The following is an 80,755-nucleotide window of genomic DNA, read 5'->3' on the forward strand; positions in this document are numbered from 1 at the left end:
GAGGAAGCTTTCTCTCCACTGTAGCATGCATACCCATTTCATGGCTCATATGTGTCAGATATGTGATTTTCGGTTTTATCCTGCCTGTTATTTCCAACGCCTGATCTAAAGTTTGATGCGAAATATGTTCTGTTTTCCTGAGGGCACTGATGACCAACGTATCAATTCCGTCCAGCTTCCTGAGCTCCTCTTCCTCTATCGTTTTTATATCGGTGAGGTAAGCGAAATTTCGTATACGGTATCCGAGGATGGGGAGCCGGTAGTGCATCAATCTGATAGGTTTCACCGTGACTGCACCTATCTCGAAATCTTCATCGGCATAGATCCGTCTTATGGTGAGGTCGGGGACTCCCTTGTATTTATATTCTGTGAAACAATAGGGCAATCTTTCCTTGAGCTTGCCTTCCATGCGTTCCTCCATATAGAGGTTTACCGGTCCGAAAACAGAGAATGGTCGCAGATCATCTATTCCTCCTACATGATCATAATGTTCATGGGTAAAGAGAATAGCATCAATTGTAGTGAACGGTATGGATAGCATCTGCTGCCTGAAGTCGGGCGAACAATCAATCATGAGGATCATATTATCGACCTCAATTCTCACGGAAGCCCGAAGCCGTTTATCCCTTAAATCGGAGGAATTGCAGACGTCACATCTACAACCGACTTGGGGCACACCGGTAGAGGTACCTGTACCTAAAAATCTCACTTTCATATGAATGGTTGGAACTAAAAAAGCTGCCACATTCTACAAGACGGGCAGCTTTCAGTTTATATTTTATCAGCGTAAAGCAGGTGTATGGCCAATGTATGATAGTTGAAAATCAATATTGTCTTTCCAGAATCCAAAGATCGTTGAAAGGTACACCGTAGGTCTTTCTCAAATGATCGGTACTTCCTTTGGCAGAATAGATCCGATAGACCTCATCACGTTTGGCCGCTGCTTGTGCTTTGTCATCGTAGCTGGCAACGATCACCCGGTACATTCCCTGTTCGTTCTGGGCCAGGATTACCGGATATCCATCATTCTCCATACGGCCTTTCAATAACTCGGCGTTCAACTTCACGCTCAGTGAGGCAATTACCACACTATATCTCTTCAATCCCGCGGCATCGGCCGGATAGACCGCCTCAACCTTCTCTTTCCTTACAGAAACCTCAACCGGAGCAAGGGGGCTGGCATCTTTCGCCACTGTAGAGGGCTGCGATGCAGTCTGTTGCATCTCTTTTTCTTTGGCTGCTTCATACACTTGTTTATAAGCGCTTTGTTTCGGTTTGCAGGATACCCCGATAAGCAGCAGGGATACTAAAACCAATGCATAATGGAATTTTTTCATGCCTTTTGAGTGTTTATTAAATTGTTCTATCGTGTATATTAACGAAATCTTGAGCAAAGATAATAAAGATGCCAATGATTGTATCTTTGTCGATGTGAAAATAAATTAAATTACTCAGCCGGATCGGTAGGGGGGTCAGTCGGAATAATCTTTAACTGGATAATCGACGTAATGTCTGTGGTTTTACCTTCCTCCACGTTGCTGACGAACACTGTATCTTTGAATTTAGACTCGGGATGGGCAAAAACATGTATCTCCCACTCTCCCGCCTTTAATCCGATGAATTGGAACATCGCTGTTTTGGCTTCAAAGGTCTCTCTCACGGGAAAGGTGTAAAAGGTATCCTTCTCATGTACAATAGCTACGGAAGGGCTGGCTTCAATGGGTGCAACCTGACCCTTCAGTTTCCCTCCGTAGGTCTCAGGAAAAGCCCTTGCCTCAGGATAGAGAAAATAGGTGCCGTTGAGTTCCCGGAATGAAAAGGCTGCATTTAGATCAATAATCATACTGGATATGGTGTTGAGACGCATTTCCATTCCAATCACGTCGATCACTATACCTCCCTGTAATTCTGTAGGTATATGTAACGATATAACATTATTAGTATTGGTTACCATCCTGTTATCGTCTCCAAACAGAAGTTTAACTTGTTGCAATTTGGTCCCGGCCGGTACATATTGATCTACCAATTGTACCGTCTTCCCATTCGTCAATTTCAGGATATCATACGATTTTCCTGAAAATTCGAGGGTTTTCCATTCCCCTTCATTACTAACAGTATCCACAAGGAAAACTGATATCTCCTTAATGTCCACGTGAAATTCTTTAAGGACCAGAGAGGTGGCATCCGTCAATTTAAGACGAAGGCGTGAAGCGTTGACACTCGGATCATCACCATCACATGCCTGCCATAGAAAATACAAGGGTACAATGAACAGTATATATCGAAAAAGCTTGTAACGCATAGTTATTTATAAATCTCTTTTAATGAGGATCGATTGCAAAATTACATAAATCCCTATCGCATGCATCACAAAAAACAATTAATTTTCCTGAATTCCCGCAAAACAAATCTTTTCCTCATGTGTTATATCTTATGGAGAGTAGTAAATAGAAAGGCAAGTACCCGGATTTTTTAATAAAACTATACTTCTGACTTTCTTTTCTTATTTCTAACTTCAAACGTAATCATCTTATGAAGAAAACTAACACATTCCTCATTATTACTTCTTTACTGATAGTCATATCTACCATTGCCTGTAACCAACAGAACAAGAAAAGTGAAGAAAGTGGCAACAAGAAATTCGAAATTGCTGATCCGGAAGTTTCAAAAAGCCAATTCGCAGAAACATTGTATGAGCGATTGATGTCCTCTTTCGGTGACGACTGGATGGAGAGAGAAGCGGACCCCAATCTCTATCCCGACTATTACGGCGGCTCTTTCGTCGATGACAATGGTTCATTTGTAGTTACTGTAACAGGGAATCGCGAAGAGAATGTAAAGCGGTTGACAGAGATCCTGGGTACCAATAATTTTAAAGTGGAAACTGTTCAATATTCCTATCAGCAGATGATGAAAGTGATGGATAATATAGATGTCTTCCTGATGAATAGTGACATCCCTGAAGATCACCCTCTGATGAATTGTTTTGCTGGTGCCTATCCCGATGTAAAGAAAAATCGTGTAAAAGTATTACTTACGAAAACAGACGATGCCACCATCCGGCTTTTTCAAAAAGATGTCGTAAATTCTCCTTTGGTTATTTTCGAAAAGGGAGAACAACCGGAATTGATGTAAATAACAGGGTGGACCACATAAAGAATAGTATCTATCGACAAACAGCCCGACCACTCTCTTTCGAAGTAGTCGGGTTGTAATTATTTTATGATAACTGTTATTGTTGACAGAGGCAGGAAATCAGGTTCCTGTCGCCATAGGCATTGTCTACGCGGGCGACGTTCACCCAGAACTTGTTTTCAGCCACGAAAGGTAGTGGATAGGCAGCCTTATTTCTTGAATAGGCATGCTTCCAGTCGTCGGCTGTCACCTCGTACTGCGGATGCGGTGCATTCACCAGTACATTATCCTCAGCAGAATATTCGCCACGGGATACCTCTATGATCTCTTCATGGATCTGACTCATCACTTCCACAAAACGATCCAACTCAGCCAAGCTTTCACTTTCGGTAGGTTCAATCATAAGTGTACCATGTACGGGAAAAGAGAGCGTAGGTGCGTGATAGCCATAGTCTACCAAACGTTTGGCAATATCGGTCTCGGTAATGCCCGACACCTCTTTAAGTCCACGGCATTCAAGAATAAGTTCATGCCCTACTCTACCTTTGGCACCACGATAAACAATCCCATAAGAGTCTTTCAATTTCTCCGCCACATAGTTCGCATTGAGGATGGCCGCCTCCGTAGCTTCTTTCAGACCATCTGCTCCCATCATACGGATATAGGCATAAGTGATCTCCATCACCCCTGCACTGCCGTAAGCCGCTCCCGAAACAGCATTCTTGTCGGACGACATGGTCACCGGATGACCCGGCAGGAAAGGAACAAGATGTTCTGCCACACAGATGGGTCCTACACCCGGTCCTCCTCCTCCGTGAGGGATGGCAAAGGTCTTATGTAGATTAAGGTGGCACACATCAGCCCCAATAGTACCGGGATTGGTCAATCCTACCTGTGCATTCATGTTGGCGCCATCCATATATACCTGTCCACCCGCTTCATGAATCAGGCGGCACATCTCCTTGATTTCTGTTTCGAAGATTCCATGCGTAGACGGATAAGTGATCATGTAGGCAGCCAGATCATCCCTGTACTGTTCTACTTTGGCGCGCAGATCGTTCATATCCACATTCCCGTTTGTATCACTGGCAACCGTCACGGGTCTAAATCCTGCCTGTACAGCACTGGCAGGATTTGTACCGTGTGCTGAAGCCGGTATCAACACTACCTTACGATGTCCTTCTCCATTATTTTCAAGATAGCCGGCGATAGTAATCAATCCTGCATATTCGCCCGCCGCTCCCGAATTGGGCTGGAGGCTGGTAGCCGCGAATCCGGTGATCTCGGCCAGCATCTCTTCCAGTTCGCTGATCATCTGCGTATACCCTGACACCTGCTCTTGAGGCGCAAACGGGTGAATACGCTGGAATCCGGCCAAGCCTAACGGTATCAACTCCGATGCGGCATTCAGTTTCATCGTACAGGAACCAAGAGAGATCATGGAATGTGACAGTGAGATATCTTTCCGTTCCAACCGCTTTATATAACGCATCAATTCTGTCTCGGTATGGTAACTGTGAAAGGTGGGATGCGTGAGGAAATCCGATTTCCGGAGTTGAGATTCTTTCAATGTGTTCTTCACCGGCAACTCTTCGAGCAGATACACTTTCGAGCTACCCGCTGCCATAGCGAATGCGGCCAACAACTCATATACCCGGTACGCATTAGTGGTCTCATCGATGCTGATACCGACTTCTCCATTATCGAAATAACGCAGGTTGATACAACGTGTTTCCATATTATCCCGGATATCCTGCGCCGATATGCCTTCCGGCAATTTAATCTTCAATGTATCGAAATAACTGCTGTTTAGCTGCTTATATCCCATCTCCTTTAGCTCTTCATTTATATGAGAAGCTATCGTATGAATACGGCGGGCAATATTTTTCAACCCTTCCCGACCATGATATACAGCGTAGAAAGAAGCCATAGTAGCCAACAGAGCTTGTGCAGTACAGATATTGGAAGTAGCTTTCTCCCGTTTGATATGTTGCTCTCTCGTTTGTAACGCCATCCGAAGTGCTTCTCTTCCATAGGCATCTTTCGATATACCTATGATACGTCCAGGCATGGAACGTTTGTATTCATCGCGGGTAGCAAAAAAAGCAGCCGACGGTCCCCCGTAGAACATCGGGATACCGAAACGCTGACTGCTTCCGAAAGCGATGTCTGCACCCCATTCACCCGGGGGGGTAAGGAGTGTCAGTGCCATCAGATCGGTTGCTACTGCCACCTTACAATCTGCCTTGTGTGCCCTTTCCACGAAATCAGAATAATCCTCTACGTTTCCATTGCAATTGGGATACTGAATGATGGCGCCAAAGAACGGCCTATCAAAAGTGATAGTTTTATAATCACCTACAATTATCTCTATACCAGCATAATGCATTCTTGTTTTCAGTACAGATAATGTTTGCGGGAAGATGTTTTCATCCACAAAGAGCGTTTCTACTTCATTTCTCACCTGTTCACGACTGCGCAGCCCATACATCATCGTAGCAGCCTCTGCTGCTGCAGTCGCTTCATCCAGCAAGGAACAGTTCGACAATGGCAATGCTGTAAGTTCGCTTACCACCGTCTGGAAATTAAGCAATGCTTCCAGGCGTCCCTGTGAGATCTCGGCCTGATAGGGAGTATAGGATGTATACCATCCCGGATTTTCAAAGACGTTCCGGTAAATTACGGCGGGAGTGATAGTATCGTACCACCCCATACCGATATAAGAAGTATAGGTGTTATTAAGAGATGCAATACGGGTAATCTCTTCGGCATACTCGTGTTCCGACAACGCTTTCGGTAAGGAGAGCGGCTCCGCCAAGCGGATATCTGAAGGAATTGTCTGATCGATCAACTCCTCCATTGAGGAGAGGTCGATGGCTTCGAGCATTTTCTGCTTATCGACTTCGGTAATGCCGATATGGCGGCTTTTAAATTGTTCCATTTTAATCATAACGCGCACTATGGGTAAATATCTTATTTTTGACTTTTCTATTTTTGGGACATGTAGAAGAATTCCACAAAAAATAGTGTCAGTGGAATTCATTACAAAAAATAATATAGGATTTACTCCTATACTATATAAGTTTCTTGTCCGACGAAAGGATTGTTTTTTTTCTCAAATCCAATGGTAGTTTCAGGGCCATGTCCGGAGTAAACTACTGTACTATTGGGAAGTGTAAACATTTTGGTTTCGATGCTGTTTATCAGATCATCAAAGCTTCCGCGCGGCAAATCTGTTCTTCCCACACCGGCATAAAAGAGCAGGTCTCCACTAAAAACACAACCTTCCGCCTCGTGATAGAATGCCACACTGCCGGGTGAATGCCCCGGAGTATGGAACACCCTAAGAGACTGGTTACCAAAGGTGATAATATCTCCTTCCTTCAGATAATTTCCAATCTCAGGCTTAAAATCTGCGTTTCCACTCGGGATTCCGAATAACTGCATTTGTCCGGCAATATCATCCAGCAGGAAAAGATCATCGGGATGACATTGTACCGAAAGACCAAATTTGGAAGCCAGCATGTTGATTCCAAAGATATGATCAAAATGCAGATGCGTATTCAAAAGGTGACTCACTTTCAGATTATTATCGAGCAAATAATTGAGTAACAACTCCTTTTCATCGGCATAGAAAGGGGCAGGATCGATCACTACACATTCTTTTGTCTCGTCTGACAAAACATATGTATTTACTCCTAACGGATTGAACTCAAATGTTTTTATATTCATTTTTTTACTTCATTCTTATAGGGAAAAAGTTAAAACCATTCCCGTGGTATTTCATTTAATACAAAAATAGCGTTTTCTTTTGGATCTGCAATTCAACTCAACGGCAGATACACCAACTTTTTTGTCTGGAAAAACGGCTCAAAAAAATAATCCGAAAGAGAAATCATTTCCACAACTTGCCGGAAAGAATGCAATTCTGACGACAAATCTCCACCCTTCAGGCAAATAATACCATTGGGCAAAGCGTTCATCTGTTCGTTTGAAATATTCTTTCGGGTAATCCTGACAAGTTCGGGGAGCGGCATTACCGCCCGGCTAACAATAAAATGAAATTTTCTTTTTTCGTCTTCTACACGAGCATGCACGGTCTCTACATTTTGCAATTCCAGTGCATCGGATATCTCCTTCGCTACTTTCACCTTCTTACCTATACTGTCAAGCAGTACGAATTGTACTTCAGGAAAAAAAATTGCCAAAGGGATACCGGGAAAACCACCACCTGTACCCACATCCATTATAACAGACCCTGGGGTAAAACGGACATAGCGGGCTATAGCCAATGAGTGCAACACATGATGAGGGTAGAGATTATGGATATCTTTGCGTGAAATCACGTTGATCTTGCCATTCCAATCGGCATAAAGATTGGAAAGGGCTTCAAATTGTTGCTTCTGCAAGGCTGTAAGTGCAGGAAAATAGGTTTCAATACTTTTCACTTTACATCGGCTAATTTAGAGGCAATACTGTTTTCTCTCAACAGTGAGAATATTGCTTCATAAGGAATGAACACCTGTGGGGCATCCAACTGATAGGCGGAATATTCACCCTTGTTATAGGTATAAATAATTCCTTTATCATTCAGTAAAAAATTGCGGTTGGGTACAATCTCGTTTACCCCGAAAAAACCAAGATCCTCCAGTTCTTCCACACTTTTCACATTGCTCTGTTCCAGTAAAAAGGTGATGATAAGACGCTGTAGGGCAGTATCGTAACCTGCATTGAAAATATCATTCTCGGTAACTTGCTTACCGGTACTCAGATTCAACACGTAATTACGATAGGAATCGTAAGAAGCAGCACCTCCCTTGTTATTGGACTGCTTCACCTGGAATGCCAACACACCATACTGATTGTACACAATGGAATCTGACAAATTCTCATAGTACGAATAGAAAAAATCTTCCGTAAAGTGTTCACTGTCGGAAACGTTGATGCCCGGGATAAGAGTGTTGAGCTCACGGATTTCATCCGAACTCTCACGGTAGGTCCTGGCATCAACCGTGTAATTCTCGATATAATTCCGGATATATGCCTGCACAGCATCGGCAGGAGCCAAAGTATCATAGGGGGCACCGAATGTATTCCGGATAAAATACTGCTGTAACATATTCAGGTCCGTTTTATTGCTTCTGACCGGATAAATAAATTCAATCCCTATATTGCAATAGGGATTTGCCGTATCTCCGTCGAGATGGTGACGAGCCGTCAAGCTGATTGTATCGAACACCACGTCATTGTCGACCCTGAACACCCCACTCCCTCCCCTTGGGTTACAAGAAATGAAAAACAACAATGAGACCAGAGACAGCAAGAGAAACGGCATTCTATAATTCATCCCCATAAAGAAATACTTTACAATTATCGCTACAAAATTACACATTTTATCGGGAATAATATTCCCGAACGGTTTCACTTTTTACTATAAATGAGAGGATACATGAACTCCATATCCTCATTTTATACCTAAAGCACTTACATGCTAAAACGACACTGGGACTAATAAGCATGTCCGTCCGATTCCAGATCGTCCAGGTTCAGCTTCTTTTTTTCCAGAGATCTCCATGCATAGAAGATATATGCAACCACGAATGGTACAAGGAGAGACACTATAGCCATCACTGAGAGAGTGAAGTAGGTAGATGAAGAGTTTTGCAGTGTGAGTGAACTCTGCGGATCTATCGACGAAGGATAATAGGCTGTATTGTTATATCCGGCAATGAGCAACAGCATGGTCACTGTCACTATAGTTCCCGTGCCGGCAAACCATATTCCTTTTTTGAATGACGGATTGAGAACCGTTCTGAAAATTCCATACAATACAGCCAGTACACCCAGGATAAAAAACGCCAATATGATGGGCATTTCAATAAAGTTATTCAGATACTTCATCTTTTCCATGTATACCTCTCTTGTGGCCGGATTCACAGCATATCCCTCAGCTACCAATGTCCAGATCAGAAAGACCAGGAAGAAAACCACAAAGGGTATCCCGTTATACAAGGTAAATTTACGGGATCTGTTCTCGAGTACATCATGATCGAGACGGTTCACGAAGAACAGGCTTGCCATTGTACGTGCAAGGAAGAGAACTGCCAGTCCGAGACAGAGGTTTCTCACATTTCCCAATAACTCAAGCCCGTGGAGCGGGTTTTGCCACTGGCTGATAGCAAATCCGGAGGCACCTAATCCAAGGATATTCCCTTTACTGACAGAGAACTCCGATCCGGTAAAGAAAGAAGCTACCACGACTCCCAGCAGGAAGGTACCCAGTACACCGTTCAGAAACAGGAAAGCACGATAGGTTTTCGGACCGAAGATATTCCCGGGCTTGGATTGGTATTCGTATGAAATGGCCTGTAATACAAAGCAAAACAGCAAGATCATCCATGCCCAATAGGCTCCGCCGAAACTGGTCGAATAGAACAGGGGAAACGAGGCGAAGAAAGCGCCTCCAAAAACAACCAAAGTGGTAAAAGTGTATTCCCATTTACGCCCAAGGGCATTGATAAGCAATTTCTTTTCATCCTCTTTTCTTGCAAGAGAACTCAACATGGATTGACCTCCTTGTACAAAAAGCAGGAACACCAGTATTCCGCCAAGCAGGGACATCACAAACCACCAATAATTCTGTAGAAATTCGTAAGTTATCATTGTCTTTATTTTTTAGTCTGTTTAATCATGTAACAAAATCAGGCTTCTTCTCCGGCAACCGGATCTGGACCTTTTTTTATCTGTTTAACCATAATAGTCGCTTCTGCAATAAGCATCCCTGTAAACAAAACTGTGAAAATGACAAAGGTCGCGATGATATTGCCTGATGATACTGCAGATGCAGCCGACTGTACAGGCAGGATATCCTGAATAGTCCACGGCTGCCGTCCCACCTCTGCCACGATCCAACCCGCCTGTCCGGCTATAAAAGGCAATGGTATACTCCACAACGATATGTATAACAGCCATTTGGTTTGAGGTAAAGTTTTTTTGTAAATGAAATAGAGAACGATTGCAAAGAAAAGGATAGAATAGAATCCTATAATCACCATCAGATGGAAAGTGTAGAATGTGAGAGGCACATTGGGGATCAGGTCCTCTTCCGTTTCGAGGTAACCGTAACCGTAATGGGGATAATTTTCTCGGAGAATAGTTTCGTGGTTGGCAGCCCTGACGGCAGCGGCAGCAGCGACGTCGGAATTACCGGCAGCGACAGCAGCTCTCTCCTCTTCCTTCGCACGCTGGTAGTCAGCTATCGCCTGAAAGGCTTTCTTTCCCCGTGCTTTTCTCTCTTCAAAAGAAAGGGCTGTAGTCCCGTCCTGAAGGGCATATCCCCCATCTATAATGTCTTTGATTCCCGGCACGAATGCATTCAAATTGCGATACCCCAGAAACGACAGGAGTTTGGGAATCTCCAGCTTAAAGATATAGGGATCTACCTCATCGTCATACGATTTCTTTGCCGGATTCAACATCCCTATGGCGACCAGACCTGCCCCCTCTTTCCCTTTATAAAGACCTTCCATCGCTGCAAGTTTCATGGGTTGCTTCTGCGATACCTCATAAGCCGAACCATCACCGGTGACAGCCAGCATTACAAAAGCGATCAGGCCTACGATAGCTCCTACTTTTACACTTTTCAGGGCAAAATCTATATGGCGTTTTTTTAGCAGATACCAGGCAGATATACCAGCCACAAAACCAGCTCCAATAGCCCAACCGGAGAAGATTGCATGCAGGAACTTGTTAAATGCCACTGGCGAAAGCACTACAGCCCAGAAGTCGACCATCTCATTGCGTACCGTATCGGGATTAAACTCCATGCCGACCGGGTATTGCATCCATGCGTTGGCGACCAATATCCAGAATGCCGATAAGGTAGCACCGGTGAATACTAACCAGGTAGAAGCCATGTGCATTTTCTTGCTCACCCTGTTCCATCCGAAAAACATGACAGAAATAAATGTGGCTTCCATAAAAAATGCAACGATCCCTTCAATCGCCAGAGGAGCTCCAAAGATATCACCCACGAACCAACTGTAGTTAGACCAGTTGGTACCGAACTGAAACTCCAAGATGATTCCCGTAGCTACTCCGATCGCGAAATTAATGCCGAAGATTTTTTGCCAGAACTTGGCTACATTTTTCCATTTTACATCTCCCGTCCTCACATACATGGTTTCCATAAGGGCCATAATAAGGGCCAACCCAATAGTGAGCGGTACAAATATCCAGTGATAGCCGGCCGTAAGAGCGAATTGCGCTCTCGACCAATTTACTGTAGAGATACTTAGTAGGTCCATAAATTTTGAATATTTAGTCTTTATTATTCCATTGACACCTCTTTTCTAAATATTTACGAGAGGAAAAAGTGTTTTATTGTGATTTTTAAATGAATAAGTTTTGTTTATCTCTTTTTCTCCAAATGAAATTGTCGCAAGAATTACGATTTGTTTTTGTTATCTGGAACTATGCCTGGCCAATTCCTCCTAAGGGAGGAAGGAAACCCGGATCATTTTGAATCCTGATTGTCCCGTTTTGCTGTTCAAATTTATCGATATTATCTTTCAAGGCCATCAGCAACCTCTTCGCATGTTCAGGCGTAAGGATGATCCGTGATTTGACTTTCGCTTTAGGTACCCCCGGCACAATACGGATAAAATCAATCACAAATTCTGACGAGGAATGCGATATAATTGCCAAATTGGAATAGATACCCTGAGCAATCTCATCGCTCAATTCAATCTGTATTTCGTTCTCTTTCTTTATATTTTCCATTATTTAACTGTGAATTTAATTGACGAAATCGAACTATTAAAATAGTTTAAACAAAGAAAAAGAATTTTCCCCAATCTACAAAAGAAAAGAGGAAAATTCTTTCGTTTATAATTTCCACTCCTTATAAGGTAAATCCAGCGAATCCGCCACATTTTTGAATACCACATCTCCTTTGATAATATTCAATCCGTACCTCAAATCGGAATATTTCCTGCAAGCGGCTTCCCATCCATTTTCAACAAGCTTTATCACATAGGGCAACGTGGCATTTGTCAGTGCACGTGTAGAAGTGATGGGAACTGCACCGGGCATATTGGCAACGCAATAATGAACGATTCCATCCACTTCAAAGACGGGATCGGCATGGGTGGTGGGATGTGTCGTTTCGAAACAACCACCCTGATCTACTGAAACATCTACCATTACTGTACCGGATTCCATCTCTTTCAGCATCTCCCTTTTTATCAGGTGCGGAGCCCTGGCACCGACAAGCAAGGTGGCACCGATCACCAAATCGGCAGTTTCAATCGATTCCCTGATCGACATCTCCGTGGAGTAAAGGGTGTCTACGTTGACAGGAAGAATTTCCGACAGGTAACGAAGGCGATTCAAGTTGATATCAAGCAGTTTCACCTTCGCTCCCAGCCCGGCAGCCATCAGTGCTGCATTATGGCCTACGACACCTCCTCCGATGATCACAACTTCGGCCGGCTTCACACCCGGTACTCCTCCCAGTAAAACCCCTTTTCCCCCTTGGGGTTTTTCCAGATACTTGGCTCCTTCCTGCACAGAGAGGCGGCCGGCCACTTCACTCATCGGTGTAAGCAACGGCAGTGATCCGTCCTTATCGTTCATCACCGTTTCATAAGCAATACAGACAGCTCCACTTGAAATCATGGCTTCAGTGAGTTTCTTGTCAGATGCAAAATGAAAATAGGTGAACACTACCTGGTCTCTTTTTATCAGATGATATTCGCTATCAATGGGCTCTTTCACTTTCACGATCATCTCAGAGATTTCATACACCTCCTCAATCGTATCAAGAACAACAGCTCCCGCTTTTATATAGCTTTCATCCGGCAAATTACTCATAATCCCGGCGCCTTTTTGTACATATACCTTGTGTCCCCTGCGTGTAAGCTCAAACACACCATCGGGAGCCATTGCGATTCTCCCCTCCTTCACTTTAATCTCTTTTGGAATTCCTACGATCATAACTATAATGATTTATATGTTGTTGTATAGTATAATATTAGAATAAGCGATAAATTGCTTTAACGGTATTATCCTGAACTGAATGCTCTTTTATAAATTGATAATTTCATCTGCAAAAATAAAAAGAAAAAATAAAACTACAATCTATAGGCGAGGATTTATAAACAGGATGATTTCTCTTTTTTCACGGTTCAACAATCATTTTTAATGACTCTTTCACTGAAAAATTTCTTTCATTACGGATTATGTCGTATTTTTGTGACAATATTTCTGATTTTTCAATCTATAATAAATAATTAGAACAATGGTAAGTTACAAAGAACTGGGTCTTGTAAACTCAAGAGAGATTTTCAGGAAAGCAATCGATGGAGGCTATGCTATTCCGGCTTTCAATTTCAACAACATGGAACAACTTCAGGCCATCATCGCGGCTTGTGTTGAAACGAAGTCACCTGTAATTCTGCAGGTATCAAGCGGCGCACGTAAATACGCCAATCAGACACTATTGCGTTACATGGCTCAGGGAGCTGTGGAATATGCAAAAGAACTGGGTTATGAAATTCCTATCGTGCTGCACCTTGATCATGGTGACAGCTTTGAGCTTTGCAAGAATTGTATCGAGTATGGATTCTCTTCCGTAATGATCGATGGATCTCATCTTCCTTACGAAGAAAATATCGCCCTGACAAAACAGGTAGTGGAATATGCTCACCAGCATGACGTAACCGTAGAAGGAGAACTTGGTGTATTGGCCGGTATTGAAGATGACGTACAGGCAGAACACCACACCTATACCGAACCCGATGAAGTGGTAGATTTTGTAACCCGTACCGGTGTTGACTCGCTGGCTATCTCTATCGGTACTTCTCACGGTGCTTTCAAATTTACGCCTGCACAATGCACCCGCAACGAAGATGGCGTATTGGTTCCTCCCCCATTGCGTTTCGATATCCTGAAAGAGATCGAAAAAAGAATCCCCGGATTCCCCATCGTACTCCACGGTTCATCTTCTGTTCCACAGCAGTATGTGAAGACCATCAACCAATACGGAGGAAAACTGGACGATTCAATCGGTATTCCCGAAGAGCAACTGCGCGAAGCTGCCAAATCAGCGGTATGTAAGATCAATATCGACTCCGACGGACGTCTGGCTATGACTGCTGCTATCCGTGAAGTATTCGCCAACAAACCGGCTGAATTCGACCCACGCAAATACCTCGGCCCGGCTCGCGACGAGTTGAAGAAGCTTTATATGCACAAAACTGAAAGTGTATTGGGAAGCGCCGGAAAAGCGTAAACATTACATTTCAATAATATCAATCCCGGCTATCCAACAGATAGTCGGGATTTTTTTTAAGTATATATTATTGAGAAAACAGAATTCAAACAGAATTTTAACATTTTATTTCTTGCCTGATTATTCCTTATAGAAAGAAGCTATTATTAATAATTAAATTTTCAACAAAATGAAAAAAATAATATTCTTTTCCATTATTTTATTATTGTTCGCTTGCATAAGAGACCAAAAGGGAGATGGATCTTCCCATTTGTCCGTTATTCAGGTTGGGACTCCCGATGATAACATTTTCCCATTATCCTCATTATCTGATACCTTCTATGTAAGATTGGAAACGAATGATTCCTGTTTGATAAAAGATGTAAGAAGAATATTTTATCTCGATGACGAAATCATTATAGGTAGCGATAATTCTATTCTGTTTTTTGATAAAACTAAGCTATTAGGTAATTTTGTAATTGATGCGATAAAATACCATGTAAGTTTTTATTCGGATAAAAACTATTTATTTACTATTGCTGACAATGAGTTATACCTTGATGGAAAAGGACATTTCGTGGATTCAGCATTGAAAAACCATTTAGGCAACATAGTAATAGATGATAATCCCATTATAAGAACCTGTAAAGTAGAGCACTGACAAACAGGTATAGCCTGAATTATTCAAGCGTTAGTTATACTATTCGCTGTGAAAAATCGGTTAGTGCCTTATTAAATCGTGTCTCCTCAAGCAAATCATCCAACGAGATATGCATCCTGTAACGCCAGTAGTGCTCCGGATTGGCAGGTATATTGATCCGTTCGGAAGCGATATCGGGATTGCGTAACTTTTCATCAATGGACAGCCAATCCTGTAGGGGCAATATCACCCACATGGCCGAAGAATGAAGATGATTTTCGATAATTTGCCGGCAGATATCGGTAGTGCATTCGGCTGGTGCAACACCTTCACGATGTAATACCTCGTTGTAGTAGTGTTGTGTCAGCTCACGGTTCTCCGTCCACCATAGACGCAGAGGCGACATATCATGTGTGGAAGTGGTACAGACGGAGAGATAGGGCAATCGCTGCAGGTCGGTGAAAGTAGCATGGAGGTCTTTGGGCATCCGTTCAATCTCCAGGCTCAACATCTCCAACTCCTGCATGACGTCCGGCACACAATCGGGCACCATCCCCAGGTCCTCACCACAAACCATCATCCTGGTGGATGAGATGAGCACCGGTAGTTTCTTCATTGCCTCTTCCCGCCAGAAATGGTCATGACGGTGATAATAGAATTCATCATACAAGCGGTTGAACGCCTCTTTCACAGGATCGTCGAGATATTTATACGAGTAAGTATATTGTGCTGTAATGCGCGGATGAAAACGACAGCAATCCCGGGAATCGAATACGAATAGTACCTCAGAGCACAGCAATATAAGCCCGTCGCAAATCACAATATCCTTGTTATTCTTTTTATTATCAAAAAGTTCCTTTATTTTTCGTTGTGTATCACAGTGAGGTTTCAATCTGAACCTCTGCCATCCGCTTATCTCCAGGTATTCCCGCTTCACCTCTTCTGCATACTCACCAAAAATATCATCTAAAAACGCCTCATGGATAAAAGGTTGTACCATCCGCTCTTTATCAAAAGGGATTCCGGCACGAAGGATATCATCCACAGTGAAAGGAAGGGCCGGCCTGAAATGTCCGAGTGATCCCTGCACCGCATCGAGCGGTATTTCCCAGATACGGAAAAAACCCAGGATATGATCGATCCGATAAGCGTCGAAGTAATCTGCCATTTTTCTGAAACGGGCGATCCACCACGCATATCCGTCCTGTTCCATCCTGTTCCAATTGTAAGTAGGAAAACCCCAGTTCTGGCCAAAGAAAGAAAAATCATCCGGAGGAGCACCGGTTTGTGTATCCATATAAAAAAGTTCAGGAGCGATCCATGCATCAATACTGTTTCGGCTTATACCAATGGGGATATCTCCTTTGAGTACCACTCCCCTTTCATTGGCATATATCTTTGCCTCGGAGAATTGCCGATATAACAGGTATTGAAGGAAAGCCCAATATTGTGTTTCTGCCTCTGCTTCGGTATCATTATCGACCATCTCCCTTAATAACGTTTCATTATAACCTGCATACTCTCCCCATGCCCTGAAGTCGGGATTATCATATTTATCGCGCAAATAACAGTAACAGACATAAGGGAACAGCCATGATCGGTTTTCTTCACGGAAAGCAAGATATCCCTCTGAAGCAAGCACCGTCTCTCCATCCTGCAGGTAAAGTTCGCGGCTATACCGCATTTTTAACGACAACACCTTTTCGTAGTCCAGCTCGGGAAGGAGGTTTAGCACCTTTGCTTCTTTCCGAAAAGCCTGCTGCTTTCCCTTGCCTTTCAAAGGAAAATCGCTACAGCCCAGATATATGGGATGAAGGGCAAAGGCTGATATGGCGCTATAGGGATAGGAGTCGCGCCATGTCTTAGTCGATGTAGTATCATTTACCGGCAGTAACTGGACCAATTGCTGTCCTGTAAGCCGAACCCAATCGATCATCTTACGAAGATCGGCAAAATCACCAATCCCAAAGCTCTTGTCCGTTCTCAGCGAAAAAACAGGAATGGCAGTTCCGGTCCCACGGTAAGCGAAATGATGATATTGAAAGAGAAGACCTGCTTCCACCCGCACTCTGTCTCCGGGATACGCGGCCTGTGCCATTAAAATACGGTTGCCACCATCTTCCCAATGTACAACTTCACCGGTATTCCCAACAATTACAAATTTGTATTCACTCCTTGACGGTAGTTTTTTTGCATCGAGGGTTATCATCCACTCCCCTTCACCAATATAAGAAAGAGTTTTAGCTAATTTCAGATCCCATCCCCCCAGATAATCCCCCTCACCGCTTATCATCAATTTCTGATCGCGGACAACATAAGGACAGATCACATGCAACAAGAGTGATTGTGAAAAATACCTTGCAGGAAGAGGAGTGATTTCATGCCGAAAAACAGTATCAGTAAAAACGGTAGAATAAAGGTATGAATGTAATGGTTTATCCTTCCAAAAATCCTGAATAATAAACTCTTTCTTACCTTTTGTTATATGAAGCTTTCGGTTCTTCCCCCATTCACGCCGAACAGTGGAGCCTCCTTTTCTGATAAAATAGTAATATGCGATATCGGTCGTCTCATCAATATTTACTTCTGTCGACCAATTGTCACCATCAGCATTCAGGACAATGGCCTTGTCTTCATTCAAATTCCCCAGTTCAACTGTTGTCCCGCACAGACAGACCTGTTCTTCCCGGCCAATATGATAATTGATGATGAAAGCAAGGCGTGCCATTTAGAGGAAGATAAGGATCAACAGCTGTGCAGTGATCACCCTGAGGAACATCGTAAGCGGATATACAGTAGCATAGCTCACCGCCGGTATATCATTCCCGGCAGTCGAGTTGGCATAGGACAATGCAGGAGGATCAGTCATACTACCGGCTATTAACCCCATCAGTGTGAAGTAATTCAGTTTGTATATTTTCCTGCCGATAATTCCAATAATCAACAGAGGTACAACGGTAATGATCACGCCATAGCCCACCCATTTATATCCACCATTCACCACAGTATCCACGAAATTTTCGCCGGCTCCGAGTCCTACGCAGGCAAGGAAGAGGGCGATACCGATCTCCCGCAGCATCAGATTGGCGCTCATCGTGGTGTAAGTCACGATTTTATACTTTGGCCCGAATTTACTGATCAGTATAGCCACGATAAGCGGCCCACCTGCCAGCCCCAGTTTCACAGGCTGAGGAACACCAGGGATCATAAACGGAATACTTCCTACCAATACCCCTACAGCAATCCCTATAAAGATAGAGATCAGGTTGGGTTCTCTTAGCCGCTTCAATGAATTACCAAGGAATTTCTCTACATTGGCGATAGCTTCTTCCGAACCTACAACTGTCACCCGGTCTCCCAGTTGCAGTTGGAGTCTGGAATCGGCAATCAGATCAACCCCGGCACGGTTCACGCGGGTAATATTGATACCGAATAGGTTTCGTAATTTCAGGCTGCCAATGGAACGTCCATTGATAGCCGGCTTGGTAATCGATATTCTCCGTGAAACCAATTGTGAATCCAATTTGTTCCATTCTCCCTTGTCCATATCGATACGTTGGCCAATGAACGCTTCAATCACATCAATATTCTTCAGGTTCGAAACAACCAGCAGCCTGTCGTTCTCTTCGAGTATTGTCTCCGTTTGAGGAACGTCCAGCACTCCGGTTCTGGCATGCAATACTCTCGATATGACAAACTCCTTATCGATAAGCCGCTTCACCTGACGGATATTTTTTCCAAAGATAGAGGGATTGATCACCTGTAAAGAGTACATGTGTGCTTCCATCATCTTTGAGGCGTCATTATTATCTATTAAACTGATCTCTTTTGCAAAATTGATCTTGAAGATATATCTGAAAAGGACGATACTCATTATGATTCCCACTACCCCCAATGGATAGGCGACCGCATAGGCTGTAGCAATAGTAGGATCGGTAGTCCCTGTCACATCGGTATAGGTCTGTTGAGCGGCTCCCAGTCCAGGAGTATTGGTAACAGCTCCCGACAATATTCCGACCATGGTAGCAATAGGTAATCCGGTTACTAAATGTATAATATAGGTGATAAGGACACCCAGCAATACCACACCGGAAGCCAGCATATTCAGTGTGATACCTCCCTGTTTAAACGATGAAAAGAAGCTGGGTCCCACTTGCATCCCTATGGAGTAGATAAAGAGGATCAATCCGAATTCCTTTAGGAAATGGAGTACATGTTCGTCGATATGGAGACCGATATGACCGAGAAAGATACCAAAAAAGAGAATCCATGTTGTCCCTAGAGAAATACCGAAGATCTTTATCCTGCCCAATAACAGTCCCACTGAGATCACCAGAGCCATCACAAGAATTGAATGCGCTATACCCGTCCCGGTAATTAATTCTATCAACCACTCCATATTTAATAACCTAAAAAATAGTTAATTTATCAATTTTTTCTAAAATTAGGCGCAAAGGTAGCGCTTATTTTATTGATAACAAAATGTAACAGCAACCCATTGGTCAATTTCCACAAAGTGAAGGTAAGTCAATCCCTGCGTTTCGGCTTCAGCACGGATAACCGGAATATCTTCCTTATAAAAACCACTCATTATCAGCAGTCCACTTCTGTTCAGAACCTGCCTGTAAGCCAACATATCCTGCAAGAGAATATTCCTGTTAATATTTGCCAGTATCACGTCATAACTTTCATCGCCAAGTAGTTCGGCACCACCCTCAAGCAACCTGATATTACCGATACCATTCAACCGCGCGTTTTCCATCGCATTCCGGTATGCCCATTCGTCAATATCAATGGCAGTTACCGGCGATGCACCTCTCATGGAGGCCAGGATAGCCAACACAGCGGTACCGCAACCCATATCAAGGAGCGACTTGCCCTGAAGATCCATTTTCAACAATTCCCTCATCATCAATTCAGTTGTTTGATGATGCCCTGTCCCGAACGACATTTTGGGATCTATCAATATCGGGTATTTGAATTCACCTTCAATGGTGTGGAACGAACTATAGATACAGAGTAAATCATCAATGATTACAGGCTGAAAGTAATTCTTCTCCCACTCTTCATTCCAGTTTTTATCTTCCATCTTACGGTAGGTATAAGTAATCTTACCTTCAATGGGGAAATCGGAGAGAACCTGATCCACTTTTTCCAATGAGAAGGCGGACAAAGGAACATATGCATCCACTCCTGTTTCGGTTTGGACAAACGTTTCGAAGCCTATTTCACCCATCAGGGCCGAGAGGACATCTGTCAAGGTTTCATTGTTGGGTTCACAACTGAATTGAAATTCTATATACTGCATGATCACTATTCAAAAGAAAAGACAAAGGTAATCTAAATTTCTTCATCTTTACAGCGACACCAAAAAATGTAAAAATCATTTTGTTTAGGTTACTCATTTGTTTATTTGTGTTACAATTGCGTTTGATTCTATCCATAAGGGTCTAAACTTATTTTTTTTTGTTCTATTTTTATCCGGCTAAAAAATTACTCGTTTCTCGTGATAACATAATCCGGACGAATTCGTCCTTAATATATCAATTGGTGAGAATGCGCATAAAAATTAGATTACATGATGATAAAAAAAGCTATATTATTGATCACTTTATTGATTGGCTCCTCTTTTCTGCTCCTTTCTTATGGACAGAATGCCAATGCTGAAGATCTGATTCATGAAGGAGTGGACCTGCATGATGAAGGTAAATTTGAAGAGGCCATTCAAAAATATAATGAAGCACTTGCACTTGACCCGCAATCGGTACAGGCGACTTATGAATTATCTTTATCTTATCTAGCCTTGCAGGACTATCAGAATGCATCGAAGTATAGTACTACGGTAATCAATTCGGGAAACAAACAATTGCTATCCGGTGCATACGCTGTGAAGAGTGAAGCGCTGGCCGGATTGGACAAGGTTGATGAGGCCATCTCACTGCTTCAGGAAGGATTGGTAAAAAATGGTGACGAATACCTGCTACATTTCAATCTTGCATTGAACTATTATAATAAGGAAGATATAGAAAGAACGCTGGATCATGTAAAAAAAGCCATTGATCTGGATAAATCACACAGCGGTGCTTTTTTATTGTATGCCCATGCGTTAAAAGACAAAGGACTATGGGTACAAAGTATATTATCGTACCAGATGTTTCTTTTGATAGAACCTGACAGTAAACGATCGAAGAACGCTTTCGAGGAAATGTTGCAAACTATGTGTATCAAAACGGTCGAAGAACCCGTACAAAGTTCGTTCATCCGACAGCAGATGATGCGAAATAAGCCCGACACCCAATCGCAACAAGATAAAATTCCGCCATTAGGTATTAAAGAAGGATTGAACAGGGATATTGTATATCAATCCATTACCTCCACACTTGACTCTCTGAAGAAGACGCCGGTGGAAGAAGATGAATATACTCTCTTCAAGACGGTCAACAAAGAGATCATGAAAGTCTTGGTCAGTGAAAGTGTGGGAATCAAGGAAGGTGTCTTCTGGACTTTTTATATCCCCTTCTTTTCTCATATTGCAGAATCGGAATATTACGATACGTTTTGCCGCTACATCAGTGTCTCTTATTTTCCCGAATCGTTGGAATGGTGGCAACAAAACCCGAGTGAGGCTGTCGATTTCGTAATCTGGTTTGAAAAAGGAGACGACGACTGATATAAAATTAATAAAATCTTTTACCTTTGCAACGAATTCCACATAAAAAGGAAATGAATAACGAGGAACAGTTACTGGAGGAATTACGTGATCCGCAGACAAGTCGTAAAGGTTTTGCCAGACTCGTTTCCGAGTACAGCGAGAGACTCTATTGGCAGATACGCAAAATGGTACTCTCCCATGATGATGCGAATGACATCCTGCAGGATGTATTCATCAAAGCATGGATGAACCTGGAAAATTTCAGGGGTGAGGCAAAACTCACCACCTGGTTATATCGTATTGCCATCAATGAAAGCATCACTTTCCTAAACAAAAAGAGAAGTCAAAATCACACCTCCCTCGACGAGGATGATTCGTTCCTGATCAATACATTGGAGAGTGATCCCTATTTTGATGGTGACGAGGCTCAAAAACTCCTACAAAAAGCGATCCTCACTCTTCCGGAGAAACAACGTCTCGTTTTTCATATGAAGTATTCAGAGGAGATGAAGTATGAAGATATCTCCGATATTCTGGGCACTTCGGTAGGTGCACTCAAAGCATCCTATCATCATGCGGTCAAAAAAATTGAGAAATTTTTAAGTGAACCGCATTAAACCATTTATCAATCATTAAGTCTATTCAACAGAGCAGCGCAAAAGTAAAAGGTATGGAGACAAAAATTAACAAATTAGAAGAAATAGATAAGACTACAAATCCTTTTAAAGTTCCCGAAAATTATTTCGCGCAATTGAATGAAGAAATAATGAATCGCTTACCGGAAAAGGAAATAGTAACTCCCCAACCGGTCTCTATGTGGGACAAGATGAAACCCTGGGTTTATCTGGCTGCTATGTTTATCGGACTCTACTTCACCGTCAACTATCTGAAGAAGTCTCCCGGAAGTGGTAATCCTACTGAAAATCAAATGATTTCTCAACAAATGTTATCAAGTTCATCGGTGAGTACGGAAAACTACTGGTCTACTGTACAGATAACCGAAGAAGAATTCTATCAGTATCTCGAAGAGCAGTTGATTGACGACAGTTACTTTGATATGTATCATCAATATTATTTAAACTGAAAGTATCATACATCATTAAAAAACAAATTTTGTAATGAGAAGAAGTGTTTTTTTGCTTTTATGTGCTTTTATACTACCTGTTAATTTTTTTATTCTCTCTGCCCAGACTCCTCAAAACAGAAAAATGAATATGGCAGATTATGAGAAAAGGAAAAAAGAATATGTAACGAAAGAGGCGGGACTCACGCAGGAAGAGGCGACCAAATATTTCCCTTTGAGTAATGAACTGACACAAAAGAAATTTAATCTGCATAAGAGTCATCGGGATAAGATCGAGAAAATCAAAGAGAACAGCAATATTTCCGAAAAGGAATACAAAAAAATGCTGGAAGACGATGTGGAAATAAAACTCAAAGAGGCTGCCCTTGACAAGGAATATTCCGCTAAATTTGAAAAAGTGCTCTCTCCTGAGAAACTGTATAAAGCCCAGCAAGCCGAAAGAGATTTTATTCAACGGGAAGTGACGAATTTCAGAAAAACTACAAATCAAAAGTAACAATTACGTTTCCTGTACCCAGCACAGATGCCAACCTGTTGGATTATCTTAAACTTCACTTCAACTTAAACCTCACATTTAGCAGGAGACTTCTCGGACGCAGATTGTACCTGTAATAATAGGTACTTAAATTTGTGTAGGAAGCCGAAATATATTGTTTTACATTAAAAAGGTTATTACACTCCAGTTCCCATTCCGTCTTTCCATTCTTGTAACGCATCCTGGCATCGAGGAAAGTTGTATTGCGATTATTCACCGCACTATTGTAACGGTAGTCCCCGCTCAGGTTGATACCAAAACTTTTCGTCGGATTAACCCAGATACCTGCCGAATGATTCTGGCTGCGGATAGCCGGGAACCTTGTCGGTAATTCCTCTGAGAAACTCCAGCTTTTCGACCATCCGAAACTATAACTCAGATTGATGAATGTGGAAGGTGTGGTATTAATGGAGGCACCCGCATTATAACCTTCCGAACGATAGGTCAGGATTTCATCCTGGATCAATTGGTCCCCCCGGCCTTCGCTGTAACCGCCCGACACATTGAGGGTAGTTTTCCAGAAATCGAAGCCTTTACTGCCACTGAAGTTGAATCCATAATTTTCGGATTGCGTAGGCTGGTCGATGGTTTTCTTCACCTGCATGATGCCATTGTAATCGAAGCCGTAGAGCAGATTGCTCCACGATTTTCCATAGTTGGCGCCCATATTGAAAAAGAGCTGACGGAACGCATCGCGGTATTGCAGCGAGATATTTGCTCCTCCCGAACGCGATTCAAACAGGTGATCAATTGTGTTACGGAGCAGACTGCGGTAGGAATGCATGATGTAACCCGTGTAGGCATTACCCATGTTTCCATAGTTCTTTTGAAAGTTTCCACCCATGGAGGCAGCAAGTTCGCGTGTAAGGTCGTAGGAAACCTTGAGGGACGGGTTGATAATCCAGCGGTTGTACTGCGTGGATTTGTCCGGTATCCGGTCGTTTATCGCCAGGGTGTGGTTGACGACGGGAATAGCCAGGGTGACTTTTAATCTTCCATTGTTGCTGTAGGTATAATTCTGGTTAATACCCACCTGACAGGTGTTATACCAAAGGTCGTTCTTCAGTGAATCGGCGGCAGTAACAAACAGGCTAGCGGTATCCGTTCCGGTCAATTCGGTATCCAGGCCCTTCAGGTCCACACTACCCCAAATTCCATAATCAATGTTTACATTCCTTACCTTCAACCCGTAGGAAGTCCTGAGCGATGAGGAGAGATTATTCGAAACCACACTTTGCTCCAACGAAGACAGGTTCTTGCTACCGAAATAATTTGCAGGCGTGACCGTCAAGTTGTGGGGGCTATGGTTGTAAGCCACTGAAAAAAAGATTTTGTAGTTCTTTTTCCCGATTTCCTTTATAAAATCCAGGGAGTTGTCTACCGAAAAAGCGGGTTTGGACAAATACTGCGACAGGGTTTCGTTCATATCGCCGACATTGCTCCGGGTAATACCCGTTCCCCGGTCGTTATTCCAGTTTCCCTTTATATTCAATGAATTGTTGAAGAAGTTTTTTTCAGCGTTGGAATTCAGTTTAACCGACATTTCCAGATTGTTGGTCCTGGTAAGGCTTTTGATACTTTCTTCGATCCGCACGGAACTGTCGCCGGGTAGAAACTGTTCGGAAAGAGAATAGCCTTCCTTTTCCACACGGTCGTTATAGTAAATGGCGCTGAGCGTCATTTCCATATCCTTGTCCAGTTTAAACAACTGGTTCGTGGTGATGCTGTTGCTTATATTGTCGATATATCTGTTCTTGCCTACCGGAGGGGTGGAGGGTGCGGCAACGGAGAGCATGCTGACATCTTCCAGGCCTCCTCCATAGCCATGGTCGTAGCCCCTGTGCATGCCGATTTCAGCACTCAAATCCCTTGCGGCGTTATTCCCCTTGTAAGTAGTCATGTTTTGTTTTCTGGAGGCAAAATACATCGCCGCCAATTCCGCATTCCACATGGCCGGTTCATAACCTGCTCCCGCCAGGGCTGTCATGATCAGTTTACCCCTGGCACTCTCCTTCAGTTTGAGGTTGATTGCCGCAGCATCGGAAAAGACCTTGTCTGCCAACACCTTGATCGGTTGGTGATTCTCCATGACCTGGACAGTGGACACATCTTTGGCCTCAATATTTTTGGTGGCGATGCCATAACGGCCCTGCAGGAGGTCCAGGTTCTCGATATAGAATTTGTTGATAGGTTTCTGGTTGTAAGAAATGGTTCCCGACGCATCCACCTTGATGCCCGGCATCTTCTTCAACACATCCTCGATGGTACGGTCATTCTGCCGCGTGTAGGCACTGACCGAATAGCTGAGCGTATCCCCGTTGCGACGGATGGGTGCAGCGGTGACCGTCACCTCTTTCAACTCCATGGCTTTCTCCTCAATGCTGAAATCGACCTGTCCAGGGCGGTTGGGCACGATACGGCTATGCTTCCCCACTGAAACGCCGGAAGCGGTAACCACAAGGGAATCGACTGTTCCCTTGTATGTAAGGCTGTATCTTCCTTCCCCATCGGTTGTTGTAAATCCCGTAATCGCGTTGCTTCCCTTGGCCTGCACGGTAACAGTGACGGTCAATGGCTCTCCCCGCTTATTTTTAACAGTGCCGCTAAGTGTCGTCTGGGTATATGAGAACAAGGGTATAAGCACGGAGAAAATAGAAAGAAACAGCTGTTTCATACTATTACATTTTTATTTATTCCAATTCCAACGGATTATAAGGCGCCTGACGTTCCTCGTAGGATGACGGGTTGCCTGGATCGCTAAAACGAAGAGCAGCTGTTCCAGTCGTGGCCAATGATATATTAAAATAGTCCTCCTGTATCTCCTTTTTATTTTTCCACAATTTTTTCCTGTCCGTTTTCATATACCGTTCAAAAGCCTTGTTCTCTTTAATTGGGAATTTTTGTTTGTGGTGTTCAATCCCGACACATTCAAAGGAATAGAGTTTATCCTTGTCATACGCCTTCAGGATCAGACCGGGCAATCCCCCAAGCTTCCATGGACCATTGCTGACCGGAATATCCATCGAGAACCATGCCGTATATTCCCGGCCCCTGAACTTACATGTCGCCTTCTGGCACAAGTAACCGGCCACAGTCTGCGTTTCGTCGTCCACCTCCCAATCCAGCACAGGAAGGGGTTCCGAATACCGTGCATCGAGTTTTTCCAAACCAAATGGCATACGGGCATATTCCGTCAATTCTTTTTTTGAAAAATCCTTGAAGTATTCCGAATGCAGGTATTCCGACCATCCTTTAAATTTTCCTTTGGGACCAAGCTGAAAGGGTGCCATCTTGTCCCGGACAGTGGGATTTTTTTTCTTCCAGTCCGTTACTAATGAATCACTGTTGTACACATAGTAACTATAGTATCTGGACAGTTGAGGGCCGATCTCCAGGCATTGTAGGTCGTCATACGTTTCCGGATCGCCAATGTCCGTGGCATTCAAGGCGTAAAAAACCTTGATATTCCCGGAATCAACTTCCTTCATAGTCAAATTAATGAAAGAGCGGGGTGCGCTCGGATTGACATAATGTATCTGTGGTTCTTCTGTTAAGTCTTCTTGTGCAAAATTAACTCCAATAGAAAGGGCACAAAATAAAAAGATGAATACTACTTTTTTCATAATGAATTCTATTAATGTTATATATAATTCACATTTTACATTTAACCATTCTTAATGATTGTGCATGATAGCAAAGATAGAGGGTTATTTTATAAATGGACGAAAATTTTGGTGGACAAATGAATGTTCGTAATTCCATTTAAATATATTATTATCAAAATATTAATATATAAATAAGATAAATAGAAGTGGACAAATAATTATGTGACTCAATAAATTGCAAAACGCTACTGCAAATACACTTTTAAGTACAGGCCTTTTTTTTTACTTGATTTATGCGACAAAACCACGTTTTTGACAACTAAACAATATCTATCAGGGATTGTTATTTTATCAGAATCAATTTTATTCACTATAAACCTCAAAATAATATTTTTATGAAGAAATTTAGATTATTTTTATTTCTGGTTTTAGCCGGATTTACCTTAAATACGACTGCCGATGCTTGTACACGAGTGGTATATACAGGCCCGGAAAATACTGTCATCACAGCCCGTTCAATGGACTGGAAGAGTGAGATCGATGCGAATTTATGGGTATTCCCTAAAGGAATACAACGCAGTGGAGAAGTCGGTCCGCTTTCGGTGAAATGGACATCTAAGTACGGGAGCATTATCGCCAGTGCCTGGGATATAGCAACTGCCGACGGAATGAACGAAAAAGGGTTAGTAGCTAATATCTTGTGGTTGGCAGAATCCGAATATCCAAAATTTAATCCTCAGGGAACTAAACAGGGATTGTCTATCTCTTTGTGGGCACAGTATGTACTGGATAACTTTGCATCGGTGGAAGAAGCTGTCAACTATCTCAAAGACGAACCCTTTGTGCTGGTAAGTGATTACATTCCAGACACCGATAAATTTACGACACTTCATCTTTCTATATCGGATGCCCAAGGAGATAATGCTATTTTTGAATATATAAACGGAAAACTGGTGGTTCACCACGATCCCTCTTATGTGGTTATGACCAATTCGCCCGTTTTCGATCAACAATTGGCATTAAATGAATACTGGAAAGGAATACCCGGCACAGTTATGTTACCGGGTACTAACCGTGCGGCCGACCGTTTCGTGCGGGCATGGTATTATATCCACGCGATTCCACAAACCAATGATATACGCACTTCTGTTGCCAGTGTATTCAGTGTTATACGCAATTGCTCCGTGCCTTTTGGTATTTCTTCTGAAACAGAACCGAATATATCTTCCACTCGTTGGAGATCGGTCTCTGACCAGAAGAATCTGGCCTATTTCTTCGAAACAGCACTTACTCCTAATACATTCTGGGTCAGCCTCAAGGATTTCGATCTGAGCGAAAAGGGAAAGGTGATGAAGCTGAGCCTGGATAACTTTGCCACATACAGCGGCAGGGCAAACAGTTCGTTCGTACCGACAACCGCTTTCAAGTTTCTGGGAATTTAAGGCCGATTGATTAACAAGTTTCTTAACCGGGGATCAATTTATTTTTCCAAGCTTCTATATAGGATTTTTCAGCAGAGCTTCAGTATCCGATTCCCGGTATAATATCTTACCAGCTATAAGGATATAAGGTATTATTCCTTGTGAGCGGTAGTCCTGTAAGTCCTGCGGCTGACTTTCAAGATAACGGATTTTGACACGTTCCTGCCTATTTCCAGGTTGTTGTCTTGTATTGAGTAAGTACCTTACGGCATTGGAGAAAAGGGGCGTTACAATCATTGGAACACAAAAATAGTCATTCTTTCTATAGTTGAATTTGATAAAGTTCTCAGTGTGCTTCAATGAGGTCTCATACCGTTAGACAGTCGCTGGGGCCATGTCTTTTTACCCATCAATTTATGACATCGCTCATTATGCTCTCTAAATATATCCAGCAACATGATAAACCGATTTGTCCTTTCTTCCTAAATATTGATTGACAATGTCTTTTGGCGTGATCTTGACCTTATCAAATTCCATTTCGTGATAAATCTGCATGATTCGTATACGGATGGTATCTAATCTAAAATTGAACTCTTGGTCTTCATTACTGTCCCCGATTGAGCGTTCGGCAATTGCATTCCAATTTTCAGGTTCCACCTTAAGGCTAATGGAAGTTTCGCAACGTTGTCCATTTACAGTAACACGTAGGAATACAGATGATTTACCATCTTTAGTAACCCTTGATGCTTTTACGAAAAATAGGATTTTAAACGTTATTCTTTTCATACTTTCTGCACATTTAATCGTTAATTCAAAAGTATGAAATGCGGGTAGAATCAAGGCTAAGCAGGAAATTGCAAAACACTGAAAAATAACATTATAACCCTAAATCGGGGACACTTTTTGCCTTTCAGGAACTGTCTCCGAATTTGTCTCCAAAAGGTGCTTAAAAACGCTATTTTTTGCAGTATACTCAAAAACAAAAAATCCCGTAAACGTCCAATTTACAGGATTTTTATTTATTTAGCTTTTTCTCTTTGTGGAGCTGGAGGGAGTCGAACCCTCGTCCAAACGAGGAAGCAATCTGCTTTCTACATGCTTATCTTCATTTTGGTTGTCGGGAAGGAGCGCGACTGAAGCCACCATACTCCATCCTTATCTTCTTAATTTCGGAAAGGTACCGAAGTCTCACCTATCCTATCTCCGATTTACCTGCACCACCTGATCGGAATGCTTCGAAGCCACAGCTTCCGGGTGATGTCTTGTCCTGACACCTGGGCCAGGATTAAGCGATCGATCTACTATACTTCGATCACGCAGCAAGAGCGTAATTGTTATTGCCAGTTAATTGTTTGACGTTTGAGATTAAAGTGCAAACCGACAACGCACTGCATGCTTACAAACCTCTTCTACCCGCTGTCAAAACCGGTCAACCCCGAGTATCTTTTCCCTTGCGCTCAAGGAAATTAGAGATTACAAAGATAATGATTTTTATTGAAACAAAAAATCTCACCTCAGATTGAGATATTCAAATAAATCATATTCAATTTTTTAAATCCGGAAATACCGGAAATAAGTGTTGAAAAAAGGAAGTTTTGATTCCTTACATCTCAAGTCCTACATCCTAAATCTAAAATCTAAAAGTCTTGAATCTAAAAATCTTGGTTCTTCATTACGGCAGTCTTTCGAAATCTATCTCCGGCGGTTGATTACCAGCTGTCTTCTGGAATCTTGAATGAAATTCGGTAGAGTCGTGAAAGAAGCCGCAGTTTTTCAGGTAAAACCGGTTCGAATGTGAATCGTATCCACCCTGATAATCAATACGGACACCCGTCTTAGCTGTAGCGTCATAAGTGAATGATGCTTCTGTACCGGATATCCATTTACCTGATTTTGTAAGGAACCATTGATTTCCAAAGAAGACCATCCGTGTGAGATATCCTTGTTCGGGACTGAAATTTTCCAGAAACGAATGAGCACGCTTGTAGTAGGTATTGGTCTTCGGGCGAAGGAAGGAGGCGATAAGCCGCCATTGATCCTCTTCGGGAGCGAAAAACCACGAAGTATAGATTGTATTACCTTTATCATCGGGAGTTATACGGGTAAGAAAACGATAACTATACCCTACCTTCCACGGATATCGCAAGAAGCTTTGCCCTCCCGATCCTTCATTTCCAAATTCACCGGTGTACACATCGTTCCCCTTTTTAAGCATTACAATCTTCATGCTGTCGGGGATCTGCTTCGGATCTTGCGTCTCAAACGGGCTCCAGACAGAAAAGAGCACTCTCCGTTCATTTTCGGAATTGCACTGCATCCCGAAATAACCCTCACCAAATCCATTTGCCATATAATAGCTTCCAATAACATCATTATGTAAAGGGACGGTTATCTCATTGTAAAACCATTCAATGGTATCTTCCGGCATAGTATAAGAAAGATGTACCGATGGTCCCCGACGTCCCCAATAGTCGGCAAAGTCATCCACAAAAACCATTTTATCGTCTTCACTTGCAATGGTCAACGATCTGATTTCACCAAAATTATCTCCCGTCTTCGACACTCCCTGCAATGTAATCGCAGTATAACCCGGCCCGACAATATGGAAGGGCTTCAATTCCATATTAAACTCTCCGGCATTCAATTTGATTTTCCGAGTTTGGCTTAACTTGACGCCTTGAGATCCTATACCTACTTTTATCTGTGATTTTCCTTCGGCAAGTAGACCATTAACGGTTACCCGTATCGTCTGTGGTTTGGAAAAGTAGACGAAGGCCTTTATCTCACTCTTCGGATCCGTCCATTTTTCTATACCATTACGACCAATTCTGGCACCATCATGATGAGAAGTAACATAAGCATTACCACTCAACCGTACCTCTTTGCGGGTGACGGTTTGTGCAGACAGGTAGGATGCAAATAAAAGAATGCAAAACAAAAAAGACAATTTGGTATTCATTGGATATACACTTGAAAATTATGATCTTAATAAAAACAAGAAAAAAGAGATCAAGACTCCGACAAAATTACATTAATTCCTTTTACAAACCCTCAAAATAAGCTACTTTTGTACTTCAATTTATGGAACCAACAACATGAACAAAATCGTTTCGAAAGAACAGTTATCCGACAGAGTGGTAAAGTTCGAAGTGGAAGCCCCGCTAATTGCCAAAAGCCGCAGAGCAGGACATTTCGTGATCGTACGTGTAGGAAAAAAAGGAGAACGTGTACCTTATACTATTGCCGATGCGGATGTAAAAAAAGGAACCATCACATTGGTCATACAAAAGGTCGGAAGATCATCCCAGAAAGTATGTGAACTGAATGCAGGTGATTACATTACCGATATGGTAGGACCTCTCGGGAAAGCCACCCATATCGAGAATTTCGGAACGATTGTCTGTGCAGGTGGAGGTGTAGGTATTGCACCGATGCTTCCTATCATGAAGGCGATGAAAGAAGCGGGAAACAGGGTAGTTTCCGTACTTGCAGCCAGAACGAAAGACCTGATTATCCTCGAGGATCAGGTACATGAATATTCCGATGAAGTAATCATCATGACCGACGACGGATCTTCGGGTGAGAAAGGATTAATCACTGCCGGCGTGGAGAAAGTAATCCAACGTGAGAAAGTCGATCTGTGTGTGACTATCGGTCCTGCCGTCATGATGAAATTCGTCTCGGAACTGACAAAAAAATATGATGTGCCTACCGTAGCGTCACTCAATACCATTATGGTGGACGGTACGGGGATGTGCGGAGCATGCCGTGTGACCGTAGGGGGACAGACCCGGTTTGTATGTGTGGATGGTCCCGAGTTTAATGCTCATCAGGTAGATTTCGACGAGATGCTGATGCGGCTAAAGGCATATGATAGGTAAAAAGGTGGATAAGAGGGAAGGTGAAAAGTGTATTAATATTTGAAAACAGAACCAATCTTATATGAGTGAATATCTGAAAGCCGAGCGGGCACAGGAGTGGAGAGAAGCGCTCCGCAAGTCGATAAAGACCAAAGATCGTACGTCTATCACCAGGGTGAAGATGCCTGAAGTAAATCCGGTAGTACGTAGTCGTAATTACGACGAAGTTAACCTCGGGTTAACCCGAGAATTGGCGGTCAATGAATCGCACCGCTGTCTCGACTGTGTGGATCCCACCTGCATCACCGGTTGTCCCGTTGAGATCAATATTCCTAAATTCATCAAGAATATCGAACGGGGTGAATTCCTGGAGGCAGCCAAAACACTGAAAGAGACCAGTGCCCTACCCGCTGTCTGTGGCCGTGTATGCCCCCAGGAGCGACAATGTGAAAGCCAGTGTTTCTACACGTTAAAACTAAAGAAAGAACCCGTCGCCATCGGTCATCTGGAACGATTTGCAGCCGATTATGAACGGATGAGCGGCAATATCTCCATACCGGAGACTGCCCCCGCCAACGGTATCAAGATTGCAGTAGTCGGCTCCGGTCCTGCCGGACTGGCCTTCGCAGGTGATATGGTGAAGTTTGGCTATGGTGTCACCGTATTTGAAGCCCTTCACGAGTTGGGTGGCGTACTCCGTTACGGGATACCAGAATTCCGCCTGCCGAATGATATTGTGGATATCGAAATCGATGGACTGAAAAAGATGGGGGTGAAGTTTGAGACCAACTGCATCGTCGGAAAGACCATCTCTCAGGAAGATCTCAAAGAAGCAGGGTTCAAAGGCATTTTCGTGGGAAGCGGTGCAGGATTACCCAATTTCATGAATATCCCCGGAGAGAACTTGATAGGTATCATGTCATGCAATGAATACCTAACCCGTGTGAACCTCATGCAGGCAGCCGATCCGGAAAGTGACACACCTGTTTACAAGGGACAAAAGGTTGCAGTCGTGGGTGGTGGTAATACCGCCATGGATGCCGTCCGTACCGCACGTCGACTCGGGGCAGAGAGAGCGATGATCATCTACCGGCGCTCTGAAGAAGAGATGCCTGCCCGTGTGGAAGAGATCAAACATGCTAAAGAGGAAGGAATCGAATTCTATACACTGCATAACCCTCTCCGTTATGAGGGAGATGAACGGGGCCATGTGCAAAGGATGCTGTTACAACGGATGGGATTGGGTGCACCCGACCAATCCGGCCGTCGTCGCCCCATAGCGATCGAAGGGGATACCGTCTGGCTGGAAGTGGACGAGGTGATCGTAAGTGTGGGGGTCTCTCCTAACCCGTTGATTCCACAAACGTTCAGCGGAATGGAAATCACCTCATGGGGCACTCTCGTAGTCAACAGCGATACCATGCAGACTGCCGATGAAATGATCTTTGCAGGCGGTGACATCGTGCGTGGCGGGGCAACCGTCATTCTTGCGATGGGTGACGGGAGAAAAGCTGCGAAGGCGATGGATCAATATATCAATGTGCTAATGTGAAAAATGTGCCAATGAAAAATTAATTTTTTATGAAAATACTTGCAGATGCACATATACCCTATCTGAGGGGGGTTGCCGAACAGTTTGGTGAAGTGGAATACCTTCCCGGAAATCAGTTTACCCGTGATACCATTATGGAAAAGGATACGCTTATCGTACGTACGGTCACCCACTTCGGTGCAGAGATTCTTTCCGGAACGAAAGTGAAACTGATTTGTTCCGCCACTATAGGATTCGATCATATTGATACGGCATGGTGTGATTCGCACGGAATAGCCTGGCGTACCGCACCCGGCTGTAATGCTTCATCTGTGGAACAGTATGTAACAGCTTCCCTGTTCCATCTGGCCGACAAGTATCATTTTGATCTGAAAGATAAGACCATCGGGATAGTAGGAGTAGGAAATGTAGGCAGTAAAGTAGGGGTTGCATGCAAAAAATTAGGCATGCGGGTCCTATTGAATGATCCTCCGAGAGAAGAACGGGAAGGATCTACCCTTTTTACAGATATCAAAACCATCCAGAGGGAAGCCGATATCATTACTTTTCACACACCTTTGACAAAGAGCGGTAAGAACAAAACGCATCACCTGGCAGATAATCATTTTTTGGCAACAGTCGAAAAAAAACCATTTATCATCAATGCTGCCCGAGGGGGCGTCACCGATAATCAGGCACTCAAAAAAGCTATCCATAATGGTAACATTACCGGAGTAGTTATCGATTGTTGGGAGAATGAGCCGGAGATCGACAGGGAATTGCTGGAACTCGCTGATATTGCTACCCCTCATATTGCAGGCTATAGTGCCGACGGCAAATGGACAGCCACTAAAATGAGTCTCGAAAATCTAAATAAATTCTTTAACCTGGAAATAGAAAATATTAATTATCAGGAAATATCTTCTCCATCAAATCCCATTATTAATTTACAGGGAGTCGCTCCCGGACAACAACTTCAACAAGCCGTTTGGTATACCTATAATCCGGCAGTTGAAACAGCCGCGTTAAAATCGTCTCCCGAAAAATTCTATTGGTTCCGTTCCAATTATCCATTGCGAAGAGAGTATCCGGCTTACCAAATCATTCATGCAGATGCCACAGTTTTGAACACTTTACTTAGTTTGGGATTTAGGGAATAAAAAAAAACTAAAAAACTAATTATAAAAACAAATTTATAAGCACAAAAAACCCGGAACAAAACTTGTCCGGGTTTATATTTTCAATCCGTATAAACGGAAGAGAGGTTATTTTGAATAAACTGCTTTTACGTAGTCAGCTTCATTCAAAAAGTCATAACTTTCCTTTACACCTTCAAAAGGAGTTCCGGTATATCTTTCTACTTCCACGATCATATATTTGGCTCCGGCAGTCTTGGCATTGTTATAAATGCTTTCGAAGTCGACCTTACCGCTCTTGCCCAATTCCAGTTCGTCTTTGATATGAAGCAGTTCGAAACGACCGGGGTAATTATTGAAATAATCCACGGGATTCTTACCTCCTTCACCAACCCAGTATACGTCCATCTGGAAGAATACTTTGGAAGGATCGGTATTTTTAAGCATATAGTCGTACATCAACTCGCCTTCAATTTCTTTGAATTCGAAATTGTGGTTGTGGTAACCGAACTTAATTCCAGCAGCATTACACTTCTCACCGATTTGGTTGTAATAATCGCAATAGGTCTTCAGATCTGCCAATGTTTTGGGTGTAGGCATCCAGGGAGTAACAATATATTTCATCCCTGCTTCTTTATGCGCCTTAATAGCGGTATCCCACCATGCCCAGATCTCATCCCAGTTGGTTGCAGCCACACTGTCGGCCAAAGGTCTTGCTGTATGAGAAGAGAGAACTACCATTCCGGCATCTTCAATCGATTTTTTGAAATCGGCCGGAGACATTCCATAGAACTTTCCGTTATTATAATCGGCTGCTTCCACTCCGGTGTAACCCATCTCTGCCACTTTGGCGATTGTACCGGCATAATCTGCCTTAATATCGTCACGTACGGAATAAAGCTGGAGATAAATCTCCTTCTTCTGGTTACAAGCCGGCAAAATAAACAGCCCGGTCAGAAGGATTGCTATTGATAAAATTGAACGTTTTCTCATTCTGTTCTCTGTTTAAAGAAAAGAATATTCCACCCTTTCGGCAGAAATATTCTTTTCAATTGTTTTGATATTAATCTAATACTTTGACTCGTATATTCCTGAACCAAACATCATCGCCATGATCCTGTAATCCAATGTAACCTTCACGGTTAGGGCCACCGCAGTTATTCAGCAATTCGAATGCCAAAGGCCATTTCTCCTGGCTGAATTTGCTTGCCTGAAGCATGTCTGTCCATTGTTGCGTCCACAAATGATATTCAACTACGTTTTCACCGTTTTGTCCATGGATAACCGTTCCTTTATACACCATGATCTTCGCAGTGTTCCATTCGCCAAAAGGTTTGGAATTCTGGGGAACGGCAGGAATCATGTCATACAACGATGCAGATTGACGATTATTGTCCTTACCCAATTTAGCATCGGGGTGATTTTCGTTGTCAAGCACCTGATACTCCGGAGCGGAAATATAGATGGGTTCTAATCTTTCGTTTCCATCTTTATCGGTGGAAGTAATTTCTTGTGCTAAATAGAAAATACCAGAGTTAGCTCCTTTGGCAACTTTCCATTCGAGTGACAATTCAAAATTTTTGAATTTGTGTGCGAAGATAATATCTCCACCGTCACCATCCTGAGCTTCACCACCACCCGATCCGTTGAATTTGATCGCGCCATCTTCGATGGTCCATTTTCCAGGTACATGGTCTTTACCATATCCGCGCCAACCATTGAATGTTTTTCCATCAAAAATAACAATATAACCGTCTTTATCAACTGGCAAGGTCAAGTTATCAGACTCTTCACCTTTCAATTGGGAAGAATAACCAATAGTAACTTCTGACGTTGCGGCATCTTCCTTAGAAGCTTGGTCATTCTTTTTTGCTCCGCCGCCACAGGCCATAAATACACTTGCAAGCATACAAAAACTTAATGCGTAAACTAATTTCCTCATAACTATTTTTCTTTAATTAAACTGATAATTAACTTCTATTGAAATCAGGGAATAGCAACAGAAAATCCGTCACTATTCCCTTCAGTACTGTTCAATTAAGGCATATCGGGCAGTTTCCAGCCATTTTTATAAGTATGCTTGATCATTTCATTTGCATACTCAATAGCATTTACAGGATCACTCCATACTTTGTCGAATGTGGGGTGACCATCAGTGATCTTGAAACCATCTTCAACAATAGTTCTGATAGTAGCATCCGACGGGATATTAGTGAACTTCATGTTTTGACCATCCCAATGCAATTCCTGATTCAACGACTGCAGTCTCACCGCAAGTACACCCATTACCACCATTTCGTTGAAAGGACCTGCTTCCGAGAAGGGAGAGGCTGTTTCAACACGATTTTTAGGAGATTCCTTACATGCGCGCACCCAATCCATTTCGTGAGAGAGGGTCACTTCACGCTGGGTTTTCGGAGAGTTGGGTTTACGACCGGATACCAACCACGGATTTACACCATAGCATCCACAGATAAGGGTATCTTTGGTTCCATAGAAAATCACGCCGCCACCATTGTCATTCAGGTTCTTACCGGCAGGAACACCTTCGGGACGCATCGGAGTCAAACCTCCGTCATACCAGGTTACTTCTACTTCAGGCATACCCACTTTCGGCAGTTTCTCGCGTTGCGGGAATACATATTTCACCATCTGAGCGTTAGGAGCACAGTCGGTAAGCAACATGGTGGACGATCCCTGTACTTTGGTAGGATAACCCAGGTTCAACCCCTTGAATACCGGGTGAAGGATATGACAAGCCATATCACCTAATGCACCCGTACCGAAATCCCACCATCCGCGCCAATTCCATGGATGATAAATTTCATTGAACGGACGTTTATTGGCCGGCCCGATGAAGAGATCCCAATTCAATGTAGAAGGAACTGCATGTTCTTCTTTGGGTGTCATTAATCCTTGTGGCCAGATAGGTCTGTCGGTAAATGCTTCCACTCTGGTTACTTCACCAATCTGTCCGTCTCTGATCCAGTCGATTACCTGACGTACACCGGCACCGGAAGAACCCTGGTTACCCATGCTGGTTGCCACTTTGTGCTTGGCAGCAAGTTTTGTCAACAGACGTGATTCGTACACACTGTGCGTGAGCGGTTTCTGAACATAGACGTGTTTTCCCATCGTCATAGCGTCGGCGGCAATAATCGCATGTGTATGGTCGGCAGTTGCTACCACTACACCATCAATGCTCTTGCCCAACTCATCATACATCTTTCTATAGTCGTAATACTTCTTCGCGTTGGGATAGTTATCGAATACCCGCTTGCTGTATTTCCAGTCTACATCACAAAGCCCGATGATATTCTCACTTTTAAGCTGGTTCAGGTTAGCATTCCCCATCCCTCCAACGCCAACACCTACGATGTTGAGTTTGTCACTCGGAGCCTTGTAACCCATACTTTTTCCCAGTACCGAAGAAGGTACAACTGTTAGACCGGCAACTGCCATAGCTCCGGTTCCTAAAAATTTTCTTCTTGAAATTTTTGATGACATAAGTACTTTTTTTTGATTAAACTTTACGTTTTTGATATTTATTCTCTGGTTATCTCTTTTTATCTCTTTGTTCCAATACGCATTACTCTTCCCTCCTGATAGTCCCATTCAATCCGGAGATAATCGCGTCAAAGAACTGAACGTATTCCGGAAACAATAAAGGTGTGTGCGAACTCGTAATAGAAACAACACTTACCGGTTGTAATCTGCTATATTGTATCGATTGCATCTCTTATTTGACTATAAAGAAAGATTCTCACCCCAATCCAATCAAAGGTGAAGAATGCATCCGTAAAAGTAGAACAAATATTTTTGAAAATGAAATTTTATTACAGATATTGAGCAAAATTAGATATTTTATAGGCAAGAAAAGAAAAAAAACGATATTTGTAACAAACGTAAACAAACAAATAGCTTTTCCGATTGTTTTTACAATGATTATCGGATGCTAAATTATTAAATAAATGAATCAAAACACTTTTTTAGGCCTTATTGAGCAGAGTATACGGAATCATTGGGAGATGCCGGCCATGACAGACTTCCAGGGTACAACTTTCCATTACAAAGATTTTGCGTATGAAATAGACCGGTTACACGACTATTTTAAAACTGCCAACATTCAACGGGGAGATAAAATATCGATATGTGGTAAAAATTCCGCCCGATGGGCAATTTCTTTTTTTGCCACTCTCTCCTATGGAGCTGTGGTAGTTAGTATCCTACATGAATTCGACAAAGCCAGTATACAGTTCATCGTGGATCATTCCGACTCAAAAATGCTTTTTATCGATGAAAATATCTGGAACGAGATTGATGAAAACAGTATATCCAAAGTAGAGAATGCTTTTTCCCTTGACAACTTTTCACTGTTGAAATCAGTATCAGACCAAATGAAACAGTTTGATGCCAACGCACCTTCCCATTTCGATAAAAAATATGAGAAAGGTTTTTTTGTAAACGATATTGTTTTCCGTACCGACAAACCGGATGAGCTGGCTGTAATCAACTACACTTCAGGGACTACAAGCAGCCCGAAAGGGGTAATGCTTCCTTACAGAAGTCTTTGGTCAAATACCCGGTTTGCCATCGATAACCTGCCGTTTATAAAGTCAGGCGATAAAATCGTAAGCATGCTACCGATGGCACATTCTTATGGCCTTGCATTCGAGATACTCAACACCATATCTCTGGGTTGTCATATTCACTTTCTGGGAAAAACTCCTTCACCCCAGGTATTACTTGAGATGTTTTCAAAAGTAAAACCCAAATTAGTGTTGGCCGTCCCCCTTATCATAGAAAAGATCGTCAACCGGAGCGTGCTACCGAAGTTACAGCAGGGAGCGGCAAAAACTCTTGTCAAAATTCCCCTGCTAAGCAGTGTCATATATGGTAAGGTCAGGACTTCCATGATTGAATTCTTCGGTGGAGAGCTGGTGGAAGTGGTTATTGGTGGAGCGGCACTGAATCCGGATGTGGAGAAGTTTTTAAGGAAAATCAAATTCCCCTATACCGTGGGGTATGGTATGACCGAATGTGGTCCGCTTATCTCCTACGCCTATTGGACCAGGTACAAAGAGCGTTCCAGTGGGAAGACCGTAGACAGGATGGAAGTAAAGATTGATTCCGAAGATCCGCAAAATATTGTCGGAGAGATTCTCACCCGGGGCAGTAACCTGATGCTGGGTTATTATAAGAATGAAGAGGCCACCAAACAAACATTCACCGAGGATGGCTGGCTGAAGACCGGGGATCTGGGCACTATAGACACTGACGGTTTCATCTTTATCAGGGGAAGAAATAAGAATATGATATTGGGAGCTTCCGGACAGAATATTTATCCCGAGGAAATTGAAGAAAAAATCAACAGTTCACCATTTGTGAGTGAATCGCTGGCTATCAGCGAAAATGGCAAGATCATCATCCTGATTGTTCCCGATAAAGATGTCTTGAAGGAAAACGGATTGGGAGATCAGGATATGAACACCCTATTCCAGGATGTGATCGCAAAGGTGAATACCCAACTCCCCTCCTACAGCAGGATTACTTCTTTCCGGCTGCAGGAAGAGGAGTTTGAGAAAACACCCAAGCGAAGTATACGACGGTTTAAATATATTTAGAGCCTTCCAGAACCAAGATTTGCTAAACGAAGATTTTTAGACTAAGGATTTCAATCTGTAATCCAACTATCTATCAGTCTGACAATCTGTCCTGATTCTATATTAATACTCATTCCAGCTTCTGATCTCTATATCCTCCTGATCCATATTACAAAAGGCGGTGATAAAGGCGCTGGCAAGGCGGGCATTGGTAATCAGCGGAATATTGAAATCGACGGCGCCACGACGGATAATATACCCGTTTGTGAGTTCCCGCTTTGTGACGTTTTTGGGGATATTGATAATCAGGTCGAATCGCTTGTCTATGATCATCTGACGGATATTATTTCCTCCATCTTCATCCGGCCAATTCACATCAGTTGCCTTGACACCATTCTCTTCCAGGAACTTCTGCGTACCGTGGCTTGCATAGAGGTCGTACCCTTTTTCGTCCAACAATTTGCAAGCTTCCAGCAGGTCGACTTTCGATTTCACCTCTCCCGAAGAGATGAGAATCCCTTTCTGAGGTACTTTATATCCTACAGAGAGCATCGACTTGAGAATAGCATCAGAGAAGTCTTCTCCGATACATCCCACTTCCCCTGTGGAAGACATATCCACACCCAATACCGGGTCGGTATTCTGCAGGCGGGAGAAAGAGAACTGGGATGCCTTCACTCCGATATATTCCAGGTCGAACACCGAACTGTCGGGTTTACTGAATGGTGCCCCCAACATGATACGGGTCGCCGTGTCTATAAGGTTATGTTTCAACACTTTCGAAACAAAAGGGAAAGAACGTGATGCCCGCAGGTTACATTCAATTACCTTGATTTCGTTATTCTTAGCAAGATACTGGATATTAAATGGTCCGCTGATATTCAATTCTTTCGCGATCCGTTTCGATATTTTCTTCACGCGTCGCATGGTCTCAAAATAAAGTTTTTGTGCGGGGAAGACCAGAGTAGCATCTCCGGAATGGACACCAGCAAACTCCACATGTTCCGAAATAGCATACTCCATCACTTCTCCTTCGCGTGCAACGGCATCGAACTCAATTTCTTTGGCATTCTGCAGGAAAGAGGATACCACCACAGGATACTCTTTCGACACATTGGCAGCCATCTTTAGAAAAGCATGCATCTGTTCCTTATCGTAGCAGACATTCATGGCAGCTCCCGAAAGGACGTAAGAAGGACGTATCAATACGGGGAAACCGACCTCATCAATAAATGCATCGATCTCCTCGAAACTGGTCATCTCTTTCCAGCGGGGCTGGTCTATACCCAGTTCATCAAGCATGGCTGAGAACTTATGACGATTTTCCGCCCGGTCGATCGATAAGGGAGAAGTACCCAGGATAGTAACATTCTGGCGGTACAACTTCATAGCGAGATTATTGGGTATCTGTCCTCCTACGGAAACAATTACCCCTTTTGGATTTTCTATATCAATTACGTCGAGTACACGTTCAAATGATAACTCATCAAAGTAGAGGCGGTCACACATATCGTAATCGGTCGATACCGTCTCCGGGTTATAATTGATCATCACCGACTCGTATCCCAGTTCCCGGGCGGTCTGCACTGCATTGACCGAACACCAGTCGAATTCCACCGAAGAACCGATACGGTATGCGCCGGATCCCAGCACGATAACGGATTCTTTTTCACTTTTGCGGGGTGTGAATGCCTTGTCGGAATCGTAAGTGAAATATAAATAATTGGCTTTATCGGGATCTTCTGATGCCACGGTATTGATTCGCCGTACTATAGGTGTTACTTTCAACGCTTTCCTTCTGTTGCGTACCCTGATCAGGTCATCTTCCAACGTGCCATGCGGATTTTCTACAAACCGGGCAATCTGGAAATCGGAGAAGCCAAGGCGTTTTGCTTTACGAAGCACATCCTCCGGAAGATCCTCAATCTTGTTATAAGCCTCAAGTATCTTTGAATAGTTATATATATTCTCCAACCGCTCCAGGAACCAGTGATCGATTTTGGTCAGTTCCTCTATCTGTTGTACGGAATATCCTTTTTCAAAAGCATCGGCAATAGCAAAGATACGCATATCGGTCGGCTTTGAGAGCGCCTCTTCCACATTGTCGAACGTCATCTCCCGGTTACCAACGAAACCGTGCATCCCCTGCCCTATCATACGCAACCCTTTCTGGATGATCTCTTCGAAAGACTGACCGATGGACATGATCTCACCGACCGATTTCATGGAGGAGCCAATCTCGTGGCTTACACCGTAGAACTTATTAAGATCCCACCGTGGGATTTTCACGATCATATAATCCACTTTAGGTGCTACATAAGCAGAATTGAGCGTACCCATCTCTCCTATCTGATCGAGACTATATCCTAAAGCCAACTTTGCCGCCACAAAAGCCAGGGGATATCCCGATGCCTTGGAGGCAAGCGCCGAGGAACGGCTCAGACGGGCATTGATCTCAATGATACGGTAGTCGTTGGTCTCCACATTGAAGGCGTATTGTATATTACATTCGCCTACAATGCCGATATGGCGTACCACACGCTGTGCGATATCTTCGAGCATACCGATCTGCTCTTTGCTGAGCGTAATGATGGGGGCCACCACGATACTCTCACCGGTATGGATACCCAGCGGATCGAAATTTTCCATCGGCACGACAGTGAAGCAATGGTCATTCTTGTCGCGGATCACTTCAAACTCAATCTCTTTCCATCCTTTCAGGCTCTCTTCAACTAAAATCTGATTAGAAAAAGAGAGGGCGCTTTTACATAATTCTATAAACTCACCCTCATTCGCACAGATACCCGAACCTTGTCCCCCTAACGCATACGCCGAACGTACCATAATGGGGAAGCCAATTTCATATGCCGCCGCCAATGCATCTTCAAGGCTTTCAACCGCCCGTGATGCCGGTGTTTTGGCATCAATCTCATCCAATTTCTTCACGAACAAATCCCGGTCCTCCGTGATCATAATCGCTTCCACAGAGGTACCCAGTACCTTAACACCATATTTATTCAGTATACCGCTTTGATATAACTCAGTACCGCAGTTTAGCGCCGTCTGTCCCCCGAAAGCTAGCAGGATACCATCAGGCTGTTCCTTTTGGATCACCTTTTCCACGAAATAGGGGGTGATAGGGAGGAAATAAACACTGTCGGCCACTCCTTCCGATGTCTGGATCGTAGCGATATTAGGATTGATCAACACTGTCTCTATTCCCTCTTCACGCATCGCTTTCAATGCCTGTGAACCGGAATAATCAAACTCTCCTGCTTGTCCGATCTTCAGGGCGCCGGAACCCAATAAAATTACTTTCTTAATCGACCTGTCCATTATATTGATTTACTGATTTGTTGATTGAATGATTTGTTGATTTGTTGATTGAATGGATTTGCAAATTTAATCAATTAATTACATTGGCATATTAGTTCCATTGGCTGATTGGCACATTAATTATACTCCCCCCAATGTTTAATCTCAATTTTATCCTGAGACATCCTACAGAAGGCTTTGATGAAGGCGCTTGCAAGGCGGGCATTAGTGATCAATGGGATATTATAGTCAATAGCTCCCCGACGGATTTTATAACCGTTGGTCAGCTCCTTCTCCGTAAGATTCTTAGGAATATTAATGATCAGGTCGAATTTCTTCCGAGCGATCATCTCATCGACTTTCAATTCGTTATTTATCTCATCACCTGTTTCATCAGGCCATGCCACATAATGACTCCTGACTCCGTTTTCCTCAAGAAACTTCTGCGTCCCACCGGTAGCATAAAGATTGTAGCCGTTCTGGTACAAAAGGCGACAAGCATCCAAAAGGTCAACTTTCGATCTGGATCCACCGGAAGAGACCATTACATTTTTCTCCGGAATGCGGTACCCTACCGCCAGCATCGATGTGAGCAACGCATCATCGAAATTGGCACCGATTGCGCCTACTTCACCGGTGGAAGCCATATCCACACCTAATACGGGATCAGCCTTCTGTAAACGGGTAAAGGAGAACTGCGGCGCTTTGATACCTACATAGTCGAGTTCAAATGCCGACTTCTCCGGTTTCTCCACAGGGATATCAAGCATTACTTTAGATGCAAGTTCTATAAAATTAATTTTCAATACTTTTGATACAAATGGGAACGATCTTGAGGCTCTCAGATTACACTCGATCACCTTGATGGCGTTGTCTTTGGCCAAAAACTGAATATTGAACGGTCCGGTAATTTGAAGAGCTCGAGCGATCTCCCGCGTAATCTGTTTAATCTTCCTTACCGTCTGCACATAGATTTTTTGTGGAGGAAACTGGATGGTTGCATCACCGGAATGTACACCGGCGAATTCCACATGCTCCGAAATGGCATAGACAATCAGTTCACCATTCCGTGCCACCGCATCCATCTCTATCTCTTTTGCATTTTCCACGAATTCCGATACCACCACCGGATATTTGGCCGATACTTCGGTGGCCAGTGTAAGGAAGTGTTCCAGTTCTTTTGCGTTAGAACAGACATTCATCGCCGCTCCCGAAAGTACGTAGGAAGGCCGTACCAGCAATGGGAATCCTACTTCGTCGGCAAATTGATGGATATCGTCGAGTGTAGTAAGTTCTTTCCATCGTGGTTGGTCGATTCCCAGCCGGTCGAGCATAGAGGAGAACTTGTGACGATCTTCGGCATTGTCGATGCTTTTGGCACTTGTGCCCAGGATATTCACTCCCGATTGATCCAGTCTTACCGCCAGATTATTGGGTATCTGTCCTCCCACAGAGAGGATGACTCCATGCGGGTTCTCTAGTTCTATAATATCCATCACCCGCTCGTAAGACAATTCATCGAAGTAAAGCCGGTCACACATATCATAATCAGTCGATACCGTCTCCGGGTTATAGTTGATCATCACCGAACGAAATCCCTCCTTACGGACGGTATTCAACGCATTGACCGAACACCAGTCGAACTCCACTGAGGAGCCGATACGGTAAGCCCCCGATCCTAACACGATCACCGAGCGGTGGTCTCCCAGGTAATGCATATCGTTTTCAGCCCCATTATAAGTAAGATAGAGGTAATTGGTCTGCGCAGGGTATTCTGCGGCAAGTGTATCTATTTGCTTTACAAACGGCAGTATGCCCAATTTCTTCCTGTAAGTACGTACTGACAGAGAATCTTCGTCCTCCAACTTCTCCTTATGGATAGCCCGTGCTATCTGGAAATCGGAAAAACCCTGCTGTTTGGCACTCTTCAATATTTCATCGAATCCCGGATTATTTTCTTTCCGAAAATCTATGGCATCCTCTGAATAGCTTTCCAGTAACCCAGCCGTCTTTACTATGTTGAACAGCTTTTGCAGGAACCAGCGGTCTATTTTTGTCAGATCATGAATCTGGTCGATCGTATATCCTTTTCTGAACGCCTTGCTAATCACAAAAATGCGTTGGTCGGTCGGTTCCCGGAGCGATTTGTCGATATCGTCGATCTTCAGTTCTTTGTTTTCTACAAATCCGTGCATTCCTAAACCGGTCATACGAAGCCCTTTCTGTATAGCCTCTTCAAAGGTGCGTCCGATAGCCATGATTTCGCCGACAGACTTCATGGAAGAACCGATCTCTTTGGATACTCCACTGAATTTTCCTAAGTCCCAGCGAGGGATTTTCACAACGATATAATCGAGTGCCGGTTCAAAGAATGCACTGGTCGACCGGGTCACCGAGTTCTTCAGGTCGAACAACCCATAGCCTAAAGCAAGTTTTGCCGCAACGAACGCCAATGGATAGCCGGTCGCCTTGGAAGCCAGTGCCGATGAACGGCTTAAACGTGCATTCACCTCAATCACCCGGTAATCTTCCGAGGTGGGATCAAAGGCGTACTGTACATTGCATTCCCCAACAATACCGATATGTCGCACGATCTTGATAGAGAGTTCCCTTAGTTTATGATACTCGGAATTGGTCAGCGTCTGCGATGGAGCCACCACGATACTTTCTCCGGTATGTATGCCAAGCGGGTCGAAGTTCTCCATATTACAAACTGTAATACAGTTGTCATAACGGTCACGTACTACCTCATATTCTACTTCCTTCCACCCTTTGAGTGATTTCTCCACCAGGAGTTGGTTGGAATAGTTAAATGCTTTCGATGCCAGCGCTTTTAGTTCGTCTTCATTGTTACAGAAGCCGGAACCCAATCCTCCCAACGCATAAGCTGCACGCACAATAATGGGATAACCCAACTGATCTGCCGCTTGTATCGCATCTTCGATGGTGGAGACGGCATGACTTTGGATGGTTTTCACCTCGATCTGGTCGAGTTTTTTCACGAACAGATCCCGGTCTTCGGTATCCATAATCGACTGCACCGGTGTTCCCAATACTGCGACATTATATTTTTCGAGTGTACCTGTCGTATATAGTTGTACACCACAGTTCAGAGCTGTCTGTCCGCCGAAAGCCAGTAGGATACCGTCGGGTTGTTCCTTTTGGATCACCTTCTCCACAAAGTAAGGTGTCACGGGCAGAAAATAAATTTTATCGGCTGAACCCTCAGAGGTTTGTACTGTAGCGATATTGGGATTAATCAGGATGGTCTCCACTCCCTCTTCACGCAAAGCTTTCAGGGCTTGCGAACCGGAATAGTCGAACTCACCCGCCTCACCGATCTTGAGTGCACCGGAACCGAGGATAAGCGCTTTCTTCACCGTTATCTTATCTTTCTCAGGAGAAGCTTTTATATCTTGGGTAAATAAATTGTTAGTCATCATTATTAATTGAAGCTGGAAGTTAGAAATTAGAAGTCTGAAGTTAAGAAGTCTTGATTCTTGGCTCTGATTTTCAAAGCATCTTCACAAACTCCTCAAAGAAAAAGCGGGTATCGGTTGGACCTCCGGTCGCTTCGGGATGAAACTGAACCGAATAGAAAGGTTTGCTTTTGTGCCGTATCCCCTCGTTGGTACCATCATTCATATTGACAAACCACGGCTCCCAGTCAGCTCCCAATTGAGATTCATCCACCGCATAACCATGATTTTGGGAAGTAATATAACAACGATTCCCTCCCACCCTTTGTACCGGTTGATTATGGCTCCGATGTCCGTATTTCAGTTTGTAGATATTGGCTCCGGCAGCTTTCGACAGCAATTGGTTGCCCATACAGATCCCGAAAATAGGTTTCTCTTTCTTCATCGCCTCACGGATGTGAGCAACAGTAATTCCACAATGATCGGGGTTTCCTGGACCATTGGAGATCATTATGCCATCATAATCGATCATATTGAAATCATAATCCCACGGCACACAAACCAGGCGTACCCCTTGCTTCAGCAATTCGCGTACAATATTCAGCTTGGCACCACAATCGACCAGGACCACCTTCTTTTCACCCTGTCCATACTCCGCCACTTCACTGCAACTTACCTTTGCCACAAGATTTTCAGTTTCAGGATCGTAAAAATCCACTTCGTCGTCATCTTCATATACTATCTTCCCTAACATGGAACCTTTTTCGCGTAACACCTTGGTTAGCATACGCGTATCGACTCCGGTAATACCGGGTATTTCCTCTTCCTTCAACCAGGCTCCCAGGCTTTTCACAGCATTCCAGTGGGAATACTTGTCGGAGTAATCCTGCAGAATCAAGCCGCATGCATGGATACGGCTGGACTCAAAAAAATCGGAAATTCCGTCTGTTTCGCTGTAAGCGGGAACTCCGTAATTTCCGATAATAGGATATGTGAGTGTTAAAATCTGTCCTTCATAGGAGGGGTCTGTCAGGCTTTCGGGGTAACCAACCATCGCCGTATTAAAAACTACCTCTCCCGATGTTGCCTTTTCGGCTCCAAAAGATCGTCCGTGAAAAACCATCCCGTTTTCAAGGATCAATCGCACCGGTTTGTATCTGTGCATAGTGCGTTACATTATTTGTAAAATTGATAATTGTATGATATTAGGACACAAAGTTAGGAAAAATCCGGAAATAATGCAAGGAATTTGGGATTTATGATATAAGATTTGAGATGATTGATTTAGGATATTAGATTTAAGATATAGGATTGGGGATGTAGTTTTAAAATAAACGGAGGCGGGAACAGATGATACTGTGCCGCCTCCATATTATAATCAAAGTCTGTCGACTTTTTACATTTTACAATTTCCGAGCGCCGTCGCTAATTACCACGTCATACACTTTCGGTTCGTAGCCATATCTGGCTTTGAATTGTGCTTTGGCATCTGCGATGAAAGAGTCATATAATTCATCCTTTACCAGGTTGATAGTGCAGCCACCAAAGCCGCCACCCATCACACGCGAGCCTGTCACACCATGTTCACGGGCTACGTCGTTGAGGAAATCGAGTTCTTCGCAACTCACTTCATAGAGTTTACTCATGCCTTGGTGTGTTTCATACATCTTCTGGCCTACAGTTTCATAATCACCCTTTTCCAATGCATCGCACACGTCGAGTACCCGCTGGGTTTCTTCCACCACATATTTGGCACGCATATAATCCTCTTCCGAGATTTCATCTTTCACTTCGTCGAGCATCTCCATGGAAGCATCGCGCATGAATTCTACTTCAGGATGGCGTTTAGCAATAGTTCTTGCAGCCTCTTCGCACGACTCACGGCGTTTGTTATATGCCGATGAAGCCAGTTCATGTTTTACAACCGTGTCGAGCAATACCAACTTGTACCCTTTAGGATCAAACGGGAAATAGGCATATTCCATTGATTTGGTATCAAGGCGGATCAAATTGCCTTTCTTTCCAAAGATAGAAGCAAACTGATCCATAATACCGCATTTCACTCCCACATAGTTGTGCTCAGTAGATTGCCCGATACGTGCCAGTTCGAATTTATCAATACCAAGGTTCAAAAGATCGTTCAACGCGAAAGCATAAGTGCTTTCTAAAGCAGCTGAAGATGACATACCAGCTCCAAGCGGCACATCTCCGGCGAATACAGTATCGAATCCTTTTACTGTGCCACCTCTCTTGATGATCTCACGGCATACGCCAAACAGATACTTTGCCCATCCCTCTTTCGGAAGATCTTCTTCGTTGAAGCCAAATTCAGCACTCTCATCCAGATCGATCGCATAAGCTCTCACCTTATCGGTATCGTTGAAACGGATCGCAGCGATCATCCCCTTATCGATAGCTCCGGGGAAGACGAAACTTCCGTTATAATCGGTATGCTCACCGATAAGGTTGATACGCCCCGGAGATGCGTACACCTCCGGCGTTTCTCCCCCGAATTTCTCTGAAAATATTTTAATTACTTGTTCTTTAGTCATGATAATTGCCATTAAAATCCCCAATTATATCTCTGATTCAGGAGCCCTCTTCGTTACTTTCGATCCTACCAATCCATAGAACAACAGATAAGCCAATCCGGCAATAATTACCCAATAGCTGGCAATATAACCCACAGAGTCGGCGATACCACCCTGCAGAGCCGGAAGAATACCTCCACCGCATACCATGGTCATAAAAATACCGGAGGCAGCCGGCGTATATTTACCCAAGCCTTCCACTGCCAGGTTGAAGATACTTCCCCACATGATGGATGTACAGAGGCCTACTAACACGATAAATAATGCATTGATGGGTACCTGCGCCAGACCGAATGAAAGGGCACCTGCAGCAGACCTTTGCAACACAGGCAATGCCACCTCATTGGTTGTAGGCGAAAAAATAGCCGCACAGACCAGAATTAACCCCACCACCGACAGTGTTGAAAGCATGGTCTTACTTGAAATCTTACTTCCCAGTGAAGCTCCAACTAAGCGGCCTATTAACATCAAAAACCAATATGTCCCAGCAACAAAACCGGCAATAGTAGCTCCTACCGAAGGAATATCAGTCAACCAGTATTGCATGATATAGGGGGTACCCACCTCTACACCTACATATACAAAGATAGCAATGGCACCCAATATAAAATGCCTGAACTTGAGGGCACCCGACATCAGGCTTCCCATCGATTCTTTGGTTTTTGCAACGTGAGGCTCTGGAATATTGACGGCCAACAATACAAAGAAAACAACAGCAAAGACAGCCATCGCAATGTACATCACGGGGAATACGTCACTAATTCTTGCACTGGCTGCTTCACCAATAAGAATACCTACAAATGCAGGAGTAAAGGTAGCCATCAAAGAATTGAAAGAACCACCAACTTGGATCAACTGGTTTCCTTTGTTACCACCACCTCCTAATGTATTCAACATGGGGTTGACCACAATATTGAGAAGACACATGGAGAAACCGGCAATAAACGCTCCGAGGAGATAAACCACAAAAGCTGCGGACTCGGGAGAATGCCCTGAGAGAAATTGTACAAATACCCCTACAAACCCGACGACAATAGCAATCAAGGCTGTTTTCTTATACCCTACACGTTGCAAGAGGATACCTCCGGGGATTCCCATTACGAAATAAGCAATAAAATTGGCAGCATTTCCCAATAAACCAAGGAAATTGGATACACCAAATTGTTGTTTTAATACTAATCCCATCGGTGCCGCCAAATTGGTCACAAATGCGATCATTCCGAAGAGTGCAATCATCATGATGATAGGCACAATCCGATTTTTGTTCTGATCAGTCGTCGTATTCATACTCTTTGATTAATTATTAATTATTAATTGTTAAATTATTAGTTATTAATGATATAAATTCATTTTATTTTGAGTCTTCGAGTAAGAACTGATAAGTAGTTCTCGAATCGAAGGTTTCTCCCGGACGCAATACCACCGAAGGATAATCCGGTTTGTTGATACTGTCGGGGAAATGCTGGGTTTCGAAACAGACAGCCGATCTGGCAGGATACCGTTTTCCATGCTTCCCTTCAAAATTGCCAGTCATCCAGTTGCCTGTATATACCTGCATACCAGGCTCGGAGGTATAGATATCCATTTTGATTCCCGTTTTCGGAGAGAGACAGTAACCAGCGTAACTATATTCATTTTCTGCGCTTTTATTAAGCACAAAGGTATGGTCGTATCCCTTGCCGAAATGCAACTGTTCGTCATCATCATTGATCCGCCCTCCAAGGGTATAAGGTTCTGTAAAATCGAACGGCGTTCCTTTGACAGATTTCGCATCACCGTAGGGTATAGCCGTATTATCCGTCGGCAAAAAATAATCGGCGGCAATCATCAGCAGATGATCGTCGATAGAAGGATCTCCCTGTCCGGAAAGATTAAAATAAGAGTGATTCGTAAGATTAAGAATAGTTGTTTTGTCCGTGGTAGCGTTATACCAAATATCTAAAGAATTATCGTCCGTCAACGTATAGGTTAACGTAACCGAGAGATTACCGGGAAAACCCTCTTCACCATCCGCAGACAGATAAAATAATTCGATGCTCTGATCGGTCAGTTTCTTCACCTCCCATACCACAGCATTGAATCCTTTTAATCCTCCGTGAAGTGAGTTAGGACCGTTATTAACGGCAAGTTGGTACTCTTTTCCTTCGAGGGTAAAACGCCCATTGGCGATCCGGTTGCCTGTTCTGCCGCATATAGCACCAAAATAGGGTTCTTCAGAAGCAAGGTACTCATCTATTGTATTATGCCCCAAAACAACGTCAACCATTACTCCGTTTTTATCGGGTACCATCAGCGAAACTATTTTGGCTCCATAGTTTGTAACCGTTACCTCGCATCCATTCTTGTTTGTTAGAGTGTACAATCCGATTTGCCTGCCATCTACTGTCTTTTGAAAAGCATCGACAAGCAAACCGGATTTGCCATACATTTTGTTCATGTAATTTTCTGGGTTTAAAATTAAGATACTGATGAAGATTGATTCTTTCTTAAAATTGTTGTAAAAGTAGCATCATTTTTTGAGGTAGCATAGAAAAAATTTATGTTATGTAACATAAAATTATTAATTAACATTCTTTTTACACTTTGATCAAATATGTACCCACCTTAGCAAAATCGTCCAAAAAGATTCATTTCACTGATATCTCAATGTTGTAAATTATTATACTGATATCTCATTTTTTTCTTTTAATCTCCTTGTCACCAAAATCTTATCAATTTTGTTTCCATCTACATCCACAATCTCAAAATGGAGATTGTCATAGTCGAATTGATCTCCCACAGCCGGGATCTTGTTAATACATTCAAATACAAAACCTGCCACCGTAGAATAATCGATCTTATCGAAATTGACAATAAAATCTTCATCAAGCTGGGATAAAATCTCGATAGGGGCCTCTCCGCTTATCAAGGCCGAATGGTCGTCTCTCATAAATATAAGAGGATCGGAAAGTTCATCTTCCGTTTCCTCCGGAATAGCGCCGACCAGATTCTCGAATATATCGTGAATGGTGATTATTCCGTCAAGACTTCCGTATTCATCCACGACTACTGCCACAAACTTGTGGTTGTTTTTGAAGTTTTCCAGTACTTTCTGCGCGAGCAGGTTGTTAGGAACAATGATCGGTTCCAGGATCAACTCTTCTATTGAGAAAAGATCCCTTTTATTGAGTCGCAGCAGAAAATCTCTCATGGATATGGTTCCCACAAAATCATCGATCTCTTTCCTACAGGCAAGGATCTTACTGTGTTTTGTTTGCAACAGATCCTCAATGATCTCTTCGCGGTTTTTGCTGATATCCACCCATTCCACATCCGTACGGTGTGTCATAAGGTGGATAGCCCGTTTATCTGAAAAATAAAAAACCTGTTCGTGGATAATATTTTCTTTCACATCAATGACTCCCTCGTGTGAAGCGGTTCGTAGCATAGCTCTCAACTCCATTTCCGAGACCACTTCCTCTTTCGGCTTCAGACCTATCAATCTGTTTACAAAATTGGTCGATATCGATAACAGTCTTACGAAGGGGTAGAAAATGATACTTACCACATGGATGGTGGGAGCCACAGCAATCGCCATTTTTTCGGGATTGTTCAGCGCAATGGTTTTCGGTACCAGTTCCCCTATCACTATGGAGACATAGGTAATCAGGAACACCACAATCACCATGGAAACTCCTTCTGCAAAAGGAGCAATAGCAGGGAACTGCTGGAAGAACGGTACCAGATAAACGGTAAAGGCTTGACCTCCATAGGCACCATTGATAATACCGATCAGCGTAATCCCCACCTGTACGGACGAAAGGAAATCACCGGAGTCAGAACGTAGTTTCAATGCACGTCTGGCTCCTAGCCTGCCTTTCTTACGCTCTGCCTCTAGTTTGTTTTTATTCGTAGATACGATTGCGATCTCCGACAAGGCGAAAAAACCGTTAAAAAGTATCAGTAAAAGAATGATGAAAATATCTATCCACATAAGCGGCTAATTTGGTAAATCAAAATCTCAAAGATCTTTTTACCATAGTGGAGAGGGATAAATTCCCTCATCGGCGAGACTCTTCAATCTGGCTACAACCCCAGGGCGGTCCTCGGCATAAGTGACACCAAACCATCCGGAGGGAGTATCGAGGACTTTCACGGAAGCCTTTCCGTTAACGATCAAATGATTTACCAACAACGGTATGAAATATTCCGCTTTGATGTTTTCAGCGTTCTCTTTCAGAAACTGCACAAAATAATCATCTGAATATTTAAAATAGTCGGGTGTGAAACCCCACATGTTCATGGAAACGGGAGTATTATCGTCAATGGCAATCCACTGATCATTCTCGTCCTTATAACACACTTTTCCATCAACACGCACCACTTGTGTACGTTCCACCACACCGGTCAGGTTACGCTCTTCATCGGTCTCGCAAACACCACGGGCAACAGTGCCGCTTTCGGAAAGGGTATTCCCTACACGGTAACCTACCATGCAATATTTATTTTCACTATTTTCCAGAGTAGAGAGATGGTCAGCCAACACTTTGTAGCTCTCACGGCCATAGAAATCGTCGGCATTGATCACCGCGAATGGTTCATGAATCACCTCTTTTCCCATCATCACTGCGTGATTGGTACCCCACGGCTTCACCCGGTCGGGATGGAGGGTAAAACCTTCCGGCAGCATATCCAGCTCCTGGAACACCAGTTCTACCGGTATTTTCTTCTCATATTTACTGACGATCTTTTCCCTGAAATCATCTTCAAACGACTTCCGGATCACAAAAACCAGCTTTCCGAAGCCGGCATTCACTGCGTCATAAATAGAATAGTCCATAATGGTCTCGCCGTTGGGGCCCAATCCGTCGAGTTGTTTCAGCCCTCCGTAACGACTTCCCATTCCTGCTGCCAATACAAATAAAGTAGGTTTCATCTAAATTAATGATTTATTGATTTGTAGATTTATATTTTCCTCATAAGTAAACCGGGGTCACCCGCCGACCTACAAATATAAGATTTTTATCTTAAAATTCATTCACCGCTTTATGGATAAAATCAAATTCATAGGGAGTTAATTCTAAATCCATCGCTTTCGCGTTTTGCAATGACTGCCCGGCATTGCGGGCGCCGACAAGTGCTATGGTGATTCCCGGCTTTTCAACCGTCCACCGCAACACAAGCTGAGATAAGGATGCACCTTTTTCATCTGCAATAGGTTTTATCTTTTGCAGCAATCTGTTGGCACGCTCTATAAACGCAGCTTGAAAATGTTTGTGGTTGGCCCGGTGGTCACCTGGTTGAAACTGATAACCGGGTGTTATCTTGCCCGTAAGTAAACCGCGTTCCAGAGGGCTGTAGGCAAGGATGCCCTTGTTATTTTCAATGCAATATGGCAACGTCTCTTCCTCAATACCACGATTGACCATACTATATGGTATCTGATTGGATGCAAGATTCAACGTTTTTTCCGCTTCCGCCATCTGTGCAGCGGAATAATTACAAACTCCGGCATAGCGCACTTTCCCCTGCTCAATTAATTTTACTACCGCTTCAAAAGTTTCGCTGATGGGAGTGGTACTATCGTGCCAGTGAATTTGATAGAGATCTATATAATCTGTACCCAAACGTCGCAGGCTGTCCTCACACTCCTTGACAATACTTTCCTTTCCCGCATATTTATAAATATCGATATTATTCCCACTATTATCCTTACTTGCAAAGGCAAAATCACCCTTGACCAGATCCCATCGCATGCCAAATTTGGTAAGGATCTGTACCTTTTCACGCAGTATGCCTTTTATTGCTTCACCCACGATCTCTTCACTCGTCCCCTGCCCATACACAGGAGCAGTATCGATAGAGGTAACCCCCTGATCATAAGCTATTCTGATAGCGTCGACGGCATCTTTTCTCTCTGTTTTACCCCACATCCATCCCCCGGCAGCCCAAGCTCCGAAAGTAATTACAGACAAGTATAAATCCGTTTCTCCTAATTTTCTATATTGCATATCGCTGAATATTTATTTGATTAACAAGTTTCGAATATCGTAAAAGTGGACGAATAAAAGTGTATTGGAGCTGTGAATTTATATTAAAGAGTGACCCCGATTAAATCACTGCACTGTTTTCGAACAATGCAGCAGATCCTATTCATACCTTTAGTCATCAAAATAAGGATACCAATTAGTCCATTATTCAGGATCTTATTTCATATTTTTCCAGTAGGTTTTTTCTGCCGGAAAATACTGTTACGTTTTTCTCGCAAACCGCACAATATAAAATCCTTTTTTTCGTCAACACTTTCTTTGGTATTTTCCTCGTTTTTTCTCTTAAAGGACTAATCTTGTCGAGAAACAAGATATAATCGTTGTTTTCGATAGAGTAATCGTAAGTAAAGTTCCATTTATACTTATTCCCGTCTAATTTATAAGTATATCCGGTATTTTCTACATAGGCACCCAGGCTTATAACACCGGAACCTGCTTCCTACAACCCGCGTTCAAACGATGCACTGATAGCGGGACGTCCGGTTCCAAGTCCGCTTAGAGAGCTTCTGGTTATGTCATCAAGAATGCAATCTAAGATCCAGGTGTTAATACCCGGAAAGGAAATCAACATAAATATCTGCTAAAAATTTATGAGGGAGCCAGTGATTTCCACAGATTATCATCCGGGACTGGGGCAGTGACCAATATTTTTTCCCTGGAGACAGGGTGTATAAATGAGATGGTGCGTGCATGAAGACTAATGCTACCATCGGGATTGGAACGGGCTGCACCATATTTAAGGTCGCCCTTGATAGGACATCCTATCTTGGCTAACTGTGCCCGGATCTGATGATGACGACCCGTCTCCAGATCAACCTCCAACAAATAATAATTCTGTGATGCGGCAATCAGCCTGTAGTGCAATACAGCCTTTTTAGTATGGGGTTTCTCACTGGTGTATGCATTCGACTTGTTCGTCTTTTCGTTCTTGCTCAAATAGTGGGTTAACTGATCCTCCTCTTTCGGAGGACGATCCTTCACAATAGCCCAATAAGTTTTGTCAACTTCACCATTACGGAACATATCATTGAGCCGCGACAACGCCTTACTGGTTTTTGCAAACACCACTACCCCACTCGTTGGGCGGTCGAGTCGATGCGTCACACCACAAAAAACGTTGCCGGGCTTATTGTATTTCTCTTTCAGATATATCCTCACCATCTCCGACAACGGTTGGTCACCCGTCTTGTCGCCCTGCACAATCTCGCCCGGCGACTTGTTGACAATAATGATGTGGTTATCTTCGTAAAGAACTGTCATCTAATCAGGTATTCATCCCTCCGCAGACATTGATTACTTGTCCGCTGACATACGAAGAGAGATCTGATGCAAGAAAAAGTGCGGTATTCGCCACATCTTCCGGTGTACCTCCGCGCCGTAATGGGATTTGTTTTGCCCATTCGTTGCGTACTTCTTCCGACAATTGTCCGGTCATTTCAGTGATGATAAAACCTGGAGCAATGGCATTGACGCGAATACCGCGCGAACCCAGCTCTTTCGCCATCGATTTCGCCAAACCGATCATTCCTGCTTTGGAGGCAGAATAGTTGGCCTGTCCGGCATTTCCCGATACACCTACCACCGAACTCATATTCACGATGCTACCCGACTTCTGGCGCATCATCACGGGTGTTACCGCATGAATGAAGTTAAATGCCGATTTCAGGTTTACATGGATCACTGCATCCCATTGCTGCTCACTCATACGCATCATCAATCCGTCTTTGGTAATACCTGCATTGTTGATCAGGATATCTATACGGCCAAAATCCTGCATAACCTGTTCAACCACCTTGTGCGTTTCTTCAAAATTGGCTGCATTGGAGGCATAGCCTTTACACTTCACGCCTAAAGAGGCAATTTCATACTCGGTTGCAGCACCGATCTCGTCTATGGTTAGGTCAGTAAACGCGATGTTAGCGCCTTCCGAAGCAAACTTCAACGCGATCGCCTTTCCGATACCACGGGCCGCTCCTGTCACTAACGCTGTTTTTCCTTCTAATAACTTCATATTTTTTTAATTTTAAATTAATAATGAAGAATGAAGAATTAATTTTTCACTTTTCATTATTCACTCTTTATTATTCACTTCTCCGATACAATCCCTTAAAAACCAGATCCGAGATAATATCCCTATCCTCTTTCCGATTATAGTCGAGTTTCAATGTACCCCTGATAGTTGGCACTTCCAGCCCTTTAAAAGCGTAATGCATTATCTCTGCAGTCTGCTTTACGTTTTTCAGTGCGAAAATTCCTTTATTACAGCCGTCCTGGATAATTCCTTCGAGGAAACGGATCTCTTTCTTGTCGAACTCCTTACGGACATTCTCTACCTGCCAGATATCTCTAAAAAAATTGGCCCGCAACGTACCATTACGGGTAACCACCTCCTTTACAGCACTTAGTCTGGTAAAAGCCAGCAGGATCAGTTTTTCGTCGGCAGGAATATCCCGTTTAATCACTTCTTCCATCTTGCTATACAACACATTGAGCTCCGACTCAATAACCGCCCTATAGATATCGTATTTACTATTGAAGTAGGTGTAAAGAGTGCGTCGACCACGTTGTGACGCTTCGGCAATATCATTCATCGTTGTATTCTCAACACCTTTCTTGGCGAAAAGCTGCTGGGCCACATCGATTAGATTTTTCCTTGTCTTAGAAATTGCTGAAGCCATACTACTTTGCACATTTAACTTATGTGTGTGCAAAAATAGTACAAGATTCTAAAATTCGAAAGTAAAAGGAGTAAAAAAATACAAAGCGTACATTATCTATCCTTTTTTAGCAATCGCGCTGCTTCACAGACCTCCTCATACCACTCTTCTCCGAATTTTCTTATCAAAGGCTCTTTCAGGAAGCGGTAGATGGGTACTCCCTCTTTTCTTCCTAACTTCACAGCAGGCTTACATATGGACCAACGATGATAATTGACTGCCGTGAAATCTCTGTACTCTGTCAGTCTTATAGGATATAGATGGCAGGAAACCGGTTTACGGACCGAAATCCTTCCTTCTCGGTAAGCATTGTCGATAGCACACTTGCAAATCCCATCATCATCGAAATAGGTAAATACGCATTCTTTTCCGTTTACAAGAGATGTAACCAGTTCTCCGTCGTAATCGGTATATGCTATACCTTGATTATTGATTACTTCCTGTGCTTTGGGGGTGAGGTCATCCCATATCTCGTCCAGAATTCCTTCTATTTCCAAAAATTCCTCTTTTGTAAGCGGTGCTCCCGATTCTCCTTCCACGCAACATTCTCCTTTACATTTGCAGAGATCACAAATAAACTGTTCTTGGAATATTTCGTCCGACAGAAGTGTATGTTGAATCTGTATCATTTTTTTGATATTGAATTGTTGAACTGCTTAATCATTGAAAAATTGAGTTGTCGAACAATTTAACGATTAAACAATTAAATGATTAAACGTTTCTTCCGGTATCCCCAAAACAGCAGAACTGTACATACGGCACTGGCAACGGCAGCAAGCAGAAACCAGCCGTTGATTGGCATCTCCTCAATCTTCTGTATCCATTGAGTATCGCCCCAGAAAAAATGCAAGACGACAATCAGCGCATTATTGATAAAATGGAACAGGATGGGTACCCAAAGATTCCGGGTGTACAGAAAGAGGTATCCCAACAATCCCCCCAGCAATAGCCTCGGCAAAAATCCATAAAATTGAAGATGTATCAAACTGAATACCAGCGCCGTGATCCACACAGCTACATGTCTGTTGATGAACTTCTCCTGTATAAACTGTTGTAACGCACCCCGGAAAAATATCTCCTCTGATACTGCGGCCAAACCTCCCACAATGAGCAGATTCAGCACAAGGCTGGAGGCAGTTTTGCCGGACAATAATAAATTACTATTCTCCAGTGCAGCATCTTCCAATGCACGGAATGACCTTTCCACTTCGCTCATCCATGCAGGGAATTCGATTCCTTTATTCCATTGGGACAAAAAAGAAGCCAGACAATAAGAGAAGATAAATACCAAAACGGCAAATATCATTTTTTCTCCTATCCGCTCACTCCCGGTCATCTTTAAATAATACGCCGGAGCAGCATGGGTCAACGCAACAACTAAATAGGCGGGCAAAGCCGTGGCCAACACAGATTGCATGGCCGATCCCACGTAAATGGCTGTCACCTTGTCTTCGCTACCCACTCCCGATATCATTAAAACCAAACCCGACAATATAGAAGCAACTACCACACCGATGAGCAGGAATAAAAAGAGCCAGGCTATCTTATAACCTGGAGTGAAGGATGAAAAAAGAGGCCTCATTGCTACTGTCATTAAAAATGCAAAGGTACTACAATAATCCGGTAACGGAATTGCAGAGGGTTCAATAAAATATTTTTTGCAGATTAAAAGAATAACACTAATTTTGCAATCTTATTTTCTTAAAATGTTTCAAACAGTTGAATCATACGGACTTTCAACAAAAAACAATCATTTTCATATATTATAATGAAGTCAACACTGAACAAAACGAACGATGTGAATGGAACCATCGTCATTGAACTCGAAAAAGCAGATTATCAGGAGAAAGTAGACAAGTCACTGAATCAATATCGTCAAAGAGCCAATATTCCCGGCTTCCGCCAGGGCAAAGTACCCAAAAGTCTAATCCAGAAATTATATGGAAAAGCTATATTGGTTGACGAAATCAATAAGGTTGTCTCAGACGAAATGGGAAATTTCATTCGCGACAACAAACTTAAAGTGCTCGGGGAACCCCTCCCTGCTGATAATCTGGATGAAGAGATTGACCTGGAGAATGATGAGGTACTAAAGTTCTCTTTTGACGTGGCGCTTACTCCCGAATTCGATCTCACACTCGACAAAAGTGTCGAACTGACCTCCTACAAGATACAACTGGAACCGGAGTTGTTCGAACGGCAGATGGATACCTATAAACAGAATTACGGTACCTACGTTTCCGTGGAAGAGGAAGCCAAAGATACCGATCTAATCAAAGGTATACTCGTCGAGATGGAAGGAGATAAGGAAAAAGAGGACGGACAAGTAATTGAAAATGCTATCCTTATGCCATCCTATGTAAAGGATGAAGAGACCCGGAACAGTTTTATCGGTGCAAAAGTAGGCTACAGCGTGATTATCAATCCCAGGAAAGCTTACGACAATAATGAAGCTGAAATCGCATCTCTACTGCAAACCACAAAAGAAAATGTAGCCGATGTAAATTCCGATTTTCGTTTCGATATTAACGAGGTGACTCGCTATAAAGAAGCGGAAATGAATCAGGAACTCTTCGACAAGGTATTGGGTGAAGGAGTAGTTACTACCGAAGAGGAGTTCAGATCAAAAGTGGAAACGGAACTGGTTAAACAATTCAAACCGGATGTCGATCATCTTTTCATTCACGAGGTACGTGATCTTATAGTGAAGATGATGGAAGAAGTAACCTTCCCCGATGAATTATTGAAGCGTTGGTTGCTCGCTGCTGATGAAAAACGTACGGCCGATGAGATTGAAAAAGATTTCCCGAAAATTCTGGAAGACTTGAAGTTCCACGTAGCAAGGCAAAAAATAGTGGAAGAAAATGAAATAAAGGTCGAATTCTCAGATATCGAAGCACTTGCAACAGAAGTGGCAAGAGCTCAGTTTGCGCAGTATGGGATGACCAATCTGCCGGCAGATGTGCTTCAGAACTATACAAAGAGCCTACTCGAAAAAGAAGAGACAGTCCGCAACCTGTTCGACCGGGCTACTGAAAACAAAATCATCGACTGGCTGAAAGAGAATGTGACCGTCATTGAGAAAGAGATCACTTCAAAAGATTTCAACGAACTGATGAGCGGGCATATGCATCAACATGATGAACATGCAGAAGAGCCTACTCAGGAGTCAGAACCTCAGCATGAAGCCCCGGCCGATACGACTCCTGAACAACCGCTAGACACAAACCAACCTCCCTCCGACGAAGTTGCTGACACAGAAGAAGGAACGGAGTCAGTTGAAAAACCTGCAAAAAAAAGAAAAACTTCGACAAAAAAATAATTGCCTGATAAGTAATTTACCGATTGTTTATCAGTATTTTATTTTGTAATTCGATAATTCGTTATAAATTTGTTGTATAATTCTAAGGTCGGTAACTGCATTCCACTGCTAATTTGGCACTCTGTTTGCAATGGTATAAACGATAGTAATTTAGAATTATAAACATCAAACAAAATTTTATGCATAACGATTTTAGAAAATATGCGGTGAAACATCTGGGAATGAACGGCTCCAGATTAGACAGTTACATGAATATCACAAGTCAGGGAGGCTATATCTCTCCCACCATCATAGAGGAACGGCAACTGAATGTAGCACAGATGGATGTCTTTTCCCGTTTGATGATGGATCGTATCATCTTCCTCGGCACCGCTGTCGATGATTACACAGCCAATGTGATCCAGGCTCAATTACTCTATCTCGACTCATCCGATCCGGGAAAAGATATCTCTATTTACATCAACTCACCGGGAGGGTCAGTTTATGCTGGATTAGGCATTTACGACACGATGCAATTTATCTCAAGCGATATATCTACCATTTGTACCGGTATTGCCGCCTCGATGGCAGCCGTATTGCTGGTAGCAGGAACAGAGAAAAAACGGTTCGCCCTGAACCACTCCCGTGTGATGATACATCAACCGCTGGGAGGTGTACAGGGACAAGCCTCAGACATCGAAATTACCGCCCGTGAAATTGCAAAGATCAAACAGGAACTCTACGCTATCATATCCTACCATTCGGGAAAACCCATTGAGGAAGTGGCCAGGGACTCAGATCGTGATTTCTGGATGACGGCAGTCGAAGCCAAAGAGTATGGCATGGTAGATGACGTCCTGACAAAAAAGAAATAAACAATGGCAAAAAAGGCGAACAGTAGCAATCATTGCAGCTTTTGTGGAAGAAGTGAACAGGAAGTAAACCTGCTTATTTCGGGAATGACCGGCTTTATCTGCGACATGTGTGCCGAACAGGCACATGAAATTGTGAACGATTCGTTCCAAAGCAATAAGAAGTCAGATATAGGACTTTCTCTCTCCACACTTCCCAAACCGACACAGATCAAAGAGTTTTTAGATCAGTATGTGATCAAACAGGATAGTGCGAAACGTTTTCTTTCGGTATCGGTCTATAATCATTATAAGCGTATCCTGCAGAAGAACACCAAGGATGATGTAGAGATTGAAAAGTCGAATATCATCATGGTGGGAGCAACAGGTACGGGAAAGACGTTACTTGCACGGACTATTGCAAAGATGCTGCAGGTTCCCTTTACGATAGTGGACGCCACTGTACTTACCGAGGCAGGGTATGTGGGAGAGGATATAGAAAGTATTCTCACCCGTCTGCTTCAGGTCGCCGATTACAATGTAAATGCGGCGGAGAGAGGGATCGTTTTTATCGATGAAATAGACAAGATTGCCCGGAAGAGCGACAATCCCTCTATTACCCGCGATGTGAGCGGTGAAGGAGTACAGCAGGGACTGCTGAAGTTACTCGAAGGCTCCGTGGTGAACGTACCGCCCCAGGGAGGCAGAAAACATCCGGAGCAACGAATGATCGCCGTAAATACCAAAAATATATTGTTTATTTGTGGGGGAGCATTCGACGGTATAGAGAAAAAAATCGCCCAGCGTCTCAACACTCGTGTGGTTGGCTATGCTGCCAGCAATCAGAGTTCGGTGATTGACAGGAATAATCTGATGAAATATATCACACCACTCGATTTGAAATCGTTCGGACTGATTCCTGAGATTATTGGACGCCTTCCTATACTGACTTATCTGGAACCACTCGATCGGGATGCACTGTTACGCATATTGGTGGAACCCAAGAATTCAATCATCAAACAATATCAGAAATTATTTGAGATGGATAGTGTAACGCTCTCTTTCGACCATGATGCTTACGAATACATCGTCGATAAGGCGATCGAATTCAAACTGGGTGCACGAGGATTGCGCTCCATCGTAGAGGCCATCATGATCGAAGCGATGTTCACTCTCCCTTCTACTGCTGAGAAGAAGAAAATGCACGTCACCCGTGAATATGCTGCTCATCAGTTGGAGAATTCAGATTTTCACCATTTGAGAGTGGCCTGATAGATACTTTATTCTTGATATAAAGACCCGGCCGGTGAAAGCCGGTTGCGTATGAATTAAAAAAACGCATGTTCATCCTGCGTTTTTTTTAATGTAATCACTCAACTGTTCATCAATGAATTTAGACAGAATAACAATACAATCACAGTTATTCATTTTGTATTACAAATCTTATTTGGAAATATAAAATACTTTCCTAAATTTGTGCTTGCCTTTAAAAAAAGGCTGATTTGATTACAGAGTGACTTGCTCAATGGAAAAACAAGATTTACTATACAAAGGATTAAAGAAATATTTCGGATTCGATACTTTTAAAGGTAACCAGGAGGAGATCATTAAAAGTATTTTATCCGGAAAAGACACTTTTGTATTGATGCCTACCGGGGGTGGAAAATCACTATGCTACCAGCTTCCTGCATTACTGATGGAGGGTACGGCGATTATCATTTCTCCCCTTATCGCCCTGATGAAGAATCAGGTGGATGCCATGCGTAATTATAGCGAGGAGGACGGCATTGCACACTTCTTGAACTCTTCACTGAATAAGCAGGAGATCGAAGAGGTGAAAAGAGATGTATTATCGGGCAAGACCAAGATGCTCTATGTAGCGCCTGAATCGCTGACCAAAGCCGAAAATGTGGAGTTTCTCCGGAATATTCCCATCTCGTTCTATGCCGTAGACGAAGCACACTGTATCTCCGAATGGGGACATGATTTCCGGCCAGAATACCGTCGAATCAGGCCGATCATCAGTGAAATCAGTTCACGTCCTATCATTACACTGACAGCGACAGCTACCCCTAAGGTACAACATGATATCCAGAAGAATCTAGGGATGACTAATGCTGCGGTGTTCAAATCCTCCTTCAACCGCCCCAATCTTTATTACGAAGTACGAAATAAAACAGAACAAATAGATAGGGAGATCATAAAATATATTCTCTCCCAAGGTAAAAAATCAGGTATCGTCTACTGCCTGAGTAGAAAGAAAGTGGACGATTTTGCAGAGATCCTGCAAGCCAATGACATCAAAGCATTGCCCTATCACGCCGGAATGGATGCTGCCACGCGTAGCTACAACCAGGATGCTTTTCTCATGGAGAAAGCAGATGTAATCGTGGCAACCATTGCCTTTGGTATGGGAATTGATAAACCCGATGTGCGTTATGTGATCCATTACGACATCCCTAAAAGCCTCGAAGGTTATTACCAGGAAACCGGTCGTGCCGGACGCGATGGAGGAGAGGGAAAATGTATCGCATTCTATTCAGAAAAAGACCTGCAAAAATTAGAACGTTTTATGCAGGGAAAACCGGTCTCTGAACAGGAGATCGGCAAACAGTTGCTGTTGGAAACAGCCGCTTATGCAGAGACATCCGTATGCCGAAGAAAAGTGCTGTTGCACTACTTCGGTGAAGAGTATAACGAACCGAATTGTGAACATTGTGACAATTGTTTAAATCCCAAGAAGAAAGTGGAAGCAAAAGAGTTACTTATTACTGTATTGGAGGCGATTACCGCTCTCAAAGAAAAACAAAAAGCTGATTATCTCATAGATTTCCTTATAGGAAAGGACTCATCCGATATAGAAACTTACGGGCACAACGAACTGGAGGAATTCGGATCGGGCTCAGATGAAGAAGAAAACACATGGGAAGTCGTCATCCGCCAGGCACTGCTCGATAACTATCTGAAGAAAGATATTGAGAACTACGGCATTCTTAAAATCACCAAGAAGGGAAAGGATTTCCTAAAATCGCCATCATCTTTTAAAATCACAAAAGACGATGAAGATGAGGATAGTATAACCGATTCTGAAAACGATGATTCAGATGTGATCTCTGCCGGTGGAAGTGGTGGGGCTGCTGACCCGGTACTCTTTGCCATGATGAAAGACCTGAGGAAGAAACTGTCGAAAAAACTAAATGTTCCTCCTTATGTCATTTTCCAGCCTTCATCGCTGGAAGCCATGGCCACCTCCTATCCTATCACGTTGGACGAATTGCAAAATATTCCCGGAGTAGGTGCAGGAAAGGCCAAACGTTATGGGAAAGAGTTTGTGGAATTGATAAAGAAACATGTGGAGGAAAACGATATTACCCGTCCGGAAGATCTCCGCGTGAAAACCGTTGCGAATAAATCAAAACTCAAAGTATCCATTGTACAGGCGATCGACCGGAAAGTTGCACTTGACGACCTGGCGGAATCGAAAGGCATTGATTTCAACGAAATGCTATCGGAAGTGGAAGCCATCGTTTATTCGGGCACCAAGATCAATATCGATTATTTTCTCAACGAGGTGATGGATCAGGACGTCTTGCAAGATGTCTATTCATATTTCAAGGAAGCAGAAACCGACGATCTGAAAAAAGCCCAGGAAGAACTATCGGATTATACCGAAACTGAAATTCGTCTGGTACGTATCAAGTTCTTCTCCGATATGGCCAACTAAAGTGGGAAAGTGGGAAAGTGAGAAAGTGAGAAGGTAGGAAAGTCAATGAATGAATTTGGTATTTATAAACTATTTTGTACCGATATCCGTTATTAAAGAGGAATCGGTATGTAGAAACAATGAACTATTTACAAAATATAAACAGCCCCGATGATTTAAAAGAACTCAGCATCGATCAACTGGAAACAGTTTGTAGTGAGTTGAGGGAATTCATTATCGAACAGCTCTCCAATAACCCGGGTCATTTCGGATCGAGTCTGGGTACGGTGGAGTTGACGGTGGCGTTGCATTATCTCTATAATACACCCTACGACCGGCTTGTCTGGGATGTGGGTCACCAGGCTTATAGTCATAAAATCCTTACCGGCCGTCGTGATCGGTTTTCAACCAATCGCAAACTGGGAGGACTTTCCGGCTTCACCAACCCAAATGAGAGTAATTACGATACTTTCGTGGCCGGACATGCGTCCACCTCTATCTCTGCTGCACTGGGTATGGCTGTAGCTGCCAATCTCCGGGGAGAAACAGACCGGCATATTGTAGCCATCATTGGAGACGGCTCCATGACAGGCGGACTAGCTTACGAGGGGATCAATAACGCCTGTTCACAACCCAATAACCTGTTGATTATCCTCAATGACAATGATATGTCGATTGACAACAACGTGGGTGGTATGCAGGATTACTTGGTGAAATTAACCACTTCGGCAAAATACAATAGGGTACGGAACAATCTCTATCAGGGATTCAAGAAACGAAATCTCATTTCGGAAAGTGGAAAGAATCTTGTCCTGAGATTTAATAACAGCGTCAAATCACTGATCACCAAAGAGCAGAATCTGTTCGAAGGATTCAATATCCGATACTTCGGTCCTGTAGATGGACATGATTTGCCGGGATTGATCCGTATCCTTCGCAACATCAAAGATATGGAAGGACCGCGGTTACTCCATATAAAGACTGTCAAAGGTAAAGGGTTTAAACCGGCTGAGAAATCAGCCACTATCTGGCATTCACCCGGCCTTTTCAACAAAGAGACCGGAGAACGGATCGTGAATGAGAGTGCAAATCAAACCCAACTTTATCAGGATATTTTCGGATATACCCTTTTGGAGATGGGCGAGGAAAACGAAAATATTGTAGGAGTGACACCTGCCATGCCTACGGGATGCTCTATGTATATTATGGCGGAGAAGTATCCCAACAGGGTTTTCGATGTGGGTATCGCCGAAGCACACGCCGTTACCTTCTCTGCCGGTATGGCAAAAGAGGGACTGATCCCATTTTGTAATATCTACTCGTCGTTCATGCAACGGGCATATGATCAAGTGATCCACGATGTAGCATTACAGAAATTAAAGGTAATATTCTGTCTCGATAGGGCCGGACTGGTAGGTCCTGATGGCCCTACCCACCATGGTGTTTTTGATCTGGCCTATCTGCGCCCCATCCCCAATCTTGTCATCTCGTCTCCCTACAATGAACACGAGTTGCGTAACCTGATGCATACAGCCGTATATGGAAACGACGGTCCTTTTGTGATCCGTTATCCGCGTGGACATGGTGAGATAACCGAATGGCAAAACGAACCCTCGATCCTTCCTATCGGTAAAGGTCGAAAACTCAGAAAAGGAAAAGATATAGCCCTTCTTTCCATAGGAGTAATCGGCAATAATGCCGCGAAAGCTATTGATAAAGCAGAAGAGGCGGGTATCAGTGTAGCACATTACGACATGGTCTTCCTGAAACCAATTGATGAGGCGTTACTGCATAAAGTGGCAAAGAAATTCAAATATATCATCACGGTGGAAGATGGGGTTATGAAGGGAGGACTTGGGAGTGCCGTTCTAGAATTCCTTGCTGAAAACGACTATACCGATATCCATCTGCTCCGCATCGGTATCCCTGATGAGTTTGTCACCCACGGTTCTGTGAGTGAACTCCAAAAGATTACCGGAATTGATGAAAAAGGTATACTGGAATATATTGAAAGTATGTATAACGAGATCAGAGGATCCACTCACTCCCATCTGCTTACACCCCACAACAGGATTACACCTGTTATACCGATACATAACCGTTAAAATAGAGAATCATTAACTGCAAAAGATGCAATGAAGATTTTAATAGCAGGTGCAGGCGAAGTCGGAACTCATCTGGCAAAACTTCTCGGACAGGAAAATCACGACATTACACTTATCGATGACGACAAAGACCGGCTTGCCATCATACGAGATAACAGTGATATACTCACTTATGTAGGGAAGTGTACATCACTCAAAGATCTCACCGAAGCAGGAACGGCCAATGCCGATCTCTATATCGGTGTAACTCCCGAAGAATCCAAAAACATCACTTCCTGCATGCTCGCATCTAACTTAGGTGCGAAGAGAACGCTGGCACGGATAGATAATTACGAATACCTCTTACCTAAGAACAAGGAGTTCTTCGAGAAAATGGGCATCCACTCCATGATCTATCCCGAACTGATTGCAGCCAGGGAGATTGCGATGTCACTCAAGACGCCATGGGCCCGCTTTTGGTGGGAATTATGTAACGGGACTGTAATTCTTGCCGCTGCCAAAGTAAGAGAAAACGCCCCGATAGTGAATACCTACCTCTACGATCTTGCCCGGACCGATAAACGTTTCCACATGGTGGCTATCAAGCGTAATTCTCAAACTCTTATCCCCAGAGGAAGCGACCAGATAATGCCCGATGATATCCTTTATTTCACAACACTCAGGAAGCATATCGATTCATTACCCGAACTGTTCGGAAAAAAATCGTTTGAAGCCAAGAAGATCATGTTTATGGGGGGGAGCCGCATCACGATGCGAACCATACAACAACTCCCACAGAACATCAGCATAAAAATTATTGAACGAGACAAGGAACGTGCCCAGACGTTAGTGGAGATAGTTCCTTCGAATGTGACCGTTTTTGTGGAGGATGGAAGAAATACCGAGTTCCTTTTGAGGGAAAGTATCGCTGATACCGATGCCTTTGTTGCCCTTACAGGAAGTTCCGAGGCCAATATCCTGGGATGTATCATGGCAAAGCAGTATGGTGTGAAACGAACGGTAGCAGAAGTGGAGAATAATGATTATATCTCCATGGCGGAACGGTTTGATATAGGTACTGTGATCAATAAAAAACTGATCGCTGCCAGTAAAATCTATGAACTTCTACTGAAAGCCGACGCATCCAACATAAAGAGCCTTACCATTGCCGATGCCAATGTGGGAGAGGTCATCGCCAAACCCAACTCCAAAGTGACAAAAAAATTAATCAGGAACCTAAACCTGCCGGCCGACATCACTTTCGGGGCACTCATCAGAAACGGGGAACCGATGCTGGTCGATGGGGACACATTGATTGAGCCTTATGACCAGGTAGTGGTATTTTTTCTCAATAAATCGCTAAAAAATATCGAAAAGCTGTTTAATTAAACTTACTACGGTACCGATCATGATTATGCAGATCATCGGTACACACGCCGACAGGCAAACTACAAAGCATGCGTAGATTTAACTATCAGTTTGTATTGAATACAATAGGTCTGCTTCTGGTAATCGAAGCGATCTTTATGCTCTTTTCCGCCTTCGTAGGTGAATATTACAACGAAACGGCCGTAAAGAGTATATATCTTTCAGCGCTCATCACTTTCAGCACCGGAATGGTCATTACTTTTCTGGTTAGAAAACGGAGGCGTACAGCGGGTAATAATATTACCAAACGGGAAGTTTTCCTCACCGTCACCCTCTCCTGGTTAATGATGGCTTTGTTTGGCACGCTTCCCTACCTGATCAGCGGTGCTATACCTTCTTTCACGAACGCTTTTTTTGAGAGCATGTGCGGCTTCACTACGACCGGCAGCTCTACCCTGGTCAACATTGAAGCATTTCCCAAATCGCTCCATTTCTGGCGTAGCTTCACACAATGGATCGGAGGGATAGGAATTATCATCTTCGTCCTCTCGTTTATGCCTATCTTCGGAGGGACCTCTACCCAGTTCTATGAAGCTGAGGCCACCGGTATTGCTGAAGACCAGTTCAATACCCGTATCAGTGAAATCACCAAGCAGATGGCATTCACCTATCTCGGTCTGACCATCATCGGATTTTTCTTTCTTTGGGCAGGTCCGATGGATGCATTCGATGCAGCCTGCCACACACTCACGGCCATATCCACAGGTGGATTTTCAACCAAACAGGCCAGTATTGCCTTTTTCAACTCCCCTTATACCGAATACGTGATCACCATGCTGATGTTTTTGGGTGGCACCAACTTCCTTCTCATATCGACGCTTGTCACACGGTTTAAAGCCACTATTCTCCGGGATGAGGAGTTCAAATGGTATTTCCTGATTATTGCCCTCTTCACCGTAGGCATCACCGTTGCACTGTTAGTTTCAAGGCAGATGAACGATATAGAGCAGACTTTTCGGATAGTACTTTTCCAGGTAGTCGCAGCAGTCACTACCACCGGATTTGCCACCACTGATTTCCAGCTTTGGGGTTCCAGTTACTGGCTTCTATTCCTGACAATGATCCTTTTCTGCGGCAGTGAAGGATCCACATCGGGTGGTATGAAGATCTCCCGCCTGATAGCCCTTTCTAAAAATTCGTTGCTGGTTTTCAAACGGCAGGTACATCCCAATGCACTTTACGTGGTGAAAATAAACCGGAAAGTGATTACCGTCGAAACCCTCTCACGGTTGTTCGCTTTCGTCTTCCTGTATGTGACCATCACCGTGATCAGTGCCGTCGTACTGGGACTTACGGGGATGAATTTCGAAGAATCGATAGGAGTCTCTCTTTCATCCATCAGTAACTATGGCTTTGGATTGGGCTCATACGGTCCGAGCGGCACATTCGAATCAGCCACTCCTTTCATGAAATACTACCTTAGTTTTCTTATGCTGGTAGGGCGTCTTGAGATATTCACCGTACTCTCGTTGTTCATTCCGGGATTCTGGAAGAGATAATCAATTTCTAAAAAAGATCGTATCGTCAATTGCGTCGATCACAATCGGTTTGGTTTTGTCCACTGTTCCGGCCAACAGGTCTTTTGACAGCTGGTTGAGCACCTTACGTTGGATCAAACGCTTCACGGGACGTGCTCCGAACTCAGGATCAAAACCGGCAGTAGCAATACTTTTCACAGCTTCATCAGTATACCTCAACTCAATACCATTCTCCGAGAGCATCTTGCCTACGGCACCCAATTGTATGCGTACAATCTGTTCAATCTCATCCTCTTTCAACGGAGCAAACATGATGATATCGTCGATACGGTTCAGGAATTCCGGACGGATAGTCCTTTTCAACATGTCCATCACCAGATTTCGGGTATTATCGATGATCTCTTCACGGTTCGAAGGAGTGATCCTCTCAAAATTCTCCCGGATCAGGTTCGACCCCATATTGGAGGTCATGATAATAATGGTATTCTTGAAGTTCACCACCCTACCCTTGTTATCTGTCAGACGTCCGTCATCCAACACCTGCAATAGAATATTGAATACATCGGGATGTGCTTTCTCGATCTCATCGAATAGCACTACCGAATAAGGCTTACGACGAATCGCTTCGGTAAGTTGTCCACCTTCATCATAGCCTACATATCCCGGAGGCGCACCGATCAATCGTGTAGCGCTGAATTTCTCCTGATATTCACTCATATCGATACGGGTCATCATATTCTCATCATCAAACAGATACTCGGCCAGTGCTTTCGCCAACTCGGTCTTACCTACCCCTGTCGTCCCCAGGAAGATAAAAGAACCGACAGGACGTTTAGGATCACTCAATCCGGCACGATTACGGCGCACTGCATCGGCCACAGCGGTGATCGCTTCCTCCTGACCGACCACACGTTTATGCAATTCTTCTTCAAGGTGTAGCAGTTTCTCCCGTTCACTCTGCATCATTTTGCTGACAGGAATACCGGTCCAGCGCGATACTACATCGGCAATATCTTCGGAATCGACCTCCTCCTTGATCATGGCCCGACCACCCTGCCGTTCATGCAACTGTTTCTGCAGCTCTTCAATCTCATTTTCCTTCTCCTTGATCGTACCATAACGCAATTCGGCCACTTTACCATAATTCCCTTCTCGTTCGGCACGCTCTGCCTCAAACTTGGCATTTTCAATATCGATTTTATCCTGTTGGATCTTATTGATGATATTCTTTTCGGACTGCCATTTGGCTTTGTAATCCGATTCTTCGGCACGCAGATCTTCAATCTGTTTGGTGAGCAACTCCTCTTTCTGGGTATCATTTTCGCGACGTATCGCTTCACGTTCTATCTCCAACTGCTTGATCCTACGCATGATCTCATCCAGTTCTTCGGGAACGGAGTCGACTTCCATACGCAGTTTGGCAGCCGCTTCGTCCATCAGGTCGATCGCCTTGTCGGGCAGGAAACGATCGGTGATATAGCGACTCGAGAGCTGCACGGCAGCAATGATCGCTTCATCTTTGATACGCACTTTATGATGGTTCTCATAACGCTCCTTCAATCCACGAAGGATAGAAATCGTATCCGATTCACTCGGCTCGTCTACCATCACCGTCTGGAAACGACGTTCCAACGCCTTGTCTTTCTCGAAATACTTCTGGTACTCATCCAGCGTAGTAGCACCAATAGCACGCAATTCACCACGCGCCAGAGCTGGCTTCAGGATGTTAGCAGCATCCATCGCACCTTCGCTCTTTCCCGCACCGACCAGCGTATGGATCTCATCGATGAAAAGGATAATCTCCCCTTCCGACTTCACCACCTCGTTGATCACCGATTTCAACCGCTCTTCGAACTCACCCTTGTACTTTGCACCGGCAATCAGCGCTCCCATATCAAGGGAGTATATCTTTTTACTCTTGAGGTTTTCCGGCACATCACCCCGCACGATACGGTATGCCAAACCTTCAGCGATAGCCGTCTTACCTGTACCCGGCTCACCAATCAGGATAGGATTGTTCTTGGTACGGCGGCTCAATATCTGCAAGACGCGACGGATCTCGTCGTCTCTGCCAATCACAGGATCGAGTTTACCATTACGGGCACGCTCCGTCAGATTGACCGCATACTTACCCAGTGACTGATAAGTATCTTCTGCCGACTGGCTGGTTACCTTTTCGCCTTTGCGCAGGTCTTGTATGGCTACCTGCAACTGGTTTAACGAAATACCGGCATCTTTCATCATCTGCGATGCGCTGTTCTTTTCATCCAATATAGCCAACAGCAGATGCTCCAGCGATACGAACTGGTCGCCCATCTTGCTGGTAAAATCGTTCGCTTTCTGGAAGACTGCATTGGCCTCCCGACTCAGCATCGGATCACCACCGGAAACACGCGGAAACGACTCAATTTCCTTGTCGAGTACTCTCTCCAGATTTTGAGAATTCACACCCAGTTTTTGGAAGAGAAATCCGGTTATATTTTCACTTACCAGCATCACCCCTTTGAGCAAGTGAGCCGGCTCAATCATCTGCTGGTTATTGTCCTGTGCCAGGTCAATCGCCTTCTGTACCGCCTCCTGCGCCTTTATTGTAAAATTATTAAAGTTCATATATTTTGTCTCCTTCCTTATCTTATTATTAAACGTGGCAACCAATTCAAAAGTTCCATATAATAATGCAGAATTTCAAATCCGCTTCACGCTGATTTACATCATAGTGTCGTCAAAATCTTTGCCAAAGCATAAAATCTGACTTTTTGGCAGGAGTTACCAATCTTGTCCTTACATAATACCGCTATTATCCTAATTGAAAGGAAAATAGCAGTAGCAAATTTAGATACGAAAAGTTGAGTTACCCTGTAAGTATTCTTATAGAAAATCCAGAGGACTTTTTATTTTTGACTTTGACAGGTCGGTTATATGTGTATAGATTTCAGTTGTCTTGACGGAATGGTGTCCAAGCAAATCCTTGATAAAGCGTAAATCAGTACCGGTTTCCAACAGGTGTGTGGCATAACTGTGGCGTAACCCATGTATACCGATTTGCTTTTTGACTCCACCCTTTTTTAATCCCGATTTAAAAACTTGTTGGGCACTCCGGATGGAATACTGTCCGCCATGTTGCCCCTCGAAGAGATATATTTTAGGACGGTAGTCCTTATAATAATTTCGCATATCTTCAAGTACTGATTCCGGAAGGGGAACCACACGGTCTTTTTTCCCTTTACCCTGTTCTATACGAACCAACATGGCAGTACTATCAATATCCGATATTTTCAGATTGACCAGTTCGCTGACCCGTAATCCCATTCCATAAGCAAGTTTCAGCATCAGTTTATGTTTCGGGTTTTGGGTAACCTCTATAATTCTTTGCACTTCTTTCTTATTGAGCATCTTGGGAAGTGTCATCGGTTTTTTGGGACGTGGGATATCAAAAAACATTTTACCACGGTGCAAGACTTGTTCATAGTAGAATTTTATTGCGTTAATACGGCTATGAATTTCACTTTCCGACAACTTAAGGGTTTGATGACAATAGAGAAAATAACTACGTAACCGATCGGGAGTAAGTTCATCGACCGGATACGATTGAAGAATATACAGCAATTGTGCAAATTCCAACGTATAGGTTCGAAGCGTATTCTCGCTGTATCCTTTCAGGATTATCTGTTCCTGAAACCGTTTTAGTGCAGGCAGGTTTACAGCATGAATTTTACTCAGGACTTCTTTGCCGACAATAACCGGTTTCAAACCAAACAACTCACGATAATATCGGTTATCGGTAACATGCCATGATTTCTTCGATGCTGACCATTTTGCTTTCGTATGGTTGCGCAAATAAGAGATAAGTTCATTGTCTTTCTCGAACCTAATCCAAATCACCCGCTTACCGTTATATTCACCCGTCTCAAAATGATATCTTTTATCAGTAAAATCCATAAGCGCGCATTTTATATATGTTAAACATATACTTTTAAATCTCTCTTTGAGTCGAAAGATAGTATAATAATTCGAAATACGCAACAAAATATCTATTTTCAATCAACTGTATTACAAAGAAGTAACATATATTTTAATTTTTATTGAAACAAATGATTCTTTTTTAATATTATTGCGTATATTTGTGCGATGCTGTGCAATTCGCTCCGCTCCTTGCACAGCATCGGGCCGGAGCTTCGCTCATGATGTGCCTTGCCGCTTCGCGGACTGCAACACATCATGAGCTTGACGCGATGCTCCCCGAATAATTAAAATTCCCCGGAAGCACCGCGTCAAGCTCCGGCCCGTTGGCGGTCATTGTAAGGACGACTCCGAAACAGAGAATAAAACATAAAATATGACACAAGAAGAACTAATAATAAATTGGAGCGACAAAATCCTAAACCATCTCCTTAAACTTAAAGAGGAGAAGTATCCTGATTTAACTTTTTGGCTAAGAAAACAAGACAGTGAAAGACTTAGAAAAGGATATTGGTTTCAAGGAAGTCATTATGTCTTTCTCGGACTAGTAAATAAAGGAGATTGGAAAAATAAAACTCGACAAGCAGGGTTGGTTTTTAATTTTTGGGATGTAGAAAATCCCAACGCCTATTTAGAATTAGCTTTTCAAACAGAAACCGACACACAAATTGTACAAGCTTATGAAGAGATAATTAAGAAAATTGGAGGGTTTGAGCAGAAAGGGAAAGGCAATTATTATAAGCATTATACTGAAACAGATTTTATTAAAGTAATTAATTCCTTCTATTCAAACGAGTGGACAGTATTTAAAGAAACTTTTGAAAAATTTAACCTTGGAGAAGAATTAATCATACCTGAAGACAAGTTTCAAAGCCTATTGAAAAGAACCCTTCAAGTAAAAGAGAATAGAGACATTGAATTGCCAAAAGACACTACTCACGAACCTGATGATGATATAAACTATTGGTGGCTAAATGCTAATCCAAAAATTTGGTCTATCAGCAAGCATAACGTAGGAGAAAAACAAACCTATACCACACACAACGAAAAAGGAAACAAAAGAAGAATATACAAACACTTTGAAGCAACTAAAAGAGGTGATTTAATGATTGGGTACGAAAGTACACCAACCAAACAAATCAAAGCTATTTACGAAATCACCCAAGGGATTCATAATACAGCTAATGGTGAAGAAATAGAATTTGAACTGATTGAAAAACTGGAAATTCCAATTCATTGGAACGACTTAAAAAATAATCCTTCTCTGCAAGAATGTGAAGTGTTTATAAATAATCAAGGCAGCTTGTTCAAACTGACAGAGGAAGAGTATGAAATTATAAGGGAAGTTATTGATAATAAAAACATCATTACCGAAAAACTCCTTAAATCTGAAAATATCAAAAGCTACAAATTTTCAGAAGACCCTGATAAGCCATTCATAAGTGAAACAGATTTTTTGAACACTGTTTCATTATTAAAGCGAAAGAAGAATATAATTCTACAAGGTCCTCCAGGGGTAGGCAAGACTTTTATTGCTAGAAAACTTGCTTATGAAATTATGCAAGAGGTTAAGGATGCTAATATTGAAATGGTTCAGTTTCACCAATCGTATAGTTACGAAGATTTCATACAAGGGCTACGCCCAACCCAAAAAGGCGGTTTTGATTTGCGAGACGGCATTTTCTATTCATTTTGTCAAAGAGCTTTAGCTCATCCAGAACGACCTTTCTTTTTCATTATTGACGAAATCAATAGGGGTAACTTAAGTAAGATTTTTGGTGAATTGATGATGCTAATTGAAGCAGACAAAAGAAAAGAAAAATTTGCCTTAAAGCTTACTTATGCAGAGGACGAAGAAGACCGTTTTTATGTGCCTGACAACCTTTACATAATTGGCACAATGAATACGGCTGACCGTTCTTTGGCTATAGTAGATTACGCTTTAAGAAGAAGATTTGCTTTTGTTTCCTTACAGCCAGACTACGGCTCAAACTTTCGCTCATTTTTAGCTGATAAAGGTCTGTCGGAAGGGATTATTGAACACATATGTACATCAATTTCAAAATTGAATAACAAAATAAAAGAAGATGTTAATCTTGGAGAAGGATTCCAAATCGGACATAGTTATTTCTGTACATACACAAATGACGGTAACGAAAATCAATGGTGGACAGATATTTTAAATTATGAACTGAAACCATTATTAGAAGAAATTTGGTTTGACGACCTTTCAAAAGTTTCAGACACAGTTAAACAGCTTTCAAGATAAACAATGGCAATTCCAATTGAAAACATATACTTCTTGCTTTGTTACGCTTGGAATAAGCTAAATGAAAAAGAGCGTGTTGATGTTTCAATTGACGATAAAACAGAGCTTCTTGATTTATTTGCTAAAGTGCTAATTACTTCTTCCAAACTTCTTCTGAAAAGAGGTATTGATAAAAGTTACATAGACCACGAAGAAGAAATTTCAGGTGTTAAAGGTAAAATTGAAATAAGCCAAACGCTCAAGAGAAACTTACTTTTTAAGCAAAAAACTGTTTGTACTTATGATGATTTCTCTGCCAATATTATCACAAATCAAATTTTGGTTTCAACAATTTACAGGTTAACAAGAACAAAGGGTATCGACCCTCTCTTAAAAATGGAATTAGCAAAACTGCAAAAAATGTTTTTAGGTGTTGATTTGATTGAAATTAAAGGAAGCAACTTCAAGCAAATTAAATTTAATAGGAACAATCGGTTTTACGGTTTTGTGATGAACGTTTGTTATTTGATTTATGAAAGTACTTTCCCATCAGAAGAAAAAGGAAAATACAAATTCTCTGATTTTACAAGAGACGACAACAAAATGAATCAGTTGTTTGAAGCATTTATTAGGAATTTCTATCGAATTGAGCAACGGAAATTTAATACTGTTAAGAAAGAAACGATTAAATGGCAATTTCAACATCAAGACATAGAGAGTTATCAATATTTACCTCAAATGGAAACTGACATTTCCTTAGAAAACGAAGAACAGAAAATAATAATTGATGCTAAATATTATAGAGAGACAATGACCACAAATTACGACAAGGAGAGAATTAAGTCCTCTAACCTATATCAGTTATTTAGCTACTTACTAAATCAGCAAGACGGAAGCGAAAAGACCAAAACGGCAACCGGAATTCTTTTGTATCCAACAGTCGAAAAAGATTACGATTTAGATTTTCAATACAACGACCATAAAATTCAAATAAGAACTGTAAACCTTGACACGAATTGGAGAAATATATCAACCAGACTAAAAGAAATAATAAGTGCCTGACAACGTGACTGATAAACAACGAACCGCCAACATCGTATTGGCAATAGGCGGGCAGAACGGCTTCGTATCAACGTTAGTGCTAAAAATCCTGCCCATCGCCAATACGCGGCACGTTGGGCGTCATTTTAATAATCGCATCCAATGACAAATTACATACAAACAAATAAATTTTAAGACAATGAAAAAGAATGCTTTGCTAATAATCCTATCTTTTTTAATTTCAATTACGGTACTTGGTCAGGAAACCAAAATTAAGAACCAAGATTTATCAAATATTTTTCCGAAACCAAAAGTTGATAAGAGAATTGAATTGGTTAGTATAGTTGCAAGATTAGCCGGTTATCAGGAATATAACGAAGATTATTGTAAAACCTATACTAAAGACATCCATAGCTATTTTGACAAATTTAAAAATCATCCTTTAATTTCTCTTGCTTCAAAGTTAAGAATGGAAAATGGAATAGGTTTCGATGCTGTAATGAAAATAGCTTTTCATATCAATCAACCGCCTAAGCTTACTCCAAAAGTTGAATTCAATAGTGACATTCCTGAAAGCAGATGGGGTAAAGATAATGCCCTGAAATTTCTTGAGCTGCTTCGTGATTTTTATGTTGTTTCCGAATTTGAAAAATTTTATAATGACCATGCAGATTTGTATTCCATAACGGAAGAACGGTTTTTACCGATTTATAAAACATTGAATATTGATTGGTATAACCAATATTACGGAATAAACCCGAACGGTAGTTTCAATGTTATTATAGGTTTAGGAAATGGAGGTAGTAACTACGGAGGAAAAGTTATTTATCCTGATAAAAAAGAAGATGTTTATGCAATTATGGGAACATGGATAGTTGATAGTACAAATCTTCCTGTTTATAAAAACGAGAATTATTTTCCAACTCTTGTTCATGAATTCAATCATTCATTTGTAAATCCCTTAATCGATAAATTTTCAAATCAATTGGAAAATTACGGTAAGGCTATTTATAAACTATCGAAAGGAAATATGCGAAGACAATCATATGGTACATGGAAAAGCATGATGTACGAATCATTAGTTCGAGCCTCTGTAATCAGATATTTACTCAAAAACGATTCATATCAAACCGCAACAAACCAATTAATTGAAGAAATAGGTAATGGTTTCTATTGGATGCAAGAACTTGTAAATCTTCTTTATGACTATGAAAATAATCGTAGCAAATATCCAACCTTGGAAAATTTTATGCCAGTTATTGTTGATTTTTACGACAAAATAGCTAAAGAAAGTGAAACAATGTACGAGATTAAGAAATAAAAACGAACGCCCAACATTGTATATACAAAATAGGCGTGATAATAGTAAATTCAAGATATGTAACACGCTTTAAAGTTGTAACGGTTTGATAAGTTTGAAGCCCGCAATCGCCTACTTTGCATATACTTTTCGTCCGTTACAAGCAAGCCGAAGAAGAAAGACAACGACACAATGACAATGAAATTTTTGCTGCATAAAGACAAAAAAAATGGAAAATGCCAACGCACAAAACAGCACATTTGCAAACCACACAAGCTTACGCACGACCGAAGTTTGCAAAAGAGCTGTTTTCCTTCCATCGCACCCGATGTTATTGATAACTTTGACAGATTAAATAAACAGAAATATTGAATGAAAAGAGATACAGACATTTCGCAGGAAGTAGCACTCATTTGGAATACAGCTAATGATGTTTTAAGAGACATTTTTCAGCGAACAGAATATCCCGACATTATTTATCCGATGGTGCTTATCCGCAGGATTGAAGGTGTAATGATTGCCAAGACTGAACAGCTTAAGAAGGAGCTGGAAAGCCAACTGTCTAAAGTGGACAAGAAAACCCAAGAACAAATCCTGAACGGAAAGGTCTTGCAGGAAATCAAGTTCAATAACACCAGCGGTAAAACGCTTGCCATACTTGCGGACGAAGGCGAAAGCTGCAAATTCCGTTTTATCCTGACCCCTCATTCCGGAACAAGCTGACCCCTGTTCCGGGATCCTGACCCCTCTGTAAAACTCCCCTGGATACGCATTTTATTAAAGACTTGCAGGGGTCAACATGCCGGAATGTCCACC

General features: G+C 42.8%; 60 protein-coding genes, 1 other RNA gene and 1 pseudogene (1 of these 62 running past the window's edge). 23 read left to right on the top strand and 39 right to left on the bottom strand.

Annotated features, from left to right (window positions below):
• The 3 genes from VB073_RS12635 to VB073_RS12645 form a co-directional block, all read right to left on the bottom strand.
• Positions 1-715 carry the 5' portion of an MBL fold metallo-hydrolase gene (locus VB073_RS12635; protein ID WP_323404545.1) on the bottom strand. Its footprint begins 44 nt before the window's first position, so only the first 715 of its 759 coding nucleotides appear in the window; the start codon lies at positions 713-715; its stop codon lies off the left edge, out of view.
• A 109-nt stretch (positions 716-824) separates the two neighbouring features.
• Positions 825-1,337, bottom strand: coding sequence for an SPOR domain-containing protein (locus VB073_RS12640; protein WP_323404546.1), 513 nt, complete (start codon positions 1,335-1,337; stop codon positions 825-827).
• Positions 1,338-1,447: 110 nt separating this feature from the next.
• Complete coding sequence (locus VB073_RS12645) at positions 1,448-2,302, bottom strand: DUF4382 domain-containing protein (RefSeq protein WP_323404547.1); 855 nt, start codon at positions 2,300-2,302, stop codon at positions 1,448-1,450.
• A 230-nt stretch (positions 2,303-2,532) separates the two neighbouring features.
• On the opposite strand from VB073_RS12645, the gene VB073_RS12650 reads away from it, so the two are divergent.
• On the top strand, positions 2,533-3,135 hold the full coding sequence (locus VB073_RS12650; RefSeq protein ID WP_323404548.1) for a hypothetical protein: 603 nt from the start codon (positions 2,533-2,535) through the stop codon (positions 3,133-3,135).
• 97 nt (positions 3,136-3,232) lie between these two features.
• Here VB073_RS12650 and gcvP read toward each other — a convergent pair whose 3' ends face one another.
• The 8 genes from gcvP to ald form a co-directional block, all read right to left on the bottom strand.
• A complete protein-coding gene (gene gcvP, locus VB073_RS12655; protein ID WP_416349545.1) occupies positions 3,233-6,082 on the bottom strand; it encodes an aminomethyl-transferring glycine dehydrogenase in 2,850 nt (949 codons plus the stop codon).
• Positions 6,083-6,204: 122 nt separating this feature from the next.
• Positions 6,205-6,867, bottom strand: coding sequence for an MBL fold metallo-hydrolase (locus tag VB073_RS12660; protein ID WP_323404550.1), 663 nt, complete (start codon positions 6,865-6,867; stop codon positions 6,205-6,207).
• Positions 6,868-6,959: 92 nt separating this feature from the next.
• Positions 6,960-7,583 (bottom strand): 16S rRNA (guanine(527)-N(7))-methyltransferase RsmG, encoded by a 624-nt coding sequence (gene rsmG, locus VB073_RS12665; protein WP_323404551.1) that lies wholly within the window; start codon positions 7,581-7,583, stop codon positions 6,960-6,962.
• The gene (locus VB073_RS12670; RefSeq protein WP_323404552.1) at positions 7,580-8,527 is read right to left on the bottom strand and encodes an RsiV family protein; all 948 of its coding nucleotides are present in this window, start codon (positions 8,525-8,527) and stop codon (positions 7,580-7,582) included. Before VB073_RS12670 ends, rsmG begins: the two co-directional genes overlap by 4 nt.
• A 116-nt stretch (positions 8,528-8,643) precedes the next feature.
• Positions 8,644-9,798, bottom strand: coding sequence for a cytochrome d ubiquinol oxidase subunit II (gene cydB / locus VB073_RS12675; protein WP_323404553.1), 1,155 nt, complete (start codon positions 9,796-9,798; stop codon positions 8,644-8,646).
• A 38-nt stretch (positions 9,799-9,836) separates the two neighbouring features.
• Complete coding sequence (locus VB073_RS12680; protein WP_323404554.1) at positions 9,837-11,441, bottom strand: cytochrome ubiquinol oxidase subunit I; 1,605 nt, start codon at positions 11,439-11,441, stop codon at positions 9,837-9,839.
• Between the two features lie 166 nt (positions 11,442-11,607).
• The gene (locus VB073_RS12685) at positions 11,608-11,916 is read right to left on the bottom strand and encodes a DUF3467 domain-containing protein (RefSeq protein ID WP_323404555.1); all 309 of its coding nucleotides are present in this window, start codon (positions 11,914-11,916) and stop codon (positions 11,608-11,610) included.
• A gap of 105 nt (positions 11,917-12,021) precedes the next feature.
• A complete protein-coding gene (gene ald, locus VB073_RS12690) occupies positions 12,022-13,131 on the bottom strand; it encodes an alanine dehydrogenase (RefSeq protein WP_323404556.1) in 1,110 nt (369 codons plus the stop codon).
• A gap of 304 nt (positions 13,132-13,435) precedes the next feature.
• On the opposite strand from ald, the gene VB073_RS12695 reads away from it, so the two are divergent.
• Together VB073_RS12695 and VB073_RS12700 are read left to right on the top strand one after the other, a co-directional pair.
• Positions 13,436-14,428: a class II fructose-bisphosphate aldolase gene (locus VB073_RS12695; protein WP_323404557.1), complete on the top strand. Its 993-nt coding sequence runs from the start codon at positions 13,436-13,438 to the stop codon at positions 14,426-14,428.
• A 169-nt stretch (positions 14,429-14,597) separates the two neighbouring features.
• Positions 14,598-15,068 (top strand): 6-bladed beta-propeller, encoded by a 471-nt coding sequence (locus VB073_RS12700; RefSeq protein WP_323404558.1) that lies wholly within the window; start codon positions 14,598-14,600, stop codon positions 15,066-15,068.
• A gap of 34 nt (positions 15,069-15,102) precedes the next feature.
• Here the strand turns inward: VB073_RS12700 and VB073_RS12705 are convergent, their stop codons facing one another.
• The 3 genes from VB073_RS12705 to prmA form a co-directional block, all read right to left on the bottom strand.
• Entirely contained in the window at positions 15,103-17,775 is a 2,673-nt protein-coding gene (locus tag VB073_RS12705; protein ID WP_323404559.1) for a 4-alpha-glucanotransferase, read from the bottom strand.
• A complete protein-coding gene (locus tag VB073_RS12710; protein WP_323404560.1) occupies positions 17,776-19,446 on the bottom strand; it encodes a putative transporter in 1,671 nt (556 codons plus the stop codon). It abuts the gene before it with no gap.
• A gap of 69 nt (positions 19,447-19,515) precedes the next feature.
• Positions 19,516-20,355: a 50S ribosomal protein L11 methyltransferase gene (gene prmA / locus VB073_RS12715; protein ID WP_323404561.1), complete on the bottom strand. Its 840-nt coding sequence runs from the start codon at positions 20,353-20,355 to the stop codon at positions 19,516-19,518.
• A gap of 270 nt (positions 20,356-20,625) precedes the next feature.
• Here prmA and VB073_RS12720 point away from each other — a divergent pair, with 270 nt between their 5' ends.
• The 4 genes from VB073_RS12720 to VB073_RS12735 are packed head-to-tail and all read left to right on the top strand — an operon-like array spanning position 20,626 to position 23,279.
• The gene (locus VB073_RS12720) at positions 20,626-21,717 is read left to right on the top strand and encodes a tetratricopeptide repeat protein (RefSeq protein ID WP_323404562.1); all 1,092 of its coding nucleotides are present in this window, start codon (positions 20,626-20,628) and stop codon (positions 21,715-21,717) included.
• Positions 21,718-21,770: 53 nt separating this feature from the next.
• On the top strand, positions 21,771-22,316 hold the full coding sequence (locus VB073_RS12725; RefSeq protein ID WP_323404563.1) for an RNA polymerase sigma factor: 546 nt from the start codon (positions 21,771-21,773) through the stop codon (positions 22,314-22,316).
• A gap of 53 nt (positions 22,317-22,369) precedes the next feature.
• Positions 22,370-22,783, top strand: a complete 414-nt coding sequence (locus VB073_RS12730) for a hypothetical protein (RefSeq protein WP_323404564.1) — start codon at positions 22,370-22,372, stop codon at positions 22,781-22,783.
• 34 nt (positions 22,784-22,817) lie between these two features.
• Complete coding sequence (locus tag VB073_RS12735; RefSeq protein WP_323404565.1) at positions 22,818-23,279, top strand: hypothetical protein; 462 nt, start codon at positions 22,818-22,820, stop codon at positions 23,277-23,279.
• Between the two features lie 55 nt (positions 23,280-23,334).
• On the opposite strand, the gene VB073_RS12740 is transcribed toward VB073_RS12735, so the two are convergent.
• Together VB073_RS12740 and VB073_RS12745 are read right to left on the bottom strand one after the other, a co-directional pair.
• On the bottom strand, positions 23,335-25,992 hold the full coding sequence (locus VB073_RS12740) for a hypothetical protein (protein WP_323404566.1): 2,658 nt from the start codon (positions 25,990-25,992) through the stop codon (positions 23,335-23,337).
• Positions 25,993-26,008: 16 nt separating this feature from the next.
• On the bottom strand, positions 26,009-26,941 hold the full coding sequence (locus VB073_RS12745) for a GLPGLI family protein (RefSeq protein WP_323404567.1): 933 nt from the start codon (positions 26,939-26,941) through the stop codon (positions 26,009-26,011).
• Positions 26,942-27,318: 377 nt separating this feature from the next.
• Between VB073_RS12745 and VB073_RS12750 the strand changes: the two genes are divergently transcribed.
• Positions 27,319-28,365: a linear amide C-N hydrolase gene (locus VB073_RS12750; RefSeq protein WP_323404568.1), complete on the top strand. Its 1,047-nt coding sequence runs from the start codon at positions 27,319-27,321 to the stop codon at positions 28,363-28,365.
• A 54-nt stretch (positions 28,366-28,419) separates the two neighbouring features.
• Here VB073_RS12750 and VB073_RS17495 read toward each other — a convergent pair.
• From VB073_RS17495 to VB073_RS12765, 4 genes and pseudogenes are all read right to left on the bottom strand, one after another.
• Positions 28,420-28,533, bottom strand: a pseudogene (locus tag VB073_RS17495) (DNA-binding protein); the annotation flags it as partial.
• Positions 28,534-28,782: 249 nt separating this feature from the next.
• Positions 28,783-29,130 carry an Arm DNA-binding domain-containing protein gene (locus VB073_RS12755; protein WP_323404569.1) on the bottom strand — a complete coding sequence of 116 codons (348 nt, stop codon included), beginning with the start codon at positions 29,128-29,130 and terminating at the stop codon, positions 28,783-28,785.
• 251 nt (positions 29,131-29,381) lie between these two features.
• Positions 29,382-29,781, bottom strand: a transfer-messenger RNA (tmRNA) gene (gene ssrA / locus VB073_RS12760).
• A gap of 235 nt (positions 29,782-30,016) precedes the next feature.
• A complete protein-coding gene (locus tag VB073_RS12765; protein WP_323404570.1) occupies positions 30,017-31,303 on the bottom strand; it encodes a DUF3472 domain-containing protein in 1,287 nt (428 codons plus the stop codon).
• A gap of 136 nt (positions 31,304-31,439) precedes the next feature.
• On the opposite strand from VB073_RS12765, the gene VB073_RS12770 reads away from it, so the two are divergent.
• The 3 genes from VB073_RS12770 to pdxB all read left to right on the top strand — a co-directional run bounded on the left by VB073_RS12770 (position 31,440) and on the right by pdxB (position 34,895).
• Entirely contained in the window at positions 31,440-32,225 is a 786-nt protein-coding gene (locus VB073_RS12770) for a sulfide/dihydroorotate dehydrogenase-like FAD/NAD-binding protein (protein ID WP_323404571.1), read from the top strand.
• A 61-nt stretch (positions 32,226-32,286) separates the two neighbouring features.
• A complete protein-coding gene (gene gltA, locus VB073_RS12775) occupies positions 32,287-33,756 on the top strand; it encodes an NADPH-dependent glutamate synthase (protein WP_323404572.1) in 1,470 nt (489 codons plus the stop codon).
• A gap of 29 nt (positions 33,757-33,785) precedes the next feature.
• A complete protein-coding gene (gene pdxB / locus VB073_RS12780; protein WP_323404573.1) occupies positions 33,786-34,895 on the top strand; it encodes a 4-phosphoerythronate dehydrogenase PdxB in 1,110 nt (369 codons plus the stop codon).
• Between the two features lie 105 nt (positions 34,896-35,000).
• Here pdxB and VB073_RS12785 read toward each other — a convergent pair whose 3' ends face one another.
• The 3 genes from VB073_RS12785 to VB073_RS12795 form a co-directional block, all read right to left on the bottom strand.
• Entirely contained in the window at positions 35,001-35,864 is an 864-nt protein-coding gene (locus VB073_RS12785) for a sugar phosphate isomerase/epimerase (protein ID WP_323404574.1), read from the bottom strand.
• Positions 35,865-35,934: 70 nt separating this feature from the next.
• Positions 35,935-36,813 (bottom strand): DUF1080 domain-containing protein, encoded by an 879-nt coding sequence (locus VB073_RS12790; protein WP_323404575.1) that lies wholly within the window; start codon positions 36,811-36,813, stop codon positions 35,935-35,937.
• 95 nt (positions 36,814-36,908) lie between these two features.
• Positions 36,909-38,378, bottom strand: a complete 1,470-nt coding sequence (locus VB073_RS12795) for a Gfo/Idh/MocA family protein (RefSeq protein ID WP_323404576.1) — start codon at positions 38,376-38,378, stop codon at positions 36,909-36,911.
• A 464-nt stretch (positions 38,379-38,842) separates the two neighbouring features.
• Here VB073_RS12795 and VB073_RS12800 point away from each other — a divergent pair, with 464 nt between their 5' ends.
• Positions 38,843-40,495: an AMP-binding protein gene (locus VB073_RS12800; protein WP_323404577.1), complete on the top strand. Its 1,653-nt coding sequence runs from the start codon at positions 38,843-38,845 to the stop codon at positions 40,493-40,495.
• 102 nt (positions 40,496-40,597) lie between these two features.
• Here VB073_RS12800 and carB (VB073_RS12805) read toward each other — a convergent pair whose 3' ends face one another.
• From carB (VB073_RS12805) to VB073_RS12870, 14 genes are all read right to left on the bottom strand, one after another.
• Positions 40,598-43,810 carry a carbamoyl-phosphate synthase (glutamine-hydrolyzing) large subunit gene (gene carB / locus VB073_RS12805; RefSeq protein ID WP_323404578.1) on the bottom strand — a complete coding sequence of 1,071 codons (3,213 nt, stop codon included), beginning with the start codon at positions 43,808-43,810 and terminating at the stop codon, positions 40,598-40,600.
• A 116-nt stretch (positions 43,811-43,926) separates the two neighbouring features.
• Positions 43,927-47,229 carry a carbamoyl-phosphate synthase (glutamine-hydrolyzing) large subunit gene (gene carB / locus VB073_RS12810; RefSeq protein ID WP_323404605.1) on the bottom strand — a complete coding sequence of 1,101 codons (3,303 nt, stop codon included), beginning with the start codon at positions 47,227-47,229 and terminating at the stop codon, positions 43,927-43,929.
• A gap of 73 nt (positions 47,230-47,302) precedes the next feature.
• Positions 47,303-48,373, bottom strand: coding sequence for a glutamine-hydrolyzing carbamoyl-phosphate synthase small subunit (gene carA, locus VB073_RS12815; RefSeq protein WP_323404579.1), 1,071 nt, complete (start codon positions 48,371-48,373; stop codon positions 47,303-47,305).
• A gap of 238 nt (positions 48,374-48,611) precedes the next feature.
• On the bottom strand, positions 48,612-49,760 hold the full coding sequence (gene galK, locus VB073_RS12820; RefSeq protein WP_323404580.1) for a galactokinase: 1,149 nt from the start codon (positions 49,758-49,760) through the stop codon (positions 48,612-48,614).
• 24 nt (positions 49,761-49,784) lie between these two features.
• A complete protein-coding gene (locus VB073_RS12825; protein ID WP_323404581.1) occupies positions 49,785-51,086 on the bottom strand; it encodes an MFS transporter in 1,302 nt (433 codons plus the stop codon).
• A 64-nt stretch (positions 51,087-51,150) separates the two neighbouring features.
• Positions 51,151-52,236, bottom strand: coding sequence for an aldose epimerase family protein (locus tag VB073_RS12830; protein WP_323404582.1), 1,086 nt, complete (start codon positions 52,234-52,236; stop codon positions 51,151-51,153).
• A 222-nt stretch (positions 52,237-52,458) separates the two neighbouring features.
• A complete protein-coding gene (locus tag VB073_RS12835) occupies positions 52,459-53,772 on the bottom strand; it encodes a hemolysin family protein (RefSeq protein WP_323404583.1) in 1,314 nt (437 codons plus the stop codon).
• Positions 53,773-53,811: 39 nt separating this feature from the next.
• Positions 53,812-54,714: a sugar phosphate nucleotidyltransferase gene (locus VB073_RS12840; protein WP_323404584.1), complete on the bottom strand. Its 903-nt coding sequence runs from the start codon at positions 54,712-54,714 to the stop codon at positions 53,812-53,814.
• A gap of 91 nt (positions 54,715-54,805) precedes the next feature.
• The gene (locus VB073_RS12845; protein ID WP_323404585.1) at positions 54,806-55,789 is read right to left on the bottom strand and encodes an aldo/keto reductase; all 984 of its coding nucleotides are present in this window, start codon (positions 55,787-55,789) and stop codon (positions 54,806-54,808) included.
• A gap of 627 nt (positions 55,790-56,416) precedes the next feature.
• Positions 56,417-57,088, bottom strand: coding sequence for an RNA pseudouridine synthase (locus tag VB073_RS12850; protein WP_323404586.1), 672 nt, complete (start codon positions 57,086-57,088; stop codon positions 56,417-56,419).
• A gap of 4 nt (positions 57,089-57,092) precedes the next feature.
• Entirely contained in the window at positions 57,093-57,839 is a 747-nt protein-coding gene (gene fabG / locus VB073_RS12855; RefSeq protein ID WP_323404587.1) for a 3-oxoacyl-[acyl-carrier-protein] reductase, read from the bottom strand.
• A 70-nt stretch (positions 57,840-57,909) separates the two neighbouring features.
• Entirely contained in the window at positions 57,910-58,506 is a 597-nt protein-coding gene (locus VB073_RS12860) for a TetR/AcrR family transcriptional regulator (RefSeq protein WP_323404588.1), read from the bottom strand.
• Between the two features lie 92 nt (positions 58,507-58,598).
• Positions 58,599-59,174: a DUF3109 family protein gene (locus tag VB073_RS12865; RefSeq protein ID WP_323404589.1), complete on the bottom strand. Its 576-nt coding sequence runs from the start codon at positions 59,172-59,174 to the stop codon at positions 58,599-58,601.
• A 74-nt stretch (positions 59,175-59,248) separates the two neighbouring features.
• Positions 59,249-60,127 carry a CPBP family intramembrane glutamic endopeptidase gene (locus VB073_RS12870; protein ID WP_323404590.1) on the bottom strand — a complete coding sequence of 293 codons (879 nt, stop codon included), beginning with the start codon at positions 60,125-60,127 and terminating at the stop codon, positions 59,249-59,251.
• 186 nt (positions 60,128-60,313) lie between these two features.
• Between VB073_RS12870 and tig the strand changes: the two genes are divergently transcribed.
• The 7 genes from tig to VB073_RS12905 all read left to right on the top strand — a co-directional run bounded on the left by tig (position 60,314) and on the right by VB073_RS12905 (position 71,411).
• Positions 60,314-61,867: a trigger factor gene (tig, locus tag VB073_RS12875; protein ID WP_323404591.1), complete on the top strand. Its 1,554-nt coding sequence runs from the start codon at positions 60,314-60,316 to the stop codon at positions 61,865-61,867.
• Positions 61,868-62,046: 179 nt separating this feature from the next.
• On the top strand, positions 62,047-62,721 hold the full coding sequence (clpP, locus tag VB073_RS12880) for an ATP-dependent Clp endopeptidase proteolytic subunit ClpP (protein WP_323404592.1): 675 nt from the start codon (positions 62,047-62,049) through the stop codon (positions 62,719-62,721).
• Positions 62,722-62,724: 3 nt separating this feature from the next.
• Positions 62,725-63,969, top strand: coding sequence for an ATP-dependent Clp protease ATP-binding subunit ClpX (gene clpX, locus VB073_RS12885; RefSeq protein ID WP_323404593.1), 1,245 nt, complete (start codon positions 62,725-62,727; stop codon positions 63,967-63,969).
• A gap of 253 nt (positions 63,970-64,222) precedes the next feature.
• Positions 64,223-66,421 carry a DNA helicase RecQ gene (gene recQ / locus VB073_RS12890; RefSeq protein WP_323404594.1) on the top strand — a complete coding sequence of 733 codons (2,199 nt, stop codon included), beginning with the start codon at positions 64,223-64,225 and terminating at the stop codon, positions 66,419-66,421.
• Between the two features lie 119 nt (positions 66,422-66,540).
• Positions 66,541-68,505, top strand: coding sequence for a 1-deoxy-D-xylulose-5-phosphate synthase (gene dxs / locus VB073_RS12895; protein WP_323404595.1), 1,965 nt, complete (start codon positions 66,541-66,543; stop codon positions 68,503-68,505).
• A 30-nt stretch (positions 68,506-68,535) separates the two neighbouring features.
• Positions 68,536-69,873 carry a Trk system potassium transporter TrkA gene (trkA, locus tag VB073_RS12900; protein WP_323404596.1) on the top strand — a complete coding sequence of 446 codons (1,338 nt, stop codon included), beginning with the start codon at positions 68,536-68,538 and terminating at the stop codon, positions 69,871-69,873.
• A 68-nt stretch (positions 69,874-69,941) separates the two neighbouring features.
• Complete coding sequence (locus tag VB073_RS12905; protein WP_323404597.1) at positions 69,942-71,411, top strand: TrkH family potassium uptake protein; 1,470 nt, start codon at positions 69,942-69,944, stop codon at positions 71,409-71,411.
• Here VB073_RS12905 and clpB read toward each other — a convergent pair whose 3' ends face one another.
• A complete protein-coding gene (clpB, locus tag VB073_RS12910) occupies positions 71,412-74,000 on the bottom strand; it encodes an ATP-dependent chaperone ClpB (protein ID WP_323404598.1) in 2,589 nt (862 codons plus the stop codon). It abuts the gene before it with no gap.
• Between the two features lie 258 nt (positions 74,001-74,258).
• A complete protein-coding gene (locus VB073_RS12915) occupies positions 74,259-75,329 on the bottom strand; it encodes a tyrosine-type recombinase/integrase (protein ID WP_323404599.1) in 1,071 nt (356 codons plus the stop codon).
• Between the two features lie 397 nt (positions 75,330-75,726).
• Here VB073_RS12915 and VB073_RS12920 point away from each other — a divergent pair, with 397 nt between their 5' ends.
• The 4 genes from VB073_RS12920 to VB073_RS12935 all read left to right on the top strand — a co-directional run bounded on the left by VB073_RS12920 (position 75,727) and on the right by VB073_RS12935 (position 80,662).
• Positions 75,727-77,619, top strand: a complete 1,893-nt coding sequence (locus VB073_RS12920; protein ID WP_323404600.1) for an AAA family ATPase — start codon at positions 75,727-75,729, stop codon at positions 77,617-77,619.
• A gap of 3 nt (positions 77,620-77,622) precedes the next feature.
• Entirely contained in the window at positions 77,623-78,660 is a 1,038-nt protein-coding gene (mcrC, locus tag VB073_RS12925) for a 5-methylcytosine-specific restriction endonuclease system specificity protein McrC (protein WP_323404601.1), read from the top strand.
• A gap of 178 nt (positions 78,661-78,838) precedes the next feature.
• Positions 78,839-79,960 carry a DUF4932 domain-containing protein gene (locus VB073_RS12930; protein WP_323404602.1) on the top strand — a complete coding sequence of 374 codons (1,122 nt, stop codon included), beginning with the start codon at positions 78,839-78,841 and terminating at the stop codon, positions 79,958-79,960.
• A 351-nt stretch (positions 79,961-80,311) separates the two neighbouring features.
• The gene (locus VB073_RS12935; RefSeq protein ID WP_323404603.1) at positions 80,312-80,662 is read left to right on the top strand and encodes a type I restriction-modification system subunit M N-terminal domain-containing protein; all 351 of its coding nucleotides are present in this window, start codon (positions 80,312-80,314) and stop codon (positions 80,660-80,662) included.
• Positions 80,663-80,755 lie beyond the last annotated feature (93 nt).

Origin of the sequence: Proteiniphilum sp., assembly GCF_034927365.1 — a bacterium.
Taxonomy (GTDB): Bacteria; Bacteroidota; Bacteroidia; order Bacteroidales; family Dysgonomonadaceae; genus Proteiniphilum.

Excerpts from the sequence above, each read along its gene's own strand:
- VB073_RS12640 (WP_323404546.1), bottom strand. The coding sequence starts at position 1,337 with ATGAAAAAATTCCATTATGCATTGGTTTTAGTATCCCTGCTGCTTATC.
- VB073_RS12645 (WP_323404547.1), bottom strand. The coding sequence starts at position 2,302 with ATGCGTTACAAGCTTTTTCGATATATACTGTTCATTGTACCCTTGTAT.
- VB073_RS12650 (WP_323404548.1), top strand. The coding sequence starts at position 2,533 with ATGAAGAAAACTAACACATTCCTCATTATTACTTCTTTACTGATAGTC.
- VB073_RS12660 (WP_323404550.1), bottom strand. The coding sequence starts at position 6,867 with ATGAATATAAAAACATTTGAGTTCAATCCGTTAGGAGTAAATACATAT.
- VB073_RS12670 (WP_323404552.1), bottom strand. The coding sequence starts at position 8,527 with ATGTGTAATTTTGTAGCGATAATTGTAAAGTATTTCTTTATGGGGATG.
- cydB (WP_323404553.1), bottom strand. The coding sequence starts at position 9,798 with ATGATAACTTACGAATTTCTACAGAATTATTGGTGGTTTGTGATGTCC.
- VB073_RS12680 (WP_323404554.1), bottom strand. The coding sequence starts at position 11,441 with ATGGACCTACTAAGTATCTCTACAGTAAATTGGTCGAGAGCGCAATTC.
- VB073_RS12685 (WP_323404555.1), bottom strand. The coding sequence starts at position 11,916 with ATGGAAAATATAAAGAAAGAGAACGAAATACAGATTGAATTGAGCGAT.
- ald (WP_323404556.1), bottom strand. The coding sequence starts at position 13,131 with ATGATCGTAGGAATTCCAAAAGAGATTAAAGTGAAGGAGGGGAGAATC.
- VB073_RS12695 (WP_323404557.1), top strand. The coding sequence starts at position 13,436 with ATGGTAAGTTACAAAGAACTGGGTCTTGTAAACTCAAGAGAGATTTTC.
- VB073_RS12700 (WP_323404558.1), top strand. The coding sequence starts at position 14,598 with ATGAAAAAAATAATATTCTTTTCCATTATTTTATTATTGTTCGCTTGC.
- VB073_RS12705 (WP_323404559.1), bottom strand. The coding sequence starts at position 17,775 with ATGGCACGCCTTGCTTTCATCATCAATTATCATATTGGCCGGGAAGAA.
- VB073_RS12710 (WP_323404560.1), bottom strand. The coding sequence starts at position 19,446 with ATGGAGTGGTTGATAGAATTAATTACCGGGACGGGTATAGCGCATTCA.
- prmA (WP_323404561.1), bottom strand. The coding sequence starts at position 20,355 with ATGCAGTATATAGAATTTCAATTCAGTTGTGAACCCAACAATGAAACC.
- VB073_RS12720 (WP_323404562.1), top strand. The coding sequence starts at position 20,626 with ATGATGATAAAAAAAGCTATATTATTGATCACTTTATTGATTGGCTCC.
- VB073_RS12725 (WP_323404563.1), top strand. The coding sequence starts at position 21,771 with ATGAATAACGAGGAACAGTTACTGGAGGAATTACGTGATCCGCAGACA.
- VB073_RS12730 (WP_323404564.1), top strand. The coding sequence starts at position 22,370 with ATGGAGACAAAAATTAACAAATTAGAAGAAATAGATAAGACTACAAAT.
- VB073_RS12735 (WP_323404565.1), top strand. The coding sequence starts at position 22,818 with ATGAGAAGAAGTGTTTTTTTGCTTTTATGTGCTTTTATACTACCTGTT.
- VB073_RS12740 (WP_323404566.1), bottom strand. The coding sequence starts at position 25,992 with ATGAAACAGCTGTTTCTTTCTATTTTCTCCGTGCTTATACCCTTGTTC.
- VB073_RS12745 (WP_323404567.1), bottom strand. The coding sequence starts at position 26,941 with ATGAAAAAAGTAGTATTCATCTTTTTATTTTGTGCCCTTTCTATTGGA.
- VB073_RS12750 (WP_323404568.1), top strand. The coding sequence starts at position 27,319 with ATGAAGAAATTTAGATTATTTTTATTTCTGGTTTTAGCCGGATTTACC.
- VB073_RS12755 (WP_323404569.1), bottom strand. The coding sequence starts at position 29,130 with ATGAAAAGAATAACGTTTAAAATCCTATTTTTCGTAAAAGCATCAAGG.
- VB073_RS12765 (WP_323404570.1), bottom strand. The coding sequence starts at position 31,303 with ATGAATACCAAATTGTCTTTTTTGTTTTGCATTCTTTTATTTGCATCC.
- VB073_RS12770 (WP_323404571.1), top strand. The coding sequence starts at position 31,440 with ATGAACAAAATCGTTTCGAAAGAACAGTTATCCGACAGAGTGGTAAAG.
- gltA (WP_323404572.1), top strand. The coding sequence starts at position 32,287 with ATGAGTGAATATCTGAAAGCCGAGCGGGCACAGGAGTGGAGAGAAGCG.
- pdxB (WP_323404573.1), top strand. The coding sequence starts at position 33,786 with ATGAAAATACTTGCAGATGCACATATACCCTATCTGAGGGGGGTTGCC.
- VB073_RS12785 (WP_323404574.1), bottom strand. The coding sequence starts at position 35,864 with ATGAGAAAACGTTCAATTTTATCAATAGCAATCCTTCTGACCGGGCTG.
- VB073_RS12790 (WP_323404575.1), bottom strand. The coding sequence starts at position 36,813 with ATGAGGAAATTAGTTTACGCATTAAGTTTTTGTATGCTTGCAAGTGTA.
- VB073_RS12795 (WP_323404576.1), bottom strand. The coding sequence starts at position 38,378 with ATGTCATCAAAAATTTCAAGAAGAAAATTTTTAGGAACCGGAGCTATG.
- VB073_RS12800 (WP_323404577.1), top strand. The coding sequence starts at position 38,843 with ATGAATCAAAACACTTTTTTAGGCCTTATTGAGCAGAGTATACGGAAT.
- carB (WP_323404578.1), bottom strand. The coding sequence starts at position 43,810 with ATGGACAGGTCGATTAAGAAAGTAATTTTATTGGGTTCCGGCGCCCTG.
- carB (WP_323404605.1), bottom strand. The coding sequence starts at position 47,229 with ATGACTAACAATTTATTTACCCAAGATATAAAAGCTTCTCCTGAGAAA.
- carA (WP_323404579.1), bottom strand. The coding sequence starts at position 48,373 with ATGCACAGATACAAACCGGTGCGATTGATCCTTGAAAACGGGATGGTT.
- galK (WP_323404580.1), bottom strand. The coding sequence starts at position 49,760 with ATGACTAAAGAACAAGTAATTAAAATATTTTCAGAGAAATTCGGGGGA.
- VB073_RS12825 (WP_323404581.1), bottom strand. The coding sequence starts at position 51,086 with ATGAATACGACGACTGATCAGAACAAAAATCGGATTGTGCCTATCATC.
- VB073_RS12830 (WP_323404582.1), bottom strand. The coding sequence starts at position 52,236 with ATGAACAAAATGTATGGCAAATCCGGTTTGCTTGTCGATGCTTTTCAA.
- VB073_RS12835 (WP_323404583.1), bottom strand. The coding sequence starts at position 53,772 with ATGTGGATAGATATTTTCATCATTCTTTTACTGATACTTTTTAACGGT.
- VB073_RS12840 (WP_323404584.1), bottom strand. The coding sequence starts at position 54,714 with ATGAAACCTACTTTATTTGTATTGGCAGCAGGAATGGGAAGTCGTTAC.
- VB073_RS12845 (WP_323404585.1), bottom strand. The coding sequence starts at position 55,789 with ATGCAATATAGAAAATTAGGAGAAACGGATTTATACTTGTCTGTAATT.
- VB073_RS12850 (WP_323404586.1), bottom strand. The coding sequence starts at position 57,088 with ATGACAGTTCTTTACGAAGATAACCACATCATTATTGTCAACAAGTCG.
- fabG (WP_323404587.1), bottom strand. The coding sequence starts at position 57,839 with ATGAAGTTATTAGAAGGAAAAACAGCGTTAGTGACAGGAGCGGCCCGT.
- VB073_RS12860 (WP_323404588.1), bottom strand. The coding sequence starts at position 58,506 with ATGGCTTCAGCAATTTCTAAGACAAGGAAAAATCTAATCGATGTGGCC.
- VB073_RS12865 (WP_323404589.1), bottom strand. The coding sequence starts at position 59,174 with ATGATACAGATTCAACATACACTTCTGTCGGACGAAATATTCCAAGAA.
- VB073_RS12870 (WP_323404590.1), bottom strand. The coding sequence starts at position 60,127 with ATGAGGCCTCTTTTTTCATCCTTCACTCCAGGTTATAAGATAGCCTGG.
- tig (WP_323404591.1), top strand. The coding sequence starts at position 60,314 with ATGAAGTCAACACTGAACAAAACGAACGATGTGAATGGAACCATCGTC.
- clpP (WP_323404592.1), top strand. The coding sequence starts at position 62,047 with ATGCATAACGATTTTAGAAAATATGCGGTGAAACATCTGGGAATGAAC.
- clpX (WP_323404593.1), top strand. The coding sequence starts at position 62,725 with ATGGCAAAAAAGGCGAACAGTAGCAATCATTGCAGCTTTTGTGGAAGA.
- recQ (WP_323404594.1), top strand. The coding sequence starts at position 64,223 with ATGGAAAAACAAGATTTACTATACAAAGGATTAAAGAAATATTTCGGA.
- dxs (WP_323404595.1), top strand. The coding sequence starts at position 66,541 with ATGAACTATTTACAAAATATAAACAGCCCCGATGATTTAAAAGAACTC.
- trkA (WP_323404596.1), top strand. The coding sequence starts at position 68,536 with ATGAAGATTTTAATAGCAGGTGCAGGCGAAGTCGGAACTCATCTGGCA.
- VB073_RS12905 (WP_323404597.1), top strand. The coding sequence starts at position 69,942 with ATGCGTAGATTTAACTATCAGTTTGTATTGAATACAATAGGTCTGCTT.
- clpB (WP_323404598.1), bottom strand. The coding sequence starts at position 74,000 with ATGAACTTTAATAATTTTACAATAAAGGCGCAGGAGGCGGTACAGAAG.
- VB073_RS12915 (WP_323404599.1), bottom strand. The coding sequence starts at position 75,329 with ATGGATTTTACTGATAAAAGATATCATTTTGAGACGGGTGAATATAAC.
- VB073_RS12920 (WP_323404600.1), top strand. The coding sequence starts at position 75,727 with ATGACACAAGAAGAACTAATAATAAATTGGAGCGACAAAATCCTAAAC.
- mcrC (WP_323404601.1), top strand. The coding sequence starts at position 77,623 with ATGGCAATTCCAATTGAAAACATATACTTCTTGCTTTGTTACGCTTGG.
- VB073_RS12930 (WP_323404602.1), top strand. The coding sequence starts at position 78,839 with ATGAAAAAGAATGCTTTGCTAATAATCCTATCTTTTTTAATTTCAATT.
- VB073_RS12935 (WP_323404603.1), top strand. The coding sequence starts at position 80,312 with ATGAAAAGAGATACAGACATTTCGCAGGAAGTAGCACTCATTTGGAAT.